Genomic DNA, 115,343 nt, shown 5'->3' on the forward strand with positions numbered 1-115,343 from the left:
CCTGCCGACGGGCGTGGAGATGGTGATGCCCGGGGACAACGTGCGCATGAACGTGGAGTTGATCACGCCGATCGCGTGCGAAGAAGGCCTGCGCTTCGCGATCCGCGAGGGCGGCCGCACGGTGGGCGCCGGCGTCGTCACTAAGGTGACCGAATAGTTAGAGCATGGCGAAGAAGGAAAACCGCGTGATCATCACCCTCGCATGCGGCGACTGCAAACGGCGCAACTACACGAGCATGAAGAACCGCCAGAGTACCACCGCTCGGCTGGAGCTGAAGAAGTACTGCCGTTGGTGCAAGTGCCATACGTCCCACAAGGAAACTCGATAGGGCGGTAGCTCAATTGGTAGAGTAGCGGTCTCCAAAACCGTTGGTTGCAGGTTCGAGTCCTGTCCGCCCTGCCAGCACTCATACTTATACAAGGAAATGTAGTGCCGGGGCTTTAGCCCCGGGGATAATAAATGAAGAGAATCACCATGCCCGGCAAAGCCGAAGGCGACAACGGCAAAGCCGAGGCGAAGCAGAAGGCTGCAGAGCGCTCCCAGGAGGGTCAGCGCCGCTGGCGCTCGCTGCAATCGGGCCTGCGCGCGATCGTCTCGGAGATGAAGCGCGTGACATGGCCCAGCCGAGAGGAGTGGGTGTCGGCCACCGTCGTGACGATCGGTTTGGTCGCGCTCGTCGCGCTTTGGACGGCCGCAGTCAGCCATATCGTCGAATTCTTGCTCGGTCTGCTGAAGGCGCCGGGAGCGTAAGGTGGCAGAAGAAGTCCAGGCACAGCAGCCGGACGGCGATCTCGCCTCCGAACTGCTCGCCGAGAGCACCGACCCCGACCGCAAGTGGTACGTCGTGCACACCTATTCCGGCTACGAGAACAAGGTGAAGGCCAACCTCGAGCGGCGCATCAAGTCCATGAACATGCAGGACTTCGTGTACCGCGTGCTCGTGCCCACGGACAAGGAAGTCGAATTCAAGGACGGCAAGCGCAAGGAAGTCGAGAAGAAGGTGTACCCGGGCTACGTGCTGGTCGAGATGAAGATGACCGATCAGTCGTGGTACGTGGTGCGCAACACGCAGGGCGTCACCGGTTTCGTCGGCTCGCCCGGTTCGGGCGAGAAGCCATTGCCGCTGGCCGACAAAGAAGTCAAAACGATCCTCAAGCAGATGGGCATCGAGACCCCGAAGCTCAAGATCGATTTCAAGAAGGGCGATCGCGTCAAGGTCACCTCCGGCCCATTCTTCGACTTCACGGGTACGGTCGACGAGATCGACGCCCAGAAGGAGCGTCTGCGCGCGCTCATCTCCATTTTCGGGCGCGAGACGCCGGTCGAGCTCGAGTTCTATCAGGTTGAAAAGGTATAGACGTGGCAAAGAAAGTCATCGCGAGGATCACGCTCCAGGTCCCGGCAGGCAAGGCCACGCCGGCGCAGCCCGTGGGTCCCGCGCTCGGTCAGCACGGCATCAATATCATGGAGTTCTGCAAGGCGTATAACGAGCGCACCGCAAGCCAAGCCGGCAACATAATCCCGGCGGTCATCACCGTGTTCGAGGATCGCTCGTTCACGTTCGTGACGAAGACGCCCCCGGCGGCCGATCTGATCAAGCGCGCGGCGGGCGTCGAAAAAGGCTCGGGCGAGCCCAATCGCAAGAAGGTCGGCAAGATCTCGTGGGACGATTGCCGCAAGATCGGCCAGATGAAGATGGCGGACCTCAACGCCAACGACGTCGAGGCCGCCGCCAAGATCGTCGCCGGCACCGCCCGCTCGATGGGCATCGATGTAGAATAACTTCAAGTGGGAGGCCCGCAGGCCGTTCGCACCACGGAGGAAACCATCCAATGACAAAACACGGCAAGAAATATCGCGAGAGCGTGAAGGCTTTCGGCGGCGAGCGGCTTTTCGCCGCCGACAAGGCGGTCGAGCTGCTCAAGGTGAGCGCAAAGGCGAAGTTCGACGAAACGGTAGAGCTTCATATCCGGCTCGGCATCGACCCGAAGAAATCTGATCAGACGGTTCGCGGCACGGTCGTGATGCCGCACGGCACCGGACAGTCGAAGAAGGTCGTAGTCTTCGCCAAGGGCGAGAAAGCCAAAGAAGCGCAGGAAGCAGGCGCGGACGTGGTGGGTGATCAGGATCTCATCGATCGCATCAAAGGCGGCTGGCTGGAGTTCGACGTCGCCGTCGCGACGCCGGACATGATGGGCGCCGTCGGCTCGAACCTCGGCAAGATCTTGGCGCAGCGCATGCCCAACCCGAAGGTGGGCACGGTGACGCAGAACATCAAGCAGGCGGTGCAAGAGATCAAGGCCGGTAAGGTCGAGTACCGCGCGGACAAAGCGTCGATCATCCATTGCATCGTCGGCAAGGCGTCGTTCGGCAAGGAAGCGCTGCTTGAGAATTTCAACGCGCTCATGGACGCGATCATCCGCGCGAAACCGGCATCCGCCAAGGGCACGTACCTGCGCAGCGTCACGCTCGCTACGACGATGGGGCCGGGCGTGCGGGTCGATCCAACGCGCCTGAAATCGGCTGTTGCGGCCTAAGCCGGGACATGGTAGAATAACCGAGTTGTCATTCCGATGACCGCAGGTCGCAGCCCCACGCGGGCCGCGTAAATCCCACAAGGATCCCTGCCGAGGAAGCTCTTACGCGAACATCATCGATTTCGCAAGCGCTTTCTCAACCATAGAGAAGGCGCTTATCATTATGCCGACTGAGAAGAAAGAAGCGAGCATCAAGGCGATGCGCGAGAAGCTCGCCGGATCGAAAGACCTGTTCTTCACCGATTTCCGGGGCCTGACGGTCGGCGAGCTCAAGACGCTTCGCAACGCGCTGCGCAAAGATTCCACGAGTTACTCGGTGATCAAGAACACGCTGTTCGGCATCGCGATCGGCGAGGAGCGGCGCGCGCAGCTCAAGACCATCCTGGAGGGACCGACCGCCGTCGCCTTCGTCGGTGCCGACCCTGTGGCTGCCGCAAAAGCGCTGGTGAAGTTCGCCGCCGACTCAAAGAAACTACAGGTCAAAGCTGCTTTCGTCGACGGGCAGTTTCTCAGCGCTGAGGATGTCCAAGCCCTCTCGAAGATCCGCGGGCGGCATGAGCTGTTGACGGCGCTCGTCGTCAGCCTGCATTCTCCGCTGCACGGGCTGGTCAACGTGCTGCACGGCAGCCACCGCAAGCTCGTGTACGTGCTCCATGCGATTCATCAGAAGAAGTCCGAAGCCGAAACCCCCGCCGCAACCGAAACCCCCGCCGCCTAGGAAAGGAACTTAAGGAAAACCACCATGGCCAACGCAGAGCAAATGATCGAAGAGATCGAAAAAATGACCGTGCGCGAGCTTCACGAGCTCGTCAAGGCGCTCGAGGAGAAATTCGGCGTCACCGCCGCCGCTCCGATGGCCGCCGCCGCGCCGGCCGCCGCGGGCGCAGCTGCGCCGGGAGCCGAAGCGAAGACCGAATTCGACGTCATCCTGACCGCCGCGGGCGACAAGAAGATCAACGTCATCAAGGTCGTGCGCGAGGTCGTCCCCGGGCTGGGTCTAAAGGAAGCCAAAGACCTCGTCGAGGGCGCTCCGAAACCGGTCAAGACCGCCATCGCCAAGGAAGAGGCCGAGTCGATCAAGGCCAAGCTCGAGGAGCAGGGCGCCAAAGTCGAGATCAAATAAGCCGCAAACTGCCGATAATCAATGTAGCACATCGATTATTGGGGGTAGACGATCTTGTCGGCAGTGCCGGTCGGCAGGCGAATCGCGCTAACGCTGTCTTTGGTCTTGGTCCTGTTCCTGTTCCCGGCGAAGCCGAGCGCAGCTCCTTCGCCCGCGCCCACGACCACGCCCGCACCGTCTCCCACGCCGGTCGCGGTCACGATCGATAAGAACGGCTTCCATCCGCAAACCGTCCGCATATACTCCGGCCAATACGTTGCCTGGACGAACGGCGACAAGAAGCAGCACACCGCCACGGCGGCGGACGGCTCTTGGGACACCGGTCCGATAGATCCGCAGCAAACGGTGGTCCGGCAATTCTTCGAGGCAGGCAAATGGGACTACATCTGCGGGTTCGCTCCCGGGTTGCAGGCCACGCTGTTCGTCGCGCCTCCGCTGCCGCCCGGTGCTGCGCTCCCCACAGCCGCGCCGCCCACCACAGCTCCGACGAATACGCCGCGCATTTCGGCGGTGAACGCATCGGCTACGCCGACGTCGATACCGACGCCCAGCGACGGCACCGGCGGATAAAAAGAGCTTAGTTCAGGATCAGACGATCGGCGGCGCCGGAGACGCGCAAGCCGTTTGACGCCGTGATCTGCGGGGACCAACGCGCGTACGCGGTCGGGTTGCTCTTGAAATATCCCTCGATGCGGGCGATGCGGTCCTTCGTCGACGGGTGGTCCTGCACGTACTGCTCGAAGCCGACGTCGCCGTACAATTTCTGAAGTCTGTTGAAGAACCAGATCATGCCCCACGGGTTGTAGTTCGCCTTTGACGCGAGAATGACGCCCTCGTGGTCGGCCTGGTACTCTTGCTGGCGGGAGAAGTTCAGAAAAGCGTAATTGCCGGCGAGGTTGAGCACCGTCGCCGTCAGTTGGTTGCGGATGAAGAGCCCGAGAATGCCGCCGACGATATTGGCGGTCTGCGCTTGGTGGATGCGATTCATCACGTGTCCGAGCACGATGTGGCCGGTCTCATGTCCTACCACGCTCGCCAGCTCTTCCTCGTTCTCAGCGTTCTTCAACAACGTCTCATTCACGTAGAGCCAGCCGCCGGGTACGGAAAAGGCGTTAGCCTTATCACCCTTGACGATGACGAAGGTCATGGGCCACCAATGCGGTTGCGCGGCAGTCGAGATGCGCTGCCCTACGGCGCGAAGCACCGGGTAGTAGACCGATTGGTCGATGATCTGATTCTGTTTGCGCAGGTCGTTGTAGACCTGCAGGCCGATGGCCCGCTCCTGAGCCTGCGTCTCGGCGAGCGCGGGGAGTCGGATCGAGCCCAGCGCCCCGGCTACCGCCAAGCTGCCCGCTCCGCAGAGCAGGCAGTAGCGAGAGATGCGAGGGGATGCGGGGTCGAGTTTTGGTGAAGTATCCATGACTCTTATAACGTACCCAGCGCCCGCCTTAGTTTCCCAGCGCTTTCCAAGTATTCGCGCGTCTCTACTTGAGGAACGGCACCAACAGCAGAGCCACGATGTTGAGCACCTTGATCATCGGGTTGATGGCGGGACCGGCGGTGTCTTTGTAGGGATCGCCGACCGTGTCGCCGGTGACGGCTGCCTGGTGCGCCGGGCTGCCCTTGCCTCCGTAATGGCCATCCTCGATGTATTTCTTGGCGTTATCCCACGCGCCGCCGCCCGACGTCATCGAAATCGCCACAAAAATTCCGGTGGTGATGGAGCCGACCAGCACTCCGCCAAGCATCAGTGCCGCATCCGCTTTCGTCAGCACATGGCCAACGCCAAGCAGAATGACAGCGATCGGGACCAACACCGGTATGAGCGCGGGGACGAGCATTTCGCGCAACGCCGACGCGGTTACGATATCGACGCATCGCCCATATTCCGGCTTGCCCGTGCCTTCCATGATGCCTTTGATCTCACGGAATTGGCGCCGCACCTCTTCGACGACCGCGGCGCCGGCGCGGCCAACCGCTTCCATGCACAGCGCGGCGAACAAATAGGGGAGAGCGCCGCCGATCAGGAGTCCAGCGAGCACGGACGGATTATCGAGCGTGAACATCAGCTGCGCGGCGCCTTTGGCCGCTTCAGCGAGCTCTTGCTGGAATGAAGCGAACAGCACGATCGCTGCGAGCGCCGCGGAGCCGATGGCGTAGCCCTTGGTGACCGCCTTGGTCGTGTTGCCGACGGCATCGAGCGGGTCGGTGATGGCGCGGATTTCGGGTCCGAGTTTTGCCATTTCAGCGATGCCGCCGGCGTTGTCGGTGATCGGTCCGTACGAATCGAGCGCCACGATGATGCCGGCCAGCGAGAGCATCGACATGGCGGCGATGGCCACGCCGTACAATCCGGAGAGCGAGTACGACGCCAAAATGCCGATCACGATGGTGAGCACCGGCAAGGTGGTGGCTTTCATGGAGACGGCGAGGCCCGTGATGATGTTGGTCGCATGGCCAGTCGTCGACGCTTTGGCGATCTCTTGCACCGGTTTGAATTGCGTGCCGGTGTAGTATTCGGTGATGATTACCATCAGCGCGGTGATCGCCAGGCCGATGAGGCCACAGACCCACAGTTTCCACGTCAGGTACAGATCGAAGCTGCCGGACAAGTCGGCGGCGTGCTTCATGATGTGATCCGTCGCGAAGTAGAAAGCAGCCGCCGACAGCACCGCGGCGACGCCGAGCCCGGTGTACATCGCGGCCATGATGCTCTTGCCGCGGATGCGCACGAACCACGTGCCGACGATCGACGTCAAAATGGATATGCCGCCGATGGCGAGCGGGAACAAAACGGCGGTGAGCGCGAGGTCCGGCCGCGAACCGAACACCAGCGCGCCGAGCAGCATCGCCGCGATGGTGGTCACGCAATACGTCTCGAACAGGTCGGCCGCCATGCCGGCGCAATCCCCGACGTTGTCGCCGACGTTGTCGGCGATGACGGCCGGATTGCGAGGGTCGTCCTCGGGGATGCCCGCTTCCAGCTTGCCGACCAGGTCTGCGCCGACGTCGGCGCCCTTCGTGTAGATGCCGCCGCCAAGACGCGCGAACACTGAGATCAGCGAGCAGCCGAAGCCAAGGCCGATCATCGCGTTCAACGCGCCGCGCAAGTCGGCGCCATACACCTGATGCATGATCGCGAAATAGCCGGCGACGGCGATCAGGCCCAAGCCGACGACGAGCAGTCCCGTGATCGCGCCTCCCCGGAAGGCGACCGCGAACGCTGAAGCGAGTCCAGCCTTGGCCGCCTCGGCGGTGCGCACGTTGGCGCGCACGGCGATCGACATGCCGATGAAGCCGGTCGCGCCCGATAACACCGCGCCGATCAAGAACCCGACGGCAGGCTGCCACGCATGAAACGCCAGCCAGATGAGAACCGCCAAGACGACCGCCACCACGGCGATCGTGCTGTACTGGCGGCGCATGTACGCTATCGCGCCTTCCTGAATGGCGGCGGCGATCTCTTTCATGCGGTCGGAGCCCTCGGGTTTGCGCAGCACCCACATGATGAGGACGATGCCGTAGAGGATCGCGATCACGCCGCAAACGAGGGCGAAGCCGATCGAGAGGTTATACGCGATGGCCTGTGTCACGAAGCGCGTCTCCTAGATTTTGAAGGCGTACATAGACGTCGGTCGAGTAAGGCTCGACCGCATCGCACACGCGAAAAAGAGGGTTTGCGATGACCCGTGAAAAGGCCTGTTGCCGTGGCCCGATTCATCGCCCAGCGCGCGCTCCGTTTCGTCGCAGTGCTCGTCACGATCACCGTCGTGTCGTTTGCGTTTTTGCATCTCATCCCGGGCAATCCGATACAGATCCTGCTCGGCGAACACGCGACCGGCGCTGACATCGCGCGCCTGACCCACGAATTGAAGCTCGACCGGCCATGGTACGAACAGCTCGGCGCGTACCTATGGCAAGTCGCGCACGGCAATCTCGGCAAGTCGCTTGAGGACAATATCCCGGTCGCGCAAAAATTGGCGCAGTATTTTCCCGCTACGATCGAACTCGGACTCGCCGCCATGCTGGTCGCGGTGTTTGTGGGCATCCCGGCCGGCATTGTTGCGGCGCTCAACCACCGGAAATTCATCGATACGGCGCTCAACATCTTCGTCTTGCTCGGCGTGTCGGTGCCCGTGTTCTGGCTCGGCTGGATGATGCTCTACATTTTTGCTTACGAGCCGAGCAAGGCGGGTCTGGACCTGTTGCCGCTCACCGGTCGCCTCTCCATCCGCTACGCGATTCCGGTGCACACGCACCTGATGACGATTGATGCGCTGCTTGCGGGCAACTGGGGCGCCTTTGCGGACGCGTTGCGCCATCTCGTGCTGCCGGCGCTCACGCTGGGCACGATACCGCTTGCCATCGTGGCGAAGATGACGCGCGCCGGCATGATCGAGGTGCTGCAGACCGACTACATCCGGACCGCCAGAGCTAAGGGTCTTGGGACCTTCGCCGTGGTCGTGCACCACGGGCTCCGCAATGCGCTGATCCCGATCGTGACGGTGATCGGCCTGCAAACGGGCCTGCTGCTTGGCGGCGCGGTCCTGACGGAACACATCTTCGCGTGGCCGGGTGTGGGCAGGCTCGCCTTTGAGGCGATCAGCAACCGCGATAACCCGCTCATCAACGGCTCGATCCTTCTCTTCGCCACCACGTTCGTGATCGTTAATCTCATCGTGGACATTCTCTATGCGATTCTTAATCCGCGGATACGATACGCATGAGAAGATCGCTCCAGAACGAACCGAGCCTTGTGGGGTCGCTGGCGAGTGCCGGGGACGCTTGTGTTGCCAGTCACTCTTAAGGAATGGCGACCAATGGTACGATACCATATGGAAGAACCGCAATCTGGGGTTCCGCACGTGAGCAAGAAAGTGAAGACGGAGAGCAAGGCGACCCCGAGGCCCCCAAACGCGGCCCAGCCTCCGGCGGCCGGACTTCCGCCTGCCCGCAGCGAGCTGAACGCCCGCCTTTGCGGGCGTTGTTTTGCTCGTAACAGCTCGGGCGAGACCTACTGCAAGGTCTGCGGCGAACCGCTGCCTGACCAGCCGGCCAACCTCGAGGGTGCGGTCACGCGGCGGTCCGCGTCTCCAACCGTGCGAGCGACGCTCACCATCCACGTCGACTATGGCGATGGGGCCGAGTACGAGATCCCGCTCGACAAAGATGTGGCGCTCGTCGGCAGAGCCTCCGTGTCGGACAACGTCAGCCCGGACATCGACCTGGCCCCATTCGATCTTGGCAATTACGTATCGAGGCGCCACGCCTTCATCGTGCGCCGCCACGGAAGTTTCCTTATCGAAGACTTGGACAGCGCGAACGGCACGGCGCTCAACGGCGCTCAACGCCTCGTGCCGCACACCCCGACCGCGCTCAAAAACGGCGACAAGATCACCTTCGGCAACACCAAGGTGGCGTTCACAACGGAGAGTGTCCCGCCGACCGGGTCGTGAAAAAGCATAAAATCGGTTAGTTCAAAAAAAGGGATAAAACCGGAAAAAGGGAACAAAGCGTGCCCTCGCTCGTGAGCCGCGAATTCGTAGGTAATGCGGCCCGAGTGTGCGTCTGTGTCAACCCCGGATGTATTGCCGGACTTCTCAAAGGCGCGGAGCATGCGTAACGGACAGCGCAGAGCAGACCGAAGAAAAGACCGGAGCAGCGATTGGATGACCTCCGGTGAAGTTGCGCGTGAGCTGAACATGACCGACGCGGCTATCCGGCGCTGGGCACGCGAAGGCTTGGTCGACGCCGTCAAGACCCCGGGCGGGCAGTATCGTTTCCGCCGTGAAGCGCTCCACAAAATGCTCGAAAGCACGCGCACTAACGGCGTGCCCACCGCGGGTAGACGCTCGTGATCTCAAGGATGCGCTCCCAGGGTCGCTACTCGATCGCCGGTCAGAGCCTCTCGCGCGAAGAGATCATCCACAAATTCCTCCCGCTCGTGAAGTACGTCGCCGGCAAGATCTCGGTCAGTCTTCCCGCACACGTCGATATCAACGATCTCATCAACGAGGGCATCCTCGGACTCATCGATGCGATCGGCAAATACGACGACTCGCGCGGCGTCAAGTTCGAGACCTACGCGACGACACGGGTCAGCGGCGCCATCTTAGACGCGCTGCGCGCGATGGACTGGGTGCCGCGTGCGGTGCGCCAGAAGGCTCGCGAACTCGAACGCGTTTTCACCGACCTCGAACATAAGCTTGGCCACGCCCCGGCGGATCATGAAGTCGCGCGGGCGATGGGCATCACGCGCGACGAGTACCACGCGCTTTTGATGAAGATCCGCGGCAGCTCGATCCTCTCGCTCGAAGAATTCTTGCCCAACGATAAGGGTCACGACGTCGCGCTCCTCGATACACTGCGCGACAGCGGCCCGGAGGTGACCTTCAGCGTTGAATCCGCCGAGCTCAAGATGTCGCTGGCGGGCGCCGTCGAGGCGCTCCCGCCGCAAGAGCGGACGGTCATCTCGCTGTACTATTTCGAAGGCCTGACGCTCAAGGACATCAAGAGCGTCTTGAACGTTTCGGAGTCACGCGTCTCGCAGATCCACGCGCAGGCCGTCATCCGGCTGCGCGCCAAGCTGAAAGCCATCCACGTGGACCTCGGCTACCGCGAGGGCGACCCCTCCGTGCGTCAGAAGTACGTGCGCAAGAAACCGCAAATAGAACCGCAGCAGGCAGCCAACCAATAAGAGAAGCGGCGAGCCTCAGCCGGTTATCCACAAGTAGCGTCCCTTCGCCCGGTCGAACCACTGTAAGCGTGCAGTGGCTTTCTTCGTTTCGCGACGGGCTCGCCAAGACGCGGAACGACCTGGCCGGGCACTGGAACGCGCTGCTCGGCCGGCAAATGGTCGACGAAGCGTTCTGGGAGGAGTTCGAGGAGACGCTCATCTCCGCCGATTTCGGGGTGGCGACGACCGAAAAGATCGCCCGCGACCTCAAGGCCGCCGCCGCGCAGCAGAATCTCCAAACGGCCAAGGACGTTATACGGGTGTTCCGGGACGACGTGGCCGTCTACCTTAAGCACCCGGCCCTAACGCCTGCCGCAATCACAGCGAAGCCGCACGTGGTGCTGGTCGTGGGCGTCAACGGCTCCGGCAAGACGACCACTATCGGCAAGCTGGCAAGCGCGCAGCGCCACAAGGGCCGCCGCGCGCTGCTGATCTCAGCCGATACCTTCCGCGCCGCCGCCGGGTCCCAGCTCGAGGTCTGGGCCGACCGTGCCGGTGCTGACATCGTGCGCCACAAGGAGGGTGCCGACCCAGCCGCAGTCGTCTTCGATGGCTTGGCGGCAGCCAAAGCGCGCGGCGCTGACGTGGTCTACATCGACACCGCGGGCAGGCTGCAAACCAAGCACAACCTAATGGAAGAGTTGAAGAAGATCAGGCGCATCGTCGCGCGCGAAGTCGAGGGCGCCCCACACGAGACCCTGCTGGTGCTGGACGCGACCACAGGACAGAACGCGCTCTCCCAAGCCAAGCTGTTCCACGAGGCGGCGGAAGTGACGGGCATCGTGCTCACGAAACTAGACGGGACGGCAAAGGGCGGTATAATCGTAGCGATCATGGACCAAGTCGACCTGCCGGTCCAGTACGTGGGCTTTGGCGAGAAGGTAGACCAGTTGCAGGCATTCGACCCCGCCGCATACGTGAACGCGTTATTTTGAATAAGGAGAAACCGGTGTCCGAAAAAGACAAAGCCCTGGAAAATGCGCTCGCGCAGATCGAGCGCCAGTTCGGCAAGGGCTCCATCATGAAACTGGGCGAGGCCGCCGCCAACATGCAGATCGAGGTGCTTTCCACCGGATCGATCGCGTTGGACCTGGCGCTCGGCGTCGGCGGCTTGCCGCGCGGCCGGGTGGTCGAGATCTACGGGCCCGAATCCTCGGGCAAGACCACGCTGACGCTGCACTGCATCGCGGAGGCGCAAAAGGCCGGCGGCGTGGCGGCGTTCATCGACGTCGAGCACGCATTGGATCCCGCCTACGCGCGCAACCTCGGCGTCGACCTCGACAACCTGCTCGTGTCGCAGCCGGACACCGGCGAGCAGGCGCTCGACATCGCGGAGATGTTGGTGCGCTCCAACGCCGTGGACATCGTCGTGGTGGATTCGGTCGCTGCGCTCGTGCCCAAAGCTGAGATCGAAGGCGACATGGGCGATTCGCACATGGGCCTGCAAGCGCGCCTGATGTCGCAAGCGCTGCGCAAACTCACCGCCGCGATCTCCAAGTCGCGCACCACGATGGTGTTCATCAACCAGATCCGCGAGAAGATCGGCGTGATGTTCGGCAATCCGGAGACGACCACCGGCGGCCGGGCTTTGAAGTTCTATTCCTCCGTGCGGCTGGACATCCGCAAGCTGGAGAGCATCAAGATCGGCACGGATGTCGTCGGTTCGCGCACGCGCGTGAAGGTCGTCAAGAACAAAGTCGCGCCGCCGTTCAAGGTGGCGGAGTTCGACATCACCTACGGCAAGGGGATCAGCCGCACGGGTTCGCTCATCGACGTCGGGCTCGAGCAGAACATCATCGGCAAGACCGGGTCGTGGTACACGTACGGAGATCAGCGCATCGGCCAAGGCCGCGAGAACGCCAAGGCATACCTCGAAGAGCATCCGGAGACTGCGGCCGAGCTCGAGGCGAAGATCCGGGCGCTGGTGACCAAGAGCATCGCCCCCGTCGACAACAGCCCCACCCGATTCGCCGCAGTCAACGAATAACATGACCAGTGGAGCAGGCTCTTTAGAGCCTGCTGCTTCCCCCAAGAGCTCAGCGCTTGCCGCGGCGCTGCGCCTCCTGTCGGGTAGGCGCCTTACCAAATCTCAATTGGCGCAGAAGCTGCGCGATCGCGGGTTTGAGCCTGGCGGCATTCAGAACGCGGTTGACGAGTGCGAGCGGCAGCGCTACCTCGACGACCGCACCTACGCCCAACTCTTCGTGAAGAGCCTGCTCGACCGCAAAGCGGTCGGCCGCATGCGCCTGCTGCACGACTTGCTGCGCCACGGCATCGACGGCGATCTCGCGCGCGAAGTGCTGGACGAATTCCCGGACGAGGATGACTCACGCATCGAGCGCGCGTTGGCGAAATTGGAGACGCTGCGGCCCGAAGACGGTTACGAACAGCTTGGGCGCAGGCTCGAACGCCTCGGATTCACCGCTCCGGAGATCGCCAAAGCGCTGCGCCGAAGGGCGAAGGAGCGCGGCGCATTCCCCGTCCGCTTCGAAGCGCTCGAGTGATGACCCATAGCGACCTCGGCGGCGGGTTCGTGAGCGAGCCGCGCGAAAGCGGCGACACGGTTATCCTGGCGGGCGCGCTCGCCGGCGCGGGTGCGCTGGGCTTGGCGAGCCCCGTGAGCATTGACGCGCGACTGGACGCAGATGCGCGCGCGTGGCTGGACGAAGTCGGCTTCCGTTCCAAACGGCTGTGTTCGCTTAGCCAGCAGCACGGCGCGGAGATCGTGTCCGCCTCGTTGCTCGAACGCAAAAGATCTCCGGACGCGGACGGCATCTGGACGGACTCGAGCAGCGATCTGCTCGCCATCAGAACCGCCGACTGCGCCGCCATGTGGATCGTCGATCCGCGCAATCACCGGCTGTGCATGCTGCACGCAGGCTGGCGCGGCGCCGCTGCCGGCATCGTGCCCGCGGGGGTGCGCGAGCTCGCCGGCGCCGGCGGCGACCCACGCGAGTTCATCGCGGCGGTCGGGCCGCATCTGCGCCCGTGCTGCTTCGAAGTCGGGCCCGAAGTCGCCATCTCGTTTCAGCAAATTGAAGGCGCGATTCTCCCCGCCAAGGAGTTGCTGGCACCGCGCATGCGCTCCGACAGCGTCGCGCTCGACTTTTCCGCCGTGCTCAACGATGCGTTCGGGCGCTGCGGCGTGCCTGCGGAGTCGGTCCACATCGCAACCGCGTGCACGCGCTGTCACCCGGACCTGTTCCACTCGTACCGGCGCAACGGCGCGGGCGGACCGTTGATGATCTCCGTAGGGGTGTTGACCTCGTGAGGCCGGCCGCCGGCGAGGTCGCAAGCCGCCGTTGCGCGCTCGTCGTGGACGACGAGCCGAACATCGCCGCGCTGCTGAGGGAAACGCTGGAAGGCGAGGGCTTTGAAGTGATCGTCGCGCCCGACGGCATGGCGGCGCTGCGCCGCGCTCGGGAGCATACCCCCGACCTTGTGATCCTCGACATCGGATTGCCCGGCCTCGATGGTTTCGAGGTATGCCGCGCGCTGCGGAAAGAATCGGCGGCCCCGATCCTCGTCGTTTCCGCGCGGGGCTCCGAGGTCGACCGTGTCGTCGGCTTGGAGTTAGGCGCGGATGATTATGTCGTCAAACCGTTTTCCCCAAGGGAGTTGGCGGCGCGCGTTCGCGCCGTCATGCGGCGCAGCGGTCAGCCGCCGGTCCCGGCCGGCAAGAGACGCATCGTCGGCGATCTTGCGATCGACGCCGAACGGCGCGAAGTGAACGTGGGCGGGAAGCCGGTTTCGCTCAAGCCGCGCGAATTCGATCTGCTGTGGCTTCTCGCGCGTAACGAAGGCCGGGTGTTCACGCGCGACCAGTTGATCGAAGCGGTGTGGGGCTTCGATTTCGAAGGCGATCCGCGCACCGTCGACGTTCACGTGCGCCGCCTGCGCCGGGCGCTCGACGACAACGTGGACGCGCCTCGTTACCTTCACACCGTTCACGGTCTTGGCTATAAGCTCACGACACCGCACTGAACGGCGCGCGGAGGGCGCGCGCATCGCTGAGCTTGGCGCTCTGAGCACGCCGCTCGTCGCGCTCGCAAAGGCGCGTTTAGCGGCGCCGTTGCTCTACTTGGAACTGACCGGGCTCGATAGCGTGCCTGTGCGGAGCCGGCGCGCGACCCGGGAAGCCTGCCTGCGCGCGGTCGCGTCGGCGTTGCGCTCCGCGGCCGGCAGCGTGTTGCGTAAGAACGACGTCGTCGCTGCCGGGCCAGGCGCGCAGTGGTTCGTCGCGCTGCTGGTGGATCGAGCGGTGTCTGCGCCGGCCAAGCGCGAGATCGACGAATCGGAAGTGGGCGCGATCGCGCAGCGGCTGCGGGTCCTATCCGCCGGCGCTTTGCAAGCGTTGCATCGCTCGGGCGATCTGTCCGCCAAGATCGGCGTTCGATGCGGCTGGACGGTTCTGGATCCGGTCGACGTGCAAAGGCCGTTGGCAGATCTGCGTCAAGCCGTGCGCGGCGCGAGCGTCGTCGCGCGCCTCGAGGCGCAGCGCGCTACCGTTCTGGCGGCAGTGACGCACGAGCTGCGCACACCGCTGACGTCGATCGTCGGCTATGTCGAACGGCTTGGTGGCTCGAAGGTGACGGTCGAGCAACGCGATCGATTCTGCGCCATCATCGCCTCCGAGGCTCGCAGGCTGCACCGTCTCGTGGACGGGTTGATCGACCTCGGGGCGTGGACCGCCGGTAAGATCTCGCTGCGCCGCGAGCGGGTCTCGTTGCGCGAACTCGTGGCGGGTGCGTGGGAGGCGGTGGCGCCCATCGCCGCACCCCGGGGCGTGAGCATGACGCTTTCGGGCGAGGCCGATGCCGAGGCAGACCCCGAGCGGATGCTCCAGGTGCTGATCAACGTTTTGGAAAACGCGGCGCGCCACGCTCCGCCGAGCAGCGTCGTGACTGCGCAGGTCAGCGCCCCTGGCGGCCGCCGCGTTGTGATCATCGCCGACAAAGGCGGAGGCTTCGAGCCGCGCGTGCGGCGCACGTTCGGCTTGCCCTACGTGCGCGGCACGAACGGCCGCACCGGACTGGGGCTCGCGATCTCGCGCTTGCTGGTGGAGGCGCACGGCGGCAAGATGAAGGTCGGGGGCGGAACGAAAGGTGGACGCGTGACGATCGAATTACCATGAGACAGGTCATCGCCATCGGCGGGGGCGGGGTCACGGCAGAACCGTACAACCCGCTGCTCGACCGCTACATCATCGAACAGGCCGGCAAGGACCGGCCGAAAGTCTGCTGGCTGCCCACTGCGAGCGGTGACGGCATCGTGGGGATCGCCGCATTCCTCTCGGCATACACCGCGCTGCCGTGCCAGCCGTCCGTCCTCTCGTTGTTCCGGCAAACGATTCCAGATGCCGGCGCGCATCTGCTGGCCCAGGACGTCATCTTGGTGGGCGGCGGCAACACTCGCAACATGCTGACCCTTTGGCGGCTCTGGGGAATCGACACGGTCCTCAAAGAGGGATACGACCGCGGCATCCTGCTGTGCGGGGTGAGCGCGGGGTCGATCTGCTGGTTTGAGGAGGGCGTCACCGACTCGTGGGCGGGCGAGCTACGGCCGATTGCAGGGTTGGGTTTTCTTAAGGGCAGCAACTGCCCGCATTACGATGTCGAGCCGGGCCGGCGGCCGACCTATCAACGCCTCGTCGGCAGCGGAAGCATGCGGCCGGGCTATGCCGCGGACGACGGCGTGGCGTTGCACTATCGCGACGACGTCCTTTACGCGATCGTCAGCGCCAAAGCCGACGCGAAGGCATATCGGCTCGAAACAGGTGACGCCGGTGTTTCTGAGACTGTGATGAAACCCACGTATCTTTAGCGAGCGTTGCTCGACGCATGAATATCACGGATATAATGAGAGGAGCCGGAAAAAAGTGCCGATAATAGGAGCGAGGGAGGGCACGAACCATACGATCGGCGCGACTTCGAACTGCTTCGCGGGCCACGGCTGCCGCCGGGCTCATTTTTCTATTTTTGTCGAGTCTCGCTGCGTTCGTACCCGCCAGCGCGACCGAGCTTGACGCCATTTCGAAGGCCGCGGCCGAGTTCCACGGCGGTGCGATCGACACCGGGCAGATCTACACGCAGTGCCTGCTGTCCACGGTGCGCAACGACGTGACGTTTGAACCCGATCAAACCACCTACGTCATCACCGGCGACATCGGCGCCATGTGGCTGCGCGACGCGAGCGCGCAAGTCCGGCCGTACCTCTATTTCGCCGAGGACGCTGCCGTCAAAAGCATGTTGCGCGGCGTCATCCTGAGAGCGGCGCGAAGCCTTGCGCTCGATCCTTATGCCAACGCGTTCAATCGAGACTATAAGGTCGCTGAAGAGAAGTACGAACTCGACTCGCTGCTGTATCCGATCTCGTTCGCGTGGATGTATTGGAAGAAGACGAACGATGCGACCATCTTCACGCCCGAGGTGAAAGCCGCGTACGAAAAAGCGATCGCCCTCATGCAGCTGGAGCGCGACCACAGCTTGTCGCGTTATCGCCACCGCGAGCTGCCCAACGGCGGGGCCGGCTCGACGACCGGATACACGGGTATGGTGTGGACCGGATTCCGCCCGAGCGACGACGCCGCGCAGTATGGCTACAATATTCCGGAGGAGATGTTCGCGGTCGTCGCGCTGGACGAACTGCACGAGATCGAGGACAAGGTCTGGCGCGACCCTGGGGAGAGCATGCAAGTCGCGTCGCTACGCGCCGGCATCATCGACGGGATCAACAAGTACGGCATCGTCTTCTCGCCGAAATACGGCTATATCTATGCGTACGAGGTCGACGGCCTCGGGCACAGCGTGCTCATGGACGACGCCAACGTGCCGAGTCTGCTGTCGATCCCTTATTTAGGCTACACGCCGATCAACGGACCGATCTACACGAACACGCGGCACTTCGTCTTGTCCGAAGACAACCCGTTCTATTTCTCCGGCAAACTGGCGCGCGGGGTCGGCAGCCCTCACACCCCGAAAGGCTATGTCTGGCCATTGGCTCTCGTCATGCAAGCGCTCACCTCGAGCGATCCGGCCGAACTCAAGGGCGTGCTCGCCGAACTGCTGGCCTCGGACACGGGCGAGCACCTGCTGCACGAGTCGTTCGATCCGAACGACCCGTCGAAATACACCCGCTCCAACTTCGGCTGGCCCTGCTCGCTGTTCTCCGAACTTGTCCTCGACCGGGTTATGGGGGAGACTCCGCTGCCCTCCCCGGCGAACTAACACCCGTACTCTACCCCCGAAAATCGTAAAATCGTAAATGTAGTGCCGGGGCTTTAGCCCGGGTAATGTAGTGCCGGGGCTTTAGCCCCGGAAAAGGAGCATCGCCTTGTCCGTAACCCTTGTCATCGGCGTGCAATGGGGTGATGAAGGCAAAGGCCGCATCGTCGATTTCTTGGCCGCTTCCCGGCCGGAGATCGCGGCGCGCTTCGGGGGCGGCGCTAATGCCGGACACACCGTGAGGGTGGGCGACAAGACGTACAAATTGCGCATCGTGCCGAGCGGTGTGGTCGCGGGTGCGCGCAATTGCATCATCGGGCCGGGCGCAGCCGTTTCGCCGGCTCAATTCGTCGCTGAGCTGGGCGCGCTAGAAGGAGAGGGCATCGACACGTCGCGCGTGTGGCTATCCGACCTTGCGCATCTGATCCTGCCCTACCACATCGAACTCGACCGAGCGTTGGAAAAAAGGCGCGGCGACTCCGCGCTCGGGACGACCGGCAACGGCATCGGTCCGGCGTATGTGGATCGCGTCGCGCGCAAAGGCGTCCGTGCCGGCGATCTGCGCGACCCCAAGGCGCTGAAGGTACTTATCGAAGCTCGCTGCAGCGACGCCGCCGAGTTGGGCGTCAACGTCGATCCACACAGCGTGTGGGAAGAGGCGATCGCACTTTCGCCGCGCGTGCTTCCGCACGTGCGCGATACGGTGGCGATGATCGGCGAAGCCTTGCATGCCGGCAAGTCGATCCTGGTCGAGGGCGCGCAAGGCAGCATGCTCGACGTCAACCTCGGAACCTATCCATATGTGACGTCGTCGGTCACCGTCGCAGGCGGGGCCGGCGCGGGTCTTGGCTTCGGGCCGACGTCCGTCGAAAACGTGATCGGCGTAGCAAAGGCGTACGCGACGCGCGTCGGCGCCGGCCCGTTCCCGACGGAACTCACGGACGCGGTGGGCGAGCATCTGCGCACCAAAGGCCGGGAGTTCGGCGTGGTCACAGGCCGCCCGCGCCGTTGCGGCTGGCTCGATCTCGTCGCATTGCGCTACGTCGCTGCCGTCAACGGCCTGACCCACCTCGCGCTCACCAAGCTGGACGTGCTCGACGGCATGCCCGAGATCGCGGTGTGCACCGAATATGCGAATGCCTCCGAGGCTTCTCTGCCCTTTGTGATCGCGGCAAAGCCGCAACCCGTGCTCAAGATGGTGCGAGGCTGGTCCGAGCCGACGACGGCCGCGCGCGCCTGGGACGAACTGCCGTCGCCGGCGCGGGCGTACGTCGAAATGATCGAAGAGGCGGTCGGCGTGCCGGTGGCTTACGTGTCGGTCGGACCGGAGCGCTCGCAGATCATCGTCCGAGAGCACGCGCCGCTGCGCGCGGTCGAGCTAAAGGCGTGACCTCACCAAGCGCCGTGACAACGCTTGCTCGACTAGAAGCGCGCTCGCGCGCCCAAGCCCGAGCAGCACTCGGCCAGGCGAGGCTCCACGCCCGCGCTCGTGAGTTGGAAGTAAAGACGCAGATGAGCAACCGTGAGGACATGGGACGCGAGTCGGTCTGGCGATCTTTTGCATGTGCAGCTCTTGAAGCTCATCGCGTGGGGAGTGCCGCTCGCTCGAGCGCCATGCACGACACTGAAACCGACGCGCTGGGCGAAGCGGATGTCGCGCGAGGCGTTCAGCGGCATTGGGCAGCCTTGCGCCGCGGTCTGGAGCGCCGCATCGCGCGCGCGCAGGCGGGCGCAGCGCGCAGGCACCCGTGGCCAAGCTAAGCGACGCCGACCTCGACCGCCTGGTCGCGGCGCTTGGGCCGGCAGAGTCTGAAGAGGCGGCAGAATCCGAAGATGCGACAGCATCGAAAGAGCCCGCGCCTCAGGCACTGAACGCCGCCCTCGCAAGTGCAAACGCGACCGGCCGCCTGGGAGAAGCACTGACGCGCGAGCTGCGCGCGTATTTGAATGCGGATATCACGTGCCGCTCCGCCGGCCAGATGCCCGCGCTCGATCACGCCTGGCGCTTTGAGGGGACCAGCGGCAAATCGCTCTGGTGGGTCGAGTTCGACGACGAGCTCGCTCGAGAGCTCGCGCGCACGATGATCGGCGCACCCCATGAAGAATCCACCGGAACGCTTCGAGCCAAGCTCGGCAAGTCCAACTCGCGCAGCGGCCACATGCTTGCGCGTCTTGCCGCTCGCTTTCTCGCCACGCTCGCCGGATGCGTCGAGGCGCCGCCCCCTCGCGTTGAGTATGTCTCGCGCGATGTCGCCGCCGATGACTCCAGCGCATCGGCGGGCGGCTCGTGCAGCATCGCGGGCAACTCACATGGCTGGCGCGCGGGCGTGGCGACCGAGCGGGGCGCAAGCGCGCGAAGCGATCCGCGGCCAGGCGCTGCGAATCGCTCGGTAACAACGCGGCCCGGCACTGTCGCGGCCAAGCCGGAACGAGGCGACGCGCGCGGTGAACCCGATAGCGAGTCCTCACGCGAACCCGAACTCACGCTTTCGAAGGCGGTGCGCGCAGCCGCATCAGCATTGGCCGAGGCCGCGCGGGTGACGGTGACGGTGTCAGGCATCGAAACGCGCCGCGTCGCTGCGCCGGTCATGCCAAAGGGCCAGTTGCGCTTGGCGTTCACCACGGGCGGCCAGGGCTCGCTCGTCCTCAGCGCCGACCGGGGCGCGGTGGAAGCGCTCGTGAGCGCGGCGCTTGATGGGCCGCTGCCCACCGTGCAAGACACGGGGGCAGTCGTCGTCGCGGCGGCTGAAACGCTCATGCGCGCAGCGCTGAGCGGTTTTGCGCAGCGCTTGACGAGCGTGGCCGGCGAACCGCATCGCGTTCTGCGTCTTGTTGAAGGCGCGCTGCCCGCGCGAAGTCCGCACTACACGATCGCCTCGCGTCTCTCGCTCGGAGATCGTGTGACCGCGCTGCGCTGGCTCGTGCCCGCCTGGATGGCCGGCGAAGAGCGTACGCCGCCAGAACCGAGTCGTCTGTGATCGCGTCGCTGATGAAGAAGATCAAAGCCTGGCTTCGCGCGCGCGTCGCGAGCGCGCCCCTGCGCATCGTTGCCGCAAGACCTCTGCACGGCGGTACGGCGGTTTACGTCGCCGACATCGATGGCCGGCGTCTGGTGTTCACGGTCGGTGGGAGCGGGATATGCCTGCTGGCGTCTTATCAGACGATGGCCGCGCACGATTCCGGGCGCGAGGAGGAGGCCGCGCAACGCCGCGCCGAAACGCACTACAAAATGACTAAAGAAATGCTTAGCGCATGAGCGCGCGCTGGTTGTACCCGGTGCTCTGGGTGGCGGTCTTCGTCGCGTCGGCGGTCGGCACGTATCTGTTCGTGCGTTCCATGATCGCTCCGGAACCACCCAATCCGACCCGAGACCGCATTCAAGCCCTTATCGACGAAGCCGATCAGCTCCGGCGGACACTCGTTGAAGACCAACGGCGCGGGTGAGCCGGCGCCGAACGACCTCGTCAGCGAATCAATAACCCTCGAAGATCTGCTCGATAACGGTCAAGGCGTCGGCCGCATCAACGGCCTCGTGGCATTTGTGACGGGCGGCCTGCCCGGCGAGCGCGTGCGCATCGCGATCGACGCGAAGAAGCGCAGCTACGTTAGCGCTCACGTGGTCGCCATCGAAGCGGAGTCCCCGGATCGCGTCGCGTCGATGTGTCCGGTTTTTCCGCTATGCGGCGGCTGCCAGGTGCTGCACCTCCGGTACGAAGCGCAGCTCGCATGGAAGCGGCGCCTCGTCGCGGATGCGCTGACGCGGCTTGGCGGATTTCATGACCCCGACGTGGCGCCGACGGTCAGCGCGCTCGCGTCGCACGACCAGGGTTACCGCAACAAGGTCAGTCTCGTGCCGCGCTTCATCAAGGGCGCGATGCGCCTGGGTTTCTACGAGGCTCGCTCGCACCGGGTGGTTCCCATCGAGCATTGTCCGGTGTTGTTGCCGCGACTTGATGAGGCGGTGCGCTCCCTAGTGGCGTTCGCAAACGACGCGCCGCAGGCGTTCGAGGGTATCCGCCATGTCGTCGCGCGCGCGAGCGCGACCGGCCCCGAGCTCGTCGTCTCGTTCAACGGCGTGAAGGCCAATCGCGCGCTTGGCGAACTCGTCGACGAACTGCGCAAGCGCATGCCGCACGTGACGGGCTTGGTCAGCAACTGGGAACCGGTGAGCGACAACGTGCTTTTCGGCGAGCGCTCGGCCACGCTGTGGGGCACGCCTTCATTGCAAGAACGCATCGCCGGCGCAACGCTGCGCTTCGGGGTCGCGTCGTTCTTCCAAGTGCACAGCGCCGTGCTCGAGCTGATAGCGCAGCACGTGTTGACCGCGCTGAGCGGCGCGCAGCGCGTCGTCGATCTGTATTGCGGAGTCGGCACCTTCGGCGTCATCCTCGGCAAACGCGGTATCGCCAGCACGGGAGTCGAATGGTTCAAACCGGCGGTTGACGAAGCGGTCGCAAACGCCGCCGCCAACGCCGTGGTGAATGCCGCTTTCGAGACGGCCGGTGCAAGCGTTGCAGTAGCCGGCGAGCGCGGACGCAGCCTGTTTGAAGGCGCAAGCGCAGTCATCGTCGATCCTCCGCGCAAGGGCTGCGAAGCCGGAGTGCTTGCGGTCATCGCGCAGTGGCGCGTCCCAAAGGTGCTCTACGTGTCGTGCAATCCAGCCACGCTGGCCCGCGATGCACGTCTGCTGTGTGAAGGCGGGTATCGCATGCTGCGGGCGACGCCGTACGACATGTTCCCGCACACCGGCCACGTGGAAGCGGTCGCCGAATTCGATCTAATGTAGTGCTGGGGCTTTAGCCTCGGTTTAAGGAAAAAACTAACGATGCCTGAAGTTCCCATCGACATCGCCCATGTGTCCAAGCTCGCGCGCTTGGCTCTCACCAAAGCGGAAGCACAGACGTTTTCGGCGCAATTCGGGCGGCTTTTCGATTTCATCCGCGAGTTGCAGGCGCTCGACGTCGAACACGTGCCGGCGACCGCCCAAGTGATACCATTGCACAACGTGCTGCGCGACGACGTGGTCACGCCGTGCTTGGACCATGAGGCAGCGCTGCAAAACGCGCCGGAAACGGAAGGACCTTATTTCAAGGTCCCGCGGATCTTGGAGTGACGGGATGAGAACCGGTCACGAGATCCGCGACGCGATCCTCAAGCGCGAGTCGAGCGCCGTTGAAGCCGCCGAAGCGGCGCTTCGCGCGATCGAGCTGCTCGAACCGACGCTCAAAGCGTACATCACGCTCACGCCGGAGCGCGCGCTCGCAGCCGCGCGAGCGATCGACGCGCGCATCGCCAAAGGCGAGAACCCCGGCTTACTTGCGGGCGTGCCGGTGGCGGTCAAAGATCTTTTCTGCACCAAGGACGTGCGCACCACGAGCGGCTCCAAGATCCTCGAGAACTTCATTCCGCCGTACTCGGCGACCGTGGTCGAGCGGCTCGAAGCCGCCGGCGCGGTCATCGTCGGCAAGACGAACATGGATGAGTTCGCCATGGGCTCGTCCTGCGAGAACTCAGCGTTCTTTCCGACACGCAACCCGTGGGATCCCGAAGGCGTGCCCGGCGGGTCGTCCGGGGGCAGCGCGAGCACGGTGGGATCGCGCGCGGTCCCGATCGCGCTTGGCACCGATACCGGCGGCTCCATCCGCGAGCCGGCGTCGTTCTGCAACGTGGTCGGCGTGAAACCGACCTATGGCCGCGTGTCGCGATACGGCATCATCGCGTTTGCGTCATCGCTCGATCAGGCGGGCCCCTTGACCCTCGACGTGCGCGACAGCGCCGATACGCTCGAGGTCATCGCCGGCCACGATCCGATGGACTCGACCAGCGTGGACGTTCCGGTGCCGCACTACGCCGGCATGCTGCGCCAGGATCTGCGCGGCGTCCGCGTCGGCATCGTCGACGAATTCGAGGAGAGCATGCAGTCCGACAAGGCGATGTCCGCGCTCTTCGCCGCTGCGTACGAAGATCTCAAGAAACTGGGCGCCGAGCTCGTCCACGTGAAGCTGCCGCACGCCAAATATGGGCTTGCGACGTACTATCTCATCGCGCCGGCTGAGTGCTCGTCCAACCTGGCGCGCTACGACGGCGTGCGCTACGGACTGCGCACGGAGGGCGACGCGGACGTCTTCACGATGTTCGAGCGGACCCGCGCCGCGGGGTTCGGCCAGGAGGTGAAGCGGCGCATCGTGCTCGGCACGTACGCGTTGAGCTCCGGTTACTACGACGCCTATTACGTGCGGGCGCAGAAGGTCCGCACGCTGATGAAACAAGATTTCGACGAAGCTTTTGCGCGCTGCGACGTGATCGCATGCCCGGCCGCTTCATGCCCTGCTTTCGAGCTGGGCGCCAAGTCCCAAGACCCGGTCGCGATGTACCTGATGGATTATTTCACCATCCCGATGAGTCTTGCCGGCGTGCCGGCGCTGTCGGTGCCCGCCGGTTACGTCGACGACTTGCCCGTCGGATTGCAACTCGTGGCGCCGGCGTTCGAAGAAGGCCGCATGCTCGGCGTGGCCCACGCGTACGAGCAGGCGACACGGCACGCGAGCGTGCGCGACCCGGTGCTGCACGCCGCCGCGGGTGGCGCGCGATGACGTTGGAAGCGGTGATCGGGCTCGAAGTGCACGTGGAGCTGGCGACCGAGAGCAAGATGTTTTGCGGCTGCCGCAACGAGTTCGGCGCGCCGCCGAACAGCAACGTGTGCCCGGTGTGTCTGGGCATGCCCGGTTCGCTGCCGGTCATCAACCGGCGCGCGGTCGAGTTCCTGTGCAAGACCGGTCTCGCGCTCGAGTGCGCGGTGGCGCCGCATTCGAAGTTCGATCGCAAGAACTATTTCTATCCGGATATGCCTAAGAACTATCAGATATCCCAATACGACATGCCGCTGACCACCGGCGGCGCGGTGCGGCTTCCTTCCGGCAAACGCGTCCGGCTCAACCGCATCCATCTCGAGGAAGACACGGGCAAGAACACGCACGCCGGCGGAAACATCGCGCGCTCGGCGTATACGCTCGTGGATTTCAACCGTGCCGGCGTGCCGCTGATGGAGATCGTCACGGAACCTGACATCGATTCGCCGGAAGAGGCGCAAGCATACCTCGCTGAGCTCAAGGCGGTGCTGTCGTACATCGGCGTTTCGGACGTGAAGATGCATGAGGGCTCGCTGCGCTGCGACGCCAACGTCTCGGTGCGCGAGGCGGGCACGACCGAGCTCGGCACCAAGACCGAGATCAAGAACCTCAACTCGTTCAAGATGGTGGGGCAAGCGCTCGCCTACGAGATCGAACGCATGCAGAAGTGCCTTGGCGCGGGCGAACGCATCGTTCAGGAAACGCGGGGCTGGGACGAAGCCAGCGGCGCGACGCACTCGATGCGTTCCAAAGAGTACGCGCACGATTATCGCTATTTCCCCGACCCCGATCTCGTGCCGTTGACGATCGAGGCCGCGGCCATCGAACGCTGGCGCGGCGACCTTCCGGAGCTGCCCGCTGCCAAACGCGAGCGTTACGTTCGCGCCTTCGGCCTGACGCCGTATGACGCCGGCGTGCTGACCGAGGACCGCTTCACGGCTGGATTTTTCGAAGCGGTGGCCGCCGCGAGCGGCGACCCGAAGCAGGCCGCCAACTGGATGATGGGTGATGTGCGCCGCTGCTTGCAAAAGCACGACCTCACGCTGGAACGGACGCCGATGAAGCCCGAGCAGCTAGCCAGCCTGATCGGCATGCTGAAGAGCGGCGCGATCTCCGGCAAAGCGGCCAAAGAAGTATGCGACGTCATGGTCGCGGACGGGCGCGCTCCCGAAGACGTGGTCAAAGAGCGCGGCCTCGCGCAGACGTCCGACTCATCGGCCATCGCGGGCTTTGTGGATGCGGCGATCGCCGCGAACGCCGACTCGGTGGCGTCCTACAAAGCCGGCAAGGAGAAGGCTTTCGAGTTTCTCGTCGGCCAGGTGATGAAGCAAAGCCGCGGCAAGGCCAACGTGGACATGGTGCGCTCGCTGCTCAAGCAACGGCTCGGCTAGACATGTCGTCGGCGCTGTCGCCGGAAACTCTGGCGGCGCTCGAATTTCCGGAGGTCATCGACCAAATCGCCGGCCAGGCGACCTGTGCTCCCGGGGAAGCGGCCGTGCGCGACCTGAGTCCGCTGCCGGACATCGCAAACGCCCAGACCGAACAGCTCCTTGTCGAAGATGCGGCGGCCTTCGTTCAGGCCGGCGGCAGCATCGCTTTCGGCGGCAGCGTTGACGTCGTGCCCATGCTCGAACGCGCCGCGCTCGGTGCTTCGTTGTCGGGCACCGATCTGCGAAGCATCGCGGATGCTGAACGCGCGCTCGCCGCGTGCGGACGCGCCAAAACGCACTCCGTGCTGCGCCCGAGCGGGCGCTTCAAGGAGCTGCTCGGCCGGCGCCTGGACACGTTCGCGCTCGTGGCTCGCATCGATCGAGCCGTGGAACCGGACGGGCGGATCGCGGATGGTGCATCCTCTGAGCTGAGCAAGATCCGTCGCCAGCAGCGCGCGCTGCAAGAAGAGGTTCGCGAACGCTGCCAAGCGCTGGTGCGCAAGCCCAGCGTCGCCAAACTGCTGTCGGAGGCGGTCGTTACCGTGCGCGAGGGCCGTTACGTGCTGCCGGTGCGCCGCGAGTACGTCGCCCAGTTCGAGGGCGTCGTGCATGACGAGTCGGCGTCCGGCGCCACCGCCTACATCGAGCCGATGGCGTGCGTCGACGCCAATAACCGGCTGCGCTCGCTCGAGTCCGCGGAGGAGCGCGAAATCGCGCGCATCCTAGCGGAGCTCAGCGCCGCCGTGGGCGATGACTCGGACGCATTGCGCGCCAACGCCGCGCTGCTGGCACGCGTCGACTGCGTCGGGGCCCGCGCCCGCTGGGGGCTGGCGCGCGCGGCGAACCGGCCGGATCTCGGAGAGGATCGCGCGCTGCGCATCGTGGCCGGCCGCCACCCGCTGCTGCGCCGCGAAGTCCAGCCGCTCGACGTCGATCTCGGGGAACGTTTCGACGCGCTCATCATCTCCGGTCCGAACATGGGCGGCAAGAGCGTCGCGCTCAAGACCATCGGCTTGTTCTGCGTCTTGGCATATGCCGGAATTCCGCTGCCCGCTGCTCCCGGAACGCGCTTCGGCAGATTCGAGCACGTCGCGTGCGTATTGGGTGACGAGCAATCGATCGCCGATGATCTTTCGTCGTTTTCGGCGCATCTGCAAGCGCTGCGAGGAGCGCTCGCCGTTGCCGGGCCGCGTTCGCTCGTGCTGGTCGATGAGATCGGCTCCGGCACCGAGCCGTCAGCCGGCGCCGCGCTGGCGCAGGCCTTTGTCGAGGCGCTGCTCGCGCGCGGAGCGCGCGCGGTCGTCACGACGCATTTCACGCAACTCAAGGTGTTCGCGGCGGCGGCCGAGCGGGTGACCAACGCCTCGATGCTCTTCGATCCGGAGACGAACGCGCCGACCTACGTGTTGGCCGTCGGCGTTCCTGGCCAGTCGCTGGCGTTTCCGCTTGCAAAGGCGCTGAAACTTGACCCGGCGCTTATCGCCCGCGCTGAAGAATTGTTGGGCGTCGAAGCGCGCGGCCTGGAACGGGCGTTTGAGGAGCTCGCCGCCGAACGCGATGCGATGCGCCGCAAGCAGACGGAACTCGAAGCGGAGCGCGGCCGCAGTCAGGAGCTCGAAGCGGAACTCGCGCGGCAGGTCGAAGCGGCTGCGAAGGAACGAAAGCAGTTCGAACTGCGTGCCGCCGGCGTGCTTCACGACGCCGTGCGTCAAGTGCGCGCCGAGCTGGTCGAAAGCGCGCTTCGCAGCGCCGAGGTGACGCGGCGGGAAAAAGCGCCGAGCGAAGCCGGTGCCGGCAAGGCGCTCGAGAAGACCTTGGAAGGCATGCGAAAGTCGCTCGGGCTCGAGCCCTCAGCGCCCGGAGAGAGCGGCGGCCCAGATTTCAAAGCGGGCGATACCGTCTTCGTGCGCAGCTTCGACGCATCCGGGGTGATACGGGAGCTCTACGAGCGCGATGCCCTCGTCGCGATGGGCGGAGTGAAGGTCGTCGTCTCACGTTCGGAGTTGAGCGCGCAAGCCGGCAAGCCGGTGACGCCGGCTCGCCATGCGACGATGGAGCCTGTCTTAACGGATGCGCCGAGCAGTATCGACGTCCGGGGCATGCGTGTCGACGAGGCCATGCCGCTGGTGGACAAAGCGCTTGACAGCGCGAGCCTCGCCGGGGCGGCGGAACTTCGCATCATCCACGGCAAGGGAACGGGTCAGTTAGGGCGCGGCATCCGTGAATTCTTGCGCGACCATCCGCAAGTGGCGACGACCGTGCAGGCCGGGGACCGCGAGGGCGGCTCCGGCGTCACGATCGTCTCACTTAAATGATCCGAAATGTAGTGCCGGGGCTCTAGCCCCGGAATGGACCTACGTGTATTTCGGCGCCGGCGTGGCTTGAGCCGGCTGCGGCTGCGTGATGGTGTTCGTCGTGTTGGTGGTGTTGTTTGGCGGGGTCTGGGTCGCCCACGGTTTCCATACGAAGAGCACTACGAGCGCCGCGACGACGATCACCGCGACGATGCCGAAAATCGCAACCGAATTGCTGCCGCTTTCTCTGACGGGTTGTTGCATAGTTGTCTCCTCCTGTGAAAGTGATACCCACGCCCGCTCGTGCTCTAAACGCAGTCGCCAAGGGGAACGGGTCAGGGGACCTTAACAACGGCTCATGACCGAACAGGCGCTCACCCGCACCGTGGACGCGCTATGCGCCCGCACGGTTGACGTCGTTTCACGCGAGGAACTTGCACGGCGCTTGCGCTTGGGCCGGCCGTTGCGCGTCAAGTTCGGCATCGATCCATCCGGCCCGCAGCTTCATCTCGGTCACGCAGTGGCGCTGCGCAAGTTGCGAGAGTTTCAGGACTTCGGGCATCAGGCGGTGCTGCTGGTCGGTGACTTCACTGCGCAGATCGGCGATCCGACGGGCCGTGTCGACGGGCGCAAGCCGCGCAGCGCCGCCGAGATCAAGCGCGATATGGAGACTTATGTCGACCAGGCGGCGTTGATCCTCGACATCGACAAAGCCGAAATCGTGTACAACAGCACCTGGTTGTCGAAGTTGACCTTTGCCGACGTCGTCGGACTTGCCGGCAAGACCACGGTTGCGCGCATGCTCGAGCGCGACGATTTCACCAAGCGCTACGAATCAGGCGACGCGATCGGTCTGCACGAGTTTCTGTATCCGTTGGGCGTGGCGTACGATTCGGTCGCGACGCGCGCCGATGTGGAACTGGGCGGCAGCGAGCAGTTGTTCAACCTGCTCATGGGCCGCAAACTGCAAGAAGATGCCGGCCAGGCGCCGCAGATCTGCATGACGTTGCCCATCATCGAGGGCACCGACGGCGTGGTCCGCATGGGCAAGAGCTTGAACAATTTCATCGCCTTGCGCGAGGCGCCCGGGCAGATGTTCGGGCAAGTGATGTCCATTCCCGACGCGTTGCTGCTGCGCTACTGGCAACTGGCGGCGTATGCGAGCGATGACGAGATCGCGCGCCAAATGGCGTTACCGCCCCGGGAATCGAAGATGAACCTCGCCGAAGCCATCGTTGAGCTCTATCACGGCGCCAAAATGTCCGGCGCCGCACGCGAGCATTTCGAGCGCACCGTCGTGCGAAAAGAGATTCCCGAGGATGTTCCGGAGTACGAACTTGCTTCGAGTTCCGGCAAAGCCTCGCTTGCGAAGCTGCTCGTGCTGACGGGACTCGCTGGGTCAAGTCGGGACGCGCAGCGCCTGATCGAGCAAGGCGCGATCAAGATCGACAGCGAGCGCGCGACCGACACGCGGCACACCGAAAAGTCATGGGACGGAAAAGTGCTGCAGCGCGGCAACCACCAGTTCATCCGCATAAAGCTTTTGTAGTGCCGGGGCTTTAGCCCCGGAAAACTCGGGGCTACATCGCCTCATCCCCCGCCGACTCCAAGATCTCTTGGATATCCTCCGGGGAGAAGCAGTAGTGCTGCCCACAGAAATCGCAGCGCACGTCGGTGTCTTCGCGCGCCCGCGCCATGGCCGAGAGTTCGGCGCGCCCGAGTCCGACGACGACCTTCGCGACGCGCTCGCGGCTGCATCGGCACGCGAATTCGAGCGGCTGGAGGTGCGTGACTCGCGGGTTCAAGGCGCCCGCGAGCTCGTTCACGAGTTGTTCGGGCGTGAGTCCGCGGCGCACCAAGCCGCTCACATGCGGCAAGCTCCTTGCTGCCTTCTCCAACGCCCCGGTGACGTCGAGATCGGCGCCGGGCAAAAGCTGGGCCAAGATGCCGCCGGCGGCGAGCACGCCCTGGGGGTTTGCAAGTACGCCCACCGCGACGACGCTCGGGATCTGCTCTGAATGGGCGAAAAAGTACGCGAGATCGTCTCCGATCTCGCCGGTCTGCAACGGCACTGAGCTCGTATACGGTTGGCCGGTCTCGTAGATTCTGGTCACGTTGAGAAAACCGCGACCGACGACGGCGCCGACGTCGAATTTGCCGGCGGCGCTCAACGGCACGTCGGCGCCGGGTCTGCCGGGATAACCGCGCACGCGGCCGCCGGGTCGCACTTCCGCGACCAGACCGCGGACGGGGCCGTCCGCAACGACTTGCAGCGTGATGCGCTCGTGACCGCTCGACGACGAGCCGATGAGCGCGGCGCCGGTCAGCAGTCTGCCGAGCGCAGCGGTGACGGTCGGCGAGCAGCCGTGGCGCGCCTGCGCTTCGCTGACGAGCGCTGTGGTCCGCGCCGCGACCACGCGCACGGTGTCGCCTGCCGCGAGCGCTGAAGCCGCATAATCGGAATTCATCACTCGTGCTTCACAGTGCGGGTCGCGCCGCTCCTGCATCGAGGGATGCACCGGCGCACGGCAGAACCACGCGCGGATGAAAAAACGCGCTGTGCGGTCTGCCGTGGTGCTTCACGGTCCCAATCTCAATGCGTTGGGAAAGCGCGAGCCTGACGTGTACGGCTCGATGACGCTGCGCCAGGTGGACGATGCGATCCGCGCGCTTGCCAAGCAGCTCAAGATCAGCGTGAGCATCGCGCAGCATTCTGGCGAAGGCGCTCTCATCGACGCCATTCACGCGGCGGGCGCGCGGGGAAGCGCGATCGTGATCAATCCCGGTGCGTTCGCGCACTACTCGTACGCATTGCGAGACGCGCTGGCGTCCGTCGACGTTCCCAAGGTCGAAGTGCACCTCTCGAATGTTCACGCGCGCGAGCCGTTTCGCCGTCGTTCGGTCATCGCACCGGTGGTGAATGGCACCGTCGGCGGTTTCGGCGTGGATTCCTACCTCTTGGCATTGCGAGGAGTAGCCGCAATGCTTGATGACACAAGGGCTTGACGCGCTTTCGGGCAGGAATCACCCGCCAGCGAGGGAAGAGGCCTGCTTCGAGCACGACGTCGACGCGAGCGCCAAAGCATGCTTCGCGTGGCACGAATTTGTTCGTCCGCCGAATTGGAGGTTCCCGATGACCAAAGCCGAGCTGATCGAGGAAGTTGCAGCCGAGACCAAACTCACCAAACGCGATGTGACCATGGTCGTAGATACGTTGTTGGAAAGCATCAAATCGGCTCTTCAGAAGGGCGATAAGGTCCAGCTCATTCCTTTCGGCAGTTTCGAGACGCGCAAGCGCAAAGCGCGCGAGGGCCGCAACCCGAAAACGGGCGAGAAGCTGACCATCTCGGCGCGCACCGTGCCGGCATTCCATCCGGGTAAGGACCTGCGCGAGAGCGTCAACAAGGGCAAGAAGAAGTAGTTCAACCACCCCTTCGCTTATTTAGGGCGTAAGGATTCGGGCAAGCGGCGCAGAAGTAGATAAGAGCACACGTAGGGGTTTGGAGTTCATGCAACTTGGCCGCAAGGCAATCTCGAAGCGACGCGATCGCGCGTTGCCCGATCTTCTCCGGTCTCGGTAAGCGCCTACTCTCACATATCGCAGCTGCCGCGACTGAGCGTTACCTTGCGCCAAATCAGCAGCTCAGCGCGCAGGGCGAGCCATTCGCATACCTCGGCGTCGTCGCGCGGGGATCCGTGCTCGGGATCGTTTCGTCCAAAGACGGCCGCGACCAGATACTGTATGAGGCCGGGTTTGGCGAATCGTTTGGCGAGACGCTCGTGTTCGGAGGCGAAGCAAGCCTAGGACGCTCCGCCGCCGGCGCGCGTGGTGCGGTTGTGGTGCTGATCGCAAACGCGACCCTCGAGAAAGCCTGTGGAGCAAACCCCGTGCTCGGACTTCAGTTGGCTCGCGCAATCGCGCAACGCGCGCAGATCGTCGCAAACGGTTTAGCGAGTCTCGCATTCACATCGACCAAGGAGCGCGTCGCGCGCGCTATCCTAGCGCTGGTGCGAAGCGTGGAAGATGACTGGATGGACGCCCCCGCCGAGCTGCGTGAACTCTCGCAGACTCAACTGGCCGAGCGGTCCGGAACCGTGCGCGTCGTGGTGGCGCGCGCCTTGCGCTCGTTGGAAGAGGCCAACGCGATCGAGCTCGAACGCGGGCGTATCAAGCGGCTCAACGCAGCCGCTCTGGCACGCCGGGTGTGACCAAAGTATCAGGTTAAGCCCTTCCTACGGTGCTACTATAGAGGCACCAAGCGGGGCCTTGCTGGGCTCCCAGGGTTCAGGCAGGCGTTTGGCGACCCCATAGACGTGGGTAGAATTCCTTCATACATTGGCGTCCGATCGAATTTGTGAACGGTGGCAATTGTGACTAGACTTGCGGGCCAACGGCCCAACACCCCCAGCGCGGCAACCGCGCCGCGCTTGGCAGCGGCCTCGGTTCTCGTTCTGCTTCTGTGCGGCTTCGCGTCCGTCGCGAATGCGGCTGCCGCCGACTTCGGTGCGCCGCCCTCCGGCGAGATACCGATCCTCTATAACGACCACCACGTCTACGCCAAGCCCGACGAACTCAAGCAGAATCGCGTTCTCGCCGCTTTCGTGAAGAACGGCGTGATCATGGTTCCGCTGCGCAGCATGTTCGAGCAGATGGGCGCGACGGTTTCGTGGAACGCCGCGAGCAAGACCGCCACGGCGCAAAAACCGGGCGCGTCGGTGCAGGTCACGGTCGGCAAGAACGAAGCCGTGATCAATGGAGAGACGCGACCGCTTGACGTTCCGCCTGAGATCTATCAGGGCGTGGTCGTCGTGCCGATACGCGTGATGTCTGAGTCCCTCGGCGCGTACGTGCAATGGATTCCCGGCCGGCGCATCGCCATCGTGCGGTACATCCCGCCGACTCCGATCCCGCTGCCTCCGCCGACGATAGCGCCGACCCCGCCGCCGACCCCGACACCGACGCCGACCCCGACGCCGGCACCGCAGGGCTATACCGTCTTCGTCCAAGGCGCGTACGCTTGGTCCAAGGTTTACAACGAGTTCGCGGACCGCCAGTGCTGCCGATCGTGGGTGGGGAGCGCAGCGCTTGCGCCAGAAAACTCAGTATGGGCCCTTAAAGTCGACTATCGCCAAGACACGTACGTCACGAGCGATAACATCGTCAACCCGCTCGGCAACCACTATACGAGTTTCTTCACCATCGACGGCGGCACCGCGGTCACGCCCGTTTTTCAGGCGCGCCAGAGCAACTGGGATGGGCGCTTGGAGTTCAAGGTAGCGTCGCCGCGGGTCTACATCGGAGCTGGTTACATCCAGAACTCCAACAACTTCGGATATCCGCATTGGAGCGGCATCGGCGGCGGACTCGAGAAGCTGCCCGACCTAAAGTCGGGGATCGGTTGGTTCGGCTCCGCGTTCTACTATCCGAGCGCGAGCGGCAACTATACGGTCAACGACCCAGCCAGTTCGAATTTCGGCAAGACCTATCGAGAACAGTACCAGATCGTGAAGTACGATATCGGCCTCGACCTCTCTTCGGCTCGTTTCCCATTGTATCTCTACGGTGGTTTCAGTGGCGATCGGTTTGTCGCGAAGCAGAACGCACCAATCGCCCAGACGCATAGCGGCCCTTACCTCGGCCTCGGCGTGAAGTTCTAGGCGGTCGGGAGGACCGTGAATATGCTCAAGACAACGCGCTTCTTCCACGCTCGGCTGATCGCCGTGCTAGTGGCCATAGCGTACCTGACCGGGTGCGGCACTAATTGCGCCGTTCCAGCCTTTAATTCCGCGCTGCCGTCCGGCACGGCATCGTGCACGACAAACGGACAAACGGGAGTGCCCCTTGGAACGGCCGCCAACTTCGCGGTGCTGGGCGGCTCCACGGTCACGAACACCGGCACTCCGACCATCGTGAGCGGCGAACTCGGGGTGTGGGCGGGCTCGGCGGTCACCGGATTCCCGCCGGGGCTGGTGGTCAACGGTTCGATACACCGCGCTGATCCTACCGCGATGACGGCTCAAGGCGATTTGACCACCGCGTACGTCAACGCGATGAACCGCGTGGTTCCGGCCCCGACCATCGTGAGCGGGGATATCGGCGGTTCGACCCTCACGCCCGGCATCTACAAGTCGACGTCGAGTCTGGGGCTCACAGGGACCGTCACGTTGGACGGGCAGAACCTGGTCAACCCCGTCTTTATCTTCCAGATCGGGTCCACCCTGACTACGGCGACCGATAGCATCGTCAGGCTGATCAACGGCGCCAACGCGTGCAACGTCACCTGGCAGCTCGGCAGCGCCGGAATCTTTGGAACGCGCACGGCTTTCTTTGGAAATGTTCTGGCGCAATCATCGATCACATTCAACACCGGCGCGACGATCACAGGCAGAGCACTGGCACGTGACGGTGCGGTGACGTTAGACGATAATCTTGTCACTAGGCCGTAGGAACTGACGACCAACAACCCGGGATAAACTAGGTCTTGGAAAGCAGGCGTGCCGCTGAGCGGCGCGCCTGTTTCGCATACGCCGCCGAACCCTCGATGTTGCACATGACCTCAGCCCCGGCCGTCAGGATCATGAGGGAGCGAGCTAGATCGGCTCGATTCGGCACGCCGGCATCCGTAGCCAGTTCGGTGAAGTAAGCGTGAAGCTGTCGCTTATTCTCGCTGACCTCATTGTGTATCGGGTGCTTTTGGTCGGGATACTCGGCCGCCGCTCGGTGAAAGGGGCATCCCCGATAGTCTTCTGACTCGAACCATTCGGCCAGCACGTCGAACACGGCCAGCAAACGCTGCTTCGGCGTGCGCCCGAGCTGCTTCACGCGTTCCTTGAGCCAAGCCATCCATCGTTTGCTGCGCTCGCGGACATAGGCGGCGCTCAGGTGCTCTTTCGTCGGAAAGTGCTTGTAGAAGGTCATCTTGGCGACGCCCGCACGCTCGATGATCGTCTCAGCGCTCACCCCACGAATGCCGTCGAAGTTGAAGCTTTCGAGCGCAGCGTCCATGATTCGCCGCTGGGCGGCAGAGGGTTCTTCTCGTCCCATGTTGCTGAGCGTACCAGTACGTCTATTGTCATGTCAAGGCCTTGACAACAAGACGGACTAGTCCGTATACTTACGGGCATTACATGGTTCGTGACGCGGAACAGCGACGGGCGGACGCCATCGCGCGCTGCCCCTTGTTTGCCGGGATCGGCAAACGGCTGCTTGCTCGCCTCGCCGGCGCGGCGATCGAGAGCCGCGTTGGCCCGAACGAGACGTTCGCCCCGCAGGGCCAGCCGTTCCCGTTTCTAGGCGTCGTTGCGGAAGGCGCGGTGGTCGCGATCATCTCGTCGCGAGATGGGCGCGAACAGATGCTGTACCAATCTGTGCCCGACGAGACATTCGCGGAGGTTCCCTCCCTTGACGGCAGGGTGACCTTATATCGCTTTGCGGCCGGCGCGCGCGGGGCATTGAGTCTTCTGATTCCGAGACTTGCGCTCGAGGAGGCATGCGAAGCGAGCGCGGAGCTCGGGCTTCGGTTGGGGCGAGTGGTGAGCGAGCGCGCGCGGATCCTAGCGGATTGTCTCACACACCTCGCGTTCGAGACGACCTTGGAGCGGATCACGCGCGCGATCCGCTCGTACATCCCGCGCGAGGCCGCCGGTTGGGTGGACGCTTCCCCCGAGCTGAAGGGCCTCTCACAAAATCAACTGGCCGAGCTGAGCGGCACCGTCCGCATCGTGGTCGCACGCGCGCTGCGCTCGCTGGCCGCGGCTAACGTGATCGAGCTCGACGGCGGTCGCATCAAGCGCGTCAACGCGGACACCCTCGCACACCAATCTTGACTTCTTAGGCGGCCAGGTGCCCCCTCGCGCGCCGCCCAATCCACGGCAGCATATGCGCAAGGTCAACACCAAGGACATCACTGAGGATACCTGGACATCCCCAAAGGGAAAATTCAGCGGCGCCGGCATTGGGGTCTCTGAGGCCCTGGGGCGTAAGCCGAAGTCCACGGACCTCATGGAGCGTCATCCGTTTGACGTCGAGATCCTCCGCGTCGCTCCGGGGAAAACACCCTACCCCTATCACTCGCATAGCGCTCAGTGGGAGTTCTACCACGTGATTTCGGGCAAGGGCACTGCCCGGCACGAGGGCGGTACGACCCCGATCGAGGCCGGCGACGCATTCATCTTCGAGCCCGGCCAAGCGCATCAGTTCAAAAATGACGGTTCTGAAGACTTGGTGATCTACGTCGTGGCGGACAATCCGATCGGCGAATCGGTGTATTATCCCGACAGCAAGAAGTGGGGCGTGCGTTCACCCGAGCGCAGGCTGATCCGCTCCGATGCGCTTGATTACTTCGATGGCGAAGAGTAAATCATATAGCCACGTGATCGTAGCCACGGACCTTTAGGTCCGTGCCTCAAAGGTGAGCGTCCGAAAGCGCAGGAACCCCAAGTGCCAGAAGATCGGGCCGTAGCGTAGCTTGGTTATCGCGCCTGACTGGGGGTCAGGAGATCGCTGGTTCGAATCCAGTCGGCCCGAAAGCAACGCTCCAACCCCAACCCCGACTCCAACGCCTCACGGTCACCACTAAGAGACTATTGTCATGCGAATTCTAGGTCGCCTCGCCATTGCGGCAATTAGTCTTTTGGCATGCGGTTGCAGTCAACAATCACGCAGCGTCGCGTCAACAACGCCAAGTGCAGCGCCCAAACTCGCGGTTAGTGCATTACCCGCAGATCTCGGACTTTGGTATTCCACTCCCCGCGGGATTGATTACCGACAGTCGAATTGATTCTCACATTCCAGCCGGCGTGCCGCCGATTGACCGCCTTGTAATTCGAAAGGCGATGGCCATCTTGCCCGCCGACAAGCGCCAGAACATCGTATGGTTTCGCGTGCCCCCGGGGCGCCCCGGTTATGAGGAGCTTCCCAATCACGGGCTTGTGGTGGAGTACAACGCCGATATGGCGGTCGATCTGAAGCGGAACCTTTCCTTGCCCTTCGATGGCTACTACGTCTTGTATTACGATGGCCGTGTTCAACCTGACTCAAGTCTGATTTTTTCTCGCTATTTGAACAGATATTTGACCGTGGCTTCCAGCAGTAGAGGGCACTAGCTGACAGACATGGCAAAATCGTCCTGGGGGTCAGGAGATCGCTGGTTCGAATCCAGTCGGCCCGAAAGAAAAGACCCGCATTCCAAGAGGCATGCGGGTTTGTCGTTAGCGATGATTCGCAAATGAGAACTCCGCTGGGGGACCGAACCCGCTCTTGAAATGGGAGCGTCGGTTCATTCGGCGGGTATTGGACATTGAGCCTAGAGGTTTGGAGCACGGTGGCGGCCGTCGGCACGTTCCTCGTCATCGCCGTAACGGCGATCGCGGCGCTGGCGCAGTTGCGGCACATGGGGTCGCGCAACCAGCTCGAAGCGGTGCTGTCGCTCAACCAAGAGTTTCGCAGCCAGGAGCTTCAGGACGCGTTGCGTTTCATTCAAAAGGACCTGCCGTCAAAGATGGAAGACCCGGCGTTCCGCGCGGAACTGGGGTCGCGGGGTTTCATCGATGCGTCGGTTCATCAGGAGATGAGCGCCTGTAACTGGTTCAACGAAATGGGCACGCTGGTCAAACACGGACTGGTCGACGAGCGGACCTTCTTGGATCTTTACGGCCGGCTGGCAGCTCAATATTGGGATCTCCTTAGCCCCGCGATAGCCATCTTGCGGCGAAACCGCGGGTCCGGCCAATATCAGAATTTCGAATACCTGGCGATTCGATCGCGTGATTGGCTTGCGCGATATCCGGATGGGCATTTCCCCGGCGCAATCTCTAGACTTCGCACTGACGACGTCTGGTTGGTTCACGATGGACAACGCCCGCCGAAGTAAACCTAAGGCTCGAGTAGCTGCCACGCTGAAGTCGCTGCCTACCGGCACGGTCACCTTCCTGTTCACCGACATCGAGGGCAGCACGGAGCGCTGGGAGCGCGATTCCAAGGCGATGAGCGCCGCGGTGGCGCGCCACGACGCGCTGTTGCGAGCGGCCATCGAGTCGCATGGCGGCTACGTGTTCAAGACCGTGGGCGATGCTTTTTGTTCGGTCTTTCAAGACGCGCGCGAGGCGCTGACGTCGGCGCTCGACGGCCAGCGCGCGCTCGCGGAGACCGACTTTGCGGCCGTGGGTGGGCTCAAGGTGCGCATGGCGCTGCATACCGGGTTTGCGGACGAGCGCGACGGCGACTACTTCGGCTCGACGGTCAACCGCACGGCGCGGCTGCTGGACATAGGTCATGGCGGTCAAGTATTGGTTTCGGACGTGACAGCGGATCTAGTGCGCGATGCGCTGCCAAAAACGGCAGCGCTGCACGAGCTGGGCGCCCACCGCCTCAAGGACCTGACCGCACCCGAACACGTGCATCAGCTCGTCGCGTCGGGGCTGACCGCGAAATTCCCGCTGCTGCGCTCGCTGGACACCCTGCGAAACAATCTGCCGCAGCAGCTCACGTCCCTCATCGGCCGAGATCAAGAAGTTGCCCAAATCGCGGAGCTGCTGGACGAGCACCGGTCCATCACGCTGACCGGCGTCGGCGGCGTGGGCAAGACTCGGCTTGCCTTGCAAGCCGGCGCGGAGCTCGCCGATCGGTTTGAGGACGGAGTGTGGTTCATCGACCTTGCTTTGCTGGCCGATTCCGATCTCATAGCCGGCGCGATCGCGGCTCTGTTCGGCGTGCGCGAGTCTCCCGGCCAGTCGTCGCTCGAAGCGATCGGACATGCGCTCAAGCCCAAACGCATGCTGCTGATCTTGGATGACTGCGAGCATGTCATCGCGGTCGCCGCCAAAGTCGCCGAGGCGCTGTTACGCACGTGTCCGCAGGTCCGGATTCTGGCGACGAGTCGCGAGCCGCTGCATATCCAAGGCGAGCGCATCGTGCCCGTGTCGACCTTGTCGACTCCCGAGAGCACGGAAGGCTTGACCGTGGCTCGCGCGCTAGAGCATGCGGCTGTCGCGCTGTTCGTCCAGCGCGCCGCCGCCTCCGACAGCCGCTTTAGCCTGACCGACGCCAACGTAGCCGGCGTCGGCGAGATCAGCCGCCGGTTGGACGGCATCCCACTGGCGCTCGAGTTGGCGGCTGCGCGGGTGCGGGCGCTTGGCGTCAGCCATCTATCGGAACACTTGGCTCAACGCTTTCGGCTCTTGACCGGCGGCGGACGCACCGCGCCGGCTCGCCACCAAACGCTTCGAGCCGCTATCGACTGGAGTTATAATCTTTTGTCGGATGCCGAAAGATTGCTGTTTTGCCGTCTGGGGATATTTGCAGGCGGGTTCGATCTGGAAGCTGCGACTGCGGTGTGCGCCGCAAAGCCGATCGAAGAGTTCGAGGTCGTCGATCTGCTGTCGTCGCTGGTCGATAAATCGTTGGTGATGCCCGACTTCGGCCATGAGATGAGATACCGGTTGCTGGAGTCGACGCGCGCCTATGCCCTGGAACGGATGGACGAGGAGGGGGTGCGCGAAAGCACATGCGAGCGACATTGTCGCTATTTTGCCGAAATCGCCAAGAAACTGTGCGATGCGCTCCCGACGACGAATCTCAATCCCTGGCTTGCGCGGATCCGCGCCAATCTGGAGAACTATCGCGCGGCGCTGGAGTGGGCACTCGGCCGAGGCCGCGACTCAGCCCTCGGCGCCGAACTCGCCTGCGGGTTGGAGACGTTCTGGTGGCATGGCGGCAGCGAAGCAGAGGGGCGGCGCTGGATCAAGGCGGCGCTCGATCACGTCGATGAAGGCGCTTACCCTGAGGTAACCGTTCGGCTCCGGCGGGTCCTCGCGCGCCTCACCGCACGAGTCCTTTACTCATGACGAGAAGGTAACGGCACATGCTTTGCGTACCTATCGGTCAAGAATCCCGGAGGAACTCACATGCCGCGATATATGATCGAACGAATCTTTAAAGACGGCCTGGCGATTCCGACCAACGACAGCGGATCCGAAGCATGTAAGGCCGTCGTCGGCAAGAATGAAACCGTCGGCGTGACCTGGGTGCATTCGTACGTCTCGAACGACCACAAGAAGACGTACTGCGTGTACGACGGACCGAACGAAGAGGCCATCCGCCAGGCCGCCGAACGCAACGGCCTACCATGCGACAAGATCACGGAGGTCAGCGTTCTCGACCCGTATTTCTATCACTGACCCGCTCGGCCCGAAACCCAAAAGCCCGCATCCAGTCCGAGTGCGGGCTTTTTGTTTCTTAAAGCAGAAGCACGGCGCGTGCAATTCTGGACGGCCGCGCTGCCCGCGTTCTTGGCTTCCTCCGTCGAGTGCGTCGAGGCGCTGACGGTGGTGCTCGCGGTCGGCATCACGCGAGGCTGGCGCTCGGCGATCATCGGTTCCATCGCGGCGATCGCGTTGCTCGGGCTGCTCGTGTTGCTTTTCGGGCCGCTGCTGGACCGGTTCCCGATCGCGTGGCTGCAGATCGCCGTCGGTTGGCTGTTGATCCTCTTCGGGATGCGCTGGCTGCGCAAAGCCATACTGCGCGCCGGCGGCTTCATCAGCATGCACGACGAGTCGGACGCGTTCGAACAGCAGAAGCGAGGGTTGGGGGCCTCGAACGCACGGGGTCGGGGAGCCTTGGATCCCGTCGGTTTCCTTGCATCGTTCAAAGCCGTGACGCTCGAGGGCTTAGAAGTCGTGTTCATCGTGATCGCCATCGGCGCCACGGCGCACGCGCTCCTTCCGGCAAGCGCAGGCGCCGCGGCGGCCGGCGTGCTGGTCGTCGCTGCCGGGGTCATATTGCGCCGCCCGCTCGAGCGCGTGCCGGAGAACAGCCTCAAGTTCGCGGTGGGCGTCTTGCTCTCGGCTTTCGGCACGTTCTGGTTCGGCGAAGGTCTCGGCATGACGTGGATCGGTCAGGATCTTGCCATTCTCGGGCTCGTCATCGGCTATGCCTTCATATCGTTCGTCGCCGTTGCGCTGTGCCGGCGCGTGCATGCTCGGCCCGCGAGCGCAACGAGGGTGCCGCAGATATGACCTGGCTGGCGAGCGGTCTCAAGCAGGTCTATGGGCTGTTCGTCGACGACGGCTGGTTGTCGCTTGCGGTCTGTATCTGGTTGTTGATCGCATGGTTCGTCCTGCCGCACTTCGTCACCAGCGCGAGCACGCGCCCGATCGTCCTCTTCGTCGGCCTGGCGCTGCTCCTCGCTGACAGCGTGCGTCGGGGCGTGCTGCCTCACGGGCATGACGCCAAATGAACGCGCTCAGCAGCGGTCTTTCCTCGATGCTCCCATCGCTCTCGGTGGTCACCGGCATGATCACCCCGGCGATCCTCATCCTGGCCGCCGGCTCGCTCGTCTCGAGCACGCTCGTGCGCATCGGCCGCATCGTCGATCAGACGCGCGGGCTCATCGCACGCGGCGAGGAGCTGCGCCGCATCGGCAAACGTGCCGCGCTGCCGCTCATCGACGAGCAGCTCACGATTCTGCTGCGCCGCGCCGACCTTGCTCGCAGCGCGCTCACGGGATTCTACCTCGCGATCGCGCTCTTCTTGCTCTCGAGTCTGGCGATCGCGCTGACACTGCTGTTACACAGCCCACTCACGTGGCTTGGGCCTGCGTTTGTCATCCTCGGCGGCGTCTGCCTGTTCGCGGCTGCGGCTGTGCTGCTGTTCGAGGTGAATCTATCGGGCGGTTCCACGCGCCGCGAAGTGGATTGGTACCGCACCGGCGCCTTCGACGAGAATACCACTACGACAGGATCTTCACCACCGGCGTCATCACGTTGACGGCGTGCACCGATAGCGCGCGTTGACTCGCGCTAAGGTACTTCGATTTTTGGAGCGGGCGCAAAGCGTCGAGGCCGGCGCTCCAAAGCTCTTTCACCTTGACGTTATGATGTAACTTCGCTTCGGCTTCGCCGGCGACGTACAGCGACTCGCCGTAGAAATACGAGTAACTCGCCTGCTTTGCAGGAGCGCCGGCCGCCTTGGCGTGTTGGGCGCAGGCGTAATAGCTGGTGGCGGCTTCCTGCATGTCAGCAGACGTGTAGATGTACCTGCCGGCCTGGTAATCGGTGGAGGCCTTCGCGAAAAGCGAATCGGCGTGTGCGCCGCACCCGGTAGCGGCCGCGCTCGGAGTAGACGGGAGCAGGCTAACAAGCACCATCGCCAGCAACAGCAATCGTTTCATGTCGCAAGAATAACATGCTTGGCCGCGAGACCACAAGTGACGGGCGACGACCAAAGGATAGGCGACCCGAACTTCCGGCTGGAACAAGGTGGCGCTCGCTGACTCGGAACGGAGCCGTCTCATAGACTACAGCATCGCGCCCGATCTTTGGACCACGCTCGGCGGCGTTTTCGCGCTGAAGGGGCAGGCTTTTGCCCACAGCGTCGTGCTGAAGCACGCGCCGGTGATCGCCCTCGCCATCATCTTGGCTGCGGGATTGTCGTCTGCGGTCGGCCAGAGCATCGTACTTTTCGCCAATCGGGTCAAGCTTGGCCGTTTCGTTTTCTGCCTGCTGATCAATGCTTTGCTCTTCGCATTCGGCTATGCGTTCCTGACCCTGTCAACATGGGTGATCACATGGCTGCGCGGCACGCATCTCTCGCTCGCCACGCTTTGGATCGTGTTGGCGCTCAGCTACGCACCGCTGCTGTTCTCGTTCCTGGAAGCGATGCCATATGCGGGCATCGTCATCACGTGGGCGCTGCGCGTATGGTCGTTGCTTGCTGCGATCGTCGGCCTCTCTGCAGTAGGACATATGCCGGTAGCGGAGGCGTTCTTACTCGTCGGGCTTGGTTGGCTGGGGCTTGGCATCGCGCAGCAGACGGTCGGCAAGCCGATCGCCGCGCTTGGCGCGCGACTGTTGGACATCGTGGCGGGCGCGCCGGTGGACACGGACGAGCAAGAGGCTATAGACCGCGTGCAAGCCCCCGCGATCGCCGCCGCGGGCTCCATCACGCCACCTGCGGTCTCCGACGCGCCAATCGTGGTGGAACCGCATCACGGGGTGCTCGCGCCGGGCGCCGGTTTAAGCGCGATCGTCGGCGTGGTCGTCGCGCTCGTCGTCGCCGTGCTCTTGGTGCTCGCGATAGCGCCGGCGCAAAGAGCGCTCTTCGCCTGGCATGACAGCGTTTCGGCGTGGGCGCGCTGGCCGATCGACCTCGTGTGGATCGCCATGTTCGCCATCATCATCGCGGCCATGCTCGCGCCTCTGGAGACGCTCGGCTGGTGGGCGGGATGGTACGGCGACGAGATAAAGCCCACGCCTGAAGCGCAAAAAAGCGGCAAAGCCGACGATCAAAAAGTATCGCGTTACATCGTCTACATGGACGGCATCGGACAGTCAAGCGGAAAATACACTCCCGACGTTGAGACGTTCCTGGACGCGCTCGCGCCGACGCTGCCCAAGCGCACGCGACTCATCCGAGGGCTGATGGCGTACTCGGTGCTCAACCGGCCGCTCGACGATGATCCTGTGCTGGCCTGGTTCTGGAAGATCGTCGACGCGGTGCGGTTCAAGAGGCCCTCGAGCATCCTCGGCATGATCGTCAACATCCGCAACGTCATGATCGTCGCGGTGTCGGCCGATTCACGCTACGGACCGATCTACAACTACGGCATCGCCAAGGTGCTCTACGACGGCCTCATCGCCAACGGCTACCGGCTGCGCAGCGGCGTGCCCGTCACGCTGATCGGCTATAGCGGCGGCGGACAGATGTCGGCCGCCTCCGCGGGATTCCTGAAGCGCGCGCTACAGGCGCCGATCGACGTCATTTCGCTCGGCGGCGTCATCAGCGGAAGCAGCCGCGTGCTGGACCTCGAGCATCTCTACCATCTGGTCGGCGACAAAGACGGCGTCGAGAAGCTCGGGCCCATCCTGTTCTGGTCGCGCTGGAAGATCTTTTGGCGGACGTACTGGAACCGCGCGAGACGGCTTGGACGCCTCACACGCACTTCGCTTGGACCGGTAGGCCATCAAGTGCCGGGCGGCATGTTCGATCCCAACGCTCGGCTGCCCGGCGGGCAGACCAATCTTCAGAACACCGTCGCCGACATACAAAAGATCCTGCGCGGGCGCTTGGAGTCGAGCGGGCCGCGCGAGCCGCTGCGCCCGAGCAACTACGGATTGTATGTCAAGGCGGCGTGGAACCGGCCCGACTATTACCCGATCAGTGCCGGCGTTGATCCCGCGCGCTACCTGCCGCTCGCGGAATGGATGGGCAGACTCATCCTCCCGAAGCCCGACGAGCGCAGCGACGTGCAGGGGGCTTGGTTCGAAGTGCACCACGCGGATCAAGCGCACGCGCAACTGGTCGGCAAGACCGTCAAGCTGCGCTGGTCGGCCGATCCGCTCGTGCAACGCCGCGTGCGCGCGGTGACGCGCGACGTGTTCTTCAGCGCAGACGCCGATTATTCGCTGCGCCACAGCGGCTGGATCGAGCCCGTCCGCCTTGATCACCGTCAACTGGTCGATCCGCTCGAATCGCTCGCGGGCTCGCGGCCCAACGACGACGTCGTCGTGATGCTGATGGGGCCGGTCGAAGTGGCCGAAGAGGACGGCAGCACCGTCCTGCGCATCACCCGCGAGCCGGCGCAGATCGGCGGCCGCTATTACGGTTTGGTCCGTTTCGTCGAATCGGTCGGCGCGGACCGCTACCGCGTGGTTCATTTCAATCGCGCCACGCGCGCTTTTGACGGCCCCGATGAGATCGTCAGCGCGCCTCCCGCGGTGGCCGACACCGACCGGCGGCCGCCGTCTTCGATGCAAGCGATTGAAAAGTCGCCGCTCAACGCGGACGGCTGGTACGTCTACGGCTCACCGGACGCGCAGGGCGTGTTCGTCGTGCAAGCGCTTGGGCCGCGGGCGCTGTTGCGCGCGCAGCCCGGGGGAACCGTTGCGGGTCGCGACGCGGCATGGCGCTTCGTGCGCAAGGAGGCATGGGGCGATATCGCGGCGCGAAAAGGGACGGCGAGTTCGACCTTCCTCAGCGGGGATGGCGGCGATGCCGCGAGCGCGGTGTGGAAGGAGGGCGATGCGGCGCTCCTGATCCACACCTATGGCGGCATCGGAGGCCGGTTGGGCGAGAAGGCCGCGTCAGGCCCTGTGTACTTCGGGCACTTCGCGTACGGCGAAGCTCGCATCGTGCACGATCCGCTCGCGGACGAGCCGCGCTTCGAAATCGTCTACTATCAGGTCTACTCGCACAACACCGACGGGCTCGTGGCGGGCACGCTGCACTGGTCGCGCTTCTTGGGCGATCGCCAGTTCGGCTGGGCTGGTGTGCGTCCGACCTGCGACATCCTGTTGCGTCACGACGCGTTCACCAGCGACTTCCAGCTCGATCCTACGTGGAGCGCGTCAGTCCTGGGCATGCTCGGTTTGCAGCTTGAGGCGATGACCGCGCGCTATCGGATCGGCGACGGAACCGGTTGCACGTACGTCGGGCCCGCGAACAACTGCGCGCAGGACTCGAATCAGGCGCTCTTCGCGACGCTGCGCATGGTCAACCGGTTCGTCGAGGAGAATCCCGCTCAGGTGGCGTGGGCGACGCAGCATCCGGAGCAAGCGCAGCGTTACGAGCGGCTCAAGCTGCTGGAGAAGGATCTCGGCCGGCGCTTGAATCCGTTCGGTTCGCCGCGGCGCGACTGGAGCGCGAACGAATTCAATCTGGGCACGACCCTCGAGGACGCCCCGCTGCAGCAGCTGTGCCTGGGGCTGTCCAGTTGGCGCATGCTCTTGCCGCGCTACGCGAGCGACACGATCGTGGGCGCCTTCCTCGATCACGGCGCATCCGCGTGGGTGCTCAGCGCAGACGTGATCGGCGGCGAGCGGCCGGAGATCGAGCCCATAGCGCCGATGACGCTCTAGCGTTCGAGCGCTCGAGAAAGCCGGAAGATTAAAAGTTGCAGCCGCCCTCGTGACCGGAGGCGGCCGCTTGGCGGCCCTGGAATTTTGCCGGCCGGGGACCACGTTTTCGGACTAAGGTGCCCCGCCCTCGCCATACATAGGGAGGTTATCGCATGTATAGGGCGCTCTTATTGCTCGCGTGTTTTGTCGCGTTTAGTTTAGCGTTCTCGATGGGAGTTCCGTCGGCGGGCACCCCAACGCCGGTGGTAAAGCCGTGTGACGGTCCGTGTCACGGCGGACATCATCCGTTCCCGTCGAAGAAAATTCAGCACGTCATCATCATCTTCCAGGAGAACCGGACGCCGGACAACCTCTTCCAAGGTCTGCCCGGTGCCGACATCGCCAGCAGCGGGACCAATTCAAAGGGGGTAGTCATCAAATTGATGCCTCGGCCCCTGGCCAACCGGTTCGACCTCGACCACAGCCATCTGGCCTTTACGACCGAATACGACGGCGGCAAGATGGACGGCTGGGACAACGTGAAGATCCGCTGCCGCAAACCCTGTCGCCCGACCGCGTTCGGCTACACACCCAAAGCACAGATAATGCCGTACTGGCAGATGGCAACGACCTACACGTTCGGCGACCGCACCTTCCAAGACAACCAAGGCCCCAGTTTTCCCGCCCACCAGTTCCTCATCGCCGGGACTTCCACCGACTCGGTCGGCAGCAAATTGCTAGCCGCGGAAAATCCGCGCTACCCCGGGATGTCAGGTTGGGTCAGTAACGGGAAGAACTGCGACGGGTCGCCCAAAGCGCAAGTCACCATGATCGATGCCCTTGGCAACGAGACCGTCGTGATGCGGCCATGCTTCGAGCACCCGACCATCATGGATCTGCTTGACGCCAAAGGTGTTTCGTGGCGCTACTACGATGCCAACAACAATGGCTATTGGTCGGCCCCGGATGCCATCAAACATCTGCGCTACGGCTCGGATTGGACGAACGTCATCACCCCCGAGACGACCGTTCTCACGGACATCGCCGGCGGCAGCTTGCGACAGGTATCGTGGGTCAACCCCACGTGCGCGGAGTCCGATCATGCGAGTTGCAATACGGGCACCGGCCCGGCTTGGGTCGCGTCCATCGTCAACGCCGTGGGCGGCAGCAAGTACTGGAAGGACACGGCCATCTTCGTGACGTGGGACGATTGGGGCGGTTGGTTCGACCACGTGAAGCCGCCTGTTCGCAGCTCGTACGAACTCGGTTTCCGCGTTCCGCTCATCGTCATCTCGCCGTACGCGAAGCCGGCCCACATCTCGCACGTGCAGCACGAACAATCCAGCATCTTGAAGTTCGTCGAGACGAACTTCGGACTGGGATCGTTGGGTTATGCAGATGCGTTGTCGGACGACCTGTCGGACTGCTTCAACTACGGCCAGAAACCCCTCAAGTTCGCGATCATCCCGACCGGCTGGCGCACGGCAGACCTCATGAGGTCCATACAAAAGTCGAGCGGGCCGGCGGACGACGACTTCTAGACAAACCCGATTAACTGGACGAAGAGACCCGCGCGCCGCAAGGAGCGCGGGTTTCTTCCATTCCTGTTAGAACACGCGATAATGGCTACCAAAACCGCGAACACGAGCTTCTTGCTCCAGGTCATACAGCCCGGATTGGCCGGCCTCATGGACGGCTCGGTGTCCACCCTGGCGCCGATCTTTGCCACTGCGTTTGCCACGCACGTGCCCCATACTGCGTTCCTGATCGGAGCGGCGGCAGCGGTCGGCGCCGGCATCTCGATGGCGTTTTCGGAGGGCCTCTCCGACGACGGCACGTTGACCGGTCGCGGCAACCCCTTCGTGCGCGGCGCTATCGTCGGGTTCATGACGTTCATCGGCGGCATTCTGCACTCGCTGCCGTTCTTGATCCCGAACCTTCCGACCGCGTTGACGCTCGCCTATGTCGTGGTAGGCTTCGAACTGATCACCATAGCGTACGTGCGCTATCGGTTCTTCGCCAGTTCGTTCCTCGTGTCGGCCGTCGAAGTGATCGTGGGCGGCGCGCTCGTCTTCACCGCCGGCGTGCTCATCGGGAGTTCCTGAACATGGCCATCAAGATCGGCGTCGTCGGGCATTTCGGCTTGGCGGTGAAGAGTCCGAAGAAGAGCGCGCGCTGGTGGTGCCGGACGCTCAACCTGCGCAAAGAGTTCGACTTCGGCAGCGGCGTGGCGGTCGGCAATGACGCCGTCACGATCGCGCTCTTTCGGGGAAAGCCGCGGCCCGAGGCGCTCGACCACATGTCGTTTCACCTTCGCAGCATGCGCGAACTTCGGGCCGCGCTTGCCGAGCTCAAGCGGAAGAAGGTCGAGCTAGAGGATCCCGGCGATGAGATCGGTCCCGAAGCGCCCGGGTCGCGCCACATGGCATTGTGGTTTCACGACCCGGACGGCTATCGCTGGGAGCTTTCCGTGCAGAACGCGGTCAGGTCGCCGGGCTGAAGGCTGGCATACCACCGACCGCACGTTCCATGGGCTGAAAATTCTATAAGATTTTCCTCGTCTGTCCTGAAACCCAAGGCAAGGTCGAGCGGTAACCAAGTTGAAGGGACTTGCCCGGCAAGACCTTTTGCTTGATGGCACGGCGTTAAGCATTGTTCACCTGCGGGGCCGCTAGCCCCGTCACTATGAAGTGGGGTTTCTCAACCGATGGGTGCTTTCAATACACGTGGTGCAGCCACGCTGTTTTTCGCCATGCTGTCGCTGCTGTGCGCGACGGCGGCCCGCGCCGACGACGCCCCCGTGAGCTACGCAAAACTCACCGAGGGCCTGACGCCGCAACACGGGCTTTTCACCGTTTGGCGAAAGGACGGGAAGGTCATGCTGGAGCTGTCGCCCAGCCAGCTCAACCATGACTTCATCCTCAGCGTCGTGCCAGGCAACGGACTGGGCGGCTATTTCATGCTGGCAGGAGCCGGCGACTACTACAGTCCGCGCATCGTCCGCTTCGTCAAGCAAGACGACAAGGTCTCGATCCTTTATCCCAACACCAACTTCGTTGCGCCGGCGGGCTCGCCCGACGCCAACGCGGTTGAAGATCAGACGGCCAAATCCGTCGTCGGAGTCAGCAAGGTGCTCGCGACCGACGACAAGAGCGGCGACGTGGTCATCGAAGCGACGCCGCTGTTGAGCGACGTCATGGATCTCGGCGACGCGCTCAAGGCTGCGCTGGGCAACCCGGAGCCCGGCAAGCTGTATCACCTCGACTCCGACCGCAGTTATTTCGGTCCGACCAAGTCATTTCCGGACAACACGCTCGTCGACGTGCGACAGACCTGGACGTCCGACGACGCCTCTATCGTGGATAACGTGATCGACCCGCGCGCGATCGAGTTCCGGATCGACTACAACTTCATCGAACCGCCAAACGACAAGGACTATATGCCGCGCCTTGCGGACGACCGCGTCGGTTATTTCTCGACCGCGCAGCTCGACTTCGGCACCGATAAGTACACCAGCCGGCAAAGGCGCTACATCTTGCGCTGGAACATGCAGAAGACCGATCCAAATGCCGCCATGTCGCCGGCGAAGCATCCGATGGTGTTCTACATGAGCAACACGATTCCGTATCGCTATCGCGACGCGATCCGGCGCGCGTGCTTGGAATGGAACAAGGCGTTTCTGCCGCTTGGCATCAGCGACGCCGTCCAGGTGAAGGATCAGCCGAACGACCCGAACTGGGATGCCGATGACGTCCGCTACAGCGTCCTTCGCTGGCTCACCGAATCGAACTCGGGCGGCTTCCTCGAGGCGCAATTCTTCTGGGATCCGCGAACCGGCCAGCAGTTCCGCACGGGCGTCGTGTTCGATGCCGACTACGTGGCGTTCGGCTACTTCGAAAAGCCGTACTACGTCGATCCTACGACCGCGAAGTCGTTCTCGGCACGCGAGCGCATGGCCGAGATCGATAAACACAATCAAGCCGCCTTCGCCGCGATCGCCTTACAAGTGCTGGGCGACTGGCCGGGCGGCGACGTGCCGCAGAGCTACATCAACGATTTCCTCATGGACGGCACATTGCACGAAGTCGGCCACGACATGGGCTTCCAGCACAACTATATCGCCATGCAGGCCTACACACCGGCGCAGCTTCGTGACCGCGCCTTCACGTCCAAGAACGGCGTCGCGACCACCGTCATGGCCTACAACCCGGTCAACCTCTGGCCCCGTGGGCAGTCGAACGGCACGCTGTTCATGGACACCATCGGCCCGTACGACTACTGGCTCATCCATTGGGGTTACGCGCCGATCCGCGGCGCGCGCACGCCGGAGGATGAGCTGCCGACGCTGCGCGGCTGGGCGTCGCAAACCTCGAATCCGCTGTATCGGTTCGCGTCCGACGAGGACGTGTCGTGGGGCAACGCGCACGCCATCGATCCGCGCGTCAATCAGTTCAGCCTGAGCAACGACATGCTCGGCTGGGCCAAGATGCAGATGAACATCGCGCGCACCGTCATGAGCAAGCTCGACAGCCGGTTCCCGAGCGCAGGCCACCCGTTCGAAGACGAACGTGGAGCGTTCCAGTTCGCGTTTGGTCAGTACCGGCGCTTCGCGTTCATGACCGAGCACTTCATCGGCGGTGAGTATCTGTCGCGCGCGCACGCCGGCGATCCCGGCGCTCCAAAGCCGCTGGCGCCGGTCTCGCGCAACGACGAGGTCGCTGCTTGGAAGACGCTCGACCAGTACCTGTTCTCCGACAGCGCGTTCCGGCTCTCGCCGGCGACGCTCAACCGCTTGACATATCAGGAGTTCTCGCCGCTCAACGGCGGCCCGTGGGCCTACGATCCGCCGGATCGGCACGACGAGCCGGTGGTGGATGCGATCGGCGCTCTGCAAGGCCGCGTGTTGGGAACGCTGTTCCAACCGCTGCGTCTGCAACGCATCGACGACCTCGCCGTCCGGTCGACGCCGGGCAGCACGATGTCGATCAGCGATCTGTTCAACTGGGCGCAGGACAGCGTGTACGGCGACCTGCGAGGGCGCAATCTGTCGAACGTGCCATTGCTCAGGCGCAACCTGCAGGCGCGCTACACGCGTCTGCTGATCACGCTTGCGCTCACACCGCCGAAGGGCACTCCGTCGGACGGGCAAGCGCTCGCGCGAGCCAAGCTCGTGAGTCTGTCAGGCACGCTCAGAGGAGCGCTGGATTCCAACGCGCTCGACGACATCTCGCGGGCGCACCTCGCCCTGCTGCAAAGCCAGGTGAGTTTAGCGCTTGCGGGCCGCAAACCCGGGATGTAACTCGCGGCAATGTAGTGCCGGGGCTTTAGCCCCGGCATTATTGTAGCGTTCCGAGCGCTAGCTCGGAGGCTTAGACGGCAGCGTAACGCTGCCCGCCGGCGCGATCGGCGGCAGCGGCGGGTAAGCAGCCCGATAGCGCTTGAGTTCCGCTTCGATGGGCCACTCGGAGAAGACCCAGATCAGCAAGATGACGATGTTCACGAGCGGGACCAGCGTGAGAAGGCTGTAGGCGCCCTCGTAACCGCTCTTCACCGCGACGCGCCAGTAGCAATAGATCTGGAACGCCAACGCGGCCAATATGAAGATGCCCAACACCACGAACATGCCGACGGCGACGCCGGCCGCGGCTGCCGTGTTCTGTTCGTCGCTGGTCGCGGCAAACAGCAATGCACCGAAAAGCAAAAACATGAGAATGCGAACCTCCCATCAAGCAAAAACCGCCGGGCTGAGATAGACCAGCGGCTTGCTTCGAGGAGGCGGCTGGCGGCCCCTTATGTGACCGCAGCGGGAGGGTTCGACTTAGACTCTGGCCCCTCGTGAAACAGGCCATTCGGCGAAGGCAAACCAGATGATCATGATGATGTTGACGAGCGGGATGATCAACAACAGGCAAAGCCACGGGCTGAAGCCTGCCTTCGAGAATATCCTTGACCACAGATAAAGGACGAAGATGCCGACGGCCAGACCGATGATAATCGAAACGATCGATGCGCCCGCCATCGCAGCCATCGCGCTGTTGGCGGCTGCCGTGCTATCGTCCGCCAAAAATCCTAATACCAAAGGCAAGAGTTGCATAGTGAGAACCCTCCTTGTGAGCGGAGGGTTTCCCCGCCTGCGTCGGCCTCCCTGCCGTTAATGGTATGGCGTCGGGCCTGCGGCAGGCCCGCCGGTATCCACAGGCGCAGGAACGCGCGAATGCTGCGCGCCTTGGAACGGCGTGTCGACTCCGTTCAGGGTGATGATGCCGAACATATCGGCGATGCCGTCGAGTGTCGCATCGATCTTCCCGACGACGCTGCTGTCAGGTTTGTCCCCGGCTCGAAGGTCGAGCTTGAGATGCGATCCGTCGCGAGTGCCGGTCACGAAAAAGCTGCTCTTTTTGTCGAGGTCCCACGTGCCGCTGATATTCGTTCCAGCGGCCTTCAACTTCATCGTCGAGTACGAGATGTCGCGCGCCTGCATGATGACCATCCAGGTTCCGTTCGGGATCAGGTCAAGCGCCATGAAGGGCGTGGGAACGGCTGTGGGCGAGGGCGACGGCGAAGCCTTCGAGGCGGCGGCCGAAGCCGTGGGTCGCGTTACGCCGGCGGCGACGACGAGCAACGCGGCGGCAAAGGCCAGGAGCCCAAGCGGGCGCCAAGGGGTGCTCATGAAGGGGAAACTCCTCTGGGCTGGGGGCGGGCGCACTCCGTCTGAAGGTACGACCAATCGCGCATCCCGACCTGGCGGGCAAGCGCGCAGCCGACTATAGAGAGGTCCTGCACCGCGAGCGAGGTACTGTGGTAAGCCATGCGCGGTTCAAAATCGCCGGGACATTCCGGGCACTGCGTGATCTACAGCGACGGGGGCTCCAGGGGCAACCCTGGGCCCGCTGCGGCGGGTGGAGTCGTGCAGCGCGACGACGGCAGCGTCGTCGCCAAAGTGCGCGAATATCTCGGCGTCACGACCAACAACGTCGCGGAATACCGCGCCCTGCTCTTGCTCCTGCAGCGCGCCCTCGACGAGGGTTTCCAGCAGGTCGACGTCTTCACGGATAGCGAGCTGGTCGAGCGACAGATCAACGGGCCCTACCGCGTGAAGGACGAGAAGCTGATCCCGCTTCACGCGGCGGCGCGCCGCACCCTCGCGAAATTCGGCGAGTGGCACGTCGTCCATATTCCTCGCGAGAAAAACAAGGTCGCCGACAAACTCGTGAACGCGGTGCTCGACGAGCATGCGGCGAGGTCGGCCCAGTGACGGGTCCTTCCGTCTACGTGTCGGTAGACATGGAGGGCTGCGCGGATCTCGTCCACTGGGATGAAGTGCGCCCTGGAGCAAGCGCCGAGTACGAACGAGCGCGCCGCATCATGACGCATGAGGTCAACGCGGTGGTCGTTGGCGCGTTCGAAGGCGGAGCGGCTCGAGTCGTCGTCAACGACTCGCATTCGACGATGCGCAATCTGATCGCCGGCGAGTTGGATCCGCGTGCCGTCGTCGTCAGCGGCAGACTCAAACCGCAGTTCATGCTCGAAGGCATCGGCGGGGGCTTCGAGCTCGCCTTTTTTGTCGGTTACCACGGGGCTATCGGCGACGGCAACGCGGTCATGGGTCACACGTACAGTCCGCGCATCATCTATGAATGTCGCCTGCATGGCCGGGCGGTCGGCGAGATCACCATCAACGCCGCGCTTGCCGGACATTACGGCGTGCCGGTCGCGCTGGTTTCGGGTGATGCGACGACGCTCGAAGAAGCGAAGCAAGCCGCGCCGCGCGCGCTGGGCGTCGAGACGAAACGAAGCATCAGTTATTATGCCGCCGACAGCCTGTCGCCGGCTTTGGTGCGCGAGGATTTGCGCAGCGCCGCAACTCGTGCGGTGCGCGACGCGGGAGCGTTTCAGCCGCTGCTTCTCGAAACACCCATAGTGATGGAGTTCGACACGCTCACGACGGCGCATGCGGATGTGCTGAGTTGGATCCCCAGCGCGCAACGCGCAAGCGCGCGGACGATTCGATTTCAGCTCCCCGACGCCGCGGAGATGTACCGGGCACTGATGGCGGTCATCTACCTCGGCGCGACCGCATCCCGATGAACGAGCGCACGCGCAGCATTATGGTCGTCGCGATCTGCATCGCGGCCGTAGTCCTCGGCTACAAATTCTTTCTGCAGCCGTACTTCGCGCAGGAGCGTGCGGTGATCAAGGTGTTGTCCGAACGCAGCACCTGGAACGTCACGCTCCAGGAGTACGTCATCAACGGAGCGATCTCTGCGCAGACCTTTCGCGTCGCCAACGATGACGGCAAGGTCAAGATGTTCTACTCGGCGACGAGCCGGAGCGGTTTGATCACCAAGCAGTTCGACGTGCAGCTGTTCGGGCCCAACGCGACGTTCCTCTACGAAGAGCTGCGCGCCGACGGCATCTGGGAACTCGAGGACAAGCCGCTGCTGCCCCACCCGCGCGACGAGTATATCGCATTCGTCTCGCAGACGCTTGGCAATGAGGGCGGCAGCCGCGCTTTCGGATTTTCCGATCCGCAATACTGGGCGGCGACCAATGCGCGCGAGTTCAGTCTGCATCCGCAGGCGACGGGCTCTGGCCCGCAACTGACGTCGGTCAGCGGGCGCTCGCTGCGCGAACCTCGCTATCTCAAAATCGTGCGATTGATCAAGGACTTCGGACCGGCCAGCGTTCAGCAGGCGGAGGCGAAGATCCGCGCCGAGCTGATCGAAGCCGACAGCGGTTTGCGGCCTCCCAAGGCGAGCGCTCCGTGAAAGCGGCCGCCTTCGTTCTCCGCCGCCATTGGCGCTTGTTCGCCGCTGCGGCCGCGATAGGCGTCTTGCTCGCGGGCCTGACGTGGTTCGTCATGGAGAATCCTTACAACCAGACGTTCGGCTACACGATCACGAGAGTCCCCAACACGGAAAAGCTCGTCGCGCTGACGTTCGACGACGGACCGAATCCGCCGTACACGGATCAAATCGTAGAGTATTTGCATCAGCAGCACGTTCCGGCGACGTTCTTCGTGGTCGGGCGCGCGGTTGAGCGATATCCGGACGTCGTCCGGCGTGAGGCCGAATACGGAAACGCGCTCGGCAACCACTCCTGGGATCACGCGCACCTCGTGCTCGAGACGCGGCGCCACATCCGCAGCGAACTCGAGCAGACCGATGCGGCGATCGTGAAAGCCTCAGGCGTGCACACGAACTTGTTCCGCCCGCCCTTCGGCGCCCGCGATTACGCCGTCATCGGGGTGGCGCACGACCTGGGGTACCAAGTCATCATGTGGTCGGCGCCGCTGCCGCGCGATTGGGAACGCCCGCCGCCGGACGTCATCGCCGCTAGAGTCCTCAAGTACGTGAGCAGCGGCAGCATCATCGTGCTCCACGACGGCAACAAAGGCCGCGGCGGCGATCGGTCCAACACGGTGGAAGCGACCAAGCTGATCGTGTCGGCACTACGCCAACAGGGTTATCGATTCGTCACCGTGCCCGAACTCATGCGCTTAGGGCTCGCGCCTAGCACGCCGGCGGTAGGGGCGGCCGAACCGTAACCTAGGGTAACACTAGCGGCCGCACAGTTCGCGGAAGTTGCAGCTGCGGCACGACGCGAGATTGGTGGTCATCGGGAACTGCGACATGTCGCCCGCCTCGTTGCGCTCGACGTCGGTGAGCCGGCTGCGCACGTCGGTGACGTAGGTCTGGATGTTGCGCCGCGCTTCTTCGACGCCGTCGCTTAGACGATCGAACGTTTCGGAGCCGCCGGCGCGCACGTAGACCAGATGCGCCGTGATGCGCTCGATCGGCGTGCCGAACTGCTCGGCGACGAATAAGCCATAAACCGCCAATTGCGCCATGTTGGCCTTGTTGCGGCGTTTGCCGGTTTTCCAATCGACGATGTGCAGATCGGCGTCGCTGTCGGCGACGATCAGATCCGGTGCGGCGAAGACCAACAGGCCGTCGACGGTGACTCGTTTGCGCCCGAACTCCCGCGGATCGATGAATTTCAAACGCTTTGGGTCCGTATTGAAGATGCGCCTGCCGAACGGGCTCGCCGCGAGGCCTTCGGCGCACGCGCGCACGTCATCGAGCGCGGTCTCGCGCATCTCCGTCGTCACGCCGCCGCCGTAGTAGTCTTCGAAAAGGATGGCGTAATCTTTTGGGTTGCTGAAACGTTCCCAGTCGCGATCGTGCGACTCGCGCATGCGCCGCAACAGACGGCGTTCCATGTCCTGGCGCAACTGGGCGGCAGGTACGGGTCCTGGAGCGGCCGGTCTGCGCCGTAAGATCTCGCTCAACTCTTCATGGAAAGTGTCCCCGACAAGCATCGCGATCGTTTGGATCCGCTTGAGCCGGTACGCGAGCGCGCTTTCCCGCGCGGCGTCCGAGCGCCAGCCGCCCCATGAGCCGTATTGCTGCCAATACAGCTTGCGCGGGCATTCATAAAAGGTCTGATGCCGCGACCACGACCAGGCGAATTCGTTTTGGATATCAGGCACTATGAATCGTCTTCCACCAGGCCGGAATCGAACTCGAGGATATCGAGCGCTTCGTCTGCTTGCGCCGACGGCACGCACACGAGCGACTCGCCGCCGAATAGGGAACTGCCTCCGAGCATGCCGCCAAAGCCCTCGAACGCAAGGTCGCCCATGAGGGGAAAAGGCTTCGCGTCAAGGCCGTGTTCACGCAGCAACGTGAAAGCCAACTCGTCGGCGATCGTCGTCTGCGCGAACACCGCGACGAAGTCTCCTTCGATGGGCTTGGGTGGATCGATGAGGTAGCCCACGCACCTAGCCTGCGTACGGGCGCGGGGCGCCGCGGAAAAAGGGCTCGACGACATCCTCAGCGCGGAAGGAGAAGTAGCGCCGCTCCAGATCTCCGGAGAGCGCCGCAGCCACCGGAATCCGCAAGACGTCGGCGCGCAGCAGCGCGGGCGCCTCCGCGACGGGCACAAAGCGTGCCGTCACCACGCGCGAATCACGCGGCCTCGGCTGGACGCCCGCCTCAAGCTCTTCGACCGCAAAGGTGCAGTTCATGACGTGCAAGTCGCGCGCCGCATCGATCGACTCACTCACGTAGACAAGCGGCCCGATGCGGACGGGCAGCGATGCTTCCTCGAAGAACTCGCGCACGACGGTTTCGGCTTTCGTTTCGCCGGATTCTTGGCGACCGCCGGGCAGCGTCCACAAAGGCTCAGGCTCGCCCTCATAGGTGCATCGCGTCAGCAGCACGCTGTCACCGCGTCGCAGTATGCCGCTGCACAGCTGCACGATGGCGGGCACTACAGATGAAAGGCGGGCAACATCGGCTTGGCGATCATGATCACAAGCGCGATGAGCGGAGCCACGAGCGCGATCATGCCCCACACGTTCCAACTCGCCGAACCCTGTTTGTATGCGTTCCAATCGACCGTGCCGGCGCCGGCGCCCGACTGCGCGATGGCGAGAAGCCGGCGTTGGAGTCTGCTGATGGGCCCGAAGGCGATGCCCGCGATGATGAACAGCACGATCGGCCATAAGACCCAACCCGTGCTCAAGAACGGTATGTGGCCTATCAAGGCGGTCCCGATCCCAGCCGCGACGATCAAGACGGCTCCGGGGATGGTGAAGACGCGATCCGCGAGGATGATGCCGCGCAGCGTGTGCGCGATGATCTTGGCGTCCTGCGTTTGATCGGCGATCGCTTTCCACAAGATCCCGACCGTGATGTTGCCCAAGAACATGACGACGGCGGCGACGTGGACCACCTTCAAAACGACATACAGATTCAAGACAGCCTCCCGAGATTTTGCGACTTGGCAGGCTAAGAGTATAGCATCAGCTTTCAGGCTTGCTATCGAACATATGTTCGATTATACTATACCCCCATGCCTTCTTCCGTTGCTGAACTCCGCGCGCTCGTGGAGCGCCGCTGGCATGGCGCTATCGCTCATGCCGGGGCTGCCGTGCAAAGAGGCAGCCCGACGGGTATGCCTGCGCTTGACGCCCTGCTCGGCCCCCGCGGTGTGCCCAAAGGGCAGCTGACCGAGATCTTCGGGTCGTCCTCCTCCGGGAAGACCACCCTTGCGCTGGCGCTGCTGGCGGCGTGCACGCGCGAAGGCGGGATCGGGGCGTATATCGATCCTGCGCTCAGCTTGTTCGCGCCGGTCGCGGCGGGCGCAGGCATCGATCTGCGGCGGATCATCGTGGTGCGCCCGCGCGACGAGGCGGCGGCGCGGCGCGCCGTGGATGCGCTGGTGCGCGGCGGCGCATGCGGCGTGGTCGCGCTTGATTGCGGTGACTGGCCGCATGTCCTCCAGACGCATCATTGCGCGCGCCTCGTGGCACAAGCGGAGAAGACCGGCACGGTGCTGCTGGTGATCTCCGGCGGCAGCAACGCGGCGCTGGCATCGTTCGCATCGCTGCGCTTGCGCGCACACGGCCTTGCGCCGCTTTGGCAGGACGGCAGTGACGGCGGCCGCAGACTCCAGGGTTGCGTCGCGACGATCGACGTTGCGAAAGCGCGCTCGACGTCACCGGGACGCAGCGTGTCGTTCGAAGCCGCGATCCCCGACGTCGCCGGCACCTACGTAACATCCGAGCTAGCGCTCGGAACGCTACATTTATGAAACCCCGTCGCATCGCGTGCCTGGTCATACTGCGCTTTTCCGTGGAGGTGTGCTTGCGCGCGCGCCCGGCGCTGGCCGGTAGACCGCTGGCGATCGCGCAAGGCGATTTGCGCCGCGAGATCGTCGGGACCAGCCGCGATGCCGCCGGCGTGAACATAGGCATGACGCCCAAACAAGCGCGTGCGGCATGCCTCGGTCTCGTGGTATTGGCGCGCGACTGCGCGGCGGAGCTGGGCGCGATGCGCGAGGTGCTGGATGCATTGGAGACATGTGGTCCCGACGTCGAGGGCGCAGCGCCGGGAATGTGCTATTTCGACGCGACGCAACTGCCCGCCGGCGAGACGCAGGCGCTGGGCAGGGCGCTTGCGCTTGTCGCGGCGCTGGGGTTCACATGTGCGGCGGCGATCGCCGACGACAAATTCACGGCGAAGTGCGCGGCGCTCGTGGCGGGCGGCGGGGTCAGCATCGTACCGGCGGGCGGCAGTGCCGCGTTTTTGGCGCCGCTGCCTGTGGGGCTCTTGCCGCTGGCGCCGGGCGATGGCGATCGATTCGATCTGCTCGGACTGCGCACGCTCGGGCAGATCGCGGCGCTGCCGACCGGCCCGCTGTCGCTGCGTTTCGGCGAGCGCGCGCGTGGTTATGCGAAGCTAGCGCGTGGGGGCGATGACGAACCATTACAGCCTCGCCATGAGACGGTGGTGCATGAAGATCGCTTTGCGTTCGATGAGGCGGTGGACAACGTAGAGCCGGTCCTGTTCGCGCTGCGCGGCTGCATAGCAAACGTCGCCGCGCGGCTCGCAGGCCGAGCGCAGACCTGCGATCGCGTCGAGATCGTGCTCAATGCTGATACCCTCATCCCTGTGATCTTGGCCGAACCGACGTCGTCGGCGGAGAACATCTTCCATCTAGCCCGCATCGCGCTGGAGTCGCGCGAGATGCTGGAGTCGATCGCGGTGATAACGGTCCGCGCTGCGCCTTGCGGTCAAGCGCCGCCGCAGCTCTCGCTCTTCGACGGCTCTGCGTCATCGCGCCGCGCCGCGTTGGCAGCCACGCTGGCGCGTTTACGCGCCGCGCTGGATCCGCAAGACATCGTGATGTTGACGCCGACGCCGGCGCGTTCGCGCTTGCCCGAGCGCATGCAGCAAGCGACGCCGATCGCCTCGCCACAGGATTTAACTCAACTGAAATGTAGTGCCGGGGCTTTAGCCCCGGAAAACAAGCCGTGGGCGCCGGCGCTGCGGCTCGTCGATCCTCCCAAGCCCATGACTGCGCCGGAGCAACAGGCGTGGTGCGCGGGTCCTTTCCGCTTGAGCGAAAGCTGGTGGGAACGGCCGATCGAGCGCGATTACTATCAGATGACCGACCCCGCCGGCGCGCTGCTGCTCGTCTTTCAAGACGCGCGCGACGGCAACTGGTATCTGCAAGGCGTTTTTGATTGACTGTATGCAAGAATACGCTGAGCTCCATTGCCATTCCAACTTCTCGCTGCTGGACGGCGGTTCGCATCCGGAAGAGCTGATCGAACGCGCCAAGGCTTTGGGGCTGCGCGGCATCGCCATCACCGATCGCGACGGGCTCTATGGCGCGGTGCGTTTCGCGCAGACGGCACGCGACAGCGGCGTTGCCGCCATCATCGGGACCGAGCTCACGCTGGAAGATGAAAGCCACCTCATCCTGCTCGCCGAGAACAAACAGGGCTACGCCAATCTCTCGCGCCTGATCAGCCGTGCTCATCTGGATCACGAGCGCGGCAAACCGCATACCGCATACGAGACGCTGGCCCATACGTCGAAGGGGCTCATCGCGCTTTCGGGCTGTGAGAAGGGAGCGATACCCCAAGCCCTCGCGCGCGGCGACTTCCGCGACGCCTGCGAACGCGCGTCGCGCATGCGCGACATCTTCGGCTGGGGGAATTTCTGGATCGAATTGCAGCGCCACTTGCTGCCCGAGGACGGTCCGCGCATCCGCGCGCTGGCTGAAGTCGCACGCACCTTGGATTGCGGGCTCGTCGCCACCGGGGGCGTGCATTACGCGCTGCCCGAGCATCGCGAACTCGCCGACGTGCTGACCTGCGTGCGTTTGAAGACCACGCTCGACGATGCCGGCACGCGCCTGCGCCCCAACGGCGAGTACTTCTTGCGCTCGCCGGCGGAGATGCACAGGCTTTTTCGCGAGCATCCACGCGCCGTGACCGGCAGCGTCGCCATCGCCGAGCGCTGCGCGTTCCGCCTCGAACGGCTGCGCAACGAGTTTCCCGACTTCCAACTGCCTCCCGGCGAGACGCCGTTCTCCTATCTCTACGCGCTGGTGCAAGAAGGCGTGCGCCGCCGCTACCGGCCGGTGACGCCCGAGGTCAGCAAGCAGATCGCGCACGAGCTGGCGGTGATCGAAAAACTGGATCTGGCGGGCTACTTCCTCATCGTTTGGGACATCGTGCGCTTTGCGATGGAGCGCAAGATCCTCGTGCAGGGGCGCGGCTCGGCGGCCAACTCCGCGGTGTGCTACGCGCTCAACATCACGAGCGTGGATCCGGTCGGCTTGAAACTGCTCTTCGAACGCTTTTTGTCCGAGGAGCGCGAGGAGCTGCCCGACATCGATTTGGACTGCCCATCCGGCGATCAGCGCGAGTCCATCATCCAGTACATCTACCAGCGCTACGGGCGCGAGCACGCCGCCATGGTGGCGGAGGTCATATGCTATCGCGCGCGCTCGGCCGTGCGCGACGTGGGCAAAGCGATCGGCTTGTCGCTCGATCAGGTGGACGCGCTTGCTAAGGCCCTGGATTCGCACTCGGCGACGCGGGTGGAAGCAGAAGCCGCCGAGGTAGCGCAGGCGCAAGGCGTGCCGCGCGACGTCGCCATGCGCGTCTCCGCGCATGGCGAACCAACACCGCTTTCTGCCGCTGAGGTCGCAGAGGCGTTTGAGGTGCTGCCGCAAGCGCTCAAAGTCGATCTCACGAGCAACGCCGCGCGCCGCCTCTACGAGCTGTGCCGGCGCATCGACGATTTCCCGCGCCATTTGAGCCAGCACGTCGGCGGCATGGTCATCACGCGTTCGCCGCTCATCGAAGTGGCGCCGCTCGAGCAGGCCGCCATGCCGGATCGCACGATCTTGTGTTGGGACAAAGACGACAGCGCCACGCTCGGGCTCATCAAGATCGACATCTTAGGCCTAGGCATGCTCGACGCCATCGAGCTGTGCATCAAGGAGATCGAGCGCGTGCGCGGCGTGAAGGTGGATCTGACCGATCTGCGCGCCTGCGACGATCCCAAAGTGTACGACATGCTGTGCGAGGCCGACACGGTGGGCCTATTCCAAGTGGAGTCGCGCGCGCAGATGGCGACCTTGCCGCGCCTGAGGCCGCGCAACTTCTACGACATCGCGATCGAGGTGGCGATCATCCGGCCGGGGCCGATCCAGGGCGACATGGTCCATCCGTATCTGCGCCGGCGCAAGGGGCTCGAACCGGTGACCTATCCGCATCCGTCGCTCAAGCCGGTGCTCGAGCGGACGCTGGGCGTGCCGCTGTTCCAAGAACAAGGCATGCGCATGGCGGTCGAGGCAGCCGGATTCACGCCGGGGCAGGCGGATGAACTGCGCCGCGCCATGGGTCACAAGCGCTCGCACGAGAAAATGGCGCGCTTGCACGCGGCGCTGGTCGAGGGGCTGAAGAAAAACGGTATCGACGAAGCGACCGGCGAGCGCTTGTTCCAGATGCTCAACGCGTTCGCCGACTTCGGGTTCCCCGAGTCGCACGCCGCCTCGTTCGCGCTCATCGTGTACGTCTCGGGCTATCTGCGGGCGTACTACGCGCCGGAGTTCTGCGCCTCGCTGCTCAACGCGCAGCCGATGGGGTTCTATTCGCCTTCGACGCTGGTCGCGGACGCGCGCCGCCACGACGTGATGGTGTTGCCGCCCGACGTCAACCGCTCGCACTACGCGTGCACGACGGAGCATATCGAGGGCGGTCAGCATGCCACCGCGCTGCGCATCGGTCTCTCCCAGGTGCGCGGCATCGGCGCGAAGCACAAAGAGCTGCTGGAAACGCAACGCGTGCAAGCGCCATACGCCGATCTGCGCGACTTCATCGTGCGCACGCAGTTGCCGAAAGACATCCTGGAATCGCTGGCGGCCGTGGACGCCTTCGCGTGCTTCGGGCTCACGCGCCGCGCGTCGCTGTGGGAAGTGCAGCGCATGGCGGAGCTTCCGCGCATCGGTGCGCTCGAGCGCGACATGCCGATAGACGAGCCCAAGGTCAGATTGCCGCGGATGATGCCGATCGAAGAAGCGAGCGCTGATTTTTGGGGCTTAGGTCTATCGGCGCGCTATCAGGTCATACAGTTTTTCCGCAAGGAGCTCGACAAACAGCGCATCCGCAGGGCGATCGACCTGCCCGCATTGCCGAATCGGCTGATCCTCAAAGTGGCAGGCGTGGTGACCACCCGGCAGCGACCCGGCACCGCCAAAGGTTTCGTCTTCACCACCATGGAGGACGAGACCGGGCTGATCAACGTCATCATCCGGCCTGACGTCTACCAGCGTTACCGTCCAGTCGCGCGCGACGAACCGGCGGTGATCGTGGAAGGCGCGCTGCAAAAGGAGAACGGCGTCGTCAACGTCTTGGCGCGCCGCTTCTGGAAACTGGACCTCGACAGCCTCGCCGACGGCCTCTCCTCGCGCGACTTCCACTAAAACGGGATTCCTATGTAGTGCCGGGGCTTTAGCCCCGGAATCTCTTGGATGTAGCGACCCGAGCGAGGCTCGGTGTAGTGCCGGGGCTTTAGCCCCGGATTCACTTTTCACGCTGCCGCTTAAGGCTGAGCAATCGCCCCGGTGAAGAGGTTCACGTCCACTCGCGCAGCGCGCGATGAGTCGCCCGAAGCCACGAGTGTCAGCTCGATCGTCTGGTGCTGGTCGGACCACTCCCCGGCTTGGACGAATTGCGCGCTGCCGTTGCTTGCGAACAGCAGCGGCGTGGTGGAGGAGATCACGCCCTGGGCCAGCGCCACGTGGTCGAAAGAACGCCGCACGATCAAGTCGCCAAGCATCGAATTAGGATCGATCTCGTTGGGCCGGCCGTAGCGGCATTCGTAGACCAGCGGGTCCGCGGAGATGATCTCCAGCGTGCCGCCGACGTTGGGCCCGGCATTCTGCGCGGCGCGCTCGATCAGGGAAAGATCTTGCGCTAAGGTCGTCGCAGCGTCGGATGCGGCGCGGGCCCGGGAGTAATCGAGATACGCGGGCACGACGGCAAGCGACGCAGCGAGTCCGATGATCGCGGCGACGACCAGCACCTCCAAAAGCGTGAGGGCGCGTCGCGTGATCATGGCAGCGGGCCCGGATGGACGGAATTGCCGTCCGACCACGTCTGATCGTTGAAGACGTCGTCCGGCACGGGCGTGTCGCTGCCGAGTTGTTTGAATGCGTGGATGCGCAGGTCGGTGGCGAGGGTGCCGCCTGCCTGTCCGGCCGGATCGCCCGGGCTATCGATGCCCACGGGGCCGGCGTTGTCGATCGCGCCCACGACCTCCGAGTAGGGCGCGGCCTGCTCAAACACGCGGATGAGCGCCGTCGTGCTGCGCGCGGCGACTGCGGCGCCGGACACGTTGACGACCGCCGTCGACGTCACTTGAAGCGGCGCCTCGTTCACGTACGGGTTCTGCTGAAGGGCCAGATCTTGATGATCGTAGGCCTGCGCGGGCGCGGCGATTTGCAAAGCGACGGTGATGCTCAGGCTCGTCGTGTCGTCGATGGAAAGCGTCGTCGTGCTGTTCGCAGCGGCGACATCGCCGAGCGTCAAAACCATGTTCCCTTGGCGGCGTGCCAGCAGCGCGCGCACCCAGCCGATGCCCGCGTCGGCACCGGCCTGCGCCTGCAAGGCTCGCAGCTCCTCGGTGCTGCGGCGCAGCTGAATCGCGGCGATGTTGACGATGACCGCGAGCACGCCGAGGATGAGCAGCGTCGCGAGCAACACGGTGATGAGCGCGATGCCGCGCCGGTTGCGCCTCACGGTCTGCCTCCACCGGCGCACCCGCCGCCGGCCGGCGGCGTTTGGGAGCCGGGCGCGGGCACTGCGGGTCCCACGGTCGTGGCCACGCGAGCGAGCACGTTTCCGCCTACATCGGTGACCGAGACGATGATGTCATGCGCGCCGGACGTGGCCGAAGGATGCACGTCGACCGTCACGATTTGGCCGTCCACCGAAGACGTCGCCGTGCCGTCGACCACGCTGCCGTAGGCGGACGCGATCTCTTGGTCCGTCAGCGCGTTTGACGCAGCAAGAACCGCAGCCCGGTGCTGCGCGGCCACCGCGTTCGAGCGCGCGACGACGATGAGCGCCGGGAACACGCCGCCGACGATCACGGTCGTGAAGCACGCGGTGGCGATGAGCGCCTCGATCAGGCTGAATCCCGCGGATCTCGCGCGGCTTGGAGCAAGCGCTCTGCCCGTGCGCATCGGCCGGAACTTGCGCGGCACGATCACCGCCTTGGTGACCTGCGGCGCCGAGATGCGCAAGAACAGCGGCGAGCATTGCACCAAGACGTTGCGCGCGTAGAACTGCGCGCCGACCTTGTACACGCATTCGTCGAAGTACATCAAACCATCCGCAGACACGAAGATCGAGCTGCCGATGCCGCGCCATTCTCGTGGGTCGTGAGCAAGCCACAAACAATAGCGCGAGACCAGCGCATCGCGCCGCGTCCATGCCACGATGCATATCGCGAGGAGCATCATGCCGAATGCGCTCAGCACGAGCCGCCATGGGAAATCGACCGGCTCGCCGAGCGGACGCAGCGCGTACAGCGTCGTGCGGTCGCCGGGGCGCAAGGGCGAGCCGAAAGCCGGCCCGGCCAACGCGGCGCCGTCTCCGGGCCCGATGCTCCTCGTCACGTGATAGCTGTCCACCGCGAACGTCGCGTCGCTCAGTCCGTTGCGCAGGCGCAGTATGCGCTGAGGCAGCGGGACCCCCGACATCTGCAGCCAGCCTTCGAACACGAACGAAGGGCTGGAGGGCGTGATGCGATCGGTCAGGCCCAAGACTCTGTTCTGCGCGGCGTCGGTGTAGAAGATGACTCCGGCGGGCGTGGCCCACACCGTGGTCGAGCCGGCCCGCGGCGACAAGCGCGTCGAGGCGAGCTCCGCCAGAGCCACCGCCCACGCATTCGCCAAGGGATCGGCGTTCAACGGGTCGTCGCTGCGCGCCGCGGTCGATCCGATAAGGAGGGTCGCGCCGTCACCCGCGGCGTGGAACGAGTATCCGGGCGCGCGTTCATCAACCGTCCACGCGGCGTCGCCGATGATCGCGACGCCGGAGATCGCGACGGCGGGCCCGTTACCGATGCGATGCGCCGTATAGTCGAGGCGGCCGTGAAACGATTGGAGGTTGGCGAGGATATAAGGAGGAGCGATCGCTGCCGCGGGCACCCCAGCGCGCGGCGCGGTCGCGACGGACGACGCGGCGATAAAAAGAAGCACGCTCACGCCGAAAACTCTATGCACTTCAGCGGATCCTTGGTCCGGCCGCGCGCAAGGTGACGCCATGGTTGTATGGCCCTGCGCGGTGAGCCTTCAAAGCAAACGTTCGATGCGGTCCCGGCGCTCGGAGAACAATATCACGCGCCGCGCCGGCAACGACAAGGGGGTCGCCTCTCAGAGAGACAGAATAGCCTGTGGATAACTGAGGAATGATGGCATGGCAGACTTCAACAGGCTGACGACCAAAGCGCAGCAGGCGATCGCGACGGCGCAGCGCATCGCGCAAGAATACCACGCGAGCGAGATCGACGGCGAACATCTGCTCGCCGCGCTGCTTGACGATCCCGAAGGCACGCCTGCCATCGTGCTGCGCCAGGTCGGCGTTGACGTCGGCAGCCTCGCCAAGCAGCTCGACGCCAAGCTCAAAGCCCGAGCGAAGGTCTACGGCGGGGCCGAACCGCGGGTGGGCAGAGAGCTCAACGGCATACTCGATCGCGCCGAAACCGAAGCGAAGAACTTCAAAGACGACTACATCTCGACCGAGCACCTGTTGCTCAGCATCGCCGACATGCCCGGCAAGTCTGAAGCCAAAGACCTGCTTCGCGCCGTCGGCGCCACGCGAGAGAAGATCCTCGCTGGTCTTGCCCCGGTGCGCGGCAGCCAGCGCATCACGGATCAAGAGCCCGAGGGCAAGTACCAGGCGCTGGAGCGCTACGGCCGCGACCTCACCGAACTGGCGCGCCAGAACAAGATCGATCCGGTGATCGGGCGTGATGAGGAGATCCGCCGTGTCATCCAAGTCCTCTCTCGCAGGACCAAGAACAACCCGGTGCTCATCGGCGAGCCCGGCGTCGGCAAAACCGCAATCGTCGAGGGCCTGGCCCATCGCATCGTCCGCGGCGACGTGCCGGAGGGCCTGAAGAACAAGCGCATCATCGCGCTCGATCTCGGGGCGTTGATCGCCGGCGCGAAGTACCGCGGCGAGTTCGAAGATCGCCTCAAAGCGGTGCTCAAAGAGGTCACGGAGAGCCAGGGCAACGTCATCCTTTTCATCGACGAATTGCATACGGTCGTCGGCGCCGGCGCCGCTGAAGGGGCGATGGACGCCTCGAACCTGCTCAAGCCGATGCTCGCGCGCGGCGAACTGCACGCGGTCGGCGCGACCACGCTCAACGAATACAGGAAATACATCGAAAAGGACGCGGCCTTGGAGCGGCGCTTCCAGCCGATCATGGTTGGCGAGCCGACGGTCGAAGACACGATCTCGATTCTGCGCGGCCTGCGCGAGCGCTACGAGACGCACCATCACGTGCGCATCAAAGATTCGGCGCTGGTCGCGGCCGCCGTGCTGTCCGCGCGCTACATCACCGACCGGTTCTTGCCGGACAAGGCCATCGACTTGGTCGACGAAGCCGCCAGCAAGCTGCGCATGGAGATGGATTCGCGCCCGGTGGAGTTGGACGAAGTCGAGCGCCGGGCGAATCAGCTCAAGATCGAGCGCGAGGCGCTCAAGAAAGAGACCGACGCGGGCTCGCGCAAGCGCCTCGCGGACATCGAGCAAGAGATCAAGGATCTCGAAGCCGAGACGAAGCGGCTCAGGCAGCGCTGGGAAGAAGAAAAGAACGCGATCGGCGGCATCAGCAAGCTAGCACAAGAGATCGAGGCTACGAAGCAGCGCATCCAGCGCGCGGAGCAGGGCTACGATCCCACCGCGGATCTAGGCGAGATCGCGAAGTTGAAATTCGAAACGCTTAAAAGACTAGAGAAACAAAAGGACGATGCTGAGAGGCGGTTGGAGTCGCCAGGTGCCGGCACGAAACTCTTCAAGGAAGAAGTCGACGAGCACGACATCGCCGAGGTCGTATCCAAGTGGACGAGAATCCCGGTCAGCAAGATGCTGGAGGGTGAGGTGCAAAAACTGCTGCACATGGAGGAGCGCTTGCACCAGCGCGTGGTGGGCCAGGAAGAAGCCGTGCGCGCGGTATCCGCGGCCGTGCGGCGCGCGCGCGCCGGCATGCAGGATCCGAACCGGCCGCTGGGCTCGTTCATCTTCCTCGGGCCGACCGGCGTGGGCAAGACCGAACTCGCTCGCGCGTTGGCGGAGTTCCTTTTCGACGACGAGCGCGCGATGATCCGCATCGACATGTCAGAGTACATGGAAAAGCACGCGGTGGCGCGGCTCATCGGCGCGCCGCCCGGCTACGTCGGCTACGAAGAAGGCGGGCAGCTCACCGAGGCCGTGCGGCGCAGGCCGTATTCCGTCATCCTGTTTGACGAGATCGAAAAGGCGCACCAGGACGTCTTCAACGTCATGCTGCAGATCCTCGATGACGGCCGGCTTACCGATGGTCAAGGCCGCACCGTGAACTTCACCAATTCGGTGCTCATCATGACGAGCAACATCGGCTCGCAGGCCATCAGCGAACTCGCCGGCGACCCTGCGGCGATGCGCGAGCGCGTCATGGAGGCGGTGCGCCAGCAATTCCGGCCGGAATTCCTCAACCGCATCGACGAGATCATCATCTTCCGGAATCTGTCGCTGGCCGACATCAAACGCATCGTGGACATCCAGCTCGAGGGGCTGCGCAAACGCATGGCCGAGCGCGGCATCGGCCTGGAACTCACCGACGCGGCCAAGGAGTACATCGCCAATCGCGGCTACGACCCCGTGTACGGGGCGCGCCCGCTGAAGCGCGCGCTGCAAAAAGAGATCCTCGATCCGCTGGCACTGCGTGTGCTCAACGGCGACTTCGTCGCGGGCGATAACGTCGTGGCCGATGTCCAGCGCGGCGAGGTGGTCTTCCAGAAAAAATCCGCCGCTCGCACAGCATCGGCCGCCAGAAACTAGGAGCGGACTAACCTGTGTAGTGCCGGAGCTTCAGCTCCGGCTGGGGGACACTCTTTGCGGCCTACAGCGCGTCTGAAACCGCGGCGCCCGGAGCGGGCGCTGCATCCGTGGATCTTCGCCGGCGAACTCGAAGCCGTGCCTGACGGTGTGGCGGCGGGGGACACGGTCACCGTGGTCGACCATCGCGGCCGCTTCTTCGCGACCGCGTATTGCAACCCGCGTTCGAAGATCGTCTTGCGCGTGCTCTCGTGGAACGACGAGCCTATCGACGCCGCGTTTTGGCGTCGCCGCATCGGCGCGGCGGTCGAAACGCGCGGCCAACTGCCGCCCGATGCGGCAAGGCGTTTGGTCAACGCGGAAGGCGACGGATTGCCGGGCCTTGTGGTGGATCGCTACGCAGGCTGGCTCGTAGCGCAGTGCTCGACCGCCGGAGTCGAGCGAGCCAAGGATGACATCGTCGCGGCCCTGCAAGACGTCTGCAAACCGCGGGGCGTTTTCGAGCGCAGCGACATGCCCGAGCGAGTACTCGAAGGCCTCGAGCAGCGCACCGGGTTGCTGGCGGGTGAAGAGCCGCCGGACCTCGTCGACATCAGCGAGGAGCCGGCGCGATTGCTCGTCGACGTCAAGCATGGGCAGAAGACCGGCCTCTTCCTCGACCAGCGCCTGAACCGCCAAGCCGTCGGAGGATACGCCGCCGGCCGCCGGGTCCTGAATTGCTTCGCGTACTCGGGCGGCTTCAGCGTCCACGCCGGACTAGGCGGCGCCGGCGAGATCACGAGCATCGACATCTCGGAGGAAGCCTGCAAGCTCGCCGAGCGCAACATGGCGCACAACGGTCTGCCCGCCGGTAACGTCATCGCAGCCAACTGCTTTGACTGGCTGCGCAGCGCCAGCGACGCAGGTGAGCGGTTTGGACTGATCATCCTCGATCCGCCCGCGTTCGCTCGCGGCAAGTCCTCGCTCGACAACGCCGTGCGCGGTTACAACGAGCTCAACTTGCGGGCGATGAAAATGCTGGACGAAGGCGGCATCCTCGTGACCTGCTCCTGCTCGCGGCCCGTGACGCACGAGCGTTTCCTCGACATCGTCCGGCACGCGGCGCGCGATGCGCATCGCCGCCTTCAGGTCCTTGAAGATCGTACGCAGCCGCCGGACCATCCGGTGGATCTGGATGCTCCGGAGTCGGCTTATCTCAAGTGTCTGATCTTACGCGCGTGGTGATGTTACTTGGTGCCGTGCGCGATCGCGATCTGCGTCTTGCCGCCGTCCGTGCTCAGCTCCACCGACGAGATCTCCTTCGAGCCGTTCTTGACGACTTCGAAACTGGCGAACGAGTTGTCGGCGCTGCTGCTGCGCGCTTTCTCCGAGCCGGCGGGCATCTTTGACTTGTACCATGCGTACACTTTATCGAACGAGTCGCCCGTGGTGAGCACGAGGATCTGCGCGGATCCCTCAGCGGTGGTCGCGTCGAGCCCGCCGCCTTCGGTGGGCTTCGCGCCCGGGTAGAGCGGAACGCCGAGCTTAGCCGCGTCGACGCTGCTCGCGCCGAACTTCACCGAGCCTACCTTCGATTCCAAAGCCGTGGCCTTTTGGTCCACGTTGCTGAGGTCGGGCACGTTTTGCTTCGCCGACGTGGACTGCTTGGAGCAGCCCGTTCCGACAAGCGCAAGAACCACGCAGAACGAAAGCATGAATCGCATGCCCGGCCGATTCGCTGCGCTCAACGCGTTTCCTTATAGATGGGCAGCGAGAGGGCGTCGTGCACGATGCGCGCTTGTTCGACCGCGTGCGGGCCCGGATAGCCTTCGCTCGGGCTGGCGCGATCGGGCCGCCCGACGTAGCCAAAAGCGATGCCCTTGGGAGTGAGGCGCTCGCGGATGCGCCGCGACACGAACGCTCGCGCGCCCATGTTCTTGGGCTCTTCCTGAACCCACGCAACGGTGCGAAGCTTCGGATACGAAGCGACAAGTTCGAGCACGCGCTCGAGCGGGAAGGGTTCCAGCAGCTCGACCCGTGCTATCGCGAGATCGGTCGCGGCGGCACGCGTGGGGTCGCCGATGAGATCGTAGTAGATCTTGCCGCTGCACAAGATCAGGCGCTCGATGCGCGCGCGATCCGTGACGCTCGCGTCGTCGATCACGGGCGAGAAGCCGCGCTCGCTCAGGTCGGCGATGCTCGAGGATGCGGCCTTCATGCGCAACAGGCTCTTCGGCGTCATGATGACGAGCGGACGTGCGGCGGCGGACAGCGCCTGATCGCGCAACAGGTGGAAGTACTGGGCCGGCGTGGTGCAATTGGCGATCCGCAAATTGTCTTCGGCGGCGAGCTGCAGGAAGCGCTCGAGGCGCGCGCTCGAGTGCTCGGGTCCCGCGCCTTCGTAGCCATGCGGCAAGAGCAGCGTCAGCCGCGCGGTTGAGCCCCATTTCGCTTCGCCTGCCGAGATGAATTGGTCGATGACGATCTGCGCGCCGTTAATGAAGTCCCCGAACTGCGCCTCCCATAGCACGAGCGCCTCGGGCGCCGCCTCACTGTAGCCGTACTCAAAGCCCACGCACGCGAACTCCGAGAGCGGGCTGTTGTAGATCTCAAACGATGCGCGTGCCTCGGGCAGGTTTTGCAGCGGCGTGTAGGTCGCGCCGGTCTTTGGGTCGTGCAGCACGGCATGCCTATGACTGAACGTGCCGCGCTCGGTATCTTGCCCGGTGAGCCGCACCGGCTTCGCTCCGAGGAGCAGCGTCGCGAAGGCGAGCGCTTCGCCAAGGGCCCAGTCGATCTCGCCGTCCGCCGCGAACGCCGCGCGCCGCCGCTCGAACTGACGCTCCAGTTTCGGATGGATCGTAAAACCGGCAGGCACCGCCAAAAGCTGCTCGTTCAACTTGGTCAATGCGGGCGCGGGGACCCGAGTGTCGACAAGCTGCCCATCGGTGGCCTCAGGCGCGCTCGGTTTTGGCTCCGCTGGAGCGCCCGAAGCAAGGCGCCGCTTGACGTTTTCGTGCGCGCCCGCAATGCGGCGCTGCGCGTCCTCCAGCAGTCGGCCGGCCTCGTCTTGGCTGATGACGCCGCGCTCGATCAGCCGGCGCGCGAAGATCTCGCGCACGGTCGGGTGGTTCTTGATGCGCTCGTACATGATCGGCTGCGTGTACGCCGGCTCGTCCGTCTCGTTATGGCCGAAGCGGCGATAGCCGACGACGTCCACCAGGATGTCGCGCTTGAAGCGCCGGCGGAAGGCGACGCAGAGGCGGACCGCCGCGATGCAAGCTTCCACGTCGTCCGCGTTGACGTGGATGATGGGCACGTCGAAGCCTTTGGCGAGATCGCTCGCGTAGCGCGTGGAGCGGCCTTCGCCCGGCGTGGTCGTGAAGCCGATCTGATTGTTGGCGATCATGTGGATGGTGCCGCCGGTGGAATAGCCCGCGAGGCCCTGAAGGTTGAGAACCTCCGCCACACTGCCTTGAGCGGAGAAAGCCGCGTCGCCGTGGATGAGCACGGCGACTGCGCGCAGCGGATCGAGCGCGATGACGTTGCGCGAACGATCGGTTTGGGCGGCGCGTGTCCGGCCCTCGACCACGCTGTTGACCGCTTCGAGATGGCTGGGATTGTTGGCCAGCACTACGCGCACGTTCTTGCCGATCGGGGTCTGGCGGACGCCTTCAGCGCCCTGATGATACTTGACGTCGCCGGTGACGTCGCCGGCCATGTCGGTCTGCCCGCGCTTTTCGGCGAGTTCGAATTCCTGCAGCGCTTCTTCGAACGGCCGGCCGACCACGTGCGTGATGACCGCGAGCCGGCCGCGATGCGCCATGCCGAGGTCGACTTCGCCGACGTTTTCCGCGCCCAGCAAGTCCAGCGTCTCCTCGAGCATAGGGATCATCGCGTCCAGGCCCTCGATCGAGAACGTCTTCTGACCGAGGAACGAACGCCGCAAGTAGCGCTCGAAGACCTCGACGCTGCTGAGATGATCGAGCAGTTTGAGCGATTCCTCGCGCGTCAGCGGCCGCCGGTGCGCGCCGGATTCGATCTGCTCGCGCATCCAGTTGCGCTGCTCGTGGTTGGAGATGTGCTCCATCTGGTATGCGATGGTGGAGCAATACGTTTCGCGCAGACGCGGCAGCAGTTCGGCGAGCGTGTTGCCGGGCAGGAAGATGCGCAGCGCCGCTGCGGGGATCGAGGCCATGATGGTAGGCGTGAGCCCGAGCGCCGTGGGGTCAAGAGCCGGATCGCCGGATGGCGGCTCGCCGAGGGGGTCGAGCATGGCCGCGGTGTGGCCGTGGGTGCGGTAGCGCGCCACCAGCGCGGAACCTGCGGTGGCCGCGCGGAGCATCTCGGCGGGGACCGCTCCCGCGGGGGCCGTTTCGGTGCCGGGAGCGCGCGTCTCCAGTTTGGGCGCGGCGCTTGGACCAGGCAGGCCGAGGCTTGCGAAGGCCGCGTCGTAGAACCCATCGGCGCCGTTGAGCAGCGCTTCCACACGCGCGAGGAACTCGCCCGATTGCGCGCCCATGATGACGCGATGATCGTACGTGCTCGTGAGCGTCATGACTTTGGCGACGCCCATCGCGAGCAGGGTCGACTGCGGCACCGAGGCGAGCCCGGGCGGATACCCGATGGCGCCGGTCGCGACGATCGTGCCCTGGCCGGGCATGAGGCGAGGCACCGATGCCACCGTGCCGATGCCGCCCGGGTTGGTGAGGGTGATGGTGGCGCCTGCCAGCTCCGCCGGCGTGAGGGCATTCGAGCGCGATTTCGCTACCAGCACCTCGTAGATCTTATGGAATTCCGAGAAAGCGAGTTTGTCGGCGTCGCGGATGACAGGCACCACGAGGAAACGGCTGCCGTCCTTGCGCTGCATGTCGACGGCAAGACCGAGATTAACGCCCTGCTCGAGGCGCTCCGGTCCGCTCGGCCCTCGCCGGAAAGACCACGTCATCACGGGCACTTGGTGCGTGGCCTGCGCGATCGCGAAGCCGACGAGATGCGTGTAGGAGACCTTTTCGGCGCGGCCGGCCGTCTTGAGTGCGGCGTTGAGGTCGCGGCGGCGCACGTCGAGCGTGTCGACGCTGATGGTGCGGAAACTCGTAGCGGTCGGAATCGAGAGGCTGGCTTCCATATGTCCGGCCAGCGATGCAGCGGGTCCCTTCAGCGGTATGACGCGCGCCCCATCCGGGGGCGGGACCGTGGCTGGTTGGGCCGCCACCACCACGTCGTCAGGTCCGATCACGCCGCCGGGTTTCGAGCCTTGGATGCCGCGCAGATCGACGCCGCGCTCGCGCGCGATGCGCCGCGCCACCGGCGACGCATGCACAGCTGTGGCTTGTGGAGCTGGATCTTGTAGTGCCGGGGCTTTAGCCCCGGAATCTTTCTCCGAGCTCGCTTCGCTCGCTCGGAGCACTACATCCGGAGCGCTCTGTGGAGCTGGACCTTGTAGTGCCGGGGCTTTAGCCCCGGAAATCTTATCCGTATCGATCTCTGCCAGCGGAGCGCCGACTTTCACCGTCGCGCCTTCCGCAGCCAAAATCTTTGTGACCGTGCCGGCCGCGGAAGCGGGCACCTCGACGTCTACCTTGTCGGTGGTGACGTCGACAAGAGCCTCGCCCGCCTGGACCGTCTCGCCGACACGCTTGTGCCACGCCGTGATGGTGCCTTCGGCGACGGACTCCCCCATTTCTGGAAGCACGACTTCGACCAGGGTGGGCATGAGTAACCTGTTCGACGGGCCGGAGCGAAAGCCCCGGCGCTACAGCTCGGAGCGCAAGGCGCGCATCCACGCAGCCAAGCGAGGATTGGTGCTTTTGTCGCCGCGGGTATAGAGCACGACGACGTAACGAGCGCTCTGCGGCGTGCGCAAAATGCCCGCGTCGTGATTGACCGTATCGGTTTCACCGGTCTTATGCATAAAAAGATCGCCGGGGCGCAGACCGGCGACCAATTTGTCCGCGTCGACGCAAGCGGCGAGGATATCTCGTTGCGCTGCGGCGCCCGGCACCTGGTCAGCGGCGATCAGCGTGAGCAAACGCGCCGCATCGCGCGCGCACAGACGATTTCTGCCGGTCATCTCCGGATCTTCGATCAACGGTTCGGAACCGGAGAGTTTCCGGCCGAGGAGAAAATCGCGCAAGCCGAGCGAGCGCATGGAATCGGTGACTCGCTCGCGCCGCAAGATATCGATCAGCTGATTGGTCGCGACGTTGTCGGAGCGCTCGATCATCAAGCCCACGAGCTCGCCGACCGAGGCGACATAGTCGGTGACCAACGGGGTCTCTGCGGCGGTCGTGGTCTGGTTGGACGCGCTGATCGGCGCGCGATCGTCAAACGAGATCGCACCGCCCTCGCGCTGCCGAAACGCTTCCGCCATGATCGGCACTTTGATCACGCTGGCGGGATAGATATCGTCGTCCGGCTTCCATGCGCCGTATTCCATGCGGGCGAGCGCGAGCACGTATGCCGAGACGTCACCCGGGAATGCTGCTTGGTCGAGCGCTCTGCGCACCAGCCCGTTGAGCGCGGCGCTTTCGGTCGCGTCGCGCGCGGGCGTCACGTGTTCTTTACCTTGACCGTCCAAGGCGTGGCGTCATAGGTGTCATGGAACTTGACGCCGATCTTTGCGAACATCACGCGCGTCACCCATTCGACGTCGGCGGTGTAGTGCTGCGTTCCGGGCAGGCCGGTCGTCGTGTCGAATTCCGCCGTGCCTTTGAGCGCGATCGGGGCCGTGTGGAATCCCTTGGCTTGCAGATCCTTGGCGGCGTCTACCCGGCCCGTGCCCGTCACGTCGATGATCGCGATGCGATGACCGCCGCGCTCCTCGATGCGCGTGAGCTTGTCGGTGTACGTCATGCGCCCCTGACCGAGCTCGCGGTCAACTTTGACCGGCCTGTCGAACGTCCATGTCTGGCCGACGGCAAGCGGCTTGTCGGGAAGTTGATCGAGCGCTCCATCGCCCACGTCGCCCAGCGCGGTCGAAGCGGGGCGCGTCACGCCGTTCGGCCAGATGGTGCCCTCGTACTTGTCGCTGCGCTGTTTGACCGACTTATCTTTCGGATTGGCGCCCCCGAAGCGGCGCGTGTTTTCTTCAGTCACCTGGATCTTGCCGCTGCTGTCCAGCATGGACAGCGTTCGCGTGCGGTCCTCGAGGATCGTGACATCGTCGGCGCGCCCGCCGGCAAGACCCTTCAAGGTCTTGCTGATGTCGTAGGTGATGAAGTGGATCAGCTTCTCCGTGCGCTGATAGTGCGCCCCGGGTGTGAAATGCAGCGAAATGCCGACGGCGTCGTCGGCCCGCGCCACGCGCTCTCCGGCAAGCATGCAAGCAATCGCTGCGGCGACGCTCACCGCGCGCAGGGACTGGTACGTTCGCCGCCGCAACTCGAAATTGTGTCCGTGCATGTCTCTCGTTGTACCCGTTTCACCGCGTTCTCAAGATTTACCGCCTGCGCGATAGCGCTGGCGCCGCTGTTGTGCGGCGTGCTGGATCCGCCGCAAGCGGCGGTGGCCGATGAAGCCGCTTCGTTCACCCCGGCCGCCTTCGTCCAGCCCGCGCCGCCGTGGCCCGCCGGGTTAGGCGCGCTGCGAACCGACGAGCTCATCGGACCGGGCGTCACGCACGAGCGCTGGCGCCTCGCGACCGCGCTCGGGCCGCTCGAGCTGTCGATCCTTCGCATCGACCTGCGCAACCCAAATGTCTCGTTCGCCGCCGCCACGCATCACGACGCCATCATCGGAGCCGGCGAAGCGCTCTCGTCCATGGCGGACCGGCAACGCGCGGAGGCGGGGATCAACGCCGACTACTTCGACATCGGCGGCTCCGGAACGCCGTTGAACATCGTGATGAGCAACGGCATGGTGCAGCATCAAAGCAACGGCAAAGCCGCGTTTGCGGTGGGTCCGAACAACGCGGTGACGATGGGTCCGGTCTCCGTGCGCGCGCACGTCACCGCTGCCGACGGCTCGGACTCCAGCATCGATTCGATCAACGATTGGTCAAGCACGACGAGGCTCGCGCTGCTCACGGCCAGGCTCGGTACGACGGAAGCGGGCGGAGCGTCGGAGGTCGTACTGACGCCGCTTGATGCAAGCGGGCACTACCGGGTGGCAAGCGTTGCTGCGGCGCCTGCGGATTTGCTGCCGCTCGGCGAGCACGACTACGCGATCGCAGCGCGCGGCGCCGCCGCTGATGACCTCGTGCAGCGCTTTCATGCGGGCGACGCGGTGACGCTTTCCTTTGAGGCGACCCCTCCCTTGAGTTCGTTGCTGATCGCGGTCGGCGGTGGACCGCTGTTGGTGCGGGATGGTTCGTACTATGAGGATCCCGATGCGCCTGCTCCGCAAGAGCGCGACGTGCGCTATCCGCTCACGGGCGCCGGGCTATCTCCAGATGGCTCGCGGCTCTTGCTCGTCACAGTCGATGGTCGGGCGCCGGGGCGTTCGGTCGGCGTCACGCGGCCGATGTTCGCGTCGCTGCTGATCGCGCTCGGTGCGGCGACGGGCATGGCCTTTGACAGCGGCGGCTCCACCGAGCTGGTCGTGCGTCATCTGGGAGAAGACAAAGTCAGCGTGGCCAACATCCCTTCGGACGGACGCGAGCGTTCGATAGCCGACGCTGTGCTCGTCATGAACACCGCGCCGCCGGGCCGCGCGGTGCAACTGGTGCTGCATGCGCCTGCCCGCGCGGTCTTGGTGGGCAATCACCTCACACTGCGCGTGAGCGCGATCGACGCCAACGATCAGCCGGTCGCCTTGGACGCGCCGGCAATCGCCTTCACGGGCGAGCCGGCTTCGATCTTCGACATCAGCGCCGGTGGTCGCGCGACCGCTGTGCGGCCGGGCCGCGCCACCCTGCGCGCGACGGCGGCAGGCATTGCCGGCTCGCTCGACGTCGCAGTCGTCGGCGCGATCGCGAAGCTTGCGATTTCCGGCTACTCGCGCGGATTAGCGGCAGGCAGCCGGACGCGCTTGCGAGCCGTCGCAACCGATGCGCAGGGCACGCCCGTCGCCGTCGACGATCAGAATGTGCAATGGCTCGCGAGCGGTGATGGAGGCCGCGTCGAGCAAGATGGCACATTCGTCGCCTCGCTGCGCGCAACGCGGGCCACGTTGACGGCACGAGCAGGAGGCGCGCTTGCGCAGCAAGTGCTGCTGGTGGGGGAGCATCTGCAGGTCGTGCAGGCTGTGCCGCAATCCGGAAGCGGGCCGAAGCAGTGGCGCTACGCCGCGACTCCCGCAGAGCTTGCCGCCGGCCTCGACAACGCGCCCGCACCGGACAATGCCGCCGCGATGCATCTGACGTTTGATTTTTCAAGCGCGGCGGGAACGCGCGCCGCGTACGCCGAGAGCGAGGTCGCGTTTGCCGGAGAACCGCTGGCGATCGCGCTGGATGTCTTCGGGGACGGCAGCGGCGCGTGGCTCAGGGGCGGCTATAAGAACAGCGACGGCATCGCCGACAGCGTTACGCTGGCGCGGCATGTGGATTGGAAGGGTTGGCGCACGTTGCGGGTGGCGATCCCAGTGCAAGCGCGCTGGCCGATCACGTGGACGCGCCTGTACGTGGTGGAGTCGTCGAAGGACGCACGCGAGGCCGGCGACGTCTGGCTGCGCAACTTCGGCGCCTGGTACGCCGGCCCATAAACAACGTCAATGTAGTGCCGGGGCTTTAGCCCCGGTTAATGCGGAATCTGATGCAGCTTCTGCAGCACCGGGTAGAGGCAGAATTGATTGCTGTCGGAGGATTCGCTGTTGCCCCGCACTGCCGTGACTACCCAGCAGGCGCGGCCGCCGGTGTAGTAGATCTGCGCCACCGTGCCGTCATTGTGAATGCCGTTGTCCTGGCGTCCGACGTCGGTTCGGAAGACGTGAAAGCCGTCGGCCTTGCCGGGATAATCCCATATAAGGAAGATGTAATTGGACGTAGCGTGGTCGCAACCGTACCGGACATGGTCGAAGTACGGGTTGTTGTAGACGTGCGCCTTGCACTCGGCGGCGTTGGCCGGCTGGCGCAAGTTGGTGGGCGACAGCACGATGAGCTGGTGTGTGTTGGAGTTCGTGGTGTTCGCCGAATTGGCGCTCACGGGAAGCGCGCCCGCAGCCGCCAAGGCGCAAACGAACAGCACGGCAACAAGCAAATATAGTCTAGGCAGAGACTTCATCGCTATTAACTCTCCTCGACAAAAACGGGCACAATCACCCATTCTAGTCCAACGAAACGCGAGATTAAAACGTTTCCTGCTCCTTAAGGATACCCGGCAGACGTCCGGCAGGCGTCCGGTCAGGCCTTGCGCTGGTGAAGAGCTATCCGGTTGCCGTCCGGATCCTTGACAAAGGTGGCGCGACAACTCGGCATGTCCATGACCTTGGTCATCTCGACCCCTTTGGCTTTCAACGCGGCGACGGCGCCATCGAGATCGGACATCTCGAACGCCACGCTGCAGGCGCTGCCGGGCGTAAGGTCGAGGTCCTCGCCCCGCCCGATCCCGAACGCCACGCCGCCGGTTTCGAACTCTACCCAGTGCTCGCTGGCCATCTCACCGGGCACAAAACCCATGACGTCGCGATACCAGGCAGTCGATTTCTTGATGTCCGAAACCGGATAGGCGATGAACGCGAGCGATTTGATGGACTTCATTGGGCGATCTCCTTGCGAGAGCGAGGATGCGGGGGCGCGTTGACCGCATGCAGGGGCGCAGCGCCCGACGCAAAGCGTCTGACGTTGTCAGCGAAGGCGCGCGCGATGCCGTCGTACGAAACATCCGTCACCCCCGCGATGTGCGGCGTCGCGATGACGTTGGAGCGGAAGAGGCGATGTCGGACGTCGGGCGGCTCCTGCCAAAACACATCGAGGCCCGCACCCGCAAGACGGCCGCTTTCCAACGCATCGGCAAGCGCCTCCGGATCGACGAACCCGCCGCGGGCTGTGTTGACCAAAAACGCCCCGCGCTTCACGCGGCTCAGCACGCGCGCATCGAGCAGATGATGAGCTTCAGGTTCGTAGCGGGCGCAGATCGCGATGTAGTCAGCCTCCGCAACCGCCGCGGCAAGGTCCGCTACGCCATAAACGCGCGCGAACGGCACCGGCAGCGTCGGGTCTGGTTCGGGTCGCCGGCGTACGGCCGTGAGCCGCATGCCAAAAGCGGCGAGTCTGACGCTCAAAGCGCGTCCGACGTCGCCGAGTCCAAAAATGCAAACCGTCTTTCCGAGCAGTGCCAGTCCGGACGGCTCGCCCATGCGTCCCTGCGCGAGCGACTCGGTCGCGCGCGGTAAGCGGCGCGAAAGCGCCAGCATGAGCAGCACCGCGTGCTCAGCGACCGACTCGGCGTTCCCGGTTCCCTTGCCCGGAATGCGCGCCACCCACACGCCGGCGCGCGTCGCGGCTTCGACGTCAACGGTTTCCAAACCGACGCCGAATTGCTGCACCAGTCCAAATATTCCGCGCGCGATGACGTCGGCGGTGATGGGAGTGCCATAGGGCACGACGACGTCGACGCCGTCCAGCGACTCAGGGAGGCGGTCCGGCGAGCACACCGCGATCTCGTGATCGGGAAGCAGCGGCGCCAGGCGCCGCCGGCTCTCGGAGTAGCCTTCACCGCAGAAAAGAATCTTCAAGGGCTGACCTAGCGTTTGAACGCCTTGGCGTCCTCCGCGGGCATGTGATAGGTTTCTGCTTCAGATGGAAACGCGCCGGAACGCACGTCGTCGAAGAAGCGCGACACAGCCGCGGTCGCGTCATCGGCCAGATGCGCGTATTGACGCACGAACTTCGCCGGTTTGCGATCGCCGAGTCCAAGCACGTCATGGAAGACGAGCACCTGACCGTCGCACTGCGGTCCGGCGCCGATGCCGATCGTCGGCACCGATATCGCCTCGGTGATCGCCGCAGCAAGGACGTCGGGAATGCCTTCGAGCACGAGCGCGAAAACGCCGGCCGCGGCGAGCGCGCGCGCGTCGTCGAGCAGCTCACGTGCGGCTTCGGCGAACTTGCCCTGCACGCGGAAGCCGCCCATGACGTGGACGGATTGCGGCGTGAGGCCGATGTGCCCCATCACCGGGATCTCCGAAGAGAGCAGCGCCTCGACCATCGGTATGCGTTTGCGGCCACCTTCGAGTTTCACGGCGTCGGCGTGGCCCTCGACGAGGAAGCGCGCCGCGTTGCGAATGGTGTCCTGAGTCGAGAGGTGATACGACAGCCACGGCATGTCGCCCACCACCAACGCGCGCGGCGTTGCGCGGGAGACGGCCGCGGTATGGCGGACCATGATGTCGACGGTGACGGGCAGCGTGTCGTCATGGCCGTAGACGACATTGCCGATCGAATCGCCGACCAAGATGATGTCCGCGCCCGCCCGATCCGCGATGCGAGCGGTCGGGGTGTCATACGCGGTGATCATCGCTATCTTTGTGCCGCCCTTGCGAGCGATGATCTCCGGAACTGTTACTTTTTCCATAATTGCGTTTCGCCTTCGTGTCAACTATGCCGTCTAGAGCGTGCTGCGTCCTGCTTTGTGCGCGTCGCTGTCGACGAAGAGCACCTCCTTGAAGCCGATCTGCTCGGCCCCCGCGGGCTTGACGAGCGCGTTGTCGATGCGGTAGCTTTCGCGCACGATGATGCCTTGCGTGAGGCTGTACCAGGCAGAGCCGCGCACGGCGATGGTCCCCGGCAGGAGTTTGGGGAGATTGTATTCTTTGCCCGTAATCGTGCCCGTGCCGGTCACCTCGATGCGAACGAGGTCAGTGCCGATGTCGACGATGCGATGCGTGAATCCGACGCTGCCGCTTCCAAGCGCAGTCACAACGCGCACGCGAGTGGTCCAACGGGTGCCCAAACGGATCGGCGACGTCGGCAATCCGATCATGGGCGCGTCTGCGATATCGTAGCGCGGGTCGCCAAAGACGGCGTTGAAGGTGCTCAGGTCCACCGTTTGAGCAGAAGCGCTGCGGGCGGTCTTCCCGCGCGGCACGTCGAGGGTGACGAGATCGACCACGCCGTGGATCAACGCGTGATCGCCGAAAACGGCGAGCACCTTTTCGTCGGCGCGGCTCGTCGTACGAAACTCTTCGTCGATGACGGCGCCGCCGCGCCGCGCAGCCTCGAGCCGCGCGCGCGGCAGTATCCATTGAACGCGGTCGACCGTGTCGCCGTGTTCGACGATGTGATCGCCGGCGTGAAGGCGCAGCGCAAGCGTCAGCGCCGCGAGGGCATGCGTGAGATTCATGGAAGTCCTTGCTTAGAGTATCGGCATGCAAAAAGTCGGCAGAAACGATCCGTGCCCGTGCGGCAGCGGGCGTAAGCACAAGCGGTGTTGTCTCGGGCGCGAGGCGCAGCGCGACGCGTTCGCGCGCTCCCTGGAGGCACGGGCGTTGCCGCTGCTGCAGGAGATCGCGCGTTATGCGGAGCGCGTCGCTGGCATGCCGCTCAACGCGGTGGCGCAGCGGGAGTTCCCCTTTTGGCGCGGAGCGCTCACCCCGGAGCGCGCCGCCCGCGCCGTCGACTTTTTGATTTTTGATTTTCGGCTCGAGCACTACGGGCACAGCGCGCTGCGCCAGTTCGCCATCGAGCACGGTGAAAATGTAGCGTTCCGAGCGAAGCTCGGAGAAGAAGACCAGCAATCGCTATTGGCATCATGGCAAGAGGCTCGCACGAGATTGTATCGGGTCGAAGGATGGTCAGCCGGTTTCGTGCAGTGCGTTGAGCTGCTGACCGACGAGCCAAAAAAGATCGAGGTGTGGCCGCTTGGCGAGCCGGGCGAGCCGATCGCCGACGGCGCGCCTGTAGCGCTGCGCGCCCTCGCCGCCGCAGGCCGGCACGTGTGCATCGGCAGACCGATGCGCTTTGGCGAACGAACGGTCGAGGATGTCGCGCAGGCGGTGCGTGCGCGACAGCTTGACTACGTGCGCCGCGTTCGCATCGTCAGTCTGGACGATTTCTACAGGCTCGAGCCAAAAGCGCTCGACGAAGAAGCTGCGGTGCTCGCTCGGCATGCGTCGGGCATCGTGCTACCGGGCGCGTGACAGCGCCGCGTCTGAAGCCAAGCGGGCGTCGGCCCAGCGCGAAAAGTTGTCGCGCCATGGTGACGTCGCCCAACGCGCTGGCATCGCAGATCGGCATCGGCGTGCTGGGGGAAGGCGGAAACGCAGCCGACGCGATCGTCGCCATGGCCGCGGGGCTCTCTGTCGTCTATCCGCACATGACCGGGATCGGCGGCGACGCGTTCATCCTCTATCACGACGCGAGCGCGCGAACGACGCACGCCTACAACGGCTCCGGCGCCGCGGTCGCGCTCGCGACGCGTGAGTTCTACCGCGATCACGGCCTCAACGTCATCCCCGAAAGGGGCGGCGCGGCGGTTCTAACGGTTCCCGGGGCGGTGGATCTGTGGTTCGCGCTGCACGAGCGCTTCGGGTCCATGGACATCGGACGCTTGCTGGCGCCCGCCGCGCGCTACGCGCGCGAGGGTGCACCGCTTGCCCGTAGCGTGGTGCGTGGACTCACCGAGGAGCGCGAGTTCTTGTCGGCGGACCCCGGCGCGCGAGAGCTGTACGGGGCGCAGGGGTACGAGATCGGCGATCGCCTCGTGCAGCCGGCGTTGGCGCGCACCATTGAGATGATCGCGTCAAAAGGACGCGCCTGGTTTTACACGGGCGAGGGTGCGGAGCGCATCCGCGCGGCCTGTGAGCGCGCGGGGAGCCCGCTGCGCGGCGCGGACCTGGCGGCGCATCGCGGCTTTTTCTGCGAACCGCTCGAGGCGCGCTTTCGCGCGTGGAGGTCGCTCGTGACGCCCCCGAATTCGCAAGGCGTAGCCTTGCTTTTCGCTCAAGCGATCTACGAGGCTGCGAGCGGCGCGGAGCGGCTCGATCCCGGCGGCGCGGCGTTCGCGCATCGGGGGATCGAGGCCGTGAAGCTGGCGTTTGCCGATCGCGACAGGCTGGTGCCGGATCCAACGCCCTCCGCGCTCGCGGCGCAACAACTGCTGGGCGCGAAGCATGCCGCAGAACAAGCTCGGCGCATCGATCCGAACAAAGCAGCGCCCGATACAGCACAGGCGCTCAGGGGTGGGACCACCTACTTCGCGTGCGTGGACGAAAGCGGCAACGCAGCGTCGATGATCCAGTCGCTGTATTTCCATTTCGGCTCGTGCGTCGGCGTGCCCGAGCTGGGCATCGTGTTGCAAAACCGCGGCTGCGCCTTCACGCTGGATGCCGGGAAGCCGACGTCGCTGGAACCCGGCAAGCGCCCATTCCACACGCTGATGGCCGCGATGCTGCTGGACGGCGACCGGCCGTATCTCGTCTACGGCACGATGGGCGGCGACGGCCAGCCGCAGACCAACCTGCAGAACTCGATCCGCATCGCCGAACGCGGCATGGATCCGCAGGCAGCGCTGGACGAGCCGCGCTGGCGCTACGGCCGCACGTGGGGCGCGCAGCAGCCCGGCGTCGCCGTGGAGGCGCGCGCGGGCAAAGCGTGCATCGCAGGCTTGGAGGCGCGCGGACATCGCGTCATCGTGGCGGACGAGTGGGAAGAATCGATGGGCCACGCCGGCGCGATCGTCATCGACAAAGAGCGAGGCATCTTGATCGGAGCATCGGATGCGCGCAGCGACGGCGCCGCCCTGGGGTTATGAAGAAGCCAGACGAAACTGTGGAGCAGGATCTTGTAGTGCCGGGGCTTTAGCCCCGGAAATCTTACCTAGAACGTTTTGGCCGGCGGCTTTTGCTTCGGCAGCGCCTGGGTGTGCGTCTTGATCCGCTTCACGCCGAGCAGCTGATGGCCGGTCGCGGTGATGCGGGCGCCCTGTCCGGCGAGCACGTTGAAGGTTCCGCCCGGCACGAAGACCGCTACGCTGCCCTGGCTCACCGCAAGACGAGTCACGCCGGTTTCGGCGACGACCGTGAATTGCGTGCCGGTCGGCAGCATCGTCGCCTGGTTGGTGGCGACGTGGATCGGCGGGACGTCGCGGTGAAGGACCTCGCGGACCGCCACGGTGCCGCGATCGATCTTCATGTCGACGATGTCGGGATTGCCCGTCTGCGAATTGGTATGCAGCTTGTTGAACTGCACTTCGGCATCGGACCCAAGGGTGACGGCCAGATGCGGCGTGATGGCGACCACGGCCGGCTGCGCGCTGTTGTTGCTCACGACGTCGCCGGTCGAAATCGCCAAGCTGTTCTCGGCCGACTGCGTCGTCGTTTGGTTGGCCGCGGTGTCTTGAACCTGACCTTGCAGGTACGCCGTGACGGTCTCGTCGGGCGGCCGGTTCGATATCGCGACCCGATCGAAGGCGCCGCGCGTCATGATGATGAGCGCAAACGCGGCGGCGGCCATCGCGAACGCGGCGCCGTAGGTGCGCCAGCTGGTCAGCGACTCCAGAACGGTGCGCGTCTCGGACTTGCGCACCGGCACGCCGTGGATGGCGAGCACGCGGTTGACGATGCGATCTTCCAGGCCACGCGGTACGGTCAGCTGCGGCACCTGGCGAAGCAAATTCTGAAAACGCTCGCCGCGCGCCATCGATTGCGCGCAGGCGAAGCACGTGCGGCGGTGCGCGTCGAGCAGCGATTGCTGCGTCGGCGTGATCTGCGCATCGAAGGACGAGAAGAGGAGATCGAGAGCTTCAGAGCACTCCATGTTATCCTTGCCTCATCCCAGCAACGGGTTGAGCCAAGTCTGCAGCCGCCGCTTTGCGCGGTGCAGGTTGGTTCTCGCCGCCTGTTCGTTCATGCCAAGAATGTCTGATATCTCCCCGTAGGAAAGCCCTTGGAGCTCTCTCAAAATGAAAACCATCCGCTGTTGACTCGGTAGCGCGCGAAGACCGTCTTCAAGCGCTGCGTAGGTCTCGCCATGCTCGACGCGCTGCTCAGGACGCTCCTCTTCGGCAGCGACGAACTCGGATTCGTTGACTTCATCGATGTCAGTGGTCGGCACCGACGAGCGACGCATGTTCGTGAGACAGACGTTGACGCAGATCCGGTAAAGCCAGCTCGAGACCTTACTGCGGCCGGAGAAAGTGTTCGCGTGCTGATAGGCGCGCAAAAACGCTTCCTGGACCAGGTCTTCCGCTTGGCTCGCATTGTACCGGTATGCCACATTGTACAACATCCTCGTGTAACGCTTGACCAGCTCCGCAAACGCGTCTCCGTCTCCTGACGCGATGCGAGTCATCAAGGCCACGTCCCGGCCCGATGAAACTGGCTCCAACTGATATGACCGAACCGCTCCAGCGAGCGTTACAGGGACGAGGAAGGGCAACATCCGGTTATAGACGCCTCATGAACGCGACTCGTACAGGCAAGCGGGACGAAGGTCCTGCTAAAGCCCGGTTTCGTCCCTGGGCTCACGGGACGATTAAGTCTCTACTCTCTATTATCGGTTTGCCCAAGTGCTCGGCTTATCAGTCAAAGTGTGAGCCACAGCACGCGCAGGCGGGCAAGCGCGACCCCCGAAATGGGACGCAACGTGCGTAATTTCATCCTGGAGGAGCTGGCAGACGCGCTTGACGACCGCAGCGGCCAGTTCCGCTACTTTTTCGTGGCCTCGACCGGACGGGTCGAGCCCTATGCTTCGGACGATCCGGCGGTGCTGCGGATCTCCAGCCGCAACGACGCGCTGGCCGTTCGACCGATATCGCACGCCGAAGCGGCTTCGCTGCTCTCCGACTTCATCGAGACGCTGCTCGACGGCGAACTGGTCGACAAGCTGCGCGCCGCCTCGGCCGGTTCGACCAGTCCTGCGCGGTTTTTGCAGACCTTGGGCGCATATCCACGCGCGCGCCGGAGTTGGCTCGCATACCGGCAGCACCGCCTCGAAGCCGTGGCGTTGGAGTTCCTGCGCGCGAACAGCGTCGACCTCGCGCGCTACGGGCTGGACCAGCCCGCACGCACGGAAGAAGAAGAAACCGGACTGCGTTTCGACCAGGCGCTCGAGACGCGCTTGGCCCGTTTGCGCGATCGCTTGCGCACGTTCACCACGCGCGGCAGCGACGCGAACGCGGCGCGCCTGGAGGCGCGTCATGACTTGCGCCTCGACGAAGTGTATCATTCCAACGCGATCCGCGGCAACCGGCTCGATCGCCGGCAGACCGAGGAGGTCATCGGCCGGGGCGCGACCGTGGGCGGACTCACGCTGCGCGAGCACCTCGAGGCGGTGAACCTCTTCCGCGCGCTCGGACACGCGGAGACGCTCGCCACATGCGACGCGCCGCTGACGGAGCACGCGATCCGCGAACTGCACGCGCGGCTTTTCGCCTCCATCGACGATGAGAATGCGGGCGCGTATCGCCGGACGGATGCGCGTATCGTCGGACGAGATTATCTCCCGCCCGAGAGCGTGCTGGTGCCGGCTCTGCTGCGCGAGTTCATGGAATGGCTCGACGAATCGACTGCCGATCCCGTGGCCAAAGCGTGCGCCGCGCAGGCGAAACTCGTGAACATCGCGCCGTTCTTGGACGGCAACGGGCGCGTGGCGCGCATCCTTTCCAACCTGGTCCTCGAATCCGCTGGCTATCCGCCGGCGATCGTGCAGGTCGGCGCGCGCGACCGCTATTACGACAGTCTGCGACAGGCGGATGCCGGCGATATGAGCGGCTTGCTGTCCTTGACGATCGACTGCGTCGACACCAGCATGACCCGCTTGGAAGCGGCTCTGCCGGGGGCGCGTCCAGCATAACGGTGATCGACGGACCAGAGTACGCCGGCGAGATGCGCGACTTCGCGGCGATCATCGCGCGCGCGGGCGTCAGCGATCTCACGCTCGCATCGATCGTCGCGGACGAAGATCCCGCGCGCAGCGCGCTGGCGAGCGCCCTGCTGTCGCTCCGCAACGAGCCCGCCTCGAATGTAGCGTTCCAAGCGAAGCTCGGAATGGGGGACGCTCTTCCGATGGACGCGCGCAACAGCGCGGCGCTGTTCGGCATCGACATCGAAACCGCGAATGTAGTGTTCCGAGAGAATGTAGTGTTCCGAGCGAGCGCAGCGAGCTCGGAGTTGGTCGCCGCCGCCGAGTTGCTTTCGCAGGCGGCCGAATCGGTCACGCGCGTCTGGGAGTGGCCACAGCCCGATCCGCCGCGACCCTTGACCGCGCCGGGCATGACGTTCTCGGCATCGCGCCTGAATCTGTTCGTGAAATGTCCGCGGCGCTGGTTCTTCGAGTATCTATGCGACGCGCTCCACGATCCGGGGAGCATCCACGCGACCTACGGCAAGGTGTTTCACGCGGCGCTCGAGGCGCTGCATCGCGACATCCGGGTTCCATCGGAGTACTCCGAAGAAGACATCCGCAAGAGGCTGCAGCAGGAACTGGCCATCGCGTTCGAACGCGCTCGTCCGGATTTCTCGTCCGAGCTCGAGTATGAGGTCAGCCGAATCAAGGCGCGCGCCGTGGCCGAGCACTACGCGCGCTGGTTGATGCAGGAAGCACGCGATCAGCCGCTGCGGGTCGAGGAAGTCGAGTCGCTGCATCGCTGGGGGGCTGGCGGCCATGCGTTTGTCGGCTACATCGATCGCATCGACCGCCCGCTTGCGGGGGGACCCATCACCATCTTCGACTACAAGACGGGACGGATCGACGGGGACCCGGACAATTACCTGCGCAGCGTGCGTGCCGGGGACGAGGCGCAACTGGCGCTGTATTACAGCGTGCGCCGCGCGCGCGGCGACGACGTGGCGAGGCTCGCATTGATATCCTTGCGCGACCCGCGCGATAAAGCGTGGGTGCTCGCCCTCGACGTCGTGGACGAGGCAGGCAAAGCCGTCGCGGACCGCACTCCGCGTACAGGCGTGGTCCGCGGCACCTGCACGGCGGCTGAACTCGAAGCGGCGATGAACGTTTTGCTCGAACGTTGCGACATGCTCACGCGACAAGGATTGGATAATTTCCCGGCGGGCGAGGATCCGCCATGTTCCTTTTGTGCGTACGCTCGAGCGTGCCGACAGCGGCCGGCTCAAGCCGAGCGCGTCTTTGCGCGCTGAGGTCTTCGCTCTGAGCGACGCTCAAGCTCGTGTCGTTGAGGCTCCAGGAGAGGGCATCACGCTCGTCACAGGCCCGGCCGGCTCGGGAAAGACGAGCGCCTTGGCAGCCCGAGCAGCCCGCTTCGGTAAGACGGGCGCTGTGGTCATCGTCTGCTCGCACGAGTCGGGCGTGCGAGCGATGCGCCGTGCGCTCGACCTCGCCGGCGCGCCGGAGCGCGTGGTCGCGGGCATCGCGCCCGAGCACCTGGCGCATTGGATGCGCTCGAACTACGCGCTTGCAAATGTCTCTCCAAAACTGCGGCCGGGCGGCGACGCGGCTGCGCGCTCGATCGTGCGCATCGCAGGGCGTGGTCTGCTGGATCTTTCGTGGCCGATGCTGCGCGCGGGAACCGTTGATCTCGATCTGCCGTTCCTGAGCCGCCCTGACGCATTCTTGGACGAGGCCGCGCAGTTGTTCCGCCAGCTGAGGCGTTCGCGCATCGGCCCGGCTGCGTTCGAAGAAGGCTGCCGCAACGGGCTGGACGTCTTCTATGGAAGCGGCGTGGAGCGAGCGCTCGTGCTGATCCGCGAACCCGGCTTGGGCGCGCGGGCAAGCCGGCGCGGCCGCGAAGCCATGGGCGCTCGAGAAGCGACGCTCCTCGCGCAGCGCCGCGCCGAACACGATCTGGGCATCCTCCTGTCAAAGCTCTACACGGAGTACATCGCCGCCGCGCAAACCTCGCCCGTTCAGTCTGACGAGGACATCGTTGACGCATGTCTGACCTGGCTCGAGCGCGACGCGCGCGCGGCGCGCGCACTTGCGGGTGGTTTGTCAGCGCTCTTCATCGACGATGCCGAAGACGCCGAACCGGCTGTCGCGCAGCTGTTGGAGCTGCTCTTGCGGGAAGGTTTGCCGGGCGCCACGCTGGCCGGGTGCGAGGACTCAGGCATCGATGGACTCACAGGCAGGCGTAGCGTGCTCGATGCGACGCCCGCTCGCGAGTGGATCGCCTTGCCCCTCGTTCCGTCCCCGCATTTCGCCGCGCAGCGCTTCAAGCATCAAAAAGCGGAGAGCGACGCCATCGCTGAGGCGATGCTGGATTTATTGCGCGGGGATACGCGGCCGGCTGACATCGCACTGCTCACGCGCAGCCATGACGCGGCAGCCGTATACGCGGAGGCGCTGGCCAAACGCGGCGTGCCGATCGCGCCTCCGCGAGATCGACCCGCCGCGGCGAAGGAACTTGCAGATTGGCTCGCGCTCGCCGTGGCCGTTCACGAGCCGCTCGATCACGAACATCTCTTGCGCGTGCTCTCGTCGCCGCTCGTCGGCCTTTCTGATGCCAGCCTTTTCGCGCTGTGCGACGATCCGACGAGCGTGACGCAGTTGGCGCTGGACGTGGGAGCGGAAGAGCAGCATCGGCGCGCCGATGAGAGCCGGCAGCGCACCGCGCTTGCGCGCAACGTGATGGACGGTTCGGCCGACCAGCGTCTGCCGGAGGCCGTGCGCGCGACCGTTCGCGCGTTTCGCGAGAATTTGGCGCGATGGCGCGACGAAACGCAAGGTTTGGGTCCGAGTGCGGTCTTGGCGCATGTCGCGGTGGCGGCCGGTTTCCACCGACGCTGGATTTCAGGCGAAGCGCACCTGCGTTCGCGACTCCTGGATGACGAGAAGCGGGTGATCGAGGCGGTGGTCGAGGAAACGCGCCGCTCCGAGGACGCGCTACCCGCCCTCGTGCGCCGGCTCCAAGACGGCGAGCTCCCGATGCGGCCTGCGCTCCGGTCTGAGGAGCTCGTGGCCTGCGAAGCCATCGTGGACGCAAAAGGCGAGCGTTGGCCGCATGTCTTCGTGGCGGGCTTGGCCTACGAGCGTTTTCCGCGGGTGTACGTGGCGCGCGCGATGGCATTCACGAAGAACTACGGGCTCATCGTGCGCGAGAACGTGGCTGCAGGCGCTTCGCAGACAGCAAAATTCGGATGGTACTATGCGAAGTTCGACGCCAAGGCGCGCTATCTGAAGGAAGAGCGCCGCGCGCTTCGGTACGCGCTGTCGCGCGGCACGTTGAGCGCGACGGCCTCAGGCTTCGGCACGCCGCCACGCTGGGCGGCTGACCACGACCTCCTCGCCGACTTGGAAAACTCTGTGTAGTGTTCCGAGCGAGCGCAAGCGAGCTCGGAAAATCTACTTCGCCTGCAGCGCGCGCCAGACGCGTTCAGGCGTCATCGGCGTTTCGTGCGGCGCGACGCCGACTGCATCGCGGATCGCGTTAGCGATCGCTCCGGCAGGGGTCGTCACCGGCGGTTCGCCGACGCCCTTCATGCCGAACGGTCCGGCACCCGACTTCGACGTGAGCAGAATCGCTTCAATGGCCGGGGCATCCACGGATGTCGGCAGCAAGTAGTCCTTGAAATCCGGCATCAGGTCGCCATGCCCGTCGTAGACGAGCTCCTCGGTCAGCGCAAAACCCAGGCCTTGAACCGCTCCGCCTTCGATCTGGCCGATCGCGCCTGCCGGATTCACGGCAAAGCCGACGTCCTGCACGGTCGTGATCTTGCGCACGGCCACGCGCCCGGTTTCCGGATCGACTTCGACTTCGGCCGCCGTGGTCGTGTACGACGGCGCGAGCCAGCTCGCAAAGCCATGCGTTTCGGTGAGCGTCTCATCGTGCTCCGGATCGGAGATGGACTCCGCTTCGCCGCTACCGGTGATCGAGCCGCCGGCGGCTTTCGCGAGCTGCTCGAAAGAAACGCCGTGCTCCGGCGCGCCGCGCACGGAGGCGCGGCCATCACGCAGTTCGATGTCGTCAGCCCGCGCTTCCAGTGCGTCCTCCGCCCGAGCGAGCAGTTGCTCGCGCGCGCTCTTGGCCGCCGCCCTCACCGCAAGCCCGGCGGAAAACGTCGAACCGCTGCCCCCCACACCGCTGTCGTAGGTCGCGCTGGCGGTATCCGCGAGCAGCAGGGTGATTTTTTGCGGATCGATTCCCAACGCATCGGCGGCGATCATCGGCAGGGCAGAAGCGGCGGATCCGGTGCCAACCTCCGCGTTCCCTGACGCGACGAGCACCGAGCCGTCAGCGCGTATCTCCACGCGCGCTTTGGATTCCGCGCACGAGGAAAACCACCACGTGCAAGCGATGCCGCGGCCGTGGTTCGGGGGCAGCGGTTCGCCCCAACCGATCGCCTTGGCGGCACGGCCCAGCGTTTCGCGAATGGTGACGCCCTCGAGTTTTTGGCCGGTGGGGCTGACGTCGCTTTCGTTCCAAGCATTCTTGAGCCGGAATTCGAGCGAGTCCATGCCGAGCGCACGCGCGACTTCCTCCAGATGGGATTCCTTGGCGAAATTCGCTTGCGGCCCGCCGGGCGCGCGCACCGGTCCGGCGATGTGCTTGTTGGTGTAGACCAGCGTCGCTTCGATATCCAGATTGGGAATGCGATACGGCGCGGAGGCGAGCATGCTCGAGATCAACGCGGTGCCGCCCCCGTAACCGATGTACGCGCCGGTGTCGTAGACGAACGAAGCGCGCATGGCGAGCAGCGTTCCGTCGGACTTCACCGCGGACGCGAACTTCGCGTACCCGCCGTGCCGGGGGAAGATGTGCAGACCATCTTCATGACGAGACCATAGAACGCGTACCGGTTTGCCCGACTGGAGCGCGAGCGCGGCGGCGAACCACTCGGCCGCCATGAGGATCTTGCCCCCGAACGCGCCGCCGACGAACTGATTGACGAAACGCACGCGTTCAGGCACGAGATCGAAGAACGCCGCAAGCTCGTCGCGGTTGCTGTACGGCGATTGCGAACCGCACCAAAGCGTGAGGCCGCCGTCGGGTTCCGGACGCGCTGCCGCAGCGCGAGGTTCGAGATACCCGGGCATGCCAGGCGAGAAATGGAATTCGGACTCGACGACGCGATCCGCCGACTTGAACGCGGCATCGACGTCGCCGCGGCGCACGCGATTGTAGCCGCACACGTTGCGGCGCAAGACGCGGCCCGCGGTCTTCTCGTAATGTTCCCAGTCCGGGTGCACGAGCGGTGCGTCAGGCTTCAGCGCCGCGCGCGCGTCCAGCACCGGTGCGAGCACTTCATACTCGACCTGGATCGCGGCTGCAGCCGCGCGCGCCTGCGCTTCCGTATCCGCGGCGACCGCGGCGACGGGCTCTCCCACATAGCGCGCGTAGGGCCGCGGGAACAAGTACTGGTCCTTGATGCCGAAGTCCAGCGCCTTGCTCGGCGTGTTGCCCGCGTGAGCAACGGCGCGCACGCCGGGCAGTGCTTGCGCCCTCGCCACATCCACCTTGACGACGCGGGCGAACGCGTGCGGGCTGCGCACGACGACTCCCGCGAGCGCGCCCTCGAGCGCCACATCCGCCGTGTAGACGGTGCGTCCGGTCGCCTTGTCGGCGGCGTCCGGGCGGATTCTGCGCGTGCCGATGATGGCGGCCATCGCTGCTACGCTCTCGTCCGGATCGCAGCGCGCCGTCCGGGCGGCTCGCCGGCTCGGCCCTGCTCGTGGAGCTCGCTCGCGGCTGCCAGCACGGACTCTACGATGCTCTGGTATCCGGTGCAGCGACACAGATTGCCGGAGAGCGCCTGGCGTATAGCCTCGGCGTTGGGCGCGGGGTTCTCCGCGAGGAGTGCCGCGGCGGATACGATCATGCCGGGCGTGCAGAAGCCGCACTGCAAACCGAAGTGCTCGATGAAGGCCGTTTGAACCGGATGCAGCGCGCCGTCGTCGGCCGCGAGGCCTTCAATCGTGGTCACCTCGCGGCGGTCCGCGTCGACCGTCGGAAAAAGACACGCGTTGACGGGGCGGCCATCGACCAGCACGGTGCATGCCCCGCAGTAGCCGGTGCTGCAGCCTTCTTTGGTGCCGGTGAGGCCGAGCGCATCGCGCAGCGTGCCGAGCAGCGGCTGCAGCGGCTCCACGACCACCTCGTGTTTGTCGCCGTTGACGTAAAGGGTGACGGGCTGCATCAGAGCAGCTCCGCTTCGGCGAGCGCGCGCTCGGTGAGGACCAAGACCAAGTGGCGGCGGTATTCCGCAGACGCGCGATGATCGGAATACGGGCGGGCGTCCTCGTCCGCGGCGCGTCGCGCGGCGGCTTTGAAACATTCAGGCGAGGGCGCCTTGTCGGTCACCGATGCCTCAGCACGATGCGCTCGCACCGGCACCGGCGCCGCGCCGGCGAGCGCGATGCGCGCGTTCCAAATCGTGCCGCTCTCGTTCACCGCGAAGCGCACGGCGACGGCCACCAGCGCCATCTCGAAGGCGCGCCGAGTCTGCATCTTCACGTAAGCGGCGCCGGCGGTGACGAGCGGGATGGTCACTCCGGTCAGCAGCTCACCCTGCGCCAACGCATGCGAGTGCGGCCGGAGAAAATCCGGAAGGGGAACATCGCGCGGGCCTTCGTGGATGTTCGCCACGAGACAGCGAGCGTCGAGCGCGAGCAGCGCCGCGGTCAAATCCGCTGCGGGATGCCCGGAGCAGAGATTGCCGCCGAGCGTTGCGACGTTGCGCAACTGCCGCGCGCCCAGAGAAGCCGCCGCTTGCGCGAGCAGCGGCGCGTGCTTTCGCACCAAAGGATGTTCGGCGAGCGCGCGCGCCGTCACGACCCCGCCGATCTTCAAGTGCTCGCCCTCGAGCGCGACGTCGGATAACTCAGGGATACGTTTGATGTTGATGATGGTAGCGGCGTCATGCGGTTCGCGGCGCAGCTGCGGGCCGAGCAGCGTGCCGCCCGCGAGCACCCGTGCCCCGGGCGAAAACCGATCGAGCAGCACCAGCGCCTCGTCGACGAAGTTCGGCTCGAAATACTGCATGGCCGCGCCGCATTCTGCAAAAAGGACGGAGGAAGCCTGCCGCCGCGCCGGAACATTAGCGCAATCGTGGTCGGGGCGCGAGGGAAGCCGGTGGAAATCCGGCGCGGTCGCGCCACTGTAACCGGGGAGCCGTCGATCAGCCACTGTCCGCGCCGCGGATGGGAAGGCAGCGACTTCAAAAGGCGAAGATCCGGAAGCCAGGAGACCTGCCCTGACCTTTAGATAGCCTCGCTGACGACAAGCGTCGTCGAGTGAGGTCCTCTTCGCGTCAAAGAGGCAGGTCGATGGGTCCTTCTCGCACCGCAATCTATCCCGTACAGGCGCGCAGTCGTGCGACCTCGCGTGTCGCTTGGCTGTCGGTGCTTGCTCTGCTCGCAGCGGCGGCAGGCTTCGGGTCGCTGGTGTTCGGCACCGTCGCTCTCGACATCGGTTCGATCGCCGGCGCACTCATCCACCCCAAGGCCGCGAGCCTCGCCCACACAATCGTCTGGGATATCCGCTTGCCGCGCCTGCTCATCGGGGCATGCGTGGGCGCGGGCCTCGGGATCGCCGGCGCGATGCTGCAGATGCTGTTCCGCAATCCGCTTGTCGACCCGTACGTCACGGGCGTCTCGGCCGGCGCTGCCGTGGCGGCGGCGATCGGCATCGCGCTCGGGGTTTCTTTTGTGCTCGTGCCCGCGCTCGCTTTCGTCGGGGGTCTCAGCTGCGCCGCGTTGGTCGCGGCGGTCGGTGCCGGCGCCGGGCAAAGCGGCAATCTCCGCCTGGTGCTCGCCGGGATCGCGATCTCGTCGCTGTGCGCCGCGATCGTGACAATCGTGTTGCTGCGAGGCGAAGGCTCGAGCGGTCTTTCAATACTTGGTTGGCTCGCCGGCGGCATCAGCGGGCGCGGATGGAGCGATCTGCAGTGGACGATGCTGTACCTGAGCGCAGGCGTCGTCGTCGGCGCGATGCTGACGCCCTCGCTCAACGCGCTTCGCCTGGGCGCGGACGCGGCCGCCGGCCTCGGGCTGCGCGTTGAACGCGCACGTTTTGCTGTGCTCACGGCGGCGGCGCTCATCACGGCGGCGTGCGTTGCGGTGAGCGGCATCGTGGGGTTCGTCGGACTGATGGTGCCGCACGCGGCGCGCCGCCTCGTCGGCGGCGATGCCCGCTGGCTCATGCCCGCGAGCGCGGTTGGAGGGGCGCTGGTCGTCGTCGTCGCCGACGCCATCGCGCGCACGGCGGTTCCCGCCACGGAGGTGCCGCTGGGCGTCCTGCTGGCGTTGGTCGGCGTGCCGTTCTTCCTTATAATAGCGCGCCGCCCGGTGGCCCTGTGAGCGCCGTGCTTTCGGGCCGATCTCTATGCGTCTGCTATGGACCCCGCGTCGTGTTCAACGAGGTCGGATTGACGTTGGAGCATGGCCGCTTGGTCGCGCTGATCGGCCCGAACGGCGCCGGCAAATCGAGTCTGCTGCGCGTGCTGGCCGGCCTGCAGAAGCCGTCGAGCGGCGTTGTGCAGACGACAGCGCGCGCTTCGCTGATCGCGACGGCGACGCCGCTGCCCGCCGACGTGACGCCGGCCGAACTCGCCTCGTATGCGCGCGCAGTGCGCCGGCCGTGGTGGCAGCAGCTGCAGACGACGGAGGACAAGCTGGCGATCGCGTCGGCTTTGGAACGCACGGGACTCGCGCAGCGCGCCGACGATTCCGCAAGCATGTTGAGCGACGGTGAAGTGCAGCGCGCATGGATCGCCGCGGCGCTGGCGGCGAACACCGAAGTGTTGCTGATCGACGAGCCGACCACGCACCTCGATCTGCGCTATCAGCTCGAAGCCTTGCGCACGTTGAAGACGCTGGCGCGCGGAGGCGCGGCAGTGATGGTGGCCATCCACGATCTCACCTTGGCGGCGCGCTTCGCCGACCGCATCGCGCTGCTCGCCGAGGGCGCGCTCGTCACGGGTGCGCCGGAAGAGGTGCTGCAGCCAGCGGCGCTCTCGCGCGCATTCGGCGTGGAAGTCTCAACCCACCGAGACCCCGAGGGGAACTTGATATGCACACCCATGTAGGGCTATGTAGCGACCCGAGCGCCAGTAGTGCCGGAGCTTTAGCTCCGGAAAATGTAGCGTTCCGAGCGAAGCTCGGATTCCTGGCCGCACTCATCGCTGCGATGTGCGGCCCCGCGATCGCGCTCGCCGAACCGCAGCCGACGCCCACGCCCACGTCGACCCCGAACAGCCTCGGCACGATAACGGTGCACGCCGGCGCGCGCGAGGGCTACACGATCCCAGTCGCCGAACTGCGCCGGCTTGGAGCGGTCACGGTTGGGGATGCGTTGCGCTTCGTTCCGGGCGCCGCGATCCAGCAATATGGTCCTCCGGGTTCGCTGCAAACCGTCGCGCTGCGCGGGGCCACCGCGTCACAAACACTCGTGTTGATGGATGGGCGGCCTCTGAACGAAGCCGAAACGGGAGTCGCGGATCTGACCTCGCTGCCGCTGGACGATCTCGAATACATCTCGGTGAGCGAGGGCGGGCTCTCGTCCCTCTATGGCTCTGCGGCGGTCGGCGGCATCATCAATCTGGTCAGGAAGAGCGCGTTGCAAGGGCACGCCGTCGCCGGCTCGGTGCAGGTCGGCTACCAAGGCGCCTTTTCTCAAACGGTCAGCGCTTTGGCGGGGACGTCGACGCCGGGCCTCGGCGTTTTTTTCGACGCGTCCACAAGACGCGCGAGCAACGTCTTCGACTACCCGGCTTTTGGATCGATCGCCGGCGGCACGCGCACCAACAACGATCTCAGCGCCACAGATACGAACCTCACGCTGCGCGGGCTGCACGGGCCCTTCAGGGTCTCGCTCAGTTTAGAGAACAACGCTTCAGACCTCGGCGTGCCCGGCAGCACGGAGTTCGGCACGGACTTTATCAGCAAGCTCGCGCGACAGCAGCGGATCGTCAACCGCGCCGCCGCGACGCTTGAGTATTCCGAGAATGGATCCAACACCACGGGACTCGACGCCTACGTCGATGGCCGGCGCGTGCATTTCTTCGATCCATCACCGTCATTTCCGTTCGACACCCTGACGCTCGTGACGAGTCGCGGCTTCTCGCTGAGCCACAGCGCGCGGCTCGGGTCGAGACACCTTGTGAAAGTTGCTTACGAGGGACGCGGCAATCGCGCGCTTTTCGAGGGGACTTTCAACTCGCCGCCTTCCGTGGTCGTGGGCGACGCCTCCACTGACTATTACCTGCGCGATGAATATCGCGCATCGGACGCCTTACGGATCGGGGCGGGCATCCGCACCGAGCGCAATCAAGGCACTAAAGCCACGTCCCTTCCGAGCGTGGACGTCGAGTGGGCGTTCCCGGGCTCCGGTGACAGCGGCATACGCGCGAGTTATGCGCGCGCGTTTCGAGCGCCGAATCTCGACGAGCGTTTCTTTCCCGGCTTCGGCAATCCGAAGTTGGAGCCGGAATACGCCGCTACGTTCGATGTCGGGTTCTTCGCCAACTCCGGGAGCGTCGTGCGAAACGCGGCCTCTGTGACGTTCTTCGGTTTGGACACGAACAACCTGATCGACAATGAAGCGATCGACAAGCTCGGCGATTTCCTTCCCTTCAACGTCGGCAGATCGCGCGTCCGCGGTGTGAGCGCGCAGGAGACGCGGCAATTCCTGGGCGGCTGGGTCGCGCAGGCCACGTACACCAACTATTTCAAGGCGGCGGACCTGAGTTTGACGCCGGATCTCAACGGCGTCGTGAACTATGGGAACCGCTTGGAACGCCGCCCTCTTGCGACGTCGAGCTTGGAAGCCTGGCGCATGACGGGCGACGACGAGTACGGGTTCGATCTGCGCTTTGTCGGCCAGCGTTTCGGCGACGAGGAGAACCTGCATTCACTACCCGCGTACGCGGCGCTGGGGGCGCACGTGTCGAAGGCGCTGGGCCGGCACCTGCTTCTGACCGTGCGGGGCGACAATCTCACCAACCAACAGGTCATGGAGGTATACGGATTTCCCACGATGCGCGGCACGTACGCCATCCGCCTCAGCACGCGATGAAGCGCGCGCTCGCCGTAGCGAGCATCGTCGTGGTACTTGCCGGATGTTCGCTGAGGCAGGCGATGCAACCCAAAGCGCACGCCGCCGGCCCGCCGCGCGTGATCTCGCTGGCGCCGTCGCTGACCGAGATCGCGTTTGCCATCGGCTGCGGCGACAGACTCGTCGGCGATACCGCCTATGACAACTATCCGCCGCAGGCCAAGTCCCTACCGCATGTCGCCGATCTCGCGCATGCCGATCTCGAAGGCGTCGCGCAACTGCAGCCGACAGCGATCCTCGCGCTGCACGACCAGGAGAAGGAGGGCGCGCAGATCGCAGCGCGCATCCCGGTTCAGATCGAGTACCTGCCGAATCGGAATCTTGACGACCTTTACACCGATGTCGAGGGTGTCGGAGCGGCGTGTGAGCTGCGCGAGCGTGCGAGAGCCTACGAGCGAGGATTGCGGGATGCCATCAAGCGTGCGCACTGCTCGCAGACGGGTGGCCCACGCGTCTTCGTGCTGCTGGGACTTCCGGGATTCACCGTCGGGAGGCGCAGCTACATCAACGATCTCATCGACATCGCAGGTGGCCGGAACGTGGCCGCGAGCATCGACCAGCCGTATCCGAACCTTGGCGCCGAAGCGATCATCAAGGCAGACCCGGACATCATCGTGGTCTCGAAAGACACTCCGTTCGGCGCCGACGTGCAAAAGCGCCAACCGTGGGCGAGTCTCCGTGCCGTGCGCGAGCATCGCATCATCAGTCCGCCGAATGACGACGTCATCGAACGCAACGGCCCGCGCTTAGTCCAAGGCTTGCGCTGGTTGAAAAGCGAGCTGTGCCGCTGAACGCACGCGCCCTACCTTACGGCAGGTGACTGCCGCGCACACCGTGCTTGGGCGGATTCGCCACTTCGACTTCGACGTCAACGGTCAGGTCGCGCAGGCGATAGAAGACGATCTGCGTGCCGCCTTCAAAACCGACTTTGACGAGCGGATTATCGCGCTCGCCGGAAATCACGACGGCATGAACGCGTCCGGTCTTGCTCGACCAGACCCGATGCACTTCGGTGAAATATGATGGTTCGGGCTCGCGTGGGTGCACGGTGACGCACCGGCCGACGAGCACGCGGGAACCTTGCTGCAAAAGAATCGCCCCCTCGCGTATCCTTGTGAGCCGAACCTAAAGGTCCTGCTCCGCGCGAGGGGAACGGGCGCGCACGGACCTAAAGGTCCGCGGGGTGTTGCTCATCGACGTAACCATCGGGTGTGTCTTCAAAGACGCCGAGCGCGCGGCGCAGGGGCTGCACGGTGTGCTGGCAAGCGGCATCGCCGCCGGCGCCGTGCGCATCGGCGCGCGCGACAAGCAGCGCGCTGAAAGCATCGCGGCCGAGGCCGGCGTTGCGAGCGATCTCGATCCGGAAGACCCGCTCGCGGGTGCCGCCGGCCTGAGCAGCGGAGCCGCTGCGCGGGCGAGCTCGGATATGGGTGGGGTCATCGGCGCGCTCGTCGGTGCGATCGTGGGTTTTGCGCTCGGCTTCACGCCCGTCGGCGCGATCATCCACGTCGCCAAAACGATCCAGCCCATCGCTTGCGCCCTGCTCTTCCTCGTACTGGGCGGCATAGCAGGCGCGGCGTTGGGCAACGCGTTCGGGCCGCAGCGCTCGACGCACGCGGGCTTTCGGCTGGTGGACGCGATGGAAGAGGGCGGCATCGGAGTCGTCGTCACGACGGACGATGCAAAGGCCGCCGACGTCATACGCATCGTGAAAGACGCAGGCGCGATCGACGTCATCTGCGTGCCCGAAGTGCCGCAAAAAGGTCAGTGACCCCGAGCGCCTACCGGCGCCTCGCCTCGCATGATGGCGAAGCGCTGCTGCAAGCGCTGGCGTTCGCAGATGAGAAACATGCGGCGGCCGCAGCGGCAAAAGCGCGCAAGATCGCCGACGCCGAGCTCGCCGCCGCGGCGCTCGCAACGGTGTTCGCGCGGAAACGCGCGCTCGCATCCGGCAAATTTCCAGCGGCATCCAATATGTTCTTCACGCGCGCGGGTTACGAGCAAGCATCATCTGAGGCCGTCGCGCGCCATCGAGCCGAGCGCTTCGCGGGATTCGCCGGCGTCGTTGACCTCTGCTGCGGCATCGGCGGCGACACGCTAGCGATCGCGGCACGCCTCGGGACAGACGCGCGCGTCACGGCGGTCGACGTCGACGGCGACGCGCTGGCCTGTTTGGAACACAACGCGGCGGCGTTGGGTCTCAAGGAACGAATTCACGCGAAGCGGATGGACGCGCTGGAGGCCGACCTGTCGGGCGCCGATGCGGCGTTTGCCGATCCATCTCGCCGCAACGCGAGCGGCAGACAACGCTCGGGAGCGGCATACGAGCCGCCGTTGGAAGCGCTCTTGCGGCGCGCCCGCGAATTGCCCGACGCGCGTCTATGCGTCAAAGTCGCACCGGGTCTGCGCATCGGCGCGGAAGAACTGCGGCGCGCGAGCGGCGCGCCGGTCGAGATCGAATTCGTTTCCGAACGCGGCGTTTGCAAGGAGGCAGCGTTGTGGTGCGGCGGCCTCGTACGCGGCAACGGCGCTCCAAGCGCCACCGTCATCGACGCCGCAGGCGCGCACCGCTTCGATGGGGATGCCTCGCGCAACGCCGATGTCGGGCCGCTCGGGCGCTACCTGGCGGAACCCGATCCGGCGATCATCCGCAGCGGTCTGGTGGGCGAACTCGCCGAACGCGTAAAGGCGACGCTGCTCGACCCGCAGATCGCATATCTCACGGCATCGGCCAGCGTGTCGTCGCCGTTTTTGCGTTGGTACGAAGTCCGCGAATGGTTGCCGTTCAACGTCAAGCGCCTGCGCGCGTTTCTGCGCAGCGCCGGCATAGGAAGACTGGTGATCAAGACCCGCGCGTTTCCGCTGCAACCGGAGGCCATCGCGGCGTTGCTCAAAGCCAAGGGCGACGCGGAGGCAACGCTCGTGTGCACGACGATCGGGGGACGCAAAACGGCGATCGTCTGCCGGCGCGCATGAATTCCCTCGGTTCCATCGAACGCGCAGGCGTGCTCGACGCGGTGATCACGGCCGGCGGGCGCCTCACACCCGCGGAGGCGCAGCGGTACGGCACGGACGTCAAGGCTCTTGTCGAAATCAACGGGGCGACGCTGCTTGCGACGATGATCCAGGCGCTGCGAAACGTGCCGATGGTCGGCAGCATCACGGTCGTGGGCCCGCGCGCGGTCGAACGCTGCGGAGCGCGCTTCGATGGCTGGGTCGACGAAAGCCCGACCGGGGAAGACAACGTCATGGCGGCGTTGCGGGCGACTGCAGCCGGCCGCGCGCTCTTCTGCGCGTCGGACCTCCCGTTCGTGACGGCGCAGAGCATCGAAGGGCTGCTCGCGCTCGTGAAACCTGACGCTGCGGTTGCATATCCTATTTTTACGCGCGGCGAATTCCTGAATGCGCTGCCCGGCGCTCGCTCGAGCTTCTTCAAGCTTGCGGATGGTCAATGGACCGGCGGCAGCGTCCTGGTCGTGGACTCGGCCATGCTGCTCGCGAAAGCGCACTACATCAAAGCCGCATTCCGGGCGCGCAAAAACCCTGCGGCGCTCGCCCCGCTTCTTGGAGCGGCGCTGCTCTGGCGCTATGCCGTGGGTAGAGCAGGCGTCGACGAGATCGTCGCCCGCGTCGCGCATCTCTTGGGCGCGCCGGTCTACGCGATTCGCGGCGCCGATCCCGTGCTCGCCATGGATTGTGACGGCGCCGAGGACATCGAATACGCGCGTCAGGCTTCGCTGCGCGAAGCCACAACGCCGGAGCGGACTCCGTGAACGAAGCCGCCGGACGGACAAAGACGAATCAGTTAGTGCTTTCGGTGTTCTGGTTCGCGTGGGAGGTGCACTGGGCGGCGCTCCTCGGCGCGACCCTGCAGAGCGAGATCGCGCGCTTTGTGCCGGAGACTTTTTTCGGGCGCGCCACCGCCATCCTCGGCGGAGTCGGTGCGCTGCTGTCCATCGTCGTGCAATTCGGCGCCGGTCGAGCGTCCGATGTCGTGCGCCGGCGCATGCCGTTCATCATCGTCGGGACGCTGCTGGATATCGTCGCCTTGTACGCATTCGCGTTCGCGCCGTCATTCGGCGCGGTCGTCGCAAGCGTCGCAGCGGTGCAGATAGCGCTCAACATCGCGGGCGGCCCGTATCAAGCGCTCATTCCGGACCGCGTCCAAAAGTCGGAACAGGGACGTGCGTCGGCGTTCATGGGGCTGCTCCGCCTCGCGGGGACGGCCGGCGGATTGCTGCTCGCCAAGCTGGTCGTGAGACAGCCCGGCCCCGAGGTCACGCAAGCGATGTACGGGTCGAGCCTGCTGACGCTCGTGACCCTCCTCTCGATCACGCTGTTGGTCGCGCTGGCGATCACGGTGTTCGGAGTCCGCGAGAGACCCGCCGACGTCCCGCCACCCACGCCCATCACGGCGTGGTGGGAGAGCGCGCCGAGCTTCATCGCGCTCATCGTCTCGCGCACGTTTGTCATGGCGGGCTTGTATCTCGTCTTGCCGTTTCTCGGATTCTACCTGCGCTTTGCGCTTGGGGTGCGCCAGTACCAGTCCACGAGCTTGGATATCCTGTTGCTCATGGTGGGGTGTTCCCTGATCGGCACGGTGCCGGCCGGCTTCGTCGGCGACCGCATTTCGAAAAAGTCCATCATTTATATAGCGCTTTTCATGCTCACGCTGGGAGCGCTCGCTTTGGTGTTCACCCGCAGCCTTGGGCCGATCTATGCGGTGGCCGTGTTCATCGGCCTCGGCTGGGGCGCGTTCTACTCGGTTGACTGGGCGCTTGCGTGCAACTTGCTTCCGCCCGGGCGCGCCGGAGCGCTCATGGCGCTGTGGAATCTCGGCTCCTCGGCGCCGCAGGTCGCCGCGCCGGTCATCGGCGGCCTGCTCGTCGACTACGTCGGCGCCGGGCCGGCCGGTCTGAGCGCGGGATACCGCGCGGTGTTCGGCTTGATCGTGGTGTGCGTCGTCGTCGGCGCGATCGCGCTTGCGTTCGTGCGAGAAGCGCGGGCAGGAATGGATAAGCGAACTCAAGTAAGCCGTTTGGAAATGTAGCGTTCCGAGCGAAGCTCGGAAAAGGGGATGCAAGTCGTGAATCAAGTGAAAGCTCTGTCGGCGGTGCTCGTGGCGTGCTTGCTCTTCGTCGCCGCATGCGCGAAACAATCAAGCACGTCGACGTCGACGAGCGGCGAGTACGGCTCCACGGCGACCACAGCAGCCACCGAGAGCAGCATGGGCGCCCAGCTGCCCATACCATTGGCCAAATTGCCGAGCGCGAAAGTGGCCAAGGGCGACGCCGCAGCCGGCGGAAAAGTCTTCGCCGCGAATTGCGAGAGCTGTCACGGCGCCGGCGGCAAGAACGGTCAAGTGGGACCGACGCTGTACGGCATGGGATTCAAGACCGGACAAGTCGCGTACATGGTGAAGAACCCGCAAGGCGTCGACAAGAGCTCAGGCATGCCGAAGCTGCCGCTCACCGACAAGCAGATCGCCGACGTTTCAGCGTACGTCGCGTCGCTGAAGTAGCCGGCCTCAAGTCACCCCGCATTGATGCGCCGCCAGGCCCTTGGAAGCCGGGCGGCGCACAGCATTAACGCCGATACAGCATTGACAAGCGCATGACCGCGAGCATATTTTGGTTTCGCCGGGACCTGCGTTTTTATGACAACCCCGGACTGAGCGCCGCGCGTTCGTCTTCGCCGACGGTGTACGGCGTATTTTGCACGGCCGAGCTCGAGCGCTTGAATCGGCGCCAGCGCGCCTTTGTTCTCGGCTCGCTCAAACACATGCGCCTGGTGCTCGAGAAGCGCAATGCGTCGATCAGCATGATCGATGGCGATACACCGGATGCGCTCGTCCGCGCGGCACGCCGTCTGGGGGCGCAGAGCGTGCATTGCTCGCGCTCGTACGACCGCGAGGAACGCCGCGCGGAAGAGGCCGCGCGCAGCGCACTGGAGGAGGCAGGCATCGCCTTTCGCGTGCACGCGGGCGACGTCGTGCACGAGCCGGAGGCGGTCGCGGAGCGAAAACAGGCGCCCGGCGAGGGCTACCGTGTGTTCCCGCCATTTTTTGCGGCGTGGCAAGCGCTTGAAGCCCCGACGCCCATCGCGGAGGCATGGTGCAACGGCAGCGATGACCAGCCGGGTCCGCTTGCGGTTCCAGCCGACCGAGCTGCCGTGAGCGCAGGCGAGGCTGTCGGACGCGCGCTCCTACAATCTTTCGTGGCATCGCGTGCCACGGACTATGCGGTCAACGGCGCGTACCCAGGCCGCGATGGCACCTCAAATCTTGGCGCGCACCTGCGCTTCGGCTGCGTGAGCCCTCGCACGGTGCACCGCGCCGTGGCCGAACGGATGGCGAAGACCTGGACCCTTGCGCCGGAGCGAAGTTCGATGCGCGCGTTTTTGCGGCAGCTCGCCATGCGCGACTTCTTCATCCATCTGGCGTACTACGCACCCGCGCTGCACGACGATGCTCTGCAGGAGAAGATGCGCGGCTTCCCGTGGTCAAGCGACGAGAAAGCGCTGGCGGCCTGGACCGAGGGGCGCACGGGCTATCCGCTCATCGACGCTGCGATGCGCCAGCTGCACGCGGAGGGCAACGTCCATCAACGCGCCGCGATCTGCGCGGCATCGTTTTGCTGCTTCGATCTTGGCTTGGATTGGCGCCTGGGCCGTGAGGTCTGGATGAAACAGCTCGTCGCCGCCGATGCCGCGCTTTGCGACGGCAATTGGCAGTGGATCGCCGGTGTCGGCTCGGATCAGGCGGCCTATCCACGCATCTACAACCCGGTGAAGCAAGCGCGCCAGTTCGACTCGCAAGCGGTCTACGTGCGGCGCTGGTGCCAAGAACTGCGCAAACTGCCGACTGCCGCCGCGCTCGAGCCTTGGAAACTCGATCGCCAGCGCCAAATCGAGCTTGGATTTTTCACGCCGGACCAGTATCCGCCGCCGATGGTCGACCACGAAACAGTGGCGCGGGATCTCTTGAAGACCTACCGCGACTATCGCGAGAAAGAAGCGCTGCGCTCCTAGTCCCCTAAGCGAACCTGCTGGCGTATTCAGCCGCGATCGGCACGCGCGTCATCGCGCCGCTGTGCGCCTTGACGGCCAGATACAGGTCCACGAGGAACCAAATCGGCATCAGGAACGGCACCATGAACGCGCTTTGCCAGCCGACGACCGGGAGATGCGCGGCAAGCGCGTACACGGCGTAGAGCAGCACGCCCAGCGCGTTCACGCCGAGCGACTGCAAGATGTGGAAGCGCACGAACTTCGAGCGGTGAGCCGGCAAGAACAACATAAGCAGCGCGAGCGGCCAGATGGGATAGCTCAACGCGGCGAGCAGTCGATCTTCAGAAGAGGGCGGTGCTTCGGCCACCGCGCTCACCGACTGATCGCCCTGCGCATACCGATACGCGTTTTGGTAGCCGCTGGTTCGCTCCGCAGTCAGCACGCGCTCGCCGCCCGCGTTTTTCATCGCGCGCCCGAGACGGCAACCCGGGCAGACCGAATCGCTGGAACACGTCGCGCAGATCTCGTGGCCGCAATCGCGGCACACCATCACCGTGGGAACTTTTGGATGGTAGTAGCAGCTCATGAGGGATGGTCTCCTCTCGAGCGACTCTACTATTGCCGCCGCCGAATGTTTCACTGAGCGGGATTTGCCCCCGACCCGGCCTAAGAAAGCGGCTCATGGTGTTGCGCCGCCTGCTCGCCTACCTGCGGCCTTACGTCTGGGCTATGCTGGGCGGGCTGCTGCTGACCGCCCTCGCGTCACTCGCGCTCAACGGCTACGCGGCGGTCGCCAGCTATCTGGTCATCGCGATCAAGTCCAAGGACCTGCATGCGCTGGCGCTGGCGCTGCTCGGGCTGCTCGTGCTCAACATCATCAAGAACGCGGCCCAGTATTCCGGCGGCTACACCCTGACCTCGGTCGGACAGCGCATCGTCACCCAGATCCGCGCCAGCCTTTTCGCCCGCATCCAATACCTCTCGCTGCCGTCGTTCGACGCTTGGCGCGCGGGCGACATCATGTCGCGCTTTTCCAACGATATCCAACTGCTGGTCGCCGGAGTGACGGCCCTGCCGCTCTTCGCCAGCGCGGCGCTCACCCTGCTGGGCAGCCTCGGCGTGATGCTCTATCTGAGCTGGCAGCTCACCCTCGTCACCGTGGCGGTCGCGCCGATCGTCTCGTACGTCGTGTACAACTTCTCGCGGCTGCTGCGCGGGGTGACCGGCGTCGCCTTGAGCCGCGTCGCAGATCTGAATTCCATGCTGGCGGAAGCGCTCGAATCGATGCGCATCATCAAAGCCTTCACGCGCGAGTCCTATGAGGTGCGTCGCTTCAGCGAACGCAACGAAGCGAATTTCGGCGCTTCGATGAAGCTCGCGCAGGTCGCCCTGACGCAGACGCCGGTGATCGATTTCGTCGTATTGGTGGGCGTTCTCTCGCTGGCTGCATTCGCATCGTACCAGATGGTCGTCGGGAATCTCCCGGTTGAGCGCTTCATCGCGTTCCTGACGCTGGCAAGCATCGCCGCCAATCCGATCTCGCAGCTTTCCAATTACATCGGCGACTTGAACAAGGCATACGTGGCCGCCAAGAGGATTTTCGAGATCGTCGACTTGCCGGTGGAGGCGCCGGAAGCCGCGGGGAGCGTCGCGCTGCGCGACGTCCGGGGCGCTGTGGAGTTCAAGGACGTGCGCTTCGCATACACCGGCTCGAACGAGATACTCAAGGGCGTTTCGGCGCGGATCGAACCGGGCGAGGTGGTCGCGCTCGTCGGACCATCCGGCGCCGGTAAGACCACCATGGTGAATCTCATCCCGCGCTTTTACGAGCCGACCGGCGGCGCCGTGCTGGTGGACGGCCGCGATATTGCCGGCGTGACCCTGTCGTCGTTGCGCGGTGCGATCGCCATCGTGCCGCAGGATCCGCAACTGTTCTCGGATACGGTCGAACAGAACATCCGCTACGGCCGCTTGGACGCCACCGCTGAGGAGGTCGTCGAGGCGGCGCGCCAAGCCAACGCGCATGATTTCATCGTCGGCTTCCCCGATGGCTACGCGACGATGGTGGGCTCGCGCGGCATGCGCCTTTCCGGCGGGGAGCGTCAGCGCATCGCGATCGCCCGCGCCATCCTGCGCAACCCGCGGATCCTCATCCTCGACGAAGCGACCTCGTCGCTCGACGCAAATTCGGAGGCGCTCATCAACGACGCGCTCGATCATCTGCTCGTCGGGCGGACCACGTTCATCATCGCGCACCGGCTGTCGACCATCCGGCGCGCCACGACCATCCTTGTCATCGTGGACGGCAAGATCGCCGAGCGCGGAACGCACGAACAACTCCTCGCCGGGGGCAACCTGTATGCAGAGCTGCATGCGAAGCAGGCGCTGGAACCGGTCAGCCTGCAAGCACAAGCGTAGTTGAAAGAGATCGTCCGCAAGGCGCGTGCCGCCCGAGGGCTGCGCTCGTACGTCATCAAGACGTGCCGGCGCATCATCGGACCCGGCGGTGAGCCGAAGGCGCCGCCCGTGTGGGCGTTGCGGCGCATCTTCGGAGACTATCTGCAGGTCACGGCCGACGGCCATCCGTTCATCGTGGACCTGCGCGACACGGTGGTCAGCTATGGCATCGTCGCTGACGGCGCTTGGGAAGAAGAAGAGACCGCGTTGATCCGGCGTTTGATCAAGCCGGGCGACCACGTCGTTGATGTGGGAGCGCATATCGGCTACCACGCCGTCATCTTCGCAGCGGCAGTAGGCTCGCGCGGCAAAGTGCTCGCGTTCGAGCCGGCAGGCGACAACGCCGACCTGCTGGAGATCAACGTCGCGCTCAACGGTTTTGAAAAGGTGGTCGAAGTGCTGCGCGCGGCGGCAGGTTCGAAGCCGGCGACCGTGCATCTGGTTCGCGATCACGGTCAGGCCGAAACCGCGCGCGGGGTGAGCAACCGCGGCGCTCACCACGTCGCGCCGGTGAATGGCGCCGACGCGCCGCTCGTGCAACTCACGACCGTGGACGATGCGACCGCGGGCTGGGAGCGGGTCGACGCCGTGAAAATCGACGTCGAAGGCTATGAATGGCACGTGTTGCAAGGGATGCGCCAAACCTTAGCGCGAAATATTGACCTCGTGCTTTTCGTGGAGTTTTGGCCTGCCGCAATCGTCCGTGCCGGCGCGGAGCCGGCCGCGTTGCTGGACGAGCTCGAAACCCAAGGTTTCAGCCTTTGGGAGATTCGAAGACCCGGCGGCCTTGAACGCTACGAGCGCGGCGCGCTTTTGAAAAGGCTGTCGGGCGCAACGGATCTCGTGGACTTGCTGTGCGTGCGCGGCGCCAAAACGGCGGGCTTGGGATAAATGGATACCAAAAAACCCGACATCATCGACCGCTTCAACGAAGCCGCAGAGCAGCGTTTCGTCGCTATTGAGACGCAGGACGATATCGATTTCCATCGCCGAAAGCCATTTGGCGACATCGTCTCGGGGCGTATCATTCTCTATAAATTCGCGTTGATGCTTGCCGCCCTCGATCTAAAACAGGGGCAGCGCGTGCTTGACTTCGGCACCGGCTCCGGCTGGGTCGCCAGAATGTTGAATCAGATGGGACTCGCTGTCGTTGGCGTGGACATATCGTCCAGCGCGGTGCAGTTCGCCCAGGAGACCACAGCAGCCGATCCTTACGTGCGCCGCGACATCCCGCTCGAATTCACCACGTACGACGGCTACAAGCTGTCATTCGACGATGCGTCATTCGATCGGGTCGCGTGCTTCGACACGTTTCACCACATCCCGAACAAGAAGCAAGTCCTAGCCGAACTGCATCGGGTTTTGGTACCCGGTGGTCGTATCGCTTTTGTTGAACCGGGGCCGCATCACCACAAGTCGGATGAAGCAAAGATTGAAACAAGAATTCACGGTGTTCTGGAAGACTCAGTTAGCCTAGAGGAGATGATGGACCTCGCCCATGGCGTTGGGTTTGGCAACGCAGAAATCTTACCGTATCCTCCGGAGGATCGTTTGCGTTTCGACCTTAAGGCATTTACGGCGTTCATGCGAGGCGACAATAGACCATACAGGTTAAGCGCAGTGCGCGAGGACCTGAAGCACGCCTTCATCGTGGCCTTCACGAAAGGGGCGCCGGTGCACGGGTCGCTGGGCCGTCCGTGGTGGCGCTTCTGGGGCTAATCGAGCCGATCGTTCCACAATCCGCTGGAGCAAGGGACGCTTTTCCACTACGGGTTCTGATGGTCAATCGCCCCGATGCCTCTGCGCGTTTCGGCGGAGACACCGTCCAGGTGCGAAACACCGCGCTTGCCCTTCGTGAGCTGGGGCTTGAAGTCGACATAGTGGAGACGGAGACCCCAGATCCGCGCGGTTACGACATAGCGCACGTCTTTGGCATCACCGAACCGGAGAAGACGGCACGCCAAATCGATGTTTGTAGAATCACGGGCATACCGGTCGTGCTCTCGCCGATTTGGATCAGCTACGCTGAGTTCTTTGCCAGGTCGCCTGTTTGTGAGCGCGCCTTGAGCCGCGCTCGAACCGCATCCGATGCTCGCCGTGCACTCGGCCGAATAGCGTGCCGCCCAACCCATCAGGTCGCATCCTGGCGCACGAAAATTCGCACCGCTCGCATCGAGAGCGCCCAAGCGAAGGTATTGGAATCAGCCGACCTGTTGTTGCCCGCCAGCGCCAATGAAGCGCGGGAGTACGCGCTCCATTTAGGCGTCCGCGATAAGCCATTTGTCATTGCGCCCGTGGGCCTGGCATTCGATCGCCTGCCCACATGGAGCCAAAACCGCTCGGGTGTGATTTGCGCCGGGCGCATCGAGTCCAGAAAAAATCAAGCGATCGTAGCGCTTGCGTTACAAGACGAGCCGATAGACGTGATATTTGTGGGCGAGATCTACGACTACTATGGGGACCTTTGCAAGAAATGGGCATCGCCACGCGCACGCTTCGCGGAACCGATGAAGCAGCCCGAACTCTTTGAACTCTTCGCAAAGTCCGTCGTTCACTGCATGCCCTCGTGGGGCGAAACGGCAGGGTTGTCGGCGTTCGAGGCTGCCGCATGCGGTGCGAAAGTCGTCGCCGGCGACCGCGGCTCCGAGATGGAGTACCTCGGACCCGATGCCGACTATGCGGACCCAGGAGATCCCGAGTCGATCGTAGCGGCGGTTCGGAGGGCGCTCAAGCGGCCACCGCGAGCGACCGGCGACGCCTTGGATCGCCGCATGCACGACCTGACTTGGCGGCGCGCCGCGGAACGAACGCTCGAGGGCTATCGCCTGGCACTGGGCGCGGCGCTCACATGACCCCCACGCGGGACGGGCGCGTCCCGATTTGACTAGGGGAAAGTTTGTGATATAATTACTGTCTGTGCCACTAAGGACGATCGCGCAGGCTGCCGGGAACCACCAGCGCATCGTTTTTTTCATCCCAGCACCATCAGCAATCTAAGTCAAAATAACTCGCTGCAAGCGCGAACGCCGTTCGCGCATGCGCCATTGGCGAAGGTGTAAGCCCCTGTAATGAAGACCCCTAAAGAAGCCAAGCCGCGGGCCTCAGCCCGCGTGCCTCGAGACGGCAAAGCCGCAAAAGCCGTAAAGGCCATCAAGCCGAAGGCGCCCGCGCGCCGCAAAGCGCCGATGATGTCGCGCGCGCGCTTGCGCGCGCCGCGCCCGATCGCGCGCCTCTTGCGCCTTACGGACCCGAGGGCGGCGCTTGAAGCGCTCATCGAGACCAAGGGCGTCGTCAAAGCCGTCGAGGGGACGAGCCTCGACCTGCGCCCGCCCGGCCAGCGCCGCGAGCGCTTCGGTTTTGCCAAGATCCCGCACGTGCTCGACATCCCGGATCTGATCGAGCTGCAGCGCGAGTCCTTCAATTGGTTCATCACCGAAGGGCTGCGCGAGGCCTTCGCATCGATCTCGCCGATCAAAGATTTCACCGGCAACCTGATCCTGGAGTTCGGCGAGCATAGCCTGGGCGACCCCAAGTACACGGTCGAGGAGTGCCGCGAGCGCGACATGACCTATTGCGCGCCGCTGCGCGTGCGCGTGCGCCTCATCACGTCCGAATCGGGTGAGATCAAAGGCATTCCCGACCAAGAGATCTTCATGGGCGATCTGCCGCTCATGACCGACAAAGGCACGTTCATGATCAACGGCGCCGAGCGGGTCATCGTGAGCCAGCTCGTGCGCTCGCCCGGCGTCTATTTCTTGCAGGATACGGACACCAACGGCCGGCCGATCTTCATCGCCACGGTCATCCCGAATCGCGGCGCATGGATCGAGTTCGAGACCGACAACGGCGGCAAGAACGACACCACCGAAGGCACCATGGGCGTGCGCATCGACAAGAACCGCAAGATCATGGTCACCACGTTCGTGCGCGCGTTGGACAAGAAGTACGAGACCGATGAAGCGCTGATCAAGCTCTTCGCGGATCCGCTGACCGGCGAAGTCCCGCCGATCATAACGAATTGTCTTGAAAAGGACAAGGACGTCAAGACGCGCGAGGACGCGCTCAAGGAGGTCTACAAAAAACTGCGCCCGGGCGAGCCGGAAAACCCGGACAACGCCGAGACGCTGCTGCGCAACACGTTTTTCGACGACAAGCGCTACGATCTCGCTTCGGTGGGGCGCTACAAGCTCAACCGCAAGCTCGCGCAGCAATTCGCCTTGATGAACATGGACCCGCCGCGCATCGAAGAGGTCAAGGATAGCCATGGCCGCGTCAAGGAAAAGGCGGTCCGGCACCTTACCAAAGAGGACATGATCGGCGTCGTCCGCCACTTGGTGGCGGTCTGGAACGGCAACCAGCATATCGACGACATCGACCACTTGGGCAACCGCCGCGTGCGTTCCGTGGGCGAACTGCTGCAGAACCAATTCCGCGTCGGCTTGCTGCGCCTGGAGCGCGTGGTGCGCGAGCGCATGACCGTTCAAGACCTGGAGACGGTCACGCCGCAGGTCCTCATCAACATACGTCCGGTGGTGGCTGCGATCAAGGAGTTCTTCGGGTCCAGCCAGCTGTCGCAATTCATGGACCAGACGAATTCGCTCGCTGAGCTGACCCACAAGCGCCGTCTGTCGGCGCTCGGTCCGGGCGGCCTGTCGCGCGAGCGCGCAGGCTTTGAAGTGCGCGACGTCCACCACAGCCACTATGGGCGCATCTGTCCGATCGAGACCCCGGAAGGTCCGAACATCGGCTTGATCGGCTCGCTGGCGACCTACGCCAAGGTCAACCGCTACGGCTTCATCGAGACGCCATACCGGATCGCGCGCAAAGGGCACGTCACCGACGACATCGTCTATCTCACCGCCGACGAAGAGGACCAGTTCCGGATCGCGCAAGCCAACTCCGAGTTGGATTCCAAGAATCGGCTGATGGGAGAGCGCGTGGTGTGCCGCTACGCGGAGGAATACATCGAATCGTCGCCCGCCGACGTGCACCTCATGGACGTCTCGCCGAAACAGATCGTCTCGGTCGCGACGGCGCTCATCCCGTTCCTCGAGCACGACGACGCCAACCGCGCGCTGATGGGCGCCAACATGCAGCGCCAGGCGGTGCCGCTGTTGGTGCCGGAGGCGCCGCTGGTCGGGACCGGCATGGAATATCGCGCCGCGAAGGATTCCGGCGGCGTGGTCGTGGCCGAAGAGTCGGGCGAAGTCGTGGGCGTCACGGCCGATCGCATCGAGGTCAAGAACAACAAGGGCCTCGTCAAGAATTATGCGTTGCTGAAGTACACGCGTTCGAACGCCGGCACGTGCATCAATCAGAAGCCGATCGTGCAAAAGGGCGACCACGTCAAGAAAGGCTCGATCATCGCCGACGGCCCCTCCAGCAGCGCCGGCGAGCTTTCGCTCGGCCAGAACATCCTGGTGGCGTTCATGCCGTGGGAAGGCTACAACTACGAGGACGCGATCCTGATCTCGGAGCGCCTGGTCAAAGACGATCGCTTCACCTCGATCCACATCGAAGAATACGAGTGCGAAGCGCGCGACACGAAGCTCGGCCCTGAAGAGATCACGCGCGACATCCCCAACGTCGGCGAAGACGCGCTGCAGGACCTCGACGAGCAGGGCATCGTGCGCATCGGCGCCGAGGTCCGGCCCGAAGACATCTTGGTCGGCAAGGTGACGCCCAAGGGCGAGACCGAGCTGACGGCTGAGGAGCGCCTGCTGCGCGCGATCTTCGGCGAGAAATCGCGCGAAGTGCGCGACACCAGCTTGAAAGTGCCGCACGGGGAAAAAGGCAAGGTCATCGACGTCAAGGTCTTCAAGCGCGAGAACGGCGACGAGCTGTCGCCGGGCGTGAACGAGCTCGTGCGCGTCTACGTCGCGCAAAAGCGCAAGATCATGCAGGGCGACAAGATGGCCGGGCGTCACGGCAACAAGGGCGTCATCGCCAAGGTGCTGCCGGACGAAGACATGCCGTATCTGCCCGACGGCGAGTCGGTGGACATCGTGCTCAATCCGCTCGGCGTGCCGAGCCGCATGAACGTCGGTCAGATCATGGAGACGCATCTCGGCTGGGCGGCTAAGCTGCTGGGCTTGTTCATCGCTACGCCGGTGTTCGACGGCGCGCGCGAGGCGGACATCCGGGAGTGGCTGGAGCGATCCAAGGTGTCGGGCAAGACCGCGCTGTACGACGGCCGCACGGGCGAGAAGTTCAACCGCGACATCACCGTCGGTTACATCTATATGATGAAACTCGCGCACTTGGTGGACGACAAGATCCACGCGCGCTCGACAGGACCGTACTCGATGATCACGCAGCAGCCGCTGGGCGGCAAGGCCCAGTTCGGCGGCCAGCGTTTCGGCGAGATGGAAGTGTGGGCGCTCGAGGCCTATGGCGCGGCGTATACCCTGCAAGAGCTGCTCACCGTGAAGTCCGACGACGTGGTCGGCCGAGTCAAGACGTACGAAGCCATCGTCAAGGGCGAGAACGTGCTCGAGCCGGGCGTGCCCGAGTCGTTCAAGGTGCTCATCAAGGAGCTGCAATCGCTCGCGCTCGACGTCAAGGTGTTGACGGAGAATCGCGAAGAGATCGAGATACGCCTCACGGACGAGGATGCGAGCGAGAAGGCGAGCGAGATCGGGTTGCTCATGGGCGACGAAGATCCCAAGCTGGTGGCTCCCGCACCCACGACCGCGGCATCGCGGCCGCGCCGCGCCGGCGCGGAAGCGGATCCCGAGGAAGCCGAAGCCATGGCGGCGGCGACGAGCACCGTCGTGGTGGACACCGAGCCGGAGGAAGAAGACGAAGACGCGCTCGGTGGCGACGAGCCTTCTCCGGAGAGCGCAGGCGAAGCCCCGCTTGGTTCGATTGAGGATGTGGAACCGTAATGGTAGACGTAAATAACTTCGACGCGATGCGCATCGGGCTGGCAAGCCCGGAGCAGATCCGCGCGTGGTCGTTCGGGGAAGTCAAAAAGCCCGAGACGATCAACTACCGCACGCTCAAACCCGAGCGCGACGGGCTGTTCTGCGAGAAGATCTTTGGTCCGACCAAAGACTGGGAATGCCACTGCGGCAAGTACAAGCGCATCCGCTTCAAAGGCATGATCTGCGATCGCTGCGGCGTCGAGATCACGCGCGCGAAGGTGCGCCGCGAGCGCATGGGCCACATCGAACTGGCGACGCCGGTCACGCACATCTGGTATTTCAAGGGTGTGCCGAGCCGCATCGGCATTCTGCTGGACATGTCGCCGCGCCAGCTCGAGAAGGTCATCTACTTCGCGGCCTACATCGTCATCGATCCCGGCGGAACGCCGCTGCAAAAGCGCGAGATC

113 protein-coding genes, 2 tRNA genes, 1 pseudogene and 1 riboswitch (1 of these 117 running past the window's edge) are annotated in these 115,343 nt (G+C 64.6%); of the genes and pseudogenes, 84 read left to right on the forward strand and 32 right to left on the reverse strand.

Features of this window, described 5'->3' with window-relative positions; all coding sequences use genetic code 11:
• From tuf to VN934_02800, 10 genes are all read left to right on the forward strand, one after another.
• Positions 1 to 157 (forward strand): elongation factor Tu (gene tuf, locus VN934_02755; GenBank protein ID HXM17711.1); only part of this gene is annotated, 157 nt, incomplete at its 5' end.
• A gap of 7 nt (positions 158 to 164) precedes the next feature.
• Positions 165 to 329 (forward strand): 50S ribosomal protein L33, encoded by a 165-nt coding sequence (gene rpmG / locus VN934_02760; protein ID HXM17712.1) that lies wholly within the window; start codon positions 165 to 167, stop codon positions 327 to 329.
• Positions 328 to 403: transfer RNA gene (locus VN934_02765), tRNA-Trp, on the forward strand. The genes rpmG and VN934_02765 overlap by 2 nt, the downstream gene beginning before the upstream one ends.
• 57 nt (positions 404 to 460) lie before the next feature.
• Positions 461 to 751 carry a preprotein translocase subunit SecE gene (secE, locus tag VN934_02770; protein HXM17713.1) on the forward strand — a complete coding sequence of 97 codons (291 nt, stop codon included), beginning with the start codon at positions 461 to 463 and terminating at the stop codon, positions 749 to 751.
• A gap of 52 nt (positions 752 to 803) precedes the next feature.
• The gene (gene nusG / locus VN934_02775) at positions 804 to 1,358 is read left to right on the forward strand and encodes a transcription termination/antitermination protein NusG (protein ID HXM17714.1); all 555 of its coding nucleotides are present in this window, start codon (positions 804 to 806) and stop codon (positions 1,356 to 1,358) included.
• 2 nt (positions 1,359 to 1,360) lie between these two features.
• The gene (rplK, locus tag VN934_02780; protein HXM17715.1) at positions 1,361 to 1,783 is read left to right on the forward strand and encodes a 50S ribosomal protein L11; all 423 of its coding nucleotides are present in this window, start codon (positions 1,361 to 1,363) and stop codon (positions 1,781 to 1,783) included.
• A gap of 50 nt (positions 1,784 to 1,833) precedes the next feature.
• Complete coding sequence (gene rplA, locus VN934_02785; GenBank protein ID HXM17716.1) at positions 1,834 to 2,538, forward strand: 50S ribosomal protein L1; 705 nt, start codon at positions 1,834 to 1,836, stop codon at positions 2,536 to 2,538.
• 163 nt (positions 2,539 to 2,701) lie between these two features.
• Positions 2,702 to 3,256 carry a 50S ribosomal protein L10 gene (gene rplJ, locus VN934_02790; protein ID HXM17717.1) on the forward strand — a complete coding sequence of 185 codons (555 nt, stop codon included), beginning with the start codon at positions 2,702 to 2,704 and terminating at the stop codon, positions 3,254 to 3,256.
• 24 nt (positions 3,257 to 3,280) lie between these two features.
• Entirely contained in the window at positions 3,281 to 3,661 is a 381-nt protein-coding gene (rplL, locus tag VN934_02795) for a 50S ribosomal protein L7/L12 (GenBank protein ID HXM17718.1), read from the forward strand.
• Positions 3,662 to 3,715: 54 nt separating this feature from the next.
• A complete protein-coding gene (locus tag VN934_02800) occupies positions 3,716 to 4,231 on the forward strand; it encodes a hypothetical protein (protein ID HXM17719.1) in 516 nt (171 codons plus the stop codon).
• A 7-nt stretch (positions 4,232 to 4,238) separates the two neighbouring features.
• Here VN934_02800 and VN934_02805 read toward each other — a convergent pair whose 3' ends face one another.
• Both VN934_02805 and VN934_02810 read right to left on the reverse strand, forming a co-directional pair.
• On the reverse strand, positions 4,239 to 5,081 hold the full coding sequence (locus VN934_02805) for a M48 family metalloprotease (GenBank protein HXM17720.1): 843 nt from the start codon (positions 5,079 to 5,081) through the stop codon (positions 4,239 to 4,241).
• Between the two features lie 64 nt (positions 5,082 to 5,145).
• The gene (locus tag VN934_02810; protein ID HXM17721.1) at positions 5,146 to 7,254 is read right to left on the reverse strand and encodes a sodium-translocating pyrophosphatase; all 2,109 of its coding nucleotides are present in this window, start codon (positions 7,252 to 7,254) and stop codon (positions 5,146 to 5,148) included.
• 114 nt (positions 7,255 to 7,368) lie between these two features.
• On the opposite strand from VN934_02810, the gene VN934_02815 reads away from it, so the two are divergent.
• From VN934_02815 to VN934_02920, 22 genes are all read left to right on the forward strand, one after another.
• Complete coding sequence (locus VN934_02815) at positions 7,369 to 8,388, forward strand: ABC transporter permease (protein HXM17722.1); 1,020 nt, start codon at positions 7,369 to 7,371, stop codon at positions 8,386 to 8,388.
• A gap of 93 nt (positions 8,389 to 8,481) precedes the next feature.
• On the forward strand, positions 8,482 to 9,117 hold the full coding sequence (locus tag VN934_02820; GenBank protein ID HXM17723.1) for an FHA domain-containing protein: 636 nt from the start codon (positions 8,482 to 8,484) through the stop codon (positions 9,115 to 9,117).
• Positions 9,118 to 9,330: 213 nt separating this feature from the next.
• Positions 9,331 to 9,519 (forward strand): helix-turn-helix domain-containing protein, encoded by a 189-nt coding sequence (locus tag VN934_02825; GenBank protein ID HXM17724.1) that lies wholly within the window; start codon positions 9,331 to 9,333, stop codon positions 9,517 to 9,519.
• A complete protein-coding gene (locus VN934_02830) occupies positions 9,516 to 10,358 on the forward strand; it encodes a FliA/WhiG family RNA polymerase sigma factor (protein ID HXM17725.1) in 843 nt (280 codons plus the stop codon). The genes VN934_02825 and VN934_02830 overlap by 4 nt, the downstream gene beginning before the upstream one ends.
• A gap of 68 nt (positions 10,359 to 10,426) precedes the next feature.
• A complete protein-coding gene (gene ftsY / locus VN934_02835; GenBank protein ID HXM17726.1) occupies positions 10,427 to 11,332 on the forward strand; it encodes a signal recognition particle-docking protein FtsY in 906 nt (301 codons plus the stop codon).
• A complete protein-coding gene (gene recA / locus VN934_02840; protein ID HXM17727.1) occupies positions 11,329 to 12,384 on the forward strand; it encodes a recombinase RecA in 1,056 nt (351 codons plus the stop codon). The genes ftsY and recA overlap by 4 nt, the downstream gene beginning before the upstream one ends.
• Positions 12,385 to 12,490: 106 nt before the next feature.
• Complete coding sequence (locus VN934_02845; GenBank protein HXM17728.1) at positions 12,491 to 12,901, forward strand: regulatory protein RecX; 411 nt, start codon at positions 12,491 to 12,493, stop codon at positions 12,899 to 12,901.
• Positions 12,901 to 13,668 carry a polyphenol oxidase family protein gene (locus tag VN934_02850; GenBank protein ID HXM17729.1) on the forward strand — a complete coding sequence of 256 codons (768 nt, stop codon included), beginning with the start codon at positions 12,901 to 12,903 and terminating at the stop codon, positions 13,666 to 13,668. The genes VN934_02845 and VN934_02850 overlap by 1 nt, the downstream gene beginning before the upstream one ends.
• Positions 13,665 to 14,381, forward strand: a complete 717-nt coding sequence (locus tag VN934_02855) for a response regulator transcription factor (protein ID HXM17730.1) — start codon at positions 13,665 to 13,667, stop codon at positions 14,379 to 14,381. Before VN934_02850 ends, VN934_02855 begins: the two co-directional genes overlap by 4 nt.
• The gene (locus tag VN934_02860) at positions 14,353 to 15,531 is read left to right on the forward strand and encodes an ATP-binding protein (protein ID HXM17731.1); all 1,179 of its coding nucleotides are present in this window, start codon (positions 14,353 to 14,355) and stop codon (positions 15,529 to 15,531) included. Before VN934_02855 ends, VN934_02860 begins: the two co-directional genes overlap by 29 nt.
• The gene (locus tag VN934_02865) at positions 15,528 to 16,220 is read left to right on the forward strand and encodes a peptidase E (protein HXM17732.1); all 693 of its coding nucleotides are present in this window, start codon (positions 15,528 to 15,530) and stop codon (positions 16,218 to 16,220) included. Before VN934_02860 ends, VN934_02865 begins: the two co-directional genes overlap by 4 nt.
• A gap of 155 nt (positions 16,221 to 16,375) precedes the next feature.
• Positions 16,376 to 17,623 (forward strand): glycoside hydrolase family 125 protein, encoded by a 1,248-nt coding sequence (locus VN934_02870; protein HXM17733.1) that lies wholly within the window; start codon positions 16,376 to 16,378, stop codon positions 17,621 to 17,623.
• 106 nt (positions 17,624 to 17,729) lie between these two features.
• The gene (locus VN934_02875; GenBank protein HXM17734.1) at positions 17,730 to 19,010 is read left to right on the forward strand and encodes an adenylosuccinate synthase; all 1,281 of its coding nucleotides are present in this window, start codon (positions 17,730 to 17,732) and stop codon (positions 19,008 to 19,010) included.
• Between the two features lie 224 nt (positions 19,011 to 19,234).
• Positions 19,235 to 19,381 (forward strand): hypothetical protein, encoded by a 147-nt coding sequence (locus VN934_02880; protein ID HXM17735.1) that lies wholly within the window; start codon positions 19,235 to 19,237, stop codon positions 19,379 to 19,381.
• Complete coding sequence (locus VN934_02885) at positions 19,369 to 20,598, forward strand: hypothetical protein (GenBank protein ID HXM17736.1); 1,230 nt, start codon at positions 19,369 to 19,371, stop codon at positions 20,596 to 20,598. Before VN934_02880 ends, VN934_02885 begins: the two co-directional genes overlap by 13 nt.
• Positions 20,595 to 20,876, forward strand: a complete 282-nt coding sequence (locus tag VN934_02890; GenBank protein ID HXM17737.1) for a hypothetical protein — start codon at positions 20,595 to 20,597, stop codon at positions 20,874 to 20,876. Before VN934_02885 ends, VN934_02890 begins: the two co-directional genes overlap by 4 nt.
• A complete protein-coding gene (locus tag VN934_02895) occupies positions 20,873 to 21,064 on the forward strand; it encodes a hypothetical protein (protein ID HXM17738.1) in 192 nt (63 codons plus the stop codon). Before VN934_02890 ends, VN934_02895 begins: the two co-directional genes overlap by 4 nt.
• The gene (rlmD, locus tag VN934_02900; protein HXM17739.1) at positions 21,042 to 22,406 is read left to right on the forward strand and encodes a 23S rRNA (uracil(1939)-C(5))-methyltransferase RlmD; all 1,365 of its coding nucleotides are present in this window, start codon (positions 21,042 to 21,044) and stop codon (positions 22,404 to 22,406) included. The genes VN934_02895 and rlmD overlap by 23 nt, the downstream gene beginning before the upstream one ends.
• A gap of 39 nt (positions 22,407 to 22,445) precedes the next feature.
• Entirely contained in the window at positions 22,446 to 22,733 is a 288-nt protein-coding gene (gene gatC, locus VN934_02905) for an Asp-tRNA(Asn)/Glu-tRNA(Gln) amidotransferase subunit GatC (protein ID HXM17740.1), read from the forward strand.
• Between the two features lie 4 nt (positions 22,734 to 22,737).
• Positions 22,738 to 24,213: an Asp-tRNA(Asn)/Glu-tRNA(Gln) amidotransferase subunit GatA gene (gene gatA / locus VN934_02910; GenBank protein HXM17741.1), complete on the forward strand. Its 1,476-nt coding sequence runs from the start codon at positions 22,738 to 22,740 to the stop codon at positions 24,211 to 24,213.
• Positions 24,210 to 25,640 (forward strand): Asp-tRNA(Asn)/Glu-tRNA(Gln) amidotransferase subunit GatB, encoded by a 1,431-nt coding sequence (gene gatB, locus VN934_02915; GenBank protein HXM17742.1) that lies wholly within the window; start codon positions 24,210 to 24,212, stop codon positions 25,638 to 25,640. The genes gatA and gatB overlap by 4 nt, the downstream gene beginning before the upstream one ends.
• A gap of 2 nt (positions 25,641 to 25,642) precedes the next feature.
• A complete protein-coding gene (locus VN934_02920) occupies positions 25,643 to 27,994 on the forward strand; it encodes a Smr/MutS family protein (protein HXM17743.1) in 2,352 nt (783 codons plus the stop codon).
• Positions 27,995 to 28,033: 39 nt separating this feature from the next.
• Here VN934_02920 and VN934_02925 read toward each other — a convergent pair whose 3' ends face one another.
• Entirely contained in the window at positions 28,034 to 28,237 is a 204-nt protein-coding gene (locus tag VN934_02925) for a hypothetical protein (GenBank protein HXM17744.1), read from the reverse strand.
• Positions 28,238 to 28,331: 94 nt separating this feature from the next.
• Here VN934_02925 and tyrS point away from each other — a divergent pair, with 94 nt between their 5' ends.
• The gene (tyrS, locus tag VN934_02930; protein ID HXM17745.1) at positions 28,332 to 29,522 is read left to right on the forward strand and encodes a tyrosine--tRNA ligase; all 1,191 of its coding nucleotides are present in this window, start codon (positions 28,332 to 28,334) and stop codon (positions 29,520 to 29,522) included.
• A 31-nt stretch (positions 29,523 to 29,553) separates the two neighbouring features.
• Here the strand turns inward: tyrS and hslO are convergent, their stop codons facing one another.
• Positions 29,554 to 30,441, reverse strand: coding sequence for an Hsp33 family molecular chaperone HslO (gene hslO / locus VN934_02935; protein ID HXM17746.1), 888 nt, complete (start codon positions 30,439 to 30,441; stop codon positions 29,554 to 29,556).
• 76 nt (positions 30,442 to 30,517) lie between these two features.
• Here hslO and aroQ point away from each other — a divergent pair, with 76 nt between their 5' ends.
• The 5 genes from aroQ (at position 30,518) to VN934_02960 (ending at position 34,420) form a co-directional block, all read left to right on the forward strand.
• Positions 30,518 to 30,979, forward strand: a complete 462-nt coding sequence (gene aroQ, locus VN934_02940) for a type II 3-dehydroquinate dehydratase (GenBank protein HXM17747.1) — start codon at positions 30,518 to 30,520, stop codon at positions 30,977 to 30,979.
• A 127-nt stretch (positions 30,980 to 31,106) separates the two neighbouring features.
• Positions 31,107 to 31,394: an HU family DNA-binding protein gene (locus VN934_02945; protein HXM17748.1), complete on the forward strand. Its 288-nt coding sequence runs from the start codon at positions 31,107 to 31,109 to the stop codon at positions 31,392 to 31,394.
• 95 nt (positions 31,395 to 31,489) lie between these two features.
• Positions 31,490 to 32,182, forward strand: a complete 693-nt coding sequence (locus tag VN934_02950) for a Crp/Fnr family transcriptional regulator (protein ID HXM17749.1) — start codon at positions 31,490 to 31,492, stop codon at positions 32,180 to 32,182.
• A 162-nt stretch (positions 32,183 to 32,344) separates the two neighbouring features.
• A complete protein-coding gene (locus VN934_02955) occupies positions 32,345 to 33,631 on the forward strand; it encodes a copper amine oxidase N-terminal domain-containing protein (protein HXM17750.1) in 1,287 nt (428 codons plus the stop codon).
• A 21-nt stretch (positions 33,632 to 33,652) separates the two neighbouring features.
• Positions 33,653 to 34,420: an ice-binding family protein gene (locus tag VN934_02960; GenBank protein ID HXM17751.1), complete on the forward strand. Its 768-nt coding sequence runs from the start codon at positions 33,653 to 33,655 to the stop codon at positions 34,418 to 34,420.
• A 28-nt stretch (positions 34,421 to 34,448) separates the two neighbouring features.
• Here the strand turns inward: VN934_02960 and VN934_02965 are convergent, their stop codons facing one another.
• Positions 34,449 to 34,979 (reverse strand): TetR/AcrR family transcriptional regulator, encoded by a 531-nt coding sequence (locus VN934_02965; protein HXM17752.1) that lies wholly within the window; start codon positions 34,977 to 34,979, stop codon positions 34,449 to 34,451.
• 173 nt (positions 34,980 to 35,152) lie between these two features.
• Here VN934_02965 and VN934_02970 point away from each other — a divergent pair, with 173 nt between their 5' ends.
• The 10 genes from VN934_02970 (at position 35,153) to VN934_03015 (ending at position 41,738) form a co-directional block, all read left to right on the forward strand.
• The gene (locus VN934_02970; GenBank protein HXM17753.1) at positions 35,153 to 35,800 is read left to right on the forward strand and encodes a Crp/Fnr family transcriptional regulator; all 648 of its coding nucleotides are present in this window, start codon (positions 35,153 to 35,155) and stop codon (positions 35,798 to 35,800) included.
• Between the two features lie 52 nt (positions 35,801 to 35,852).
• Positions 35,853 to 36,332 carry a cupin domain-containing protein gene (locus VN934_02975; protein ID HXM17754.1) on the forward strand — a complete coding sequence of 160 codons (480 nt, stop codon included), beginning with the start codon at positions 35,853 to 35,855 and terminating at the stop codon, positions 36,330 to 36,332.
• A 93-nt stretch (positions 36,333 to 36,425) separates the two neighbouring features.
• Positions 36,426 to 36,500 (forward strand) — tRNA-Pro (locus tag VN934_02980).
• A gap of 89 nt (positions 36,501 to 36,589) precedes the next feature.
• A complete protein-coding gene (locus VN934_02985) occupies positions 36,590 to 37,078 on the forward strand; it encodes a hypothetical protein (protein ID HXM17755.1) in 489 nt (162 codons plus the stop codon).
• Positions 37,079 to 37,272: 194 nt separating this feature from the next.
• Positions 37,273 to 37,845, forward strand: a complete 573-nt coding sequence (locus VN934_02990; protein HXM17756.1) for a hypothetical protein — start codon at positions 37,273 to 37,275, stop codon at positions 37,843 to 37,845.
• Entirely contained in the window at positions 37,823 to 39,817 is a 1,995-nt protein-coding gene (locus tag VN934_02995) for an adenylate/guanylate cyclase domain-containing protein (GenBank protein HXM17757.1), read from the forward strand. Before VN934_02990 ends, VN934_02995 begins: the two co-directional genes overlap by 23 nt.
• A gap of 72 nt (positions 39,818 to 39,889) precedes the next feature.
• Complete coding sequence (locus VN934_03000) at positions 39,890 to 40,150, forward strand: DUF4242 domain-containing protein (protein HXM17758.1); 261 nt, start codon at positions 39,890 to 39,892, stop codon at positions 40,148 to 40,150.
• 78 nt (positions 40,151 to 40,228) lie between these two features.
• Positions 40,229 to 40,987 (forward strand): hypothetical protein, encoded by a 759-nt coding sequence (locus VN934_03005; protein ID HXM17759.1) that lies wholly within the window; start codon positions 40,229 to 40,231, stop codon positions 40,985 to 40,987.
• Complete coding sequence (locus VN934_03010; protein HXM17760.1) at positions 40,984 to 41,208, forward strand: hypothetical protein; 225 nt, start codon at positions 40,984 to 40,986, stop codon at positions 41,206 to 41,208. The genes VN934_03005 and VN934_03010 overlap by 4 nt, the downstream gene beginning before the upstream one ends.
• On the forward strand, positions 41,205 to 41,738 hold the full coding sequence (locus VN934_03015; GenBank protein HXM17761.1) for a DUF2721 domain-containing protein: 534 nt from the start codon (positions 41,205 to 41,207) through the stop codon (positions 41,736 to 41,738). Before VN934_03010 ends, VN934_03015 begins: the two co-directional genes overlap by 4 nt.
• Here VN934_03015 and VN934_03020 read toward each other — a convergent pair.
• Positions 41,701 to 42,141, reverse strand: coding sequence for a hypothetical protein (locus VN934_03020; GenBank protein HXM17762.1), 441 nt, complete (start codon positions 42,139 to 42,141; stop codon positions 41,701 to 41,703). The genes VN934_03015 and VN934_03020 overlap by 38 nt on opposite strands.
• 88 nt (positions 42,142 to 42,229) lie before the next feature.
• Between VN934_03020 and VN934_03025 the strand changes: the two genes are divergently transcribed.
• From VN934_03025 to VN934_03045, 5 genes are all read left to right on the forward strand, one after another.
• Entirely contained in the window at positions 42,230 to 45,826 is a 3,597-nt protein-coding gene (locus VN934_03025) for a hypothetical protein (protein HXM17763.1), read from the forward strand.
• 152 nt (positions 45,827 to 45,978) lie between these two features.
• Positions 45,979 to 47,346 carry an alkaline phosphatase family protein gene (locus tag VN934_03030; protein ID HXM17764.1) on the forward strand — a complete coding sequence of 456 codons (1,368 nt, stop codon included), beginning with the start codon at positions 45,979 to 45,981 and terminating at the stop codon, positions 47,344 to 47,346.
• Positions 47,347 to 47,427: 81 nt separating this feature from the next.
• Entirely contained in the window at positions 47,428 to 47,910 is a 483-nt protein-coding gene (locus tag VN934_03035; GenBank protein ID HXM17765.1) for a hypothetical protein, read from the forward strand.
• Between the two features lie 2 nt (positions 47,911 to 47,912).
• Positions 47,913 to 48,305 (forward strand): VOC family protein, encoded by a 393-nt coding sequence (locus tag VN934_03040; protein ID HXM17766.1) that lies wholly within the window; start codon positions 47,913 to 47,915, stop codon positions 48,303 to 48,305.
• 207 nt (positions 48,306 to 48,512) lie between these two features.
• On the forward strand, positions 48,513 to 51,104 hold the full coding sequence (locus VN934_03045; GenBank protein ID HXM17767.1) for a zinc-dependent metalloprotease: 2,592 nt from the start codon (positions 48,513 to 48,515) through the stop codon (positions 51,102 to 51,104).
• Between the two features lie 57 nt (positions 51,105 to 51,161).
• Here the strand turns inward: VN934_03045 and VN934_03050 are convergent, their stop codons facing one another.
• The 3 genes from VN934_03050 to VN934_03060 form a co-directional block, all read right to left on the reverse strand.
• Positions 51,162 to 51,512 carry a hypothetical protein gene (locus VN934_03050; protein HXM17768.1) on the reverse strand — a complete coding sequence of 117 codons (351 nt, stop codon included), beginning with the start codon at positions 51,510 to 51,512 and terminating at the stop codon, positions 51,162 to 51,164.
• A gap of 111 nt (positions 51,513 to 51,623) precedes the next feature.
• Positions 51,624 to 51,899, reverse strand: coding sequence for a hypothetical protein (locus VN934_03055; protein ID HXM17769.1), 276 nt, complete (start codon positions 51,897 to 51,899; stop codon positions 51,624 to 51,626).
• Between the two features lie 57 nt (positions 51,900 to 51,956).
• On the reverse strand, positions 51,957 to 52,475 hold the full coding sequence (locus VN934_03060; GenBank protein HXM17770.1) for a hypothetical protein: 519 nt from the start codon (positions 52,473 to 52,475) through the stop codon (positions 51,957 to 51,959).
• A 138-nt stretch (positions 52,476 to 52,613) separates the two neighbouring features.
• On the opposite strand from VN934_03060, the gene VN934_03065 reads away from it, so the two are divergent.
• The 4 genes from VN934_03065 to VN934_03080 are packed head-to-tail and all read left to right on the forward strand — an operon-like array spanning position 52,614 to position 55,352.
• Complete coding sequence (locus tag VN934_03065) at positions 52,614 to 53,060, forward strand: ribonuclease HI family protein (GenBank protein ID HXM17771.1); 447 nt, start codon at positions 52,614 to 52,616, stop codon at positions 53,058 to 53,060.
• Positions 53,057 to 53,893 (forward strand): M55 family metallopeptidase, encoded by an 837-nt coding sequence (locus VN934_03070; GenBank protein HXM17772.1) that lies wholly within the window; start codon positions 53,057 to 53,059, stop codon positions 53,891 to 53,893. The genes VN934_03065 and VN934_03070 overlap by 4 nt, the downstream gene beginning before the upstream one ends.
• Positions 53,890 to 54,573 (forward strand): hypothetical protein, encoded by a 684-nt coding sequence (locus tag VN934_03075; protein HXM17773.1) that lies wholly within the window; start codon positions 53,890 to 53,892, stop codon positions 54,571 to 54,573. Before VN934_03070 ends, VN934_03075 begins: the two co-directional genes overlap by 4 nt.
• Positions 54,570 to 55,352 carry a polysaccharide deacetylase family protein gene (locus tag VN934_03080; protein ID HXM17774.1) on the forward strand — a complete coding sequence of 261 codons (783 nt, stop codon included), beginning with the start codon at positions 54,570 to 54,572 and terminating at the stop codon, positions 55,350 to 55,352. The genes VN934_03075 and VN934_03080 overlap by 4 nt, the downstream gene beginning before the upstream one ends.
• A gap of 12 nt (positions 55,353 to 55,364) precedes the next feature.
• On the opposite strand, the gene VN934_03085 is transcribed toward VN934_03080, so the two are convergent.
• The 4 genes from VN934_03085 to VN934_03100 are packed head-to-tail and all read right to left on the reverse strand — an operon-like array spanning position 55,365 to position 57,568.
• Positions 55,365 to 56,297 carry a PD-(D/E)XK nuclease family protein gene (locus VN934_03085; protein ID HXM17775.1) on the reverse strand — a complete coding sequence of 311 codons (933 nt, stop codon included), beginning with the start codon at positions 56,295 to 56,297 and terminating at the stop codon, positions 55,365 to 55,367.
• Positions 56,297 to 56,584 carry a hypothetical protein gene (locus VN934_03090; GenBank protein HXM17776.1) on the reverse strand — a complete coding sequence of 96 codons (288 nt, stop codon included), beginning with the start codon at positions 56,582 to 56,584 and terminating at the stop codon, positions 56,297 to 56,299. The genes VN934_03085 and VN934_03090 overlap by 1 nt, the downstream gene beginning before the upstream one ends.
• A 4-nt stretch (positions 56,585 to 56,588) precedes the next feature.
• A complete protein-coding gene (locus tag VN934_03095; protein HXM17777.1) occupies positions 56,589 to 57,080 on the reverse strand; it encodes an NUDIX domain-containing protein in 492 nt (163 codons plus the stop codon).
• The gene (locus VN934_03100; GenBank protein HXM17778.1) at positions 57,080 to 57,568 is read right to left on the reverse strand and encodes a DUF2269 family protein; all 489 of its coding nucleotides are present in this window, start codon (positions 57,566 to 57,568) and stop codon (positions 57,080 to 57,082) included. Before VN934_03100 ends, VN934_03095 begins: the two co-directional genes overlap by 1 nt.
• Positions 57,569 to 57,664: 96 nt before the next feature.
• Between VN934_03100 and VN934_03105 the strand changes: the two genes are divergently transcribed.
• Genes VN934_03105 through dnaE form a run of 3 tightly spaced genes read left to right on the forward strand, consistent with a single transcriptional unit; the run spans position 57,665 to position 63,097 of the window.
• Positions 57,665 to 58,405, forward strand: coding sequence for a hypothetical protein (locus VN934_03105; GenBank protein ID HXM17779.1), 741 nt, complete (start codon positions 57,665 to 57,667; stop codon positions 58,403 to 58,405).
• Complete coding sequence (locus tag VN934_03110) at positions 58,402 to 59,844, forward strand: DNA polymerase Y family protein (protein HXM17780.1); 1,443 nt, start codon at positions 58,402 to 58,404, stop codon at positions 59,842 to 59,844. Before VN934_03105 ends, VN934_03110 begins: the two co-directional genes overlap by 4 nt.
• Before the next feature lie 4 nt (positions 59,845 to 59,848).
• Positions 59,849 to 63,097: a DNA polymerase III subunit alpha gene (dnaE, locus tag VN934_03115; protein ID HXM17781.1), complete on the forward strand. Its 3,249-nt coding sequence runs from the start codon at positions 59,849 to 59,851 to the stop codon at positions 63,095 to 63,097.
• A 119-nt stretch (positions 63,098 to 63,216) separates the two neighbouring features.
• Here dnaE and VN934_03120 read toward each other — a convergent pair whose 3' ends face one another.
• From VN934_03120 to VN934_03130, 3 genes are read right to left on the reverse strand one after another with little or no spacing between them, the layout of a single operon-like run.
• Positions 63,217 to 63,732 (reverse strand): type II secretion system protein, encoded by a 516-nt coding sequence (locus VN934_03120; GenBank protein HXM17782.1) that lies wholly within the window; start codon positions 63,730 to 63,732, stop codon positions 63,217 to 63,219.
• The gene (locus VN934_03125) at positions 63,729 to 64,415 is read right to left on the reverse strand and encodes a hypothetical protein (GenBank protein ID HXM17783.1); all 687 of its coding nucleotides are present in this window, start codon (positions 64,413 to 64,415) and stop codon (positions 63,729 to 63,731) included. Before VN934_03125 ends, VN934_03120 begins: the two co-directional genes overlap by 4 nt.
• Positions 64,412 to 65,887 carry a hypothetical protein gene (locus VN934_03130; GenBank protein HXM17784.1) on the reverse strand — a complete coding sequence of 492 codons (1,476 nt, stop codon included), beginning with the start codon at positions 65,885 to 65,887 and terminating at the stop codon, positions 64,412 to 64,414. The genes VN934_03125 and VN934_03130 overlap by 4 nt, the downstream gene beginning before the upstream one ends.
• A 211-nt stretch (positions 65,888 to 66,098) precedes the next feature.
• Here VN934_03130 and clpB point away from each other — a divergent pair, with 211 nt between their 5' ends.
• Both clpB and VN934_03140 read left to right on the forward strand, forming a co-directional pair.
• On the forward strand, positions 66,099 to 68,729 hold the full coding sequence (gene clpB, locus VN934_03135; protein ID HXM17785.1) for an ATP-dependent chaperone ClpB: 2,631 nt from the start codon (positions 66,099 to 66,101) through the stop codon (positions 68,727 to 68,729).
• A 54-nt stretch (positions 68,730 to 68,783) separates the two neighbouring features.
• Entirely contained in the window at positions 68,784 to 69,950 is a 1,167-nt protein-coding gene (locus VN934_03140; GenBank protein ID HXM17786.1) for a class I SAM-dependent rRNA methyltransferase, read from the forward strand.
• Between the two features lie 2 nt (positions 69,951 to 69,952).
• Here VN934_03140 and VN934_03145 read toward each other — a convergent pair whose 3' ends face one another.
• Genes VN934_03145 through VN934_03160 form a run of 4 tightly spaced genes read right to left on the reverse strand, consistent with a single transcriptional unit; the run spans position 69,953 to position 76,010 of the window.
• On the reverse strand, positions 69,953 to 70,453 hold the full coding sequence (locus VN934_03145) for a hypothetical protein (GenBank protein HXM17787.1): 501 nt from the start codon (positions 70,451 to 70,453) through the stop codon (positions 69,953 to 69,955).
• Positions 70,450 to 74,421, reverse strand: a complete 3,972-nt coding sequence (locus VN934_03150) for a multifunctional oxoglutarate decarboxylase/oxoglutarate dehydrogenase thiamine pyrophosphate-binding subunit/dihydrolipoyllysine-residue succinyltransferase subunit (GenBank protein ID HXM17788.1) — start codon at positions 74,419 to 74,421, stop codon at positions 70,450 to 70,452. The genes VN934_03145 and VN934_03150 overlap by 4 nt, the downstream gene beginning before the upstream one ends.
• Before the next feature lie 39 nt (positions 74,422 to 74,460).
• The gene (locus tag VN934_03155; GenBank protein ID HXM17789.1) at positions 74,461 to 75,261 is read right to left on the reverse strand and encodes a serine hydrolase; all 801 of its coding nucleotides are present in this window, start codon (positions 75,259 to 75,261) and stop codon (positions 74,461 to 74,463) included.
• Positions 75,258 to 76,010, reverse strand: coding sequence for a hypothetical protein (locus tag VN934_03160; protein ID HXM17790.1), 753 nt, complete (start codon positions 76,008 to 76,010; stop codon positions 75,258 to 75,260). Before VN934_03160 ends, VN934_03155 begins: the two co-directional genes overlap by 4 nt.
• On the opposite strand from VN934_03160, the gene VN934_03165 reads away from it, so the two are divergent.
• A complete protein-coding gene (locus VN934_03165) occupies positions 75,972 to 78,347 on the forward strand; it encodes a phosphodiester glycosidase family protein (protein ID HXM17791.1) in 2,376 nt (791 codons plus the stop codon). The two genes, VN934_03160 and VN934_03165, sit on opposite strands and share 39 nt — an antisense overlap.
• 35 nt (positions 78,348 to 78,382) lie before the next feature.
• On the opposite strand, the gene VN934_03170 is transcribed toward VN934_03165, so the two are convergent.
• From VN934_03170 to VN934_03190, 5 genes are all read right to left on the reverse strand, one after another.
• On the reverse strand, positions 78,383 to 78,865 hold the full coding sequence (locus VN934_03170; protein ID HXM17792.1) for a hypothetical protein: 483 nt from the start codon (positions 78,863 to 78,865) through the stop codon (positions 78,383 to 78,385).
• Positions 78,866 to 78,984: 119 nt separating this feature from the next.
• Positions 78,985 to 79,341, reverse strand: coding sequence for a VOC family protein (locus VN934_03175; protein HXM17793.1), 357 nt, complete (start codon positions 79,339 to 79,341; stop codon positions 78,985 to 78,987).
• Complete coding sequence (locus VN934_03180) at positions 79,338 to 80,318, reverse strand: 2-hydroxyacid dehydrogenase (GenBank protein ID HXM17794.1); 981 nt, start codon at positions 80,316 to 80,318, stop codon at positions 79,338 to 79,340. The genes VN934_03175 and VN934_03180 overlap by 4 nt, the downstream gene beginning before the upstream one ends.
• 8 nt (positions 80,319 to 80,326) lie before the next feature.
• Positions 80,327 to 81,157 (reverse strand): 3-methyl-2-oxobutanoate hydroxymethyltransferase, encoded by an 831-nt coding sequence (panB, locus tag VN934_03185; protein ID HXM17795.1) that lies wholly within the window; start codon positions 81,155 to 81,157, stop codon positions 80,327 to 80,329.
• Positions 81,158 to 81,190: 33 nt separating this feature from the next.
• Positions 81,191 to 81,925 (reverse strand): hypothetical protein, encoded by a 735-nt coding sequence (locus VN934_03190; GenBank protein ID HXM17796.1) that lies wholly within the window; start codon positions 81,923 to 81,925, stop codon positions 81,191 to 81,193.
• A gap of 25 nt (positions 81,926 to 81,950) precedes the next feature.
• On the opposite strand from VN934_03190, the gene VN934_03195 reads away from it, so the two are divergent.
• Entirely contained in the window at positions 81,951 to 82,721 is a 771-nt protein-coding gene (locus tag VN934_03195) for an SEC-C metal-binding domain-containing protein (protein HXM17797.1), read from the forward strand.
• 56 nt (positions 82,722 to 82,777) lie between these two features.
• Positions 82,778 to 84,334, forward strand: a complete 1,557-nt coding sequence (gene ggt / locus VN934_03200) for a gamma-glutamyltransferase (GenBank protein ID HXM17798.1) — start codon at positions 82,778 to 82,780, stop codon at positions 84,332 to 84,334.
• Positions 84,335 to 84,399: 65 nt separating this feature from the next.
• Here the strand turns inward: ggt and VN934_03205 are convergent, their stop codons facing one another.
• Both VN934_03205 and VN934_03210 read right to left on the reverse strand, forming a co-directional pair.
• A complete protein-coding gene (locus tag VN934_03205; protein ID HXM17799.1) occupies positions 84,400 to 85,338 on the reverse strand; it encodes a FecR domain-containing protein in 939 nt (312 codons plus the stop codon).
• A gap of 12 nt (positions 85,339 to 85,350) precedes the next feature.
• A complete protein-coding gene (locus VN934_03210; protein HXM17800.1) occupies positions 85,351 to 85,872 on the reverse strand; it encodes a sigma-70 family RNA polymerase sigma factor in 522 nt (173 codons plus the stop codon).
• 294 nt (positions 85,873 to 86,166) lie between these two features.
• Here VN934_03210 and VN934_03215 point away from each other — a divergent pair, with 294 nt between their 5' ends.
• The 3 genes from VN934_03215 to VN934_03225 are packed head-to-tail and all read left to right on the forward strand — an operon-like array spanning position 86,167 to position 90,804.
• Positions 86,167 to 87,375 carry a Fic family protein gene (locus VN934_03215; protein HXM17801.1) on the forward strand — a complete coding sequence of 403 codons (1,209 nt, stop codon included), beginning with the start codon at positions 86,167 to 86,169 and terminating at the stop codon, positions 87,373 to 87,375.
• A gap of 2 nt (positions 87,376 to 87,377) precedes the next feature.
• On the forward strand, positions 87,378 to 88,676 hold the full coding sequence (locus VN934_03220) for a PD-(D/E)XK nuclease family protein (GenBank protein ID HXM17802.1): 1,299 nt from the start codon (positions 87,378 to 87,380) through the stop codon (positions 88,674 to 88,676).
• On the forward strand, positions 88,615 to 90,804 hold the full coding sequence (locus tag VN934_03225) for a 3'-5' exonuclease (GenBank protein ID HXM17803.1): 2,190 nt from the start codon (positions 88,615 to 88,617) through the stop codon (positions 90,802 to 90,804). Before VN934_03220 ends, VN934_03225 begins: the two co-directional genes overlap by 62 nt.
• A gap of 33 nt (positions 90,805 to 90,837) precedes the next feature.
• Here VN934_03225 and VN934_03230 read toward each other — a convergent pair whose 3' ends face one another.
• Genes VN934_03230 through VN934_03240 form a run of 3 tightly spaced genes read right to left on the reverse strand, consistent with a single transcriptional unit; the run spans position 90,838 to position 94,474 of the window.
• On the reverse strand, positions 90,838 to 93,099 hold the full coding sequence (locus VN934_03230; protein ID HXM17804.1) for a xanthine dehydrogenase family protein molybdopterin-binding subunit: 2,262 nt from the start codon (positions 93,097 to 93,099) through the stop codon (positions 90,838 to 90,840).
• A 5-nt stretch (positions 93,100 to 93,104) separates the two neighbouring features.
• Complete coding sequence (locus tag VN934_03235) at positions 93,105 to 93,629, reverse strand: (2Fe-2S)-binding protein (GenBank protein HXM17805.1); 525 nt, start codon at positions 93,627 to 93,629, stop codon at positions 93,105 to 93,107.
• Entirely contained in the window at positions 93,629 to 94,474 is an 846-nt protein-coding gene (locus VN934_03240) for an FAD binding domain-containing protein (protein ID HXM17806.1), read from the reverse strand. The genes VN934_03235 and VN934_03240 overlap by 1 nt, the downstream gene beginning before the upstream one ends.
• Before the next feature lie 50 nt (positions 94,475 to 94,524).
• A riboswitch (cobalamin riboswitch) is annotated at positions 94,525 to 94,703 on the forward strand.
• A gap of 55 nt (positions 94,704 to 94,758) precedes the next feature.
• On the opposite strand from VN934_03240, the gene VN934_03245 reads away from it, so the two are divergent.
• The 4 genes from VN934_03245 to VN934_03260 are packed head-to-tail and all read left to right on the forward strand — an operon-like array spanning position 94,759 to position 99,336.
• Positions 94,759 to 95,790: an iron ABC transporter permease gene (locus VN934_03245; GenBank protein HXM17807.1), complete on the forward strand. Its 1,032-nt coding sequence runs from the start codon at positions 94,759 to 94,761 to the stop codon at positions 95,788 to 95,790.
• 50 nt (positions 95,791 to 95,840) lie between these two features.
• On the forward strand, positions 95,841 to 96,518 hold the full coding sequence (locus VN934_03250; protein ID HXM17808.1) for an ABC transporter ATP-binding protein: 678 nt from the start codon (positions 95,841 to 95,843) through the stop codon (positions 96,516 to 96,518).
• Complete coding sequence (locus tag VN934_03255) at positions 96,503 to 98,506, forward strand: TonB-dependent receptor (GenBank protein HXM17809.1); 2,004 nt, start codon at positions 96,503 to 96,505, stop codon at positions 98,504 to 98,506. Before VN934_03250 ends, VN934_03255 begins: the two co-directional genes overlap by 16 nt.
• Entirely contained in the window at positions 98,503 to 99,336 is an 834-nt protein-coding gene (locus tag VN934_03260; GenBank protein HXM17810.1) for a helical backbone metal receptor, read from the forward strand. The genes VN934_03255 and VN934_03260 overlap by 4 nt, the downstream gene beginning before the upstream one ends.
• Positions 99,337 to 99,352: 16 nt before the next feature.
• Here the strand turns inward: VN934_03260 and VN934_03265 are convergent, their stop codons facing one another.
• Entirely contained in the window at positions 99,353 to 99,634 is a 282-nt protein-coding gene (locus tag VN934_03265) for a hypothetical protein (protein ID HXM17811.1), read from the reverse strand.
• A 97-nt stretch (positions 99,635 to 99,731) separates the two neighbouring features.
• Between VN934_03265 and VN934_03270 the strand changes: the two genes are divergently transcribed.
• From VN934_03270 to VN934_03295, 6 genes are all read left to right on the forward strand, one after another.
• Positions 99,732 to 100,316: a hypothetical protein gene (locus tag VN934_03270; GenBank protein HXM17812.1), complete on the forward strand. Its 585-nt coding sequence runs from the start codon at positions 99,732 to 99,734 to the stop codon at positions 100,314 to 100,316.
• A complete protein-coding gene (locus VN934_03275) occupies positions 100,313 to 101,521 on the forward strand; it encodes a methyltransferase domain-containing protein (GenBank protein ID HXM17813.1) in 1,209 nt (402 codons plus the stop codon). The genes VN934_03270 and VN934_03275 overlap by 4 nt, the downstream gene beginning before the upstream one ends.
• The gene (locus VN934_03280; GenBank protein ID HXM17814.1) at positions 101,470 to 102,318 is read left to right on the forward strand and encodes an NTP transferase domain-containing protein; all 849 of its coding nucleotides are present in this window, start codon (positions 101,470 to 101,472) and stop codon (positions 102,316 to 102,318) included. The genes VN934_03275 and VN934_03280 overlap by 52 nt, the downstream gene beginning before the upstream one ends.
• The gene (locus VN934_03285; protein ID HXM17815.1) at positions 102,315 to 103,595 is read left to right on the forward strand and encodes an MFS transporter; all 1,281 of its coding nucleotides are present in this window, start codon (positions 102,315 to 102,317) and stop codon (positions 103,593 to 103,595) included. Before VN934_03280 ends, VN934_03285 begins: the two co-directional genes overlap by 4 nt.
• Positions 103,596 to 103,631: 36 nt before the next feature.
• Positions 103,632 to 104,066 (forward strand): cytochrome c, encoded by a 435-nt coding sequence (locus VN934_03290; protein HXM17816.1) that lies wholly within the window; start codon positions 103,632 to 103,634, stop codon positions 104,064 to 104,066.
• A 92-nt stretch (positions 104,067 to 104,158) separates the two neighbouring features.
• On the forward strand, positions 104,159 to 105,574 hold the full coding sequence (locus VN934_03295) for a deoxyribodipyrimidine photo-lyase (GenBank protein ID HXM17817.1): 1,416 nt from the start codon (positions 104,159 to 104,161) through the stop codon (positions 105,572 to 105,574).
• A 4-nt stretch (positions 105,575 to 105,578) separates the two neighbouring features.
• Here VN934_03295 and VN934_03300 read toward each other — a convergent pair whose 3' ends face one another.
• Complete coding sequence (locus VN934_03300) at positions 105,579 to 106,139, reverse strand: hypothetical protein (protein ID HXM17818.1); 561 nt, start codon at positions 106,137 to 106,139, stop codon at positions 105,579 to 105,581.
• Between the two features lie 95 nt (positions 106,140 to 106,234).
• Here VN934_03300 and VN934_03305 point away from each other — a divergent pair, with 95 nt between their 5' ends.
• The 6 genes and pseudogenes from VN934_03305 to rpoC all read left to right on the forward strand — a co-directional run.
• The gene (locus tag VN934_03305) at positions 106,235 to 107,971 is read left to right on the forward strand and encodes an ABC transporter ATP-binding protein (protein HXM17819.1); all 1,737 of its coding nucleotides are present in this window, start codon (positions 106,235 to 106,237) and stop codon (positions 107,969 to 107,971) included.
• On the forward strand, positions 107,972 to 108,901 hold the full coding sequence (locus VN934_03310; GenBank protein ID HXM17820.1) for an FkbM family methyltransferase: 930 nt from the start codon (positions 107,972 to 107,974) through the stop codon (positions 108,899 to 108,901).
• Complete coding sequence (locus VN934_03315; protein HXM17821.1) at positions 108,902 to 109,729, forward strand: methyltransferase domain-containing protein; 828 nt, start codon at positions 108,902 to 108,904, stop codon at positions 109,727 to 109,729. It begins immediately after the preceding gene.
• Between the two features lie 161 nt (positions 109,730 to 109,890).
• Positions 109,891 to 110,862, forward strand: a complete 972-nt coding sequence (locus tag VN934_03320; protein HXM17822.1) for a glycosyltransferase — start codon at positions 109,891 to 109,893, stop codon at positions 110,860 to 110,862.
• 216 nt (positions 110,863 to 111,078) lie between these two features.
• A complete protein-coding gene (rpoB, locus tag VN934_03325) occupies positions 111,079 to 114,897 on the forward strand; it encodes a DNA-directed RNA polymerase subunit beta (GenBank protein ID HXM17823.1) in 3,819 nt (1,272 codons plus the stop codon).
• Positions 114,897 to 115,343, forward strand: a pseudogene (gene rpoC / locus VN934_03330) (DNA-directed RNA polymerase subunit beta') (it continues 3,000 nt past the right edge of the window). The gene rpoB and the pseudogene rpoC overlap by 1 nt, the downstream one beginning before the upstream one ends.

This window comes from Candidatus Tumulicola sp. (genome assembly GCA_035601835.1).
In the GTDB taxonomy this organism is placed as follows: Bacteria; Vulcanimicrobiota; Vulcanimicrobiia; order Eremiobacterales; family Eremiobacteraceae; genus DATNNM01.

Bases quoted from the DNA above. Each gene is read 5' to 3' on its own strand.
- rpmG (HXM17712.1), top strand. From the start codon at position 165: ATGGCGAAGAAGGAAAACCGCGTGATCATCACCCTCGCATGCGGCGAC.
- secE (HXM17713.1), top strand. From the start codon at position 461: ATGAAGAGAATCACCATGCCCGGCAAAGCCGAAGGCGACAACGGCAAA.
- rplA (HXM17716.1), top strand. From the start codon at position 1,834: ATGACAAAACACGGCAAGAAATATCGCGAGAGCGTGAAGGCTTTCGGC.
- rplJ (HXM17717.1), top strand. From the start codon at position 2,702: ATGCCGACTGAGAAGAAAGAAGCGAGCATCAAGGCGATGCGCGAGAAG.
- rplL (HXM17718.1), top strand. From the start codon at position 3,281: ATGGCCAACGCAGAGCAAATGATCGAAGAGATCGAAAAAATGACCGTG.
- VN934_02805 (HXM17720.1), bottom strand. From the start codon at position 5,081: ATGGATACTTCACCAAAACTCGACCCCGCATCCCCTCGCATCTCTCGC.
- VN934_02820 (HXM17723.1), top strand. From the start codon at position 8,482: ATGGTACGATACCATATGGAAGAACCGCAATCTGGGGTTCCGCACGTG.
- VN934_02825 (HXM17724.1), top strand. From the start codon at position 9,331: ATGACCTCCGGTGAAGTTGCGCGTGAGCTGAACATGACCGACGCGGCT.
- VN934_02850 (HXM17729.1), top strand. From the start codon at position 12,901: ATGACCCATAGCGACCTCGGCGGCGGGTTCGTGAGCGAGCCGCGCGAA.
- VN934_02865 (HXM17732.1), top strand. From the start codon at position 15,528: ATGAGACAGGTCATCGCCATCGGCGGGGGCGGGGTCACGGCAGAACCG.
- VN934_02880 (HXM17735.1), top strand. From the start codon at position 19,235: ATGCACGACACTGAAACCGACGCGCTGGGCGAAGCGGATGTCGCGCGA.
- VN934_02895 (HXM17738.1), top strand. From the start codon at position 20,873: ATGAGCGCGCGCTGGTTGTACCCGGTGCTCTGGGTGGCGGTCTTCGTC.
- gatC (HXM17740.1), top strand. From the start codon at position 22,446: ATGCCTGAAGTTCCCATCGACATCGCCCATGTGTCCAAGCTCGCGCGC.
- gatA (HXM17741.1), top strand. From the start codon at position 22,738: ATGAGAACCGGTCACGAGATCCGCGACGCGATCCTCAAGCGCGAGTCG.
- gatB (HXM17742.1), top strand. From the start codon at position 24,210: ATGACGTTGGAAGCGGTGATCGGGCTCGAAGTGCACGTGGAGCTGGCG.
- VN934_02920 (HXM17743.1), top strand. From the start codon at position 25,643: ATGTCGTCGGCGCTGTCGCCGGAAACTCTGGCGGCGCTCGAATTTCCG.
- VN934_02925 (HXM17744.1), bottom strand. From the start codon at position 28,237: ATGCAACAACCCGTCAGAGAAAGCGGCAGCAATTCGGTTGCGATTTTC.
- tyrS (HXM17745.1), top strand. From the start codon at position 28,332: ATGACCGAACAGGCGCTCACCCGCACCGTGGACGCGCTATGCGCCCGC.
- hslO (HXM17746.1), bottom strand. From the start codon at position 30,441: ATGAATTCCGATTATGCGGCTTCAGCGCTCGCGGCAGGCGACACCGTG.
- aroQ (HXM17747.1), top strand. From the start codon at position 30,518: ATGAAAAAACGCGCTGTGCGGTCTGCCGTGGTGCTTCACGGTCCCAAT.
- VN934_02945 (HXM17748.1), top strand. From the start codon at position 31,107: ATGACCAAAGCCGAGCTGATCGAGGAAGTTGCAGCCGAGACCAAACTC.
- VN934_02960 (HXM17751.1), top strand. From the start codon at position 33,653: ATGCTCAAGACAACGCGCTTCTTCCACGCTCGGCTGATCGCCGTGCTA.
- VN934_02965 (HXM17752.1), bottom strand. From the start codon at position 34,979: ATGGACGCTGCGCTCGAAAGCTTCAACTTCGACGGCATTCGTGGGGTG.
- VN934_02975 (HXM17754.1), top strand. From the start codon at position 35,853: ATGCGCAAGGTCAACACCAAGGACATCACTGAGGATACCTGGACATCC.
- VN934_02995 (HXM17757.1), top strand. From the start codon at position 37,823: ATGGACAACGCCCGCCGAAGTAAACCTAAGGCTCGAGTAGCTGCCACG.
- VN934_03000 (HXM17758.1), top strand. From the start codon at position 39,890: ATGATCGAACGAATCTTTAAAGACGGCCTGGCGATTCCGACCAACGAC.
- VN934_03010 (HXM17760.1), top strand. From the start codon at position 40,984: ATGACCTGGCTGGCGAGCGGTCTCAAGCAGGTCTATGGGCTGTTCGTC.
- VN934_03015 (HXM17761.1), top strand. From the start codon at position 41,205: ATGAACGCGCTCAGCAGCGGTCTTTCCTCGATGCTCCCATCGCTCTCG.
- VN934_03020 (HXM17762.1), bottom strand. From the start codon at position 42,141: ATGAAACGATTGCTGTTGCTGGCGATGGTGCTTGTTAGCCTGCTCCCG.
- VN934_03030 (HXM17764.1), top strand. From the start codon at position 45,979: ATGTATAGGGCGCTCTTATTGCTCGCGTGTTTTGTCGCGTTTAGTTTA.
- VN934_03035 (HXM17765.1), top strand. From the start codon at position 47,428: ATGGCTACCAAAACCGCGAACACGAGCTTCTTGCTCCAGGTCATACAG.
- VN934_03040 (HXM17766.1), top strand. From the start codon at position 47,913: ATGGCCATCAAGATCGGCGTCGTCGGGCATTTCGGCTTGGCGGTGAAG.
- VN934_03045 (HXM17767.1), top strand. From the start codon at position 48,513: ATGGGTGCTTTCAATACACGTGGTGCAGCCACGCTGTTTTTCGCCATG.
- VN934_03050 (HXM17768.1), bottom strand. From the start codon at position 51,512: ATGTTTTTGCTTTTCGGTGCATTGCTGTTTGCCGCGACCAGCGACGAA.
- VN934_03055 (HXM17769.1), bottom strand. From the start codon at position 51,899: ATGCAACTCTTGCCTTTGGTATTAGGATTTTTGGCGGACGATAGCACG.
- VN934_03060 (HXM17770.1), bottom strand. From the start codon at position 52,475: ATGAGCACCCCTTGGCGCCCGCTTGGGCTCCTGGCCTTTGCCGCCGCG.
- VN934_03065 (HXM17771.1), top strand. From the start codon at position 52,614: ATGCGCGGTTCAAAATCGCCGGGACATTCCGGGCACTGCGTGATCTAC.
- VN934_03075 (HXM17773.1), top strand. From the start codon at position 53,890: ATGAACGAGCGCACGCGCAGCATTATGGTCGTCGCGATCTGCATCGCG.
- VN934_03105 (HXM17779.1), top strand. From the start codon at position 57,665: ATGCCTTCTTCCGTTGCTGAACTCCGCGCGCTCGTGGAGCGCCGCTGG.
- VN934_03110 (HXM17780.1), top strand. From the start codon at position 58,402: ATGAAACCCCGTCGCATCGCGTGCCTGGTCATACTGCGCTTTTCCGTG.
- dnaE (HXM17781.1), top strand. From the start codon at position 59,849: ATGCAAGAATACGCTGAGCTCCATTGCCATTCCAACTTCTCGCTGCTG.
- VN934_03120 (HXM17782.1), bottom strand. From the start codon at position 63,732: ATGATCACGCGACGCGCCCTCACGCTTTTGGAGGTGCTGGTCGTCGCC.
- clpB (HXM17785.1), top strand. From the start codon at position 66,099: ATGGCAGACTTCAACAGGCTGACGACCAAAGCGCAGCAGGCGATCGCG.
- VN934_03150 (HXM17788.1), bottom strand. From the start codon at position 74,421: ATGCCCACCCTGGTCGAAGTCGTGCTTCCAGAAATGGGGGAGTCCGTC.
- VN934_03165 (HXM17791.1), top strand. From the start codon at position 75,972: ATGCAGCGAAATGCCGACGGCGTCGTCGGCCCGCGCCACGCGCTCTCC.
- VN934_03170 (HXM17792.1), bottom strand. From the start codon at position 78,865: ATGAAGTCTCTGCCTAGACTATATTTGCTTGTTGCCGTGCTGTTCGTT.
- VN934_03175 (HXM17793.1), bottom strand. From the start codon at position 79,341: ATGAAGTCCATCAAATCGCTCGCGTTCATCGCCTATCCGGTTTCGGAC.
- panB (HXM17795.1), bottom strand. From the start codon at position 81,157: ATGGAAAAAGTAACAGTTCCGGAGATCATCGCTCGCAAGGGCGGCACA.
- VN934_03190 (HXM17796.1), bottom strand. From the start codon at position 81,925: ATGAATCTCACGCATGCCCTCGCGGCGCTGACGCTTGCGCTGCGCCTT.
- VN934_03195 (HXM17797.1), top strand. From the start codon at position 81,951: ATGCAAAAAGTCGGCAGAAACGATCCGTGCCCGTGCGGCAGCGGGCGT.
- ggt (HXM17798.1), top strand. From the start codon at position 82,778: ATGGTGACGTCGCCCAACGCGCTGGCATCGCAGATCGGCATCGGCGTG.
- VN934_03205 (HXM17799.1), bottom strand. From the start codon at position 85,338: ATGGAGTGCTCTGAAGCTCTCGATCTCCTCTTCTCGTCCTTCGATGCG.
- VN934_03210 (HXM17800.1), bottom strand. From the start codon at position 85,872: ATGACTCGCATCGCGTCAGGAGACGGAGACGCGTTTGCGGAGCTGGTC.
- VN934_03230 (HXM17804.1), bottom strand. From the start codon at position 93,099: ATGGCCGCCATCATCGGCACGCGCAGAATCCGCCCGGACGCCGCCGAC.
- VN934_03235 (HXM17805.1), bottom strand. From the start codon at position 93,629: ATGCAGCCCGTCACCCTTTACGTCAACGGCGACAAACACGAGGTGGTC.
- VN934_03240 (HXM17806.1), bottom strand. From the start codon at position 94,474: ATGCAGTATTTCGAGCCGAACTTCGTCGACGAGGCGCTGGTGCTGCTC.
- VN934_03245 (HXM17807.1), top strand. From the start codon at position 94,759: ATGGGTCCTTCTCGCACCGCAATCTATCCCGTACAGGCGCGCAGTCGT.
- VN934_03255 (HXM17809.1), top strand. From the start codon at position 96,503: ATGCACACCCATGTAGGGCTATGTAGCGACCCGAGCGCCAGTAGTGCC.
- VN934_03260 (HXM17810.1), top strand. From the start codon at position 98,503: ATGAAGCGCGCGCTCGCCGTAGCGAGCATCGTCGTGGTACTTGCCGGA.
- VN934_03295 (HXM17817.1), top strand. From the start codon at position 104,159: ATGACCGCGAGCATATTTTGGTTTCGCCGGGACCTGCGTTTTTATGAC.
- VN934_03300 (HXM17818.1), bottom strand. From the start codon at position 106,139: ATGAGCTGCTACTACCATCCAAAAGTTCCCACGGTGATGGTGTGCCGC.
- VN934_03305 (HXM17819.1), top strand. From the start codon at position 106,235: ATGGTGTTGCGCCGCCTGCTCGCCTACCTGCGGCCTTACGTCTGGGCT.
- VN934_03315 (HXM17821.1), top strand. From the start codon at position 108,902: ATGGATACCAAAAAACCCGACATCATCGACCGCTTCAACGAAGCCGCA.
- rpoB (HXM17823.1), top strand. From the start codon at position 111,079: ATGAAGACCCCTAAAGAAGCCAAGCCGCGGGCCTCAGCCCGCGTGCCT.